This window comes from Parashewanella spongiae, from assembly GCF_004358345.1.
Taxonomy (GTDB): Bacteria; Pseudomonadota; Gammaproteobacteria; order Enterobacterales; family Shewanellaceae; genus Parashewanella; species Parashewanella spongiae.
Map to the genome: position 1 here is coordinate 3344950 of NZ_CP037952.1, position 115343 is coordinate 3460292.

Annotated in this window: 89 protein-coding genes and 3 pseudogenes (2 of these 92 only partly in view); 40 read left to right on the forward strand and 52 right to left on the reverse strand. The window is 39.2% G+C overall.

The features are described from left to right. Positions 1-664, forward strand: partial view of a hypothetical protein gene (locus E2I05_RS13125; protein WP_121852436.1) — the 3' portion only. It extends 503 nt beyond the left edge of the window; only the last 664 of its 1167 coding nucleotides appear in the window; its start codon lies off the left edge, out of view; it ends in the stop codon at positions 662-664. A 100-nt stretch (positions 665-764) separates the two neighbouring features. Further along, the gene (locus E2I05_RS13130; RefSeq protein WP_121852437.1) at positions 765-1763 is read left to right on the forward strand and encodes a hypothetical protein; all 999 of its coding nucleotides are present in this window, start codon (positions 765-767) and stop codon (positions 1761-1763) included. 360 nt (positions 1764-2123) lie between these two features. On the opposite strand, the gene E2I05_RS13135 is transcribed toward E2I05_RS13130, so the two are convergent. From E2I05_RS13135 to seqA, 5 genes are all read right to left on the reverse strand, one after another. Next, positions 2124-3005 (reverse strand): NAD(P)-dependent oxidoreductase, encoded by an 882-nt coding sequence (locus E2I05_RS13135; RefSeq protein WP_121852438.1) that lies wholly within the window; start codon positions 3003-3005, stop codon positions 2124-2126. A gap of 1 nt (position 3006) precedes the next feature. Further along, positions 3007-4563: an FGGY-family carbohydrate kinase gene (locus tag E2I05_RS13140; RefSeq protein ID WP_121852439.1), complete on the reverse strand. Its 1557-nt coding sequence runs from the start codon at positions 4561-4563 to the stop codon at positions 3007-3009. Positions 4564-5343: 780 nt separating this feature from the next. After that, positions 5344-5826 carry an acyl-CoA thioesterase gene (locus E2I05_RS13145; RefSeq protein ID WP_121852440.1) on the reverse strand — a complete coding sequence of 161 codons (483 nt, stop codon included), beginning with the start codon at positions 5824-5826 and terminating at the stop codon, positions 5344-5346. A gap of 128 nt (positions 5827-5954) precedes the next feature. Then, positions 5955-7613 (reverse strand): phosphoglucomutase (alpha-D-glucose-1,6-bisphosphate-dependent), encoded by a 1659-nt coding sequence (gene pgm, locus E2I05_RS13150; RefSeq protein WP_121852441.1) that lies wholly within the window; start codon positions 7611-7613, stop codon positions 5955-5957. 45 nt (positions 7614-7658) lie between these two features. Further along, positions 7659-8201, reverse strand: coding sequence for a replication initiation negative regulator SeqA (gene seqA / locus E2I05_RS13155; protein WP_121852442.1), 543 nt, complete (start codon positions 8199-8201; stop codon positions 7659-7661). 263 nt (positions 8202-8464) lie between these two features. Here seqA and E2I05_RS13160 point away from each other — a divergent pair, with 263 nt between their 5' ends. From E2I05_RS13160 to E2I05_RS13190, 7 genes are all read left to right on the forward strand, one after another. Further along, positions 8465-9262 (forward strand): alpha/beta fold hydrolase, encoded by a 798-nt coding sequence (locus E2I05_RS13160; RefSeq protein WP_121852443.1) that lies wholly within the window; start codon positions 8465-8467, stop codon positions 9260-9262. Positions 9263-9310: 48 nt separating this feature from the next. Further along, entirely contained in the window at positions 9311-9532 is a 222-nt protein-coding gene (locus E2I05_RS13165; protein WP_121852444.1) for a DUF2788 domain-containing protein, read from the forward strand. A 2-nt stretch (positions 9533-9534) separates the two neighbouring features. Continuing rightward, complete coding sequence (ybfE, locus tag E2I05_RS13170) at positions 9535-9807, forward strand: LexA regulated protein (RefSeq protein WP_121852445.1); 273 nt, start codon at positions 9535-9537, stop codon at positions 9805-9807. 62 nt (positions 9808-9869) lie between these two features. Continuing rightward, positions 9870-10397, forward strand: coding sequence for a flavodoxin FldA (gene fldA, locus E2I05_RS13175; protein WP_121852446.1), 528 nt, complete (start codon positions 9870-9872; stop codon positions 10395-10397). Between the two features lie 329 nt (positions 10398-10726). After that, positions 10727-11893 (forward strand): elongation factor P maturation arginine rhamnosyltransferase EarP, encoded by a 1167-nt coding sequence (earP, locus tag E2I05_RS13180; protein WP_121852447.1) that lies wholly within the window; start codon positions 10727-10729, stop codon positions 11891-11893. Positions 11894-11938: 45 nt separating this feature from the next. Further along, positions 11939-12499, forward strand: coding sequence for an elongation factor P (efp, locus tag E2I05_RS13185; protein WP_121852448.1), 561 nt, complete (start codon positions 11939-11941; stop codon positions 12497-12499). A gap of 457 nt (positions 12500-12956) precedes the next feature. After that, entirely contained in the window at positions 12957-13790 is an 834-nt protein-coding gene (locus E2I05_RS13190) for a hypothetical protein (RefSeq protein ID WP_121852449.1), read from the forward strand. Between the two features lie 24 nt (positions 13791-13814). Here the strand turns inward: E2I05_RS13190 and fabF are convergent, their stop codons facing one another. The 8 genes from fabF to yceD all read right to left on the reverse strand — a co-directional run bounded on the left by fabF (position 13815) and on the right by yceD (position 20520). Next, on the reverse strand, positions 13815-15053 hold the full coding sequence (gene fabF, locus E2I05_RS13195) for a beta-ketoacyl-ACP synthase II (protein WP_121852450.1): 1239 nt from the start codon (positions 15051-15053) through the stop codon (positions 13815-13817). A 150-nt stretch (positions 15054-15203) separates the two neighbouring features. Next, entirely contained in the window at positions 15204-15437 is a 234-nt protein-coding gene (gene acpP, locus E2I05_RS13200) for an acyl carrier protein (protein WP_121852451.1), read from the reverse strand. A 162-nt stretch (positions 15438-15599) separates the two neighbouring features. Continuing rightward, positions 15600-16346 carry a 3-oxoacyl-ACP reductase FabG gene (gene fabG, locus E2I05_RS13205; RefSeq protein WP_121852452.1) on the reverse strand — a complete coding sequence of 249 codons (747 nt, stop codon included), beginning with the start codon at positions 16344-16346 and terminating at the stop codon, positions 15600-15602. 10 nt (positions 16347-16356) lie between these two features. Further along, complete coding sequence (gene fabD / locus E2I05_RS13210; protein WP_121852453.1) at positions 16357-17283, reverse strand: ACP S-malonyltransferase; 927 nt, start codon at positions 17281-17283, stop codon at positions 16357-16359. Between the two features lie 255 nt (positions 17284-17538). Continuing rightward, complete coding sequence (locus E2I05_RS13215; RefSeq protein ID WP_121852454.1) at positions 17539-18498, reverse strand: beta-ketoacyl-ACP synthase III; 960 nt, start codon at positions 18496-18498, stop codon at positions 17539-17541. A 285-nt stretch (positions 18499-18783) separates the two neighbouring features. After that, positions 18784-19794, reverse strand: a complete 1011-nt coding sequence (gene plsX / locus E2I05_RS13220; protein ID WP_121852455.1) for a phosphate acyltransferase PlsX — start codon at positions 19792-19794, stop codon at positions 18784-18786. A gap of 14 nt (positions 19795-19808) precedes the next feature. Further along, positions 19809-19979, reverse strand: a complete 171-nt coding sequence (rpmF, locus tag E2I05_RS13225) for a 50S ribosomal protein L32 (RefSeq protein WP_121852456.1) — start codon at positions 19977-19979, stop codon at positions 19809-19811. Positions 19980-19995: 16 nt separating this feature from the next. Then, complete coding sequence (gene yceD / locus E2I05_RS13230) at positions 19996-20520, reverse strand: 23S rRNA accumulation protein YceD (protein ID WP_121852457.1); 525 nt, start codon at positions 20518-20520, stop codon at positions 19996-19998. A gap of 268 nt (positions 20521-20788) precedes the next feature. Between yceD and E2I05_RS13235 the strand changes: the two genes are divergently transcribed. Then, positions 20789-21373 (forward strand): Maf family protein, encoded by a 585-nt coding sequence (locus tag E2I05_RS13235; RefSeq protein ID WP_121852458.1) that lies wholly within the window; start codon positions 20789-20791, stop codon positions 21371-21373. Between the two features lie 444 nt (positions 21374-21817). Here E2I05_RS13235 and rluC read toward each other — a convergent pair whose 3' ends face one another. Continuing rightward, on the reverse strand, positions 21818-22777 hold the full coding sequence (gene rluC / locus E2I05_RS13240) for a 23S rRNA pseudouridine(955/2504/2580) synthase RluC (RefSeq protein WP_121852461.1): 960 nt from the start codon (positions 22775-22777) through the stop codon (positions 21818-21820). Positions 22778-23369: 592 nt separating this feature from the next. On the opposite strand from rluC, the gene rne reads away from it, so the two are divergent. Beyond that, positions 23370-26669 (forward strand): ribonuclease E, encoded by a 3300-nt coding sequence (rne, locus tag E2I05_RS13245; protein WP_121852459.1) that lies wholly within the window; start codon positions 23370-23372, stop codon positions 26667-26669. A gap of 132 nt (positions 26670-26801) precedes the next feature. Further along, positions 26802-28361 (forward strand): SulP family inorganic anion transporter, encoded by a 1560-nt coding sequence (locus E2I05_RS13250; protein WP_121852460.1) that lies wholly within the window; start codon positions 26802-26804, stop codon positions 28359-28361. 181 nt (positions 28362-28542) lie between these two features. Here E2I05_RS13250 and ltrA read toward each other — a convergent pair whose 3' ends face one another. After that, the gene (ltrA, locus tag E2I05_RS13255; RefSeq protein ID WP_133309452.1) at positions 28543-29823 is read right to left on the reverse strand and encodes a group II intron reverse transcriptase/maturase; all 1281 of its coding nucleotides are present in this window, start codon (positions 29821-29823) and stop codon (positions 28543-28545) included. Positions 29824-30632: 809 nt separating this feature from the next. After that, on the reverse strand, positions 30633-31544 hold the full coding sequence (locus E2I05_RS13260; RefSeq protein WP_121851751.1) for a bifunctional methionine sulfoxide reductase B/A protein: 912 nt from the start codon (positions 31542-31544) through the stop codon (positions 30633-30635). Positions 31545-32283: 739 nt separating this feature from the next. Between E2I05_RS13260 and E2I05_RS13265 the strand changes: the two genes are divergently transcribed. The 3 genes from E2I05_RS13265 (at position 32284) to E2I05_RS13275 (ending at position 37626) form a co-directional block, all read left to right on the forward strand. Further along, the gene (locus E2I05_RS13265; RefSeq protein ID WP_121851752.1) at positions 32284-33123 is read left to right on the forward strand and encodes a 2OG-Fe(II) oxygenase family protein; all 840 of its coding nucleotides are present in this window, start codon (positions 32284-32286) and stop codon (positions 33121-33123) included. A gap of 98 nt (positions 33124-33221) precedes the next feature. Next, a complete protein-coding gene (gene ylqF / locus E2I05_RS13270) occupies positions 33222-34157 on the forward strand; it encodes a ribosome biogenesis GTPase YlqF (protein WP_121851753.1) in 936 nt (311 codons plus the stop codon). Positions 34158-34641: 484 nt separating this feature from the next. Further along, positions 34642-37626, forward strand: coding sequence for a COG1361 family protein (locus E2I05_RS13275; protein ID WP_121851754.1), 2985 nt, complete (start codon positions 34642-34644; stop codon positions 37624-37626). Between the two features lie 97 nt (positions 37627-37723). On the opposite strand, the gene E2I05_RS13280 is transcribed toward E2I05_RS13275, so the two are convergent. The 4 genes from E2I05_RS13280 to E2I05_RS13295 all read right to left on the reverse strand — a co-directional run bounded on the left by E2I05_RS13280 (position 37724) and on the right by E2I05_RS13295 (position 40545). Further along, entirely contained in the window at positions 37724-38005 is a 282-nt protein-coding gene (locus E2I05_RS13280; RefSeq protein ID WP_121851806.1) for a YeaC family protein, read from the reverse strand. Next, positions 38002-38319, reverse strand: coding sequence for a zinc ribbon domain-containing protein (locus E2I05_RS13285; protein ID WP_121851755.1), 318 nt, complete (start codon positions 38317-38319; stop codon positions 38002-38004). The genes E2I05_RS13280 and E2I05_RS13285 overlap by 4 nt, the downstream gene beginning before the upstream one ends. A gap of 3 nt (positions 38320-38322) precedes the next feature. Further along, positions 38323-39450: a M14 family metallopeptidase gene (locus tag E2I05_RS13290; protein ID WP_121851756.1), complete on the reverse strand. Its 1128-nt coding sequence runs from the start codon at positions 39448-39450 to the stop codon at positions 38323-38325. A 294-nt stretch (positions 39451-39744) separates the two neighbouring features. Then, positions 39745-40545, reverse strand: a complete 801-nt coding sequence (locus E2I05_RS13295) for a class I SAM-dependent methyltransferase (protein ID WP_121851757.1) — start codon at positions 40543-40545, stop codon at positions 39745-39747. 706 nt (positions 40546-41251) lie between these two features. Here E2I05_RS13295 and E2I05_RS13300 point away from each other — a divergent pair. Beyond that, complete coding sequence (locus E2I05_RS13300; RefSeq protein WP_121851758.1) at positions 41252-42271, forward strand: LacI family DNA-binding transcriptional regulator; 1020 nt, start codon at positions 41252-41254, stop codon at positions 42269-42271. Positions 42272-42537: 266 nt separating this feature from the next. Here E2I05_RS13300 and E2I05_RS13305 read toward each other — a convergent pair whose 3' ends face one another. Both E2I05_RS13305 and E2I05_RS13310 read right to left on the reverse strand, forming a co-directional pair. After that, entirely contained in the window at positions 42538-44184 is a 1647-nt protein-coding gene (locus E2I05_RS13305; protein WP_121851759.1) for an alpha-amylase family glycosyl hydrolase, read from the reverse strand. Between the two features lie 5 nt (positions 44185-44189). Further along, positions 44190-45701: an MFS transporter gene (locus E2I05_RS13310; RefSeq protein ID WP_121851760.1), complete on the reverse strand. Its 1512-nt coding sequence runs from the start codon at positions 45699-45701 to the stop codon at positions 44190-44192. A gap of 1050 nt (positions 45702-46751) precedes the next feature. Between E2I05_RS13310 and E2I05_RS13315 the strand changes: the two genes are divergently transcribed. Continuing rightward, positions 46752-48758 carry a TonB-dependent receptor plug domain-containing protein gene (locus tag E2I05_RS13315; protein WP_121851762.1) on the forward strand — a complete coding sequence of 669 codons (2007 nt, stop codon included), beginning with the start codon at positions 46752-46754 and terminating at the stop codon, positions 48756-48758. A gap of 1030 nt (positions 48759-49788) precedes the next feature. On the opposite strand, the gene E2I05_RS13320 is transcribed toward E2I05_RS13315, so the two are convergent. From E2I05_RS13320 to E2I05_RS13335, 4 genes are all read right to left on the reverse strand, one after another. Beyond that, positions 49789-52209, reverse strand: a complete 2421-nt coding sequence (locus E2I05_RS13320) for a TIM-barrel domain-containing protein (RefSeq protein ID WP_121851763.1) — start codon at positions 52207-52209, stop codon at positions 49789-49791. 11 nt (positions 52210-52220) lie between these two features. Next, positions 52221-54149 carry an alpha-amylase family protein gene (locus E2I05_RS13325; RefSeq protein WP_121851764.1) on the reverse strand — a complete coding sequence of 643 codons (1929 nt, stop codon included), beginning with the start codon at positions 54147-54149 and terminating at the stop codon, positions 52221-52223. A 159-nt stretch (positions 54150-54308) separates the two neighbouring features. After that, on the reverse strand, positions 54309-58637 hold the full coding sequence (gene pulA, locus E2I05_RS13330) for a pullulanase-type alpha-1,6-glucosidase (RefSeq protein ID WP_446500444.1): 4329 nt from the start codon (positions 58635-58637) through the stop codon (positions 54309-54311). A 42-nt stretch (positions 58638-58679) separates the two neighbouring features. Beyond that, positions 58680-61613: a TonB-dependent receptor gene (locus E2I05_RS13335; protein ID WP_121851766.1), complete on the reverse strand. Its 2934-nt coding sequence runs from the start codon at positions 61611-61613 to the stop codon at positions 58680-58682. Positions 61614-62221: 608 nt separating this feature from the next. Between E2I05_RS13335 and E2I05_RS13340 the strand changes: the two genes are divergently transcribed. Further along, complete coding sequence (locus tag E2I05_RS13340; protein WP_121851767.1) at positions 62222-63838, forward strand: alpha-glucosidase family protein; 1617 nt, start codon at positions 62222-62224, stop codon at positions 63836-63838. Between the two features lie 77 nt (positions 63839-63915). Here the strand turns inward: E2I05_RS13340 and E2I05_RS13345 are convergent, their stop codons facing one another. Continuing rightward, positions 63916-64512 carry a hypothetical protein gene (locus E2I05_RS13345; protein ID WP_121851768.1) on the reverse strand — a complete coding sequence of 199 codons (597 nt, stop codon included), beginning with the start codon at positions 64510-64512 and terminating at the stop codon, positions 63916-63918. Positions 64513-64759: 247 nt separating this feature from the next. Between E2I05_RS13345 and E2I05_RS13350 the strand changes: the two genes are divergently transcribed. From E2I05_RS13350 to E2I05_RS13370, 5 genes are all read left to right on the forward strand, one after another. Next, positions 64760-65464, forward strand: a complete 705-nt coding sequence (locus tag E2I05_RS13350) for a spondin domain-containing protein (RefSeq protein ID WP_121851769.1) — start codon at positions 64760-64762, stop codon at positions 65462-65464. A gap of 16 nt (positions 65465-65480) precedes the next feature. Then, positions 65481-66209, forward strand: coding sequence for a spondin domain-containing protein (locus E2I05_RS13355; RefSeq protein ID WP_121851770.1), 729 nt, complete (start codon positions 65481-65483; stop codon positions 66207-66209). Positions 66210-66330: 121 nt separating this feature from the next. Beyond that, the gene (locus tag E2I05_RS13360; protein WP_121851771.1) at positions 66331-67077 is read left to right on the forward strand and encodes a response regulator transcription factor; all 747 of its coding nucleotides are present in this window, start codon (positions 66331-66333) and stop codon (positions 67075-67077) included. Then, complete coding sequence (locus E2I05_RS13365) at positions 67074-68513, forward strand: sensor histidine kinase (protein WP_121851772.1); 1440 nt, start codon at positions 67074-67076, stop codon at positions 68511-68513. The genes E2I05_RS13360 and E2I05_RS13365 overlap by 4 nt, the downstream gene beginning before the upstream one ends. 754 nt (positions 68514-69267) lie before the next feature. Further along, the gene (locus tag E2I05_RS13370; RefSeq protein WP_121851773.1) at positions 69268-70335 is read left to right on the forward strand and encodes a hypothetical protein; all 1068 of its coding nucleotides are present in this window, start codon (positions 69268-69270) and stop codon (positions 70333-70335) included. A 100-nt stretch (positions 70336-70435) separates the two neighbouring features. Here the strand turns inward: E2I05_RS13370 and E2I05_RS13375 are convergent, their stop codons facing one another. Continuing rightward, complete coding sequence (locus E2I05_RS13375) at positions 70436-71137, reverse strand: DUF445 domain-containing protein (RefSeq protein WP_121851774.1); 702 nt, start codon at positions 71135-71137, stop codon at positions 70436-70438. 189 nt (positions 71138-71326) lie between these two features. Between E2I05_RS13375 and E2I05_RS13380 the strand changes: the two genes are divergently transcribed. Further along, a complete protein-coding gene (locus tag E2I05_RS13380; protein WP_121851775.1) occupies positions 71327-71803 on the forward strand; it encodes a hypothetical protein in 477 nt (158 codons plus the stop codon). 172 nt (positions 71804-71975) lie between these two features. After that, a complete protein-coding gene (gene panP, locus E2I05_RS13385; protein ID WP_121851776.1) occupies positions 71976-73625 on the forward strand; it encodes a pyridoxal-dependent aspartate 1-decarboxylase PanP in 1650 nt (549 codons plus the stop codon). Positions 73626-73917: 292 nt separating this feature from the next. On the opposite strand, the gene E2I05_RS13390 is transcribed toward panP, so the two are convergent. The 6 genes from E2I05_RS13390 to E2I05_RS22080 form a co-directional block, all read right to left on the reverse strand. Continuing rightward, positions 73918-74514: a hypothetical protein gene (locus E2I05_RS13390; protein WP_121851777.1), complete on the reverse strand. Its 597-nt coding sequence runs from the start codon at positions 74512-74514 to the stop codon at positions 73918-73920. Positions 74515-74661: 147 nt separating this feature from the next. Further along, complete coding sequence (gene oleD, locus E2I05_RS13395) at positions 74662-75699, reverse strand: 2-alkyl-3-oxoalkanoate reductase (protein WP_121851778.1); 1038 nt, start codon at positions 75697-75699, stop codon at positions 74662-74664. Then, the gene (oleC, locus tag E2I05_RS13400) at positions 75699-77411 is read right to left on the reverse strand and encodes an olefin beta-lactone synthetase (protein WP_121851779.1); all 1713 of its coding nucleotides are present in this window, start codon (positions 77409-77411) and stop codon (positions 75699-75701) included. The genes oleD and oleC overlap by 1 nt, the downstream gene beginning before the upstream one ends. Positions 77412-77639: 228 nt before the next feature. Further along, the gene (locus tag E2I05_RS13405; RefSeq protein ID WP_243641010.1) at positions 77640-78575 is read right to left on the reverse strand and encodes an alpha/beta fold hydrolase; all 936 of its coding nucleotides are present in this window, start codon (positions 78573-78575) and stop codon (positions 77640-77642) included. 5 nt (positions 78576-78580) lie between these two features. Further along, on the reverse strand, positions 78581-79630 hold the full coding sequence (locus E2I05_RS13410) for a 3-oxoacyl-ACP synthase III (RefSeq protein WP_121851780.1): 1050 nt from the start codon (positions 79628-79630) through the stop codon (positions 78581-78583). Between the two features lie 225 nt (positions 79631-79855). After that, on the reverse strand, positions 79856-80002 hold the full coding sequence (locus tag E2I05_RS22080) for a hypothetical protein (RefSeq protein ID WP_165905417.1): 147 nt from the start codon (positions 80000-80002) through the stop codon (positions 79856-79858). Between the two features lie 276 nt (positions 80003-80278). Here E2I05_RS22080 and E2I05_RS13415 point away from each other — a divergent pair, with 276 nt between their 5' ends. Further along, a complete protein-coding gene (locus E2I05_RS13415; RefSeq protein WP_121851781.1) occupies positions 80279-80503 on the forward strand; it encodes a DUF1289 domain-containing protein in 225 nt (74 codons plus the stop codon). 29 nt (positions 80504-80532) lie between these two features. Here the strand turns inward: E2I05_RS13415 and E2I05_RS13420 are convergent, their stop codons facing one another. The 11 genes from E2I05_RS13420 to E2I05_RS13470 all read right to left on the reverse strand — a co-directional run bounded on the left by E2I05_RS13420 (position 80533) and on the right by E2I05_RS13470 (position 92679). Beyond that, positions 80533-81063: a hypothetical protein gene (locus tag E2I05_RS13420; RefSeq protein WP_133309690.1), complete on the reverse strand. Its 531-nt coding sequence runs from the start codon at positions 81061-81063 to the stop codon at positions 80533-80535. Positions 81064-81258: 195 nt separating this feature from the next. After that, positions 81259-81570 carry a hypothetical protein gene (locus E2I05_RS13425; protein WP_121851783.1) on the reverse strand — a complete coding sequence of 104 codons (312 nt, stop codon included), beginning with the start codon at positions 81568-81570 and terminating at the stop codon, positions 81259-81261. 977 nt (positions 81571-82547) lie between these two features. Next, on the reverse strand, positions 82548-83303 hold the full coding sequence (locus E2I05_RS13430) for an SDR family oxidoreductase (protein ID WP_121851784.1): 756 nt from the start codon (positions 83301-83303) through the stop codon (positions 82548-82550). Between the two features lie 10 nt (positions 83304-83313). After that, positions 83314-84219 (reverse strand): 3-hydroxyisobutyrate dehydrogenase, encoded by a 906-nt coding sequence (gene mmsB / locus E2I05_RS13435; protein WP_121851785.1) that lies wholly within the window; start codon positions 84217-84219, stop codon positions 83314-83316. Positions 84220-84460: 241 nt separating this feature from the next. After that, entirely contained in the window at positions 84461-85576 is a 1116-nt protein-coding gene (locus tag E2I05_RS13440; RefSeq protein ID WP_243641011.1) for an enoyl-CoA hydratase/isomerase family protein, read from the reverse strand. Further along, entirely contained in the window at positions 85576-86349 is a 774-nt protein-coding gene (locus tag E2I05_RS13445; protein WP_121851787.1) for an enoyl-CoA hydratase, read from the reverse strand. The genes E2I05_RS13440 and E2I05_RS13445 overlap by 1 nt, the downstream gene beginning before the upstream one ends. Positions 86350-86360: 11 nt before the next feature. Next, positions 86361-87518, reverse strand: a complete 1158-nt coding sequence (locus E2I05_RS13450) for an acyl-CoA dehydrogenase family protein (protein ID WP_121851788.1) — start codon at positions 87516-87518, stop codon at positions 86361-86363. Positions 87519-87635: 117 nt separating this feature from the next. Beyond that, positions 87636-89129: a CoA-acylating methylmalonate-semialdehyde dehydrogenase gene (locus E2I05_RS13455; protein ID WP_121851808.1), complete on the reverse strand. Its 1494-nt coding sequence runs from the start codon at positions 89127-89129 to the stop codon at positions 87636-87638. Between the two features lie 97 nt (positions 89130-89226). After that, positions 89227-90420, reverse strand: coding sequence for an acetyl-CoA C-acyltransferase (locus tag E2I05_RS13460; RefSeq protein ID WP_121851789.1), 1194 nt, complete (start codon positions 90418-90420; stop codon positions 89227-89229). A gap of 302 nt (positions 90421-90722) precedes the next feature. Continuing rightward, the gene (locus E2I05_RS13465; RefSeq protein ID WP_121851790.1) at positions 90723-91448 is read right to left on the reverse strand and encodes a hypothetical protein; all 726 of its coding nucleotides are present in this window, start codon (positions 91446-91448) and stop codon (positions 90723-90725) included. Positions 91449-92073: 625 nt separating this feature from the next. Beyond that, a complete protein-coding gene (locus tag E2I05_RS13470) occupies positions 92074-92679 on the reverse strand; it encodes a peroxiredoxin (protein ID WP_121851791.1) in 606 nt (201 codons plus the stop codon). A gap of 262 nt (positions 92680-92941) precedes the next feature. Here E2I05_RS13470 and E2I05_RS13475 point away from each other — a divergent pair, with 262 nt between their 5' ends. Beyond that, positions 92942-94261 carry a Na+/H+ antiporter family protein gene (locus E2I05_RS13475; RefSeq protein WP_121851792.1) on the forward strand — a complete coding sequence of 440 codons (1320 nt, stop codon included), beginning with the start codon at positions 92942-92944 and terminating at the stop codon, positions 94259-94261. 292 nt (positions 94262-94553) lie between these two features. Here the strand turns inward: E2I05_RS13475 and E2I05_RS13480 are convergent, their stop codons facing one another. The 4 genes and pseudogenes from E2I05_RS13480 to pdsO all read right to left on the reverse strand — a co-directional run bounded on the left by E2I05_RS13480 (position 94554) and on the right by pdsO (position 98239). Beyond that, entirely contained in the window at positions 94554-95024 is a 471-nt protein-coding gene (locus E2I05_RS13480; RefSeq protein ID WP_121851793.1) for a low molecular weight protein-tyrosine-phosphatase, read from the reverse strand. Positions 95025-95377: 353 nt separating this feature from the next. Then, positions 95378-96453: pseudogene (locus E2I05_RS13485) on the reverse strand (IS91 family transposase). 226 nt (positions 96454-96679) lie between these two features. Then, positions 96680-96823: a hypothetical protein gene (locus E2I05_RS22085; RefSeq protein ID WP_165905419.1), complete on the reverse strand. Its 144-nt coding sequence runs from the start codon at positions 96821-96823 to the stop codon at positions 96680-96682. A 666-nt stretch (positions 96824-97489) separates the two neighbouring features. Next, positions 97490-98239, reverse strand: a complete 750-nt coding sequence (gene pdsO / locus E2I05_RS13500; RefSeq protein ID WP_121851794.1) for a sortase-associated OmpA-like protein PdsO — start codon at positions 98237-98239, stop codon at positions 97490-97492. A gap of 1025 nt (positions 98240-99264) precedes the next feature. Between pdsO and pdsR the strand changes: the two genes are divergently transcribed. The 3 genes from pdsR (at position 99265) to E2I05_RS13515 (ending at position 104134) form a co-directional block, all read left to right on the forward strand. Next, positions 99265-99954: a proteobacterial dedicated sortase system response regulator gene (gene pdsR, locus E2I05_RS13505; RefSeq protein WP_121851795.1), complete on the forward strand. Its 690-nt coding sequence runs from the start codon at positions 99265-99267 to the stop codon at positions 99952-99954. Then, the gene (pdsS, locus tag E2I05_RS13510) at positions 99951-102146 is read left to right on the forward strand and encodes a proteobacterial dedicated sortase system histidine kinase (RefSeq protein WP_121851796.1); all 2196 of its coding nucleotides are present in this window, start codon (positions 99951-99953) and stop codon (positions 102144-102146) included. The genes pdsR and pdsS overlap by 4 nt, the downstream gene beginning before the upstream one ends. A gap of 791 nt (positions 102147-102937) precedes the next feature. Continuing rightward, on the forward strand, positions 102938-104134 hold the full coding sequence (locus tag E2I05_RS13515; protein ID WP_121851797.1) for a cystathionine beta-lyase: 1197 nt from the start codon (positions 102938-102940) through the stop codon (positions 104132-104134). A gap of 724 nt (positions 104135-104858) precedes the next feature. Here the strand turns inward: E2I05_RS13515 and E2I05_RS13520 are convergent. Beyond that, positions 104859-106376 (reverse strand): hypothetical protein, encoded by a 1518-nt coding sequence (locus E2I05_RS13520; RefSeq protein ID WP_121851798.1) that lies wholly within the window; start codon positions 106374-106376, stop codon positions 104859-104861. Between the two features lie 337 nt (positions 106377-106713). Here E2I05_RS13520 and E2I05_RS13525 point away from each other — a divergent pair, with 337 nt between their 5' ends. Then, positions 106714-106944 (forward strand): DUF2789 family protein, encoded by a 231-nt coding sequence (locus E2I05_RS13525; protein ID WP_121851799.1) that lies wholly within the window; start codon positions 106714-106716, stop codon positions 106942-106944. A gap of 137 nt (positions 106945-107081) precedes the next feature. Here E2I05_RS13525 and E2I05_RS13530 read toward each other — a convergent pair whose 3' ends face one another. Both E2I05_RS13530 and upp read right to left on the reverse strand, forming a co-directional pair. Continuing rightward, entirely contained in the window at positions 107082-107414 is a 333-nt protein-coding gene (locus E2I05_RS13530) for a hypothetical protein (protein WP_121851800.1), read from the reverse strand. A 122-nt stretch (positions 107415-107536) separates the two neighbouring features. Further along, the gene (upp, locus tag E2I05_RS13535; protein WP_121851801.1) at positions 107537-108163 is read right to left on the reverse strand and encodes a uracil phosphoribosyltransferase; all 627 of its coding nucleotides are present in this window, start codon (positions 108161-108163) and stop codon (positions 107537-107539) included. A 251-nt stretch (positions 108164-108414) separates the two neighbouring features. Between upp and purM the strand changes: the two genes are divergently transcribed. The 9 genes and pseudogenes from purM to E2I05_RS13580 form a co-directional block, all read left to right on the forward strand. Continuing rightward, on the forward strand, positions 108415-109452 hold the full coding sequence (gene purM / locus E2I05_RS13540) for a phosphoribosylformylglycinamidine cyclo-ligase (protein ID WP_121851802.1): 1038 nt from the start codon (positions 108415-108417) through the stop codon (positions 109450-109452). Beyond that, complete coding sequence (gene purN, locus E2I05_RS13545; RefSeq protein ID WP_121851803.1) at positions 109452-110111, forward strand: phosphoribosylglycinamide formyltransferase; 660 nt, start codon at positions 109452-109454, stop codon at positions 110109-110111. Before purM ends, purN begins: the two co-directional genes overlap by 1 nt. An 81-nt stretch (positions 110112-110192) precedes the next feature. Further along, positions 110193-111167, forward strand: a pseudogene (locus E2I05_RS13550) (PA domain-containing protein); the annotation flags it as partial. 78 nt (positions 111168-111245) lie between these two features. Then, positions 111246-112391 (forward strand): ISAs1 family transposase, encoded by a 1146-nt coding sequence (locus tag E2I05_RS13555; protein ID WP_133309417.1) that lies wholly within the window; start codon positions 111246-111248, stop codon positions 112389-112391. Between the two features lie 11 nt (positions 112392-112402). Then, positions 112403-113092: pseudogene (locus tag E2I05_RS13560) on the forward strand (M28 family peptidase); the annotation flags it as partial. Positions 113093-113308: 216 nt separating this feature from the next. Then, entirely contained in the window at positions 113309-113674 is a 366-nt protein-coding gene (locus E2I05_RS13565; RefSeq protein WP_121852739.1) for a hypothetical protein, read from the forward strand. Between the two features lie 134 nt (positions 113675-113808). Further along, entirely contained in the window at positions 113809-114168 is a 360-nt protein-coding gene (locus E2I05_RS13570; RefSeq protein ID WP_121852740.1) for a hypothetical protein, read from the forward strand. Between the two features lie 33 nt (positions 114169-114201). Further along, entirely contained in the window at positions 114202-114798 is a 597-nt protein-coding gene (locus E2I05_RS13575) for a DUF998 domain-containing protein (RefSeq protein WP_121852741.1), read from the forward strand. A 27-nt stretch (positions 114799-114825) separates the two neighbouring features. Continuing rightward, positions 114826-115343: the 5' portion of a DUF998 domain-containing protein gene (locus E2I05_RS13580; protein WP_121852742.1), read on the forward strand. The gene runs 91 nt beyond the window's last position; 518 of the gene's 609 nt are visible here — the first part of the coding sequence; the start codon lies at positions 114826-114828; its stop codon lies off the right edge, out of view.

Consider the following 115343-nt stretch of genomic DNA (forward strand, 5'->3'; position numbering starts at 1 on the left):
TGAATGCGAAGCTAGGTTATTTGCAGATGCAAGATCTCTTGATGAACAAAATGGCGCTGTTTGGTTTCTTTCTGCGCTCAACGAATTAAAAAATAGCAATACCGAAAAATTCACAGAATTTTTGATAGAAGCTTCAAATGCTCCGATATATGAAGAATATTGGAGAGATTATTTTTCATTATTCGAATCCGCATACTCTCATGTTGGCGTAGGTAATAGCCCTCAAACCCAAATAGCGACTTTGGGTTATATAGCCGCTTTCTCATTACCTGCTTACAAACCCTTAGTTGATTTTTGTGAAAGTATTGAATTAGAAAGGCTTGAAGTCCTTGATGCTTGTTCAAACATCGGGCAAAGGTTTACCAGTAATAGTTCCAACATACTAAGCAGTTATATCGGGTTAGCAATTCAACAGAAGGTCGCTGAACGCTATAATGATGACAAGCGGCTGGTTCAAATTGAGCACACAAAACATGAATACGATAAGATGATGGGGTTATCTGGTAAAGCCATGTCCCTTACTTTGCAAAGCCGTAAAAGAACGTCCGAATGGTTGCAGCAATACAAGTCATTAGGCGAATTTGCTTCAACTCAATATGTTATCGAAGAAGCAATAAAGTTATCTGCCGATCCTGATTTCGACCCTTGTGAATTTGATTGGTGAGTCATTCAATTACACCCTTGGGCTTTAACTTTGTAAGGAGTTATTAAGTATCTTTGCTATATGATTACCTACAACCTTATCTATATTGAATGATACGAAAATGAGCTTTAACCATGTTGATTTAACCCCTGTTGCGTCCCTTTTTATTGAATGTTTTGGCGAAAAAATTTTTCATACCCCAAAAGACACAAATAATAGACCGCTTTCTGGCTTACGGCTCTCGAGTTTTAGAGAGCTTGAATCGCTATTAGTTGCTCCAACTGTACTTAGCAGTAAAACAACTAGTGAGCAAAATCTACAACAGCTTCGACAAATGGTAGAGATCATAAATAAAGCAGGTTTTGTCAAAGCATCGTATGTTGAATATTTAACAGCATTACTGACTATTCATCAATGTTATTTAGAAAGGCAGATACCCGACTCTATGGGTGTGAATAGTAGAGTGAGTGAATCACTCGATTTTAAAATGAACTTGTTTGATCCATCAGGGGTTGAAAAAACGGTTTCCTATGTCGGCTGCGAACCTGAAATCAGAGTATTCTTGAGCTCATTTGGTAACAGTCTACAATTTATAAGAGTTTACCACTTAATTACTAGCAAGTTCGCTAGAGGACTGAAGGATTGCTTTTCAAAATTTAATAAGCCACTTATTGAGCTAGAAAGTAGACAAGGTTTACTCTTCTCTGCAATGAAAGAGTCTGGGGCAAATATGGGACAATGTTTCTGTTTAAAAACATCTGATCGAACATCATGGTCAGGGGAACAAATGACTCACCATCGAATGAAGACGGTGGTTGAACATTACCAAAATGAAGCCATCTATTTGCTCGAAGCATCAAGTATTGGACAGTTCAAGAATTTATTAATTGATACTCGTGATCATAAAACACCTTGCTGCCTTGTAAACATCGGCTTTAAATTCAAAGAATTGCTACTTAGGTATCCTCACGTCAAAAACATTGTATTAAATATTCCTGACTATTATCAATTCTGTGAGCATCAAGGTGTGTCACTACTTTGCCTAAATTATAGCGATGTTGAGTTTCAGAGATGCTTAGATACAATACCAGACAAGTACAAAGCTGAGGCTTCACAATAGGATGAAAAAAACAATGTTGGGATGTTTGATAAGATAGTTTAAACTTAACTCACGTTGAACCTAGAAACAGTCAGTTGACTGCGTTCTCAAGCGTAGAAAAAATGGCTGATAGTAAGGCGTAGCTTGCAGCAAGTAGTTATTCTACTTGCAAAAGTTACAACGCAGATAGCAGTCATTTTAGCAAGCTTGTGAGCGTAGAGCATTTCACTCATTGGGTGAAAAACATGATAATAAAATCATCTTATTGCTCAAACAGTTACTCGTATACTCAGCGTTCAACTGATGTTTTTAGGATGAACGTTTAGGTTGAAAAAAGAGCAAAAACTTCTGTTCAAAATGAGTTAATCTAAGAAATTAAATTTATTTATTGAACTGTTCTAATCTTGCCATGAGGCTTGAAGTATCCCAGCGATGACCACCGATATTTTGAACGTCAGCATAATATTGATCAACCATTGCAGTAAGCGGCAATGCGCTGCCATTTTTCCGCGCTTCATCTAAAGCAATACCTAGATCTTTTCTCATCCAGTCGACAGCAAAACCAAAATCATATTCATTATTGAGCATGGTCTTGTAACGATTCTCCATTTGCCAACTCTGCGCTGCACCTTTGCTGATAACTTCCACAACTTTTTCGCCGTCTAGCCCTGCACGTTTAGCAAAATTAAGCCCTTCCGCGAGCCCTTGAACCACCCCAGCAATACAGATTTGATTCACCATTTTAGCTAATTGACCTGATCCAACAGGGCCAAGTAATTCCGCGCACCGCGCAAATGCGTCGATGACAGGTTTAGCTTTATCAAATATGGATTGTTCCCCCCCCATCATCACTGTTAACTGCCCGTTTTCCGCGCCTGCTTGCCCACCTGAAACGGGTGCATCCATAAAATCAATTTGGGCTTTCGATAATATTAGTGATAATTCACGTGCCACTTCTGCTGAAGCCGTAGTGTGATCAATGAGAATACTCCCTATACTCATGCCTGCTATTACACCATTGCTACCATCGCCAAGGATGACTTGTCGTAAATCGTCGTCATTCCCCACGCAGGTAAACACAATATCTTGTCCTTTTGCAGTCGCTCTGGGTGTTAGTTCATATTGACCACCAAATTCAGCAACCCACTTTTCAGCTTTAGAACTAGTGCGGTTATAAACTGTAACTTCGTGACCATTTTTTTGTAAATGCCCTGCCATCGGGTAACCCATTACGCCCAAGCCAATAAATGCTACTTTAGCCATTTTATTTCTCCACTAATGCTTTTAAAATTGGTTTAACCCGTCTGTAAATAGTCGATTGTGACTTAAATATTTGTTGATACTTTAATGATTCTTCCCGCTCTGGATTAATGCGTTTATCAATATTCATCATCGATTTTCTCGCGTCATATACATCATCATAAATGCCAGATGCTGTAGCGGCACACATGGCAGCACCTAAAGCTGATGCTTCAGCAATATCAATAACTTCAACGGGTTTGTTTAATATATTTGCTGCCATTTTGAGCACTTGTTCACTTTGACTACCACCGCCACTGATTCTGACTATTTTAACAGGGTAATTATGTTTTTTTTCAAGCCGTAATAAGGCGGATTTAAGAGTAAACAAAACACCTTCTATTGCAGCACGATACAAATGGAAACGTGTGTGTTTAGGAGTAAAGCCCACAATACTACCTCTAGCTTCTGGACCTGGATAGATCACACCTTGAGACCACGTCGGGCACAGCAATAAACCATCAGAACCTGGGGCAATGTCGATAATCTTCTCGCAAATATAAGCCTCGACAGTCTTACGTTGCTCTGCGGCGGTTAACTTATCTTCCTGACCAAACTCATCAATGAGCCAGCTAAGCAGCCAAAAACCACGCTCTAACTGAATTTCATTCATGAATTGGTTTTCAGCTATTGAAGGAAATGGCGGCATATACCGATAAGACTCTTGGTAACGCTTTAAACCTATACTAATACAAGCTGCACTACCCAAACTGATATTAGCAATACCAACCTCACCAGAGCCTGTCGCAAACATCTCACAGGCTTTATCACCACCTGCAGTAGCAACGACTATTTCAGCATTAAGGCCTGTATCTTCACAAAACTTTTTATCAATTTTACCGATAATTTTTGCTGCAGGTATTAAGTTCATCATTTGTTCTTGTGAGCATGCTAAAGCCTGCCAACGCCAACTATTGCCTTTTGCCCATGTCAGGTTTTTGTAATCAAATGGTAGATAAGCAACTTGGCTCGCAACACTATCAACAGCCACACCTGTCATTTTATGGATTAAATAACCACTAAATAGTGCAACTTTATCCGCGTTTTTTATTAAATTTGGTTGCGTTTGCTCAATAAAATTTACTTTTGCTGATCGCCTTAAAAAACCAATTCGTTTGTCCATGCCAACAATTTTAAACGCTGCTCGAAAATACCAGCTCATTGGACTTAAGCGGTTCGAGTCCGCTAAGCGGGTATCGGACCACATGAATATCGGTGAAATTGGTTTAAATTTATCGTCTGTGAGAATGATGCAAGCTCTCTGAGTCGTTATTGACAGGCTACCGATCAAACTCGTATCAATTTGATTCACCGTGATAAGCTGTTTTACGACTTGAACAAGTTGAGCATAACAGTATTCAGGATGTTGCTCAGCAGAGCCTGATTGGCTTTCTTTCTGAGACTTAATAAAGGGATCAACTGAAATTTGAGCCTTATGGATTAAAGCACCTTGGGTATCAAACAAAATCGCTCGAACACTTTGAGTACCGTAATCTAGAGCTAATAGGTAAGGTTTATCCATAAATATTTAGACTTTATTATTATTAAATTTCGTAACGACTACTAACAAGTTAATAATGAGTTACAAATTAGTTGTTTTGTTGAGTCTATCACTAGTTAGCTTATATCAAATAACAAAATACTCTATAAGCACAATTCAACCTAAATAGATCGGTTGGGAGCGTTCAACCGATTTATTACCGTGAAAATTAATAGTATTAGACGCAACATAGTCTTCCCGCAATTATTGAAGGGATAAAAATAAGTCTGGCTGTCTGTTAAGCTTTTTGCTTATTTATACCATATTGTATTTAACCATCATTTGAAGCCATCGGGGACTATTTCTCCTGACCATTAACTCCTCGTAGTTAATATCTGGGTCAAAATAGGCTTAGGTTGGAAATAATCTTCAAATCTCAGCGAATACAATTTTCATGGTGTAGGTTGATAGAAAAATAGTAGTCAAAGTAAACGCATATGACATCTATGCCTATCATGAACGTTTAGGTTCAAATATATTCCTTGCTCGGTCACAGTCGAGCCATCACACAATAAAGCTTGAGAAGAATATTGATTGTTTATATGAACCTAATCCTGAAGGGCTTTGCGAGGTCGGATTCTATTCACGCTGTAAAATCCTCTTTTTTGTCAATATCAACGGAGAAAAGAAGCTAACAAGGTTTGTGCATCACATAAAATCAATTTTCCACGTCATCGGGCGGGATTAATTTTTGGCTGTTATTTTGGCTCTACCACTTGCTATTGCACTCCCAAGGACTAGAAGTGCAACGAATTAAAGTAGTTATGCTTCATGCACATAAGATTCCATTTCTTCGCCAATTTTTTTACGCATTTCCATTAAGCGAATTGCCGACTCTCGAAGCTTAATGTCTTCTTCTGTTTGAGGCTCCCATTGCGGTATTGGGGTTGATTTACCATTAGCATCTACAGCTACCATAATCACTAAACAATGAGTTTTTAAATAACGTTCAGTTTCTTTAGGGTCGCCTGCTCTTACTTCGATACCAATATGCATTGAAGTACGGCCTGTATATAAGACTTTTGCTTTTACTTCGATCATATTGCCAACGTAAATGGGCTCTACAAAACGAATACCGCCCGCGTAAGCGGTGATGCAGTATTTACCGCTCCATTGGGCTCCGCATGCGTAGGCAGCCAAGTCGATCCACTTCATTACCGCCCCACCATGAACTTTACCGCCAAAATTAACATCAGCAGGCTCTGCTAAGAAGCGTAACGTTGTTTGTCTTTCATTGCCTTCCATGTATCACCTCGAATGGGTTAGTGAAAATATTAATCTATATTGAGTGTAGGCGAAAATGAAAAACACTCATTGAGTTTAAATAATGAGTGTTTTTTCTAGAGGGCGTAAATGTTCTCTAGTTCTTATCGCTAGCCATTTAAAAGAGCTACCTCGATCATTTGGTTGGCTTCTGAAATAACTTGCTGCAAATGCGACTCTGATATAAAACTTTCAGCATACAACTTAAATAAAGCTTCTGTGCCAGATGGCCTTGCTGCAAACCACGCGTTTTCAGTAATTATCTTAATTCCGCCGATTGCAGCACCATTACCTGAAGCATGTGTCAGTACATCAATAATTTGTTCACCTGCTAATTCATCAGCGCTAAACTTCTCAGTAGATAATGTCGCAAACTTGGCCTTTTTTTCAAGATCAATTGGACTGTCTACTCGTTGATAAAAGCTCTGACCAAATTGCTGCTCCAATTCTTGGTATCTTTGTGCGGGTGTTTTGCCAGTAATCGCATAAATTTCTGCAGCAAGTAAACCTAAAATAAAGCCATCTTTATCTGTACACCAAGTTGTACCGTCATGACGTAAAAAAGCCGCGCCAGCACTTTCTTCACCACCAAATGCAATGGTGCTATTTGACAAACCTTCTACAAACCATTTAAAACCCACAGGCACTTCAAGTAAATGACTCTGGTTATGTTTGCAAATTCGGTCAATCATCGCACTGGAAACCAGCGTCTTACCTATAGACAGGCTTTTTGCCCATTTTATTCTATGATTTAATAAATAATCGATGGCAACAGCTAAATAATGGTTCGGATTCATTAAACCAAAGCTAGGACAAACAATACCATGACGATCAAAGTCAGGATCGTTGCCAATGCAAATATCGAAATTTTCTTGATGGGACAATAACCCTTTCATTGAAAATGGAGATGAACAATCCATACGGATTTTCCCATCTTTATCAAGTGTCATAAAACCAAAGGCAGGATCGACTTTGTCGTTGACTAACGCAATATCAAGGTCATATTTCTTGGCGATGGGCTCCCAATAATAAATACCAGAACCACCAAGCGGATCTACACCAATCCTCACTTTTTTATCTGCAATCGCTTTCATATCAATGACATTTTCAAGATCCTCGACATAAGGGTTGATCAAGTCACGCCATTCTACATACTGCGTTGATAACGCACTGGCATATTCAGTGATCTTGATGCCGTCTAAATTCGATTTTAGATAATCGTTTGCTCGCTGCTCAATCCAACTTGTAATATCAGAACCTGCTGGGCCGCCATGAGGTGGATTGTATTTGATGCCGCCATCTTGTGGTGGATTATGGGAAGGTGTGATGATTAGTCCATCAGCACATAACTTTGAATTTTCCGCTTCAAATTGTTTATTTGCCGACAAAATAGCATGAGAAACTACAGGAGTAGGAGTGTAGCTTTCATCTTTTTGGGCAATCACATTTACTTGATTCGCAACCAGTACTTCCATTGCGGAAATGAATGCAGGATGAGACAGTGCATGCGTATCCATTCCAAGAAATATCGGCCCAGTAATGCCATTTAAATACCTGTAATCAACAACAGCTTGAACAATAGCCCAAATATGATGTTGATTAAAACTTGCTAAAAGTGATGTACCTCTATGCCCTGATGTACCAAAGCTTACTTTTTGCTCAGAGTAAACCACATCTGGATTAATTCTATAATAATGACTAATTAATCTTGGGATGTTTACTAAATCCTTTTGCTGTGCAACCAATCCTGCACGTTTATTTATTGACACTCATTACCTCTGTGCGCTTAGTTAAACTAGTTCGAAGCTCAATTGTTAAATATTTTCAGCAAGGGATTCAGCCTGCTCACTTTCACAGCCAAGTAAGACTAATGCTTCTACAAATATCGCTCGTTTTTTTGCGGTATTGTTGTTTGTTATAACCCAATAATCGCTATCCGCTATTTGTTTAGGGTTTGCAGATTTACTGGCTTCTAATAACGCTTCTTTTGTGGTTGCAAAGTAAAGTCGTCCACGCCCCTGTATTTTTAGCACTTGTTCAAATTGGCTCGGCAAAGTCTGTTGAAGGCATGAAAGCACATGCAAAAATCGGCCAACTGCACCTTTTTGCTTCTTAATTTCAGGCTTACTAAATAAAGCCAGAAAGTTAATAGGTTCTGGTTTTGCTCGACTAACTACTTCAGCTTTTTGCTCAGAATCTAAACTAGGTTTATATACCGCTTGAGGTCTCTCAGTTGCATTGGTCTGTATCTTCAAACCAAGTAAACGTCGTAAAATGTCAGATGCACTCTCACCTATACTTTCTGTTTTACTCGCAATATAGCGATAGAGTTCCTCATCTACCTCGATATATTTCATGAATTCAAATTCCTTTCATCATTTACGATCGGGATCCACACAATGGATCAATTGCTGTTAAAGATACCGACTTTATGACTGTTCGTCATCTGTTCCTCTAGCAAATATTCACGAAATCTGTCGTTATTCTCGTTGCTATGTGAAAACTTACTGAATATCGCTGATTTATTGACCTAAGTCACAATAATTAGCCAAGTAAACTTGTCATAATTCACTCTTTTAAAGCACAATCACTACCAAGAATTATTAACTGAACGTTTTTTATGAATTATGTCGTATCCGGCCAAGGAACTGCTGTAATTTTATTGCATGGACTCTTCGGCAATCTAGATAATTTAAAAACCTTATCCAATGAGCTTGATACACATTATCAAGTGATCCGTGTTGATTTACCTAATCACGGCAAGAGTATGCACACCGATGAGCTTACTTTTGACGATATAACCCACGAATTATCAGGAATATTCAAAAAATTAAATCTAACAAAAGCACACATTGTGGGTCATTCAATGGGAGGAAAAGCTGCACTTGCTTTTGCACTTTCTCATCCTGATATGTGCTTAAGCATTACAGCTGCTGATATTGCGCCCTCCGCTTACCCAAGACGTCATGACAATGTATTTTCGGGTTTAATGTCATTGCCACTTGAGAGTATTACCGATAGAAAGTCAGCTCTAGTACATTTGATGCAATCAGGAATTGATAACCCTACGGCTCAATTTTTGCTGAAAAACCTTCAGCGCGATGAAGCAGGTTTCAGCTGGAAAATGAACCTCGACGGCTTATTTGACAGTTATGAAAACTTAATCAATTGGCCTTATCAAAATATGCAGTATTCTGGTCCATGTTTATTTATTCGCGGTGGTGATTCAAATTATGTGACCGAGGTTCACAGAAAAGACATTTTAAGCCAGTTTCCAAATACTCAAGCTAAAACAATCGCAGGTACTGGTCATTGGCTTCACGCACAAAAGCCAGCCATTTTTAATCGAATCGTCAAGGAATTTATCGACACTAGCAATACAGATCCGTTGAGCATTTCATCTGATTACCACTTATGATATATTCGCGCCTCATTTAACCCGTGAGATTGCAAGAGAGCATTAAAGATGTTGGCTCAAAACATGGAACAACTTGAAGCTGTCGGGCTTAACTTGTTTTTTGCTGCGATTTTTTTCTTTATCGGCATGGCCATTCATGATGTCCTAAAGCAAGGTAAAGTACCTAAATATGGTCGCTATATTGTGTGGCTGGTACTGTTTTTAGGCTGTACAGGGTTTATTGCTAAAGGCATGATTCAATTCTTTTGGGAATCATCAGGAATTGGTTGATAATGGCTAAAGAACAAGCAGACAGAACAACAATTGACCTTTTCGCCACTGAAAAACGTAGAGGAAGACCAAGGTCTAATCCTCTTTCACGTGATGAACAATTAAGGGTTAATAAGAGGAATCAAATCCTCCGAGACAAAGCAAACGGCTTAAAGAGAGTTGAGCTAAAGGTGTCTCAGAATTTATATGATGCGCTAACAGAACAAGCATCAGCGAATAAAATCAGTCGCAGTCAACTTATCGAGTCAATGCTCCTAGCGCATTTCGAAAGTTAATCTCGACAAAATTTATCCGTTTATTAGAACGATTATTTACGAATACATACAAAGGAAAGATGATGGCAACTGTAGGTCTATTTTTCGGCAGTGATACAGGCAATACTGAAGCGATAGCCAAGATGATCCAAAAGAAGCTTGGTAAGCAAATGGTTGAAGTTAAAGATATCGCCAAGAGCACCAAAGAACAAATTGCTGATTACGATCTTCTGCTTTTCGGTATCCCAACATGGTATTACGGCGAGGCTCAATGTGATTGGGACGATTTTTTCCCAGAACTTGAACAAATAGACTTTGAAGATAAACTTGTTGCAATCTTTGGTTGCGGTGATCAAGAAGACTATGCTGAATATTTCCTTGATGCGATGGGTATGGTTGGAGATATTGTGTCAGAGCGTGGTGGTATTATTGTCGGTCACTGGCCAACTGAAGGTTATGATTTCGAAGCCTCTAAAGGTCTTGTTGATGACAATCATTTCATTGGTTTGGGTATTGATGAAGATCGTCAACCAGAGCTTACAGAAGAACGTGTCGATGCTTGGGTTAAACAGATCCATGAAGAAATGTGTTTAGCTGAGCTAGCTGATTAATTTTTGCGCTCAACATATCAGTTGATTAAAGCGGCCTGTGTGCCGCTTTTTTATTAGGTGATTATGAACCTAAATAAATAGGTTGAATGCACAATTTATTGAAGTTAAATACAAAATTAAACAACCCGAGTTCCCCCACCTGGTGAGTACTGAACATTCATATACTTGCCAAAATCACCGCTAGTTGCGTTATAAATTTTGCAAGTAGAAACGAAGTAACGACAGTTTTGTATGTTGATAACCACTACTTGCTGCTATTCATGCCTTGCTATCAATAATTTTTTCTGCGTATATGAACGCTCCCAACCGATTTATTTAGGATGAACAACATGAAAAACGATAAAAGTGATCATTGGGATATTTTTTGCACTGTCATAGATAACTACGGTGATATCGGTGTTACTTGGCGTTTAGCAAAGCAACTTCACAAGGAATTTAATAAAAATATTCACCTTTGGGTAGATGACCTTACGAGTTTTGGTCATATTTTGCCATTACTCGATAGAAGCCTTCCTCACCAAATATGCTCAGGCATTCACATACATAAGTGGAATGATCAAACAACACAGCAATGGGTTGCAGGCGAAGTAATCATCGAAGGTTTTGCTTGTGAGTTGCCAATGATTATCATCAGCGAAATGGCTAAACAGACTCAACAATCTCCACTATGGTTAAATTTAGAATATTTAACAGCAGAAGAATGGGTCGATAACTGCCATGCCCTACCTTCTACTCATCATTTAGGTGTAAATAAGCACTTCTATTTCCCCGGTTTTAGTCCAAAAACTGGCGGTCTAATTTGTGAGAAAAATTTACTGACTGAACGAGCTTTATGGCAACAAGACAAATCTGCACAACAACAATTTCTTGATGAATTGAACATAAAGATTGATATCAACAGCAACACACAATTGATCAGTATTTTTAGTTACGAAAGCCCCGCCCTCACAGCCCTTTGTGAGCGATGGGTATCAGGTAAGAAACAAACTCACGCACTTGTACCTATGGGAAAAAGCTTGCTCAGTATTTTGCCTGTCTTTTCGACCGACATTGATACCATTACTGCTGGAATGTCGTTAGAAAAAGGAAACTTAACCCTCCACACTCTCCCTATGACAGACCAAAAAGGATATGACAAACTACTTTGGACTTGCGACATAAATATTGTTCGTGGTGAGGACTCTTTCTTACGTGCACAATGGGCAGCAAAACCATTTATTTGGCATATTTACCCACAAGATGAAAACGTTCACATTAAAAAGCTTAATGCATTTACTGATCGTTATTGTGAAGATTTAGATGAAGAGTATGCAGTAACTATCCGTAAACTGAATCTTTCATTTAATCAAGATAATGCTGATCTAACAGCTGAAAATTGGGATAAGCTCCAAAAACAGCAGCCCCATGTATTAGAGCATGCGAAGAAGTGGCCTAAAAAAGCGCTAAATGGCTCAGATTTAGCGACACGACTAGTGAATTTTGCCAAAAACCGCTAAGATCGAATCTTAATTAGAAATACCTAAAAAATAGGAACTGACAAAATGAAAACAGCTCAGGAAATTCGTACCGGTAACGTAATCATGGTAGACAACCAGCCAATGGTTGTTCTAAAGACTGATACTCACCGTTCAGGGCGCGGTGCAGCAGTGGTTAAGATGAAGCTTAAGAACTTGCTACAAGGTACCGGTACTGAAACTGCGTTTAAAGCTGAAGATAAAGTAGAAGACATCATCTTAGATCGTCTAGATTGTACTTATTCTTATTTCGCAGATCCTATGTATGTGTTCATGGACGAAGAGTTCAACCAATATGACGTAGAAGCAGAAAACTTAGGTGATGCGTCACCATATATCGTCGACGGTATGGAAGAAGTTTGCCAAGTTACTTTCTACGAAGGTAAAGCTATTTCTGTTGAATTGCCAAACACTGTCGTTCGTAAAGTAACGTACACTGAGCCAGCGGCTCGTGGCGATACATCAGGTAAAGTAATGAAACCTGCTACTATTGTTGGTGGTGCGACTATCACTGTTGCTGAATTCGTTAAAAATGGCGACTTTATTGAAATTGACCCACGTACTGGTGAATTTAAAAAACGTGTTTAACTGCTGCTAGTTATAGTGCCAACATTGTTTTGACTTTGTTGGCAATTTTAGTGTTAATTAAATTTTGTTTATCTTGCCTGAATTACTATCAATCTGCCATATAATCATCCCACACAAATTTTACATATCTACACTTAAAGATGCATAAAATCAAAGAACTTAAACTTCTCCACATTTTTAATGATGGTTACAATGGTGGATTCTAAGGAAAGTTGCGGGAGAAAGTATATCGATGAGTTCTCGTCACTCCAGCGCAGGCTGGAAACGAAGTAACGACAGTTTTGTATGTCGGTAGTCAAGTGTCTTTGCTTTTTCTATAAAAAGTCACTGGATACCAGCCTTCGCTGGTATGACAAAGATTGGTACTTTCTAAGTCCCTAGATCTCTAAGTAAGTTCTCCAGATATGTATTTTCAAGTGGTATGGAGTGATTTAATTTCTTAGAATAAAGGTATCGTATGAGTGCAAGTATACAAGCTACTAAAACTGAAGATGTTGACTTTTCGCCAAGTGAGCAAGTTATCCCAGATTTAATGAGTCAATACAACTCGTCTGACTTTTTTCAGGAGGAACTGGGTGAAGTTGAACAAAGTGCTGTGAATGTAGTCATGGCTGATGTATCTATAAATCAGGAAGCGAAAATAGATGGCGTTGCTGACGACATTGCAAGATCCAAATTAGTATGTTCACAAGCGACTACTGAAGCTTTTTTAGTTCAGTTACCTGCAGATTCAGTGGTGAAACTTGTCCATACAGCTGTACCCTCAACTCCTTGTTGTTATCAGCAACTTGTTTCTTCTGAAGAAGCACAACTATCGATACATCAAGATCGGAAAAGCTCCCCTCAAGTATCTAGAACCGTCCAGTTACGCATGCCGTTAGTGCATTCATTAGCGCGAAACACATCAGCAGACAATCCTTATTATGTCATTTACGCTAAAACTCGTACACAACAATTTAATGACCAGAAAACCACAGGCTCAATAGAGGACATGGAAACTTTAGATAGAAATTATCAGGCTAATTTATCGAACACAAATTTAAACTTTAAAGACGTAAAAGTTGACGCCGTAAGCCAAGAGCAGTCTGGAGCAAGTTATTTTTATAAACTATCGCCTAAAGAGCCATGGCGCTATTTCGGGGTTCACGCATATCAAGCTAATGTGCGTGCAAGTACTGTAGTTGATTGGAGAGTCTGGGACTGTGAACTGAACAGTCAATTGGGTCAAGAAAAAATAAAGATAATTAGAAATCTCGTTCCGGAAGAGGTGTTAAGAAAGTTAGGCCAATAGGCCTAACTTTCATGTTCAAACTACTTAACTCTTTTTAAACAATAGTGAACCGTTAGTACCACCAAAACCAAATGAGTTACACAAAGCGAATTCTAGCTTAGCATCACGCGCCGTGTGAGGCACAAAATCAAGATCGCAACCTTCATCTGGGCTTTCTAAATTAATGGTTGGCGGAACAGCTTGATCGCGTAATGCGAGCAATGTAAAGATAGCTTCAATGGCACCAGCTGCCCCAAGTAGATGCCCTGTCATTGATTTTGTCGAACTCACCATTAAGTTATAAGCTTGCTCACCAAATACAGATTTCACAGCAGCAGCTTCAGCTTTATCACCTGCTGGAGTAGACGTACCATGTGCATTAATATAACCAATGCTGTCTAATGATATTTGTGCATCATTAATGGCATTAGCCATTGCAAAAGCGGCGCCTTCACCATCAGCTGGAGGTGAAGTCATGTGGAAGGCATCTCCACTCATACCAAAACCAACTAATTCACCGTAGATCTTCGCACCACGAGCTTTAGCATGTTCATATTCTTCCATCACGATCATGCCTGCACCATCACCAATGACAAATCCATCTCTGTCTTTATCCCATGGGCGGCTTGCTGCTGTTGGGTCATCATTACGTGTGGAAAGTGCTTTTGCTGCTGCGAAACCGCCAACGCCCATTGGTGAAGTGACGTCTTCTGCACCGCCGGCGATCATCACATCTGCATCACCGTATGCAATGGTACGTGCTGCAAAACCAATGTTATGAACACCTGTCGTACAAGCTGTCGTTACTGCAAAGTTAGGACCTTTCATGCCATATTTAATTGAAACATGCCCAGAGATCATATTTATAATCGTACTAGGAACGAAAAACGGTGATATTTTACGAGGGCCACCTTTCAGCATTGCACTATGATTATGTTCAATAAGTGGTAATCCACCCATACCCGCACCGATGGCCGTACCCACTCTACTAAGGTTTTCTTGACTCATATTAAGCCCAGAATCTTCAACAGCTTGTATGCTTGCAGCCATGCCGTACTGGATAAATTTATCCATTTTACGAGCATCTTTCTTTGAAATATATTTCTCTACATCAAAGTTTTTGATAGAGCCACTAAAACGAGTACTTAACTCACTTGCATCAAAAGATGTAATTGGAGCAATACCGCTTTTTCCAGAAAGTAATGCTTCCCAAGTACTATCGACATCATTTCCCATTGGAGTAACGAGACCTAACCCAGTAACTACTACGCGACGTTTAGACACATTATTTACCTTATAAACAATATTGAAAATACTGCCAGCAAATCCATGAATATGAAGAAATATAAAAAGAGATAATAATAACTATCAGATGCGGCAGGCTTAAAACAAAAACAGGCGGCATAAATGCCGCCTGTTTTCTAAAATTCTTGATTACTGATTGTTAGAAACGTAATCGATCGCTGACTGAACAGTAGTGATCTTTTCAGCTTCTTCATCAGGGATCTCAGTATCGAACTCTTCTTCTAGAGCCATTACCAACTCAACAGTGTCCAGAGAATCTGCACCCAAATCGTCAACAAAAGATGCTGCTGGTTTAACGTCTTCTTCTTTAACGCCCAGCTGCTCGATAATGATTTTCTTTACACGTTCTTCGATGTTGCTCATTAGTTTTCTTTCCTATTCAAATTACGCACTTGCGTAAGATTGAGAGTAGTTTATTCGATTCAGCTGACATTGCAACCCCAGATTTTGTGGTCTAACCACGAAATTCTGTAATTTGTCCAATGAATCATCACTCAGTTATCGCAGTTCCCTGCCAAGGCTCTGTTATACCATAACCATTCCACCATTTACATGCAGAGTTTCCCCTGTAATGTAAGCAGCTGAATCAGAAGCTAAAAACAGAACTGCATTCGCAATTTCTTGTGCTTGTCCTAAACGCTCCATTGGAACTTGGGACATAATAGCTTTTTGTTGCTCTTCAGTCAGCTCATCCGTCATATCCGTTTGAATAAATCCGGGAGCGATCGCATTTACAGTAATTTGGCGAGAACCAACTTCTTTAGCCAATGACTTAGTAAATCCGAGTAAACCAGCTTTCGCAGCACAATAATTTGACTGCCCTGGATTGCCCATTGTACCAACAACTGACCCAATATTGATAATGCGCCCAGCACGTTTTTTCATCATACTGCGTAAAACAGGTTTCGATAAACGAAACAATGACGTGAGATTTGTATCAATAATGTCATTCCATTCGTTATCTTTCATTCTCATCAACAAGTTATCTTTTGTGATCCCTGCATTATTTACAAGAATATCAATGTCACCTGTCTTTTCTTTGATCTCAGAGAATAAAGCAGCAACTGATTCTCCATCAGTTACATTTAATACCATACCAAAACCTGCATCTCCAAGATAATCTTGAATAGCAGCAGCTCCACGTTCACTGGTGGCAGTACCAATCACTTTCGCTCCAGCTTCAACTAAAGTGTTGGCTATCGCTTTACCTATACCACGGCTTGCACCAGTAACCAGCGCAACTTTACCAGTCAAATCAAGGCGTACACCCATTTAAAACTCCTTACTCAGTCAATGTTGCCAATGAAGCAGAGTTATTAACAGCCTTCGCTGACAATGATTTATTAATTCGTTTCGCGAGTCCAGTTAATACTTTTCCTGGACCAAATTCGTATAATTCAGAAATACCCATTTCAGCCATAGTGTTTACTGTTTCACTCCACCTCACAGGGCAATATAACTGACGAACTAATGCATCTTTAATGTCTTCAGCATTTGTTACAGCAGCCACATCAACATTGTTAATTAATGTGATCGAAGGCGTGTTAAAGTTAATTGAAGTAAGGGCTTCGGCTAGTTTATCCGCTGCAGGCTTCATTAATGCACAATGTGATGGAACACTTACAGGTAAAGCAACAGCCATTTTAGCCCCAGCTTCTTTACACGCAGTAGCTGCACGCTCGACCGCATGCTTTTCACCAGCAATAACCACTTGACCTGGACTATTAAAATTAACTGGGCTAACAACGTCACCTTGTGAAGCTTCAACACAAGCTGACTCAATTGCATCATCAGCTAAACCAATAATTGCATACATAGCACCTGTACCAGCTGGTACGGCTTGTTGCATTAATTGACCACGTAGCTCAACAAGTTTAATCGCATCACAAAAGTCAATCACTCCAGCACAAACCAAGGCTGAATATTCACCTAGGCTATGACCAGCAACGACGTTTGGAAGTTCCTTGCCTGAGGCTTTATAACTACGCCACAATGCTACACTTGCCGCCAAAAGGGCTGGTTGTGTTTTATCCGTTTGATTTAAATCTTCTACTGGTCCATCTTGTACCAAACGCCATAAATCGTAGCCAAGCACTTCACTTGCTTGATTGAATGTATCAATAACTACGGGGTGATTTTCTGCAAGATCTGCCAACATTCCTACAGCTTGAGAACCCTGACCAGGAAAAACGAATGCCATTTTAGACATAATAAAAATCCCTATAAATATTTCTGAATAAAAATGAATGTGTGATTTTTATAGCTCATTGAATTTACTTGTTTCGTCATTGCTGCGAAAGCAGGAAGCCAGCGGCTTTTTTTAGAGCAAAAAGGCATTGGATTCCCGCTTACAATATGCGGAAATGACCGTTCTTTAAGGATTCAGCAGCGTAATTAGCCTACTAACATACCCTCAAACATTACATCTCTGCCAAAAAATAAATCACACATTAAGTTAGTAAAACTAAAAGCGAACTAGTGCGCTACCCCAAGCGAAACCGGCACCAAATGCTTCTAGCAATAACATTTGTCCACGTTGGATACGACCGTCACGCACAGCTTCATCCAACGCAATCGGTACTGAAGCTGCTGAAGTATTGCCATGTTTTGCGAGCGTGAGTACCACTTTATCTAAACTCATACCCAATTTCTTAGCTGTCGCATTGATAATTCGGAAATTTGCTTGATGAGGAACTAACCAGTCAATGTCAGTTTTTTTAATGTTGTTGAGGCGTAAAGTCTCTTCGACCACATGAGAAAGCTTGGTTACAGCTACTTTAAATACATCGTTTCCCTTCATCGTCATGTAACCCATGACATCTGAAGTTTGGTTTGCTCGTGCTGGGAAGGCACATTTAAGCAAATCACCCTGTCGGCCATCAGCGTAAATATGTGTTGCAATAACGCCCTGCTCTTCTGACGAACCAACAACTGCAGCACCGGCTCCATCGCCAAAGAGAATAATGGTTGATCTGTCTTCTGGCTCACAAAAACGAGAGAGTACGTCGGCACCAATAACAAGTATCTTTTTATTTGCGCCCGTTTTAATAAATTGATCAGCAATTGATAGCGCGTAAACGAAACCCGAACATGCGGCTGCCACATCAAAAGCAGGAATGGTATGCAAGCCCAGTAAAGCCTGAATTTCGCATGCTGAAGCTGGAAACGCATGATCGGCACTCGTAGTACCGCAAATGATCATATCCAATTCATCAGCTTGTATACCAGCCATTTCAAGTGCGTTAAGTGCCGCTTGATACCCCATCGTCGCCACAGACTCATCTTTATCGGCTATGCGTCTTTCAGATATACCTGTACGTTCAACAATCCATTGATCAGATGTTTCAACCATTTTCTCAAGATCTTGATTGCTACGTACCTGTACGGGTAGATAGCTACCTGTACCAAGAATTTTTGTATGCATAAAATGAAATCTTTTAGTAAAGGATCTTTCGACCACTCTTGCTTAGTATTACAGCTACACGGTATTCAATTAATCGATTCGATTTAAGTAAAAAAATCATAGAGTCATCGATTAAATATTATCTTAACTTATGTGGTTGCTGCCCATTTAAATCAACTATGAAAATGCTATTTTCTTTATTGTTCGTCAATCATATTGAGTAATAATTTTACGTTTTCACGAATTATTCATAACATTTAATTGTTTGAATTACAGAAATTCATGAGATTAGATTTAATTGCAGAATTATAAAATTGACTTCAATCGTTCTGAAATTAACTCAGGTAACCGGCGCTGCGCCTCTGTAACTGCAAGGTTAATAGCATTTGTAAACGCTACTTTATCCGCATTTCCATGGCTTTTTACCACAACGCCACGCAATCCTACCAGACTGGCACCATTATAGTGGTCGGGGTTCATCTGATTAAATACAGATTCAATATGAGGAGTAACAAGCTTTGATAAGAAACGAACAATAATCCCTTTTGTGAACCCCTTCTTCAAGCGAGCAATAAGGAACTTAGCGATGCCTTCTGAAGTTTTTAAGGTGATATTACCTACAAAGCCGTCACAAACAATCACGTCAGAGCTACCAGAATAAATTTCATGACCTTCAATGAAACCAGAATAATTTATTTGAGGAGATTCTTGCAGTAATAACCCAGCTTGCTGAACTTGATCGTTACCTTTAATTTCTTCGATTCCAACATTAAGTAGTGAAACTGTAGGACTTTTATTTTGTTCAACAACTTCACAAACTACAGAACCCATTACTGCAAATTGGAACAAAGTTTCGGAATCACAACTAACATTAGCACCAAGATCAAGGACATACACAGGTTTATTACTCGACGTAGGTAAGCGACCAATAAGCGCTGGCCTATCTATACCGGGTAGTGTTTTCAGCAAAACCTTTGAAATTGCCATTAACGCACCAGTATTCCCTGCACTTAAACAAGCATCTGCACCACCATCTCTAACCAATTCTATAACTTTTCGCATCGAACTGTTTTTTCGATTACGTAGAGCTTGTGCAGGACGGTCTGTCATAGTGACGACTTCATCAGTGTGAATGACTGTAAATCTAGATTGAATATCTTTAGTATCAGTAAGGTAGGGAGAAATTTTGGTTTGATCACCAACTAAAATTATTTTCAGGTTAGGATTAAACCTAAGCGCCTGCAAAGATGCAGGCACTGAGACTTGGGGGCCATTATCGCCGCCCATCGCATCTAACGCTAACGTCAGATTCGTCATAAGCTATTCTACAATTACTTGTTAATAACTTTTTTACCACGATAAAAGCCATCTGCTGTCACATTGTGACGCAAATGTAATTCACCACTTGTAGCATCAACTGACAACTGTGGTGTAGTCAATGAATCGTGTGAACGGCGCATTCCGCGCTTTGAACGTGATTTTTTACTCTTTTGTACAGCCATTGGCCTGTCTCCTAGATTACTTGCTCTTCAGTTTTTCTAACACCGCAAATGGATTTGGACGATCCTCTTGAACGGGTTCAATCTCGCCTACAGTCACATCTTTAGAACCCTGATGACATGATGATTCATCATGCATTGGGATTAAAGGCACAACCATTATCAATTCGTCTTCTACCAATTGATGTAAACGTATCTCGCCAATTTCATCGCATTCTATAGGATCATACGCTTCCGGGAGCTCATCGATTTCGGCTTGGCTTTTACAAAGGCCAAAGCTGAAGTCGACCGTAACCTCTGTATTAAATTGTGTCATGCAGCGTTGACATATCAGAGTGAGCTCCGTCACAGCCTTCCCTTTCAGGTAGACTATCCCCTGTAAATCCTCACCACATTCCAATGACACTGATACATTGGAACAGTCGCCGGCACATACTTCATTCATCCGTTTTAGTTGTTTGCCTGGAACCGTGCCTCGAATATCGAGGCGAGCCTGGGCAGAACGTATCGGATCAATTGAAACCGGTATTTTTACTGTTTGCATAAGGCGCGCATATTATAGTTTGAAAACGCTTGAGTCAAAGAAAATTTACTATGCGTATCACAAAGCGATACGATACTTTTCAAATATCGCGCATCGAAATTAACGGAAGCAGAATTTTACCTAAGCAATCGCAGCGAAACAAGCAAACAACGCTTAAATAAATTGCAATTAACAATTTTATTAGACTATTGCATTATTTATCAGGCTTGAAAGCTTATTATTAGTCAGACAAAATTACCTGAACCTCCATAGCCTTTAGATTTCAGCAATGAAAAAACTAGTATTAGCCTCCTGTTCACCATTCAGACAAGAGCTTTTAAAAAAGCTCCAAATTCCCTTTGATAGTGTTTCACCAAAACTTGATGAATCTCCAAACAAAAATGAAACAGCAATTGAATTAGTTGAAAGACTCGCCATACAAAAAGCGAAAGCTGGCGCCGCTCACATAAAAGACTCAGAAATTTTAATCATTGGTTCTGATCAAGTCGCAGTAATAGACGGTAAAATTATCGGCAAGCCGTTGACCGAAGAAAAAGCTGTTATGCAATTAAAGTCGGCCTCAGGAAAAAGTATCACCTTTTATACGGGTCTGTGCGTACTCGACAAGAAAACATTCAAAATAACCTCGAGTGTAGAGCCATTTACTGTGCATTTTCGGGTTCTAAATGATCACCAGATAAAGAGTTATGTGGAAAAAGAGCAGCCATTATGGTGCGCTGGTAGCTTTAAATGTGAAGGATTAGGAATTGCATTATTCGAAAAACTAGAAGGTAACGACCCTAATACATTAATTGGTCTTCCCTTAATAAGATTAGTCGACATGCTTAAACAGCATGGTTTGGATATTTTATAAATGAACCTAAAAACATCAGTTGAACGCTGAGTATATGAGTAACTGTTTGAGTCAATAAGATGACTTTATCATCATGGCTTTCACCCAATGAGTGAAGTGCTCTACGCTCACAAACTTGCTAAAATGACTGCTATCTGCGTTGTAACTTTTGCAAGTAGAATAACTACTTGCTGCAAGCTACGCCTTACTATCAGCCATTTTTTCTATGCTTGAGAACGCAGTCAACTGATGTTTCTAGGATGAATGAATCACCCGCCCCAGAGGAGAGAGGTATCGTTTATCTAGCGAAGACTAGAAACGAAGTAACGACAGTTTTGTTGTCGGTAGTCTAGCCTCTTTTTCTTGTTTAGTGAAAGTCACTGGATACCCGCATACGCAGTTATGACAAAACTCAAATGCATTAGAGCGCCTGAATTCTAATGCACTTATTTTAGAATGTATAAATTAAACTTTCTTCAAAGCATTCAATAAATTGACCAGTTCTTCATCAGGCTCTGAACGAACAGTCATTCTTTCTTCAGTATCTGGGTGAGTAAATTGAAGTTGTTCTGCATGAAGAAACAGCCTCCTTAATCCCTGAGCTCGCATCGAATCATCAAATTTTTGCTCACTGTATTTTTCATCACAAGCTATAGGATGCCCAGCATGCTGACAGTGGACTCGTATTTGATGTGTACGACCTGTTAACGGACTCGCCTTGACTAAAGTCGCACCTTGAAATTTTTGAACAATTTTAAATCGAGTTTGTGATGCTTTTCCTTCAGCGTTGACTCGAACAATTCGTTCACCAGATTTGAGCGTCATCTTTAATAAAGGCGCATTGACTTGTTTCACATTTTTTTGCCACTCACCGCGCACTAATGCTAAATAGTCTTTTTGCATTTTCTTATAACGAAGCTGATCATGTAAATTTTTTAACGCACTACGTTTTTTAGCAATGAGTAAAATTCCCGATGTTTCTTTATCGAGTCGATGCACTAACTCAAGAAACTTTTGCTGCGGCCGTAAACTTCGCATGGCTTCTATCACACCATAATCAACTCCGCTTCCACCATGGACGGCTATTCCAGAAGGCTTATTAAGTGCAATAAGGTGCTTATCTTCATAAACAATACGATTTTCAAGCTGAGAAACTCTTGATAATTTAGGAGACGGAGCGCGATCATCACTCGCCTCTGACACTCGCACAGGCGGAATGCGAACAATATCGCCAATTTGGAGCTTATATTCAGGTTTTATTCGCTTTTTATTTACTCTAACCTCACCCTTTCGCACAATTCGATAAATCATGCTTTTGGGTACACCTTTTAATTTGGTCATCAAAAAGTTATCAATGCGTTGGCTAAGGTTATCTTCGTCGATTTCGACTAACTGCACTTTAACGGCTAATTCTTGTTTACTCATCATTTAACTACTCAATTTTCATGCTGCCATGATACATCAATTAATTTGTTTTCGCCTTTACGTTGCTGAATTTTTCGATTATTGCTATATTTCACCATTGGATAGCAATATTTATTGTTTATAAACAAATTTACTTGCTTTGCCATCACTGGTTTTCAGAGAATTAAAGTCATTCAACATGGTTGTAACCCATTGAGTTACAAGCTGAGTTTAAATCAAACTTTAAGAAAAATTGATTTTCAGCCAAACCTGAGACAGACACCACAAATTAATGGTTTCTACTGAATTAACCAAACGAATATGAACATTATTTTAACTGGTTATCAGACAGTTGTGTTCGATTTGGCATTATTGGAATTTTATACAGAATTTATGAAATTAATCGATATTTACAACATAAAGCGAATTGTATACATCGAAAAGAGACATAAATAGGCGGCTACACGCAGTGAATGCGTTTAACAAAGCTAAAAACTTGAGCGCCTCAGATTGCCTAATTTCCGACCGTGAGGTTCGTGCTTATACTTTAGGCCCATAATGTAATCAGCTGCACAGTCTGGTGATCCATCATTTTAAGAAGAATGAAATCATCATGAAACGTATGTTAATTAATGCAACTCAATCTGAAGAGTTGCGCGTTGCTCTAGTTGATGGGCAACAACTCTATGATCTAGATATTGAAAGCCCAGGACACGAGCAGAAAAAAGCCAATATATACAAAGGAAAAATCACTCGAGTAGAGCCCTCCCTAGAAGCGGCTTTCGTCGATTATGGCGCTGAACGTCACGGCTTTTTACCACTTAAAGAAATTGCCCGCGAATATTTCCCTAAAGGATATTCTTTCCAAGGTCGCCCTAGCATCAAAGAGGTTGTTAAGGAAGGCCAAGAAGTTATCGTTCAGATAGATAAAGAGGAACGAGGCAACAAAGGTGCGGCGTTAACTACTTTCATTAGCCTTGCTGGCTCTTATCTTGTTCTTATGCCAAATAATCCTCGAGCTGGCGGCATTTCTCGCCGTATTGAAGGTGATGAGCGCACAGAATTAAAAGCAGCTATGTCACAGCTTGAAATGCCTGCTGGTATGGGACTTATTGTTCGTACAGCGGGTGTAGGTAAAGCTGCTGAAGAACTCAAGTGGGACTTACAAGTATTACAGCATCATTGGGCAGCTATTCAAGAATCAGCTGAATCAGGCAGTGCTCCTTTCTTAATTCATCAGGAAAGCAACGTTATTGTGCGTGCAATTCGTGATTATTTGCGCCGCGATGTTGGTGAAATCTTAATTGACCACCAAAAAGTTTATGATAATGCCAAACAACACATATCCCTAGTTCGCCCTGACTTTGCAGATAGAGTAAAACTTTATAAGTCTGAAGTACCTTTATTTACTCATTTCCAAATAGAGTCTCAAATTGAATCGGCATTTCAACGTGAAGTAAGATTGCCTTCAGGTGGTTCAATCGTCATTGATCCAACCGAAGCATTAACCTCAATCGATATTAACTCTTCACGCGCTACAAAAGGTGGCGACATTGAGGAAACCGCTTTAAATACTAACCTTGAAGCGTCAGACGAAATTGCTCGCCAACTTCGTTTACGTGACTTGGGTGGTTTGGTTGTTATCGATTACATTGACATGACACCGGCTCGTCATCAACGTGAAGTTGAAAACCGTCTTCGTGATGCCGTACATCATGATAGAGCACGTGTACAGTTAGGGAGAATATCCCGTTTTGGTTTAATGGAGATGTCTCGTCAGCGTTTACGCCCTTCACTTGAAGAGTCAGCAGCGAACCTTTGCCCTCGCTGTCATGGGCAAGGAACCGTTCGAGGAACTGAGTCATTAGCGCTGTCTATTCTTCGATTAATGGAAGAAGAATCTATCAAGGAAAATACTTCTCAAATTGAAGCAATTGTTCCTGTAGATGTTGCAGCCTTTTTATTAAATGAAAAGCGAAAAGCAATACGTATTACTGAAGAACGCCATGGGGTTGAAGTTTATATTATCCCTGATGCACATATGACAACGCCCGATTATCGAGTTGTTCGTCATCGTAATGATGAAGATGCTATTGAGTCTAGTTTTAATCGCACAGAAAAGCCTGAAACAAAGCTTTATGAACCACGTAAGCTTGAGCGAGCTGCAAGCTCAGAGCCTACTCTAAAAGGGTTTTCTTCCCCTAAAAAAGCGATATCTCCTGCTAAGTCATCCGCTAAACCCGTTGCTAAAAAATCTTCTGATTCTCAAGGGTTATTCTCTCGGATATTTTCTGCAATTGCTGGTTTATTTAAAACGGAAGAAGCCCCGAAAACAAGCTCGAAATCATCTAATAAAAAGTCATCGGAAAACACTCAACGCAGAAACTCTCGTCGGAATAACGACAATCGTAGTTCACGTAATACGAAAGATTCTTCTAAACGAGATGGTACGGACAACCAAGAACGTAAGCCTCGCAATGCAAAAGCTAACAATAAAACAGATACAAGGCCTACTCGCCAAGCGAAACCTGATGCTTCAGAGCCAAAACAGGAAGCTGCTCGTGAACGTCGCCAAAGACGGAACATGAGACGCAAGGTGCGGATCGAGCAAGAGCAACAAGTAGAAGAAGTCGTAAATGTTGAATTACAAAACAATCAACCTGTAGAAACGCCTACTTCAGCAGAAGTTGCAACAAAAGCTGAGTCTCCAGTAAAAGAGACTAAGCCTCGTCAGCCACGTAGAAAACCAAAGCCGAAAACGGTTGCAACAGACACTGTGACCACAGAAGAAACCTCGACCAAGTCCAATGATACGGCAGTGGCTGTACAACAATCACCTAAAAAGGCCGTAAAAAAAGTCAAAGCTGAAACTGTGACCATAGAAGATGCTGTTAAATTACCTGCGGAATCTGTAGAAAATGCTGATACAGAGAGTTCTCTTGAAAGTAACTCAGCTGACAGCGCTAAAGAAGAAGTTAAAGAAACAACACGACGAAGCCGCCGTAGCCCTCGTCACTTGAGAGCTGCAGGGCAACGTCGTCGTAAAGATGAAAAAGACGGACAAGTTTCAGATCCTGTATTCGAATCTCACGAAGAACAGCCTGTTAGTTTTGACTTTGAAAGCAGTAACACTGAAAGTGCGCCTGTAGAAACTTCTGAACAAGCCCATGTTGAGCCTGTTCCTGAAGTGGCCGATACTCCGGCTGCGGAGATAGAAACTAAAGTAGCTAAAGCTGACTCAACAGCTTCTGAAGCCCCTGTTGAAGTTGAAGTTGAAGTTGAAGCAAAAGCGAAAACAAAATCAAAAGCTAAGAAAACATCTGCAGCAGAGAAAAAAGTAAAAACTTCTGCCAAAGCTAAAGTAACCTCCCCTTCGGCTAAAAAATCTAAAGATGATGAGGCTGTTAAAGTTGAAGAAACTGCTCCACCAGCTCAAACTGAGCCTACATCTGCATCAAACGTTGAACTTCAAGTTGAGAGCGTCCCAGTTGAAAGTGAGCCAAAAGTCAAAGCTTCTGCTCCAAAAGCTAAAGTTAAGACCAAAATTGATGCGGAACGTACCTCAGCTGCGGCTCCTATGGCTAAGCCAACTCCAGTAAAAAGGCAAACTAAAAAGGCAACAGTGAAAACTAAAGTCGATGAAGCTGTAAATTCCACTGTTACGCCAAAAGAAAGCCTAGAAGATGCTTCTGATGTTGTTGTAGACGCAACTGTTGCTACTACAACAGTGAAGCCAAAGACTTCAAATAGTCGCTTCGGCTCTATGGTAAGTTCACAAATGTCTAAGCCTAAACTTGAGCAAAGAGTAAAAGTAGAAACACCGAAAGGACACGATTACTCTGATGAAGCGCCTGTTAAAACAGTCAAATCAAAAGCAACTAATAGCGCAGGATCAGAGATGGCTAGACCGTAACTATCTAAATAACTTTTCATTAAAAAGAAGTCATCATTTGATGGCTTCTTTTTTGAGTTATTGATGGTTATTTCTGCTAAAATCGCCGCCTGAAATTTAAGCCATTTTATTATAAATTTATATTGAGGTCAGATGTTCGATCTAATTCGTCATAAAACTGCGAGTTCAAAAGCTGATTTACTCTCTGGTATTACAGTCGCTCTCGCATTGGTACCAGAAGCTGTAGCATTTGCATTTGTTGCAGGTGTTGAACCCATGGTAGGTTTGTATGCTGCTTTCATAATGGGACTGATTACTGCTTTAATAGGCGGTAGACCAGGTATGATATCTGGAGCAACGGGCGCTATGGCCGTTGTCATGGTTGCGTTAGTCGCTGAGCATGGTGTGCAATACCTTTTTGCAGCCGTTGTTTTAGCAGGATTAATTCAAGTTTTAGCTGGTGTATTTAAGCTCGGCAAATTTATCCGAATCGTGCCGTACCCTGTAATGATAGGCTTTGTGAATGGTCTAGCAATTGTTATTTTCCTCGCTCAATTAGGCCAATTTAAAGCCCCTGATGCGAATGGTGTATTGCAATGGCTACAAGGTAACCAAATGTACCTAATGTTAGGGCTCGTCGCTCTAACGATGTTTATCATTCATTTTTTACCTAAGCTGACCAGCGCGATTCCATCTTCTTTAGCCGCGATATTAACAGTTACAGCTATAGTTGTTGGTTTTGACTTAGACACTCGCACTGTTTTAGATTTCCTAAAGTCGATGAGTGGTGATGAAACAGCAACGATTGCTGGTAATCTACCAACATTCAATATTCCAAGTGTACCGTTCAACCTTGAAACTTTGATGATTATTGCACCTTATTCGGCAATCCTTGCCGCAGTTGGTTTGATTGAATCACTTCTGACGTTAACTGTTATTGATGAAATGACAGAGTCTCGAGGAAAAGGCAACAAAGAATGCGTTGGTCAAGGTGTTGCAAACATTACCAGTGGCTTTTTTGGCGCTATGGGTGGCTGCGCGATGATCGGTCAATCTATGATCAACATTAACTCAGGTGGCCGTGGCCGATTATCTGGCATCACCGCTGCATTGGCATTACTAGCATTTATTCTGTTTGGTTCTAGTTTCATTGAAATGATCCCACTTGCAGCACTAGTTGGCGTTATGTTCATGGTCGTGCTGGGCACATTTGAATGGGCTAGCTTCAAGGTAATGCGTAAAGTACCGTTACATGACGCGTTTGTGATTATTTTGGTAACTACTGTTACCGTATTTACAGATCTAGCGTTTGCCGTTTTTGTTGGCGTAATCGTTTCTGCATTAGTTTTTGCATGGGAACATGCAAAACATATTAATGTGCAAATAGAAGAAGATGCAAATGGATGGAAAGTTTATAAACTAAACGGCCCGCTGTTTTTTGGTTCCGTTTCAAACTTCTTAGAGTTATTTGATGCTAAAAAAGACTCTGCAGATGTTATTGTCGACTTTCAAAATTCTCGAGTTGCAGATCACTCAGCATTAGAAGCTATCGATACGTTAGCTGAGCGTTATGTTTCTACAGGAAAGCGCCTACATTTAAGACACTTAAGTGGCGACTGTAAACAATTATTAAACAAAGCTGGTGATTTAGTGGAAGTAAATTTAATAGAAGATCCACACTATCATATTGCTGATGACAAGTTAGATTCTTAACTCTAGCTTGCTATCTTGACCTCTGAGAATGGGTAGTGAGCCAACCTCACTACTCGTTTAAGTAGAGTAGGCTACTGGCTTCGCTATCGCTTATCCAGCAGCCCCTCTTCGATTCCGTGCATGAGGTTTTCCCTCACACGGCTCTGTTGTTACACTTCTCTCAGCCCCTTCACTTTGCTTATCATCTTGTCGTGGGTAAATACTCAAGACCAGCTTGGCGTAATTTTTCGTAAGCACCTCGTGATAGATACTTGCTTCGACGTTGACTTAAGCGACGATGCCATCGATAGAATCGGTTTACTACAAATCCATTTATTCTGAAAAATACTCCTCTGGGATATCCTATCCCACCAAAATAGTGTTTCCATCCCCTCAGAACTTGATTAACTTTATTTATCAGTACGCCAAGTGTATTTGAGGTTCGATGCTTCACTATGTCTCTGAGTTTATTTTTCAGCTTTGTTTGGCTCTTCTTAGACGCCTGTATCTTAATGTAACTGGTGCCTTTGATGAAGCCTGTGATCCGTTGAAAGTTAAAACCGAGGAAATCAAACTCATTCATCAGCTTTCCCATATCCACACAGTGGGTTTTACTTTGATTTAGCTTCAGACCTTCATCACTTAATTGCTGTGCTATCCAGTCCAGTTGCTCTTGTGTGTAGGTTTGCTTATGAAGTACAACAAAATCATCTGCATAGGTAACGATTTTACACGGTGTTTTTTCGTGTATTTTCAAACAGAAATCGTTGAGATAGATGTTAGCCAGTAGTGGAGAGATAACTCCGCCTTGCGGAGTGCCACATCGGCTTGCTTCTATTCGCCATTTTCTGTTGACCGTCTCTACGCTGATGGGCGCTTTGATAAAGCTTTTCAGCAAACTCAGAAAGCTGCTGTCGCTTATTCGCCTTTCTACTTTTGCCATCAACTTAGCGTGCGGGATGGTATCGAAATAGGCGCTCAAGTCAGCATCAAGTACGTGCTGATAGCCTTGTTTTAGGCTCATTTCAATGACTTTTACCGCTTGCTGGGCGCTTCGACATGGACGATAACCATAACTGTGTTCATGTAAATGAGGTTCGTAGACGGGTTGCATCACTATTGTCATCGCCATTTGCACAATTCTGTCACTGATTATCGGGATCCCAAGTTTCCGCGTTTTGCCGTTGTCTTTGAGTATTTCTACTCGTTTGACTGGGCTAGGTCGATAGTTTTTCTGTTGTAATTGAGTTTGAATTTCTTTTAACAGCGCAACGACTTTCTTTTGCTGCTCTAGACAACTGAATGTGATGCCATCAATTCCTGCTCCGCCTTTATTGGCTTTGCATCGTCGATAGGCTTCTTCGAGTATATCTAGGCGACTGAGTTTATCGTACAAGCTGTAAAATCGTAGCTCCGAGTTAAGCTTTGAGCGTAAGTAAAGTTTTCGCTGTAATATTCTGATATTTACTGGAGTGTTAGCCATATGGCAATTTCACCTCAAAAGTTACGTTAAAAAACGGGTGTAACACTGAGCCCCTTCCCTGATGTGAAGTTATGTTGTCTTCACGGTTAACGGTACTATGGGCTCATCCGACTGCCTGAGCGCCCTATCTGAAATTTCGGTTTACCTTATATTCGGATAGTGGAAGTCACTACCTTCCAACACTCAGGCTCTCCCACGTTCACTTTATTTCCTTCAATACATGCCACTTCATATTACGCCGGAAGATCAAACAGATGCATTTACCAGTTGCTTCTCTGTTTGTGTCAGGGTTCGTCAACTAGGAAAGACTCCCCATCTTCATTTTTTGATTTACGACGCTTAACTGAATTCGCTTGATGCTGCGGCCTACATTGCATCTCAACCTTTATTCAAGGCCTTTGTCACAGGGCTTCATGTCATAGCGGTTACCCATTATGCATGCCCGTCAGATTTCGGGATGAACTGGTAATTATCCCGTCAGGTACGTTTCAACCTGATGGACTTATTATAAATAATAACGTTGCTGTCTCTGGTTTATGGCCATGTAATCGCTTGGCTGCGTATACGTTGAGACAAATCCCGCAACAGAATAAAGCGCTTCGTGGCGCTCCCTAGAAACATCTGTTAACTACGTTCTGAAGCGTAGAAAAAATGGCTGATAGTAAGGCGTAGCTTGCAGCAAGTACTCTACTTGCAAAAGTTACAACGCAGATAACAGTCATTTTAGCAAGCTTGTGAGCGTAGAGCACTTCACTCATTGGCTGAAAGCCATGATGATAAAATCATCGTATTTCTCATATACTCAACGTTCAACTGATGTTTTTAGATTTAATTCGATCAGAAAATACCTTTCGAATCTTATCCACTTTAGGTTTTATCACAATCTGACAATATGGCTGATGGCCATGAAGCTCATAATAATCATTATGATAATTTTCAGCGGGGTAAAAGCTTTCAAGCATGGTCAGCTCTGTCACAATAGGCGCTTGAAAAACACAAGACAGTTCTAAATGCTTTATAAACTCTGAAGCTTTTTCTGCTTGAAGCGAGTTATGAGCAAAAATAACACTTCGATATTGAGGGCCAATATCATTACCTTGCTGATTATATGTAGTCGGATCATGTGCCTCAAAAAAAACCAGCATCAATGTTTCATAATCAATCACATCTGGATCAAACTCTATTTGTACGACTTCAGCATGGCCGGTAGAACCAGAACATACCGCTTTATAGTTTGCTTCTGTTGCAAGACCACCTGAATACCCTGAAGTTACATTTAATACTCCATTCAATTCCGAAAAAACAGCTTCGATACACCAAAAGCAACCACCACCGAACGTAGCTAAAAATTTTGTTTTTTTTACCTCTTCGGTTGCTTCAAATATCATAGAAACAGAATTCACACAATGTCTGACATTTTTTTCTGTCAAATATTCACCTTCAAATACATGACCTAAATGCCCGCCACATTTACTACAAACAATCTCAGTTCGTTTTCCATCGGCATCCATATGGCGAGTCACAGCACCTTGAATTTCATCATCAAATGAAGGCCACCCACAATGAGAAATGAATTTATGCTCTGAACGATACAGCGGTGCCCTACACTTTTTACATAGGTAAATACCTTCACTATCTAAATTTGTATATTCACCACTAAAAGGAGCCTCAGTGCCTTTTTGTTCAATCACATACTTTTCAAAATCAGTTAATTTACTCATGGTAGTTCTCATTATGTTATAAATACTCGGGTATATGTACTAGGGGCTGTTTATCTTTCAGGATTAAATTCTGTACTATTTGAGCGTTTATCTGTTCAAGGCGTAAGCAGTGAAGCTTAGTCATCTAAGTAAACGGGTTACAACACAGAACAGTGAACGCTCAAAAGCATCGAAAAAAGAGAGAGCGTAAATTGGTCGCTCTTTCTAAATAAAAGGTACTGCGTTATCGCTTGCTTATTTGGAAACGAAGTAACGACAGTTTTGTATGTCGATAATAACCAAACCGCACAAACTCTGTTTTGTATAAAACGATCAATTTATCGCTGCAAAAATAATCACGAAAGATAAATAGCCCCTAATACCAATTACAGTAATTAATTTCTCATTCAGCAAGTAAAAAAGGTTTGCAGTACAAGGCGCATGTTCGAAGTACTATATTCCCTACGGCCGCCATATAAAGCTCGCGTTCAATGCACTTCGTGCTTTTGTCGGGATAAGTCAAAAACGTGCAACGTAGCAATGTAATAACGACAGTTTTGTATGTCGGTAATAACTATGTTTTCACCAATTTCGTTTGTACTTTGTTCGCATACATAGCTCTCAGTTGAGCATTTAATTACTGTAATTGGTATAAACTCGATTATTCTTTTACTTTTCAAAATATGAAACACAGCTTTTGCAGTTAACCTTATGTAAAGGTAAAATGCACGCGGGGTTAACTCACTTAAGAATATAACAAATGAAATTAGACACAATTGATTATCTTGCAAAGGACGCATCCAAGCAATTTGTAGAATCACTACACCAAACCGGTTTTAGTGTGTTAAGAAATCATCCAATAAGCCAAGAGCTTGTTGAAACAATCTATTCAGAGTGGCAAGAATTTTTCAATTCTGAAGAAAAACATGATTTCAAATTTAATGTTTCAACACAAGATGGTTTTTTTCCTGCCAGTGTTTCAGAGACAGCAAAAGGCAATTCAGTTAAAGATATAAAAGAATATTATCACTACTATCCTTGGGGTCAGATCCCTAAATCTTTAGAAGAAAATATTGTAAAATACTACCAATTAGCGAACTCTTTTGCATCTGAGTTACTTTGCTGGATTGAAGAACACTCACCTGCTGAAGTTGCCGCTCACTACTCCATCGCTTTATCCGAAATGATAAAAGACAGTGACAGCACTTTATTAAGAATATTACATTATCCTCCAATGACTGGTAATGAAGAGTCAGGAGCTATTCGGGCTGCCGCACATGAAGATATCAACTTGATTACTGTGCTTCCTGCTGCAAACGAACCAGGTTTACAAGTTAAAGATAAAGACGGTACTTGGTTAGATGTCCCAAGTGACTTTGGTAACATTATCATCAATATCGGTGATATGCTGCAAGAGACAACAAACGGATACTTCCCTTCAACGTCTCATCGCGTTATTAACCCTGAAGGAATGGATAAAACAAAAGCTCGTATTTCATTACCGCTTTTTTTACACCCAAAACCTGATGTTGTCCTTTCTGAACGTTACACTGCTCATGAATACTTACAGGAACGATTAAAAGAACTTGGCGTCATTTAATCCCGTAAAGAGCGCTTATTAGCGCTTTTTTTATGACATTTTATTATGATTAAGTAAAATATCCAACTTTAGACGTTATATAAATACAAGGCATCATCATGGCGATACAGTGGTACCCAGGGCATATGCATAAAGCCCAAAAAGAAATCGAAAAAGTTATGCCGCAAGTTGATCTTGTTATTGAGGTTTTAGATGCCCGTATCCCTTACAGCAGTGAAAACCCGATGGTCGCCTCGCTGCGCGGAGATAAGCCTTGTATCAAGTTGCTCAATAAAAGTGATCTTGCCGATCCAGAAGTAACAGCACAATGGATTGATTATTTAGAGCGAGAGCAAGGGGTTAAAGCCAGTGCCATTACTACATTACAAGCAGCCATGATCAAAAAAATCCCTGATCTTTGTCGTAAATTCGTTCCTTCCCGAGATAAAACCGAAAAAGACATTCGTACCATGATTATGGGTATACCGAATGTGGGTAAGTCGACAATTATTAATACTCTGGCTGGTCGTGTTATTGCGAAAACAGGTAATGAACCCGCGGTAACTAAAACCCAACAACGTATCAATTTAAGAAATGGTATTGTTCTTTCTGACACTCCGGGAATTTTATGGCCGAAAGTCGATAATGAAGCCAGCAGTTACAGATTAGCAGTAACAGGTGCAATTAAAGATACCGCAATGGATTACGATGACGTAGCTTTATTTGCTTGTGAATTTTTCTTAAACGCCTATCCAAAAGAAATTTGTGAGCGCTATAAAATTAAAGAAATACCAAAAGATGATATTGGATTATTAGAAGAAATAGGCCGAAAACGCGGCGCGTTACGCCCTGGAGGCCACATTAATTTTCATAAAGCCTCAGAAGTATTACTGCATGATTTCCGAAGTGGAAAAATCGGTCAACTTACACTCGAAACACCTGAAATGGCTGAAGTTGAAAAACAAAAAGTATCAGAAATGCTAGCAGCCAAAGAAGAAGAGCACTTGCGCCAACAAGAGGAAAAAAAGAAAAAGCATTCAGGTAAACGTTATTAACTCCCAGTGCCAAGGCGAGAGCATGAATGTTCATTCTTTCGCCCTGATGTCGCCACAGCCTTTTTTCAGTAGCTATAGTTTGCAATGAAAAGCTCGAACTGTAACTGGTATTAATAATGGAAATATCTACTAATGCTAAATTAAACTGGCTTTTTATTCTGATATTTGTTATTGAAGGCGCTGTTTTTTCTACCACAATTTCGATACTTACACTTACATTCAATGTAGTAGTTTTGTTTAAAACAAGTTAAAAAATTCAACTTAAATTTCAAAGGCTTATTCATTAAACGTTTCGACAAAAATCACCACTCTTTCAACTAACTATTATTAAATATCCTTTTTTATTAGTAAGATAAGAAATATCTATAATAACTGTCTATATGCCATTTCAGTTAACTCTAACAACTCACATTAAAATTCAATTACTCTGAGTATATCCCTTCCCCTCCATTTAGTGTTCGATTCTATTTCTGGGAGTATTATAATGAAAAGATCACCAAGATTCATTTCTTTAGCAATATGCGCTTTTTTGTTGCTATCTAAACAAGGTTTCGCCTTACCCGATCTGTTAACACCAACAGATATTACTTCAGGTATACAAAGAGGTAATGCGTTATTTATTTATATCGTTAACCAAGGGGACAATTGTCTTTATGGGGGTAATAGTATTATGCAATGTATATTAGTCGATAATAAACTACAAAATTGTACTACTCATTATGTTCAGGCTTTTAGCGGCCCATATAAAATCATTGCAAGAAACACCAATAGAAATGCAACCCAGCTCTTTATAAATCCAAAAAACTCTAATAACTTTTACATGGTACAGACTAATAGAGCTGGTCGAATATCAGATAACGCCCATTATACATTTTCAGGAAGCGCTATGGGCGGTTCAATTATTAACATGATGTATAACAGCTTTAACGATAAACTTTATATCACTCAAGATCAAAGTAATCACTGGGGTAACTTGGTGGTATGCGGTTTTTCAAGTGATACAAACTCGATCTCATCATGCAGTGATGCGGGTAGAATCAATACCCCAAGTTTTACTTTCGATAATACGAAAAGTCATATTTTCGGATGGGGAAATCAAGCTCGGTTAAGTAAAACCGATATAAAATACCCTCTCAAAGCAAATATCAACCCAGATGGTCACATAAGCTCTATAAATCAAGGAGATGAAGTATCTATTCCTGCGGAGATGACTCCCGCAAGTATTGCCACTTTAAATAACAAATGGTGGGGGTCTTTTATCGAAAGTCTTCGTGTTAATAAGTGGACTGATTTCCCACCTACTACCAACTATGATCTTCAACAATTCAACTCGCCTCTTGCCTCAAATATTGTTTTAAAAACGATTAGAAATAGAGTGTTTTCTGTTTTCCCTGACGATAATAAAATTGAGATATGTACCTCTATGAGTGATTTATCTTGCACAGATGCATTTCGATATCTCACAATTATAAACTCTGAAACTGGTCTACCTGTTACATCTCTTAGTGTCACCCACGATTCATCCGGTACACTTATTTTTCGTAATGTAAATAATAGCTTTATTGAACATGAAAACTTAACCATAACAGGTATTCCAGACGAGTTAAGAGCAGCTTTCAGTGGTTCCTGTATAGGAAAGACATCTTTTGACTCACCCAGATCGAGCTCTGGGCGTTGTAGTTTAAGTTATAATTTTGCAAGGTTACAAAACGAATACCAAGGCTCATTCAATTACAACTTTAGTGTTAAATCAAACTCTGGTGTTTCAACTTATGGAGTTCAATTTGATATCGACAACCATTTACCACCACAACCAAAACTTGAACTTCTCACACCTGATTTAGTTCAACAAATAAACTCACTTGACTTAACTGGCGCATCTAGCGGCACAGTATTAATTTATAATGTTTCAGAACCAATGGCAGTAGCACATAATATTAATGTACGGATACCTGAGCAAATCAGTAACTATTTTTCTTCAACATCGTCAACCTGCCTTGTACAAACGCCTTTAACTTTACCCGGAGGAGAAAGCTGCACACTTAATTATATTATTCCAACCAGCCCCGAATCAGACTCGCAAGGAACACATGTTATTCAAGTGAACTCAGATGAAACATCAATTCCAGTCACTTTAAGTGTAGATATTGCCTCTGGACCCAATTTGGTATTGCGAGCACAAGATGACATTCAAGATTTAACTAGATTAACTCTGTCACCGGGAAGCGTGGGTGATTTAAGTGTACTTAATACTGGAGGTACAGCAGTTCAAAACGTACAAATCAGATTACCTAGTTCACTTTCAGGGCTTTTCAGTGGAACCTGCATTACCCCAAGTACTCTAGTCGCTCAAACGGGCACATGTTCCTTGCATTACGAAATACCACTTACCACCTTACTAGATGGAACATACAACATGAGTATCAATAGCGAAAATTTTGAGCAGAACTTTATTCCTATTGTTATCTCTCCTCCTCAAATTGATCCAAACTCAAGAATAGGTATTACTGACGATGAAACTGTTTCCGCGCTCACTAGTAGAAAAGACTTGTTTACATACACTACTGGCAGCTTTACTGTTTCAAATCAAACTGACGAGGATATTATGGATTTCTCGACTAGAATCTCTAATCTCGGCTTACATTCCAGTGGATATATTGATGGTAGTTGTTTTACTACTTCTGTATTCGAAGCCAGAAGTACTTGCAATGTTACATACCGAATTACTGATAATATTACACCAGCGAGAGCAAATATCATTTTTGGAGAAGGCACTAACGAAATTGCCGTTCTCCCAATCGATATAACTGGAGATCCTGCCATTGAAGTAAGCGCAAACGAAAACGAAATTGACTTATCAGGCATAAGCATGGATGCGTCAAATCCAAGCATGACTTTCACTTTTATGAACCGAACGTTATCAACAATCACTCACTTTAACCTTGTTGCATCAGGTGATGCCAGCCAAACGATATCAACCAACAATTGCCCAATAAATCTCCCAGCCAGTCAAAGTTGTGAAATTAGCATTCATTTAAGTGATCAGTTTCCAGCCATTGGTAGACATAGCCTTAACATACGTGGAAGTGGCTTAATTAACAGAAATATCCCTTTCACCATTAACAAAGCAGATCCTGATATTGTAACAATTGACAATCGAGGTGGATACACCATGTATGTTCAATCTACTGAATATCATGGTGTCGGAAGTGAATCCTGCTCAGAAGGCACAGACTGCTATACCACAACGAACTCAGGAAGGTTTACTAACCCGCACTCAAAAACCATAGAATCGGTGCATAATAGACTTATTTATTTCAAAATCATTGCAGGAAAAACTCGTTCACTAAGCTCTTGTGACGGAGGTAAAATAAGATGTTCCAGAGCAACATTGAATCCTAATTGTTATTATTATGATGATGGTTCCAATAGTATAAATGCTCAAAATAGCTGTGCTGCGAATTACTAATTTTTATGTTCTTACAAGTCAGTTTTCGATGTTAAAATATATTAGCAAGAATCAGCCCTAACTCTTATTAGGGCTGATTAAAGAGTTAATGACAAGATTACAGATCTTCTTGTTTGAACTCAGCAATAGTCTCACCTCTAAACTCTCTTTTAAGTTGAGCTTTCGTGAGTTCGTTTATCTGACCGCCACTAGCAATGGTGAAATGATCTTTCTGTTGAAGCCTTCTAGCTTGATACAACATAACCACTTGTAAGGTATGTTCTTTTTGCTCATCAGACAACGCGGTGCCATCTTCCCATTTACCAATTTCTGCTGCCAATAACATTTTTTGATAAACGTCTTCAGACATCTCATCAATGACTTTATTAATGTCCATTATACTTTTCCACGTCGATTCAAAATAATTCGTATTCGGGTAATTAAATAACCGATAAAGCCAAACACAAAACATGCACCACCGATATATAATCGAGTACCTTCAGCAGCTTCACCACCCCAAAACCAAATCATCACTCCAGCAATAAACAAGGTAAGTGCAATAAAGCTGTGAGTTTGTAATTGACTTGCACGATTAATCTGGCGAATCTTCTGAGTTCCCTCTGATTCTTCACCTTGCGAAACGCCACAGAATTGACAAGATTTAGCGAGACTTGAGATTCGCTTTTTGCATGCTGAGCATTCTATTAACGCCATTATTTACCTCAAATTATCAACAACAGCTAACATCGCAACTAAAGATGCTTCACCAATATAGATGCTGCGTTCTGGTGACCAGCCAACAAAAGGATCCGGTAAGTTATCATTATCTTTAAATGGCATTTCTAAGGTATTAGCTAAACATTCAAATGTATTCGCAACCCAATTACAGGCTACCGTTAAATTTGCTTTACCTGGCTCGTCTTTGTCATAGCCATACTCAGTTTGAAAGTCAGCGGTTGAAAGTTGCAATGCTGAAACAAATTCATCTTGAAGGTTTTTCAAACGTTCACTATAGTTCGGAATTCCTTCAGCCCCAGCTAAGAAAACATAAGGCAATGCTTCGTCGCCATGCATATCATAGAATAAATCAACACCTGTCTCCTTCATTTTATTAACGACGTAATAAACTTCAGGGCTTCTTTCTAGCGTTGGGGATTGCCACTCACGGTTTAAGTTTGCACCAACGGCATTCGTTCTCAGATGACCACGTACACTGCCATCAGGATTCATGTTAGGAACGATATAAATATTGGCCTTATCAAGTAGAGATTTTGAAATAGGGCAATCTTGATCTAATAGACGATGTAGCAAACCTTCTACTGCCCATTCTGCCATTGTTTCGCCTGGGTGCTGACGGGCTGTAATCCATATATTTTTCTTAGATATGTCACCATCACCAACTTTTACCAGTGTTAAATCACGACCGTCGATTGTTAAGCCAAGCTGCTCCAAAGACACTTGTGGGTGTAGCTGAACAGAACTAATAAGATCAAGATGACGCTCGTAACTATATGGTGCAAAATAAGCTATTTGAACAGTCTCGCACTGTAATTCGATTTGAATTTTAAGCTGGCCATCAACGTACTCGGTAGGTACACGAAACCAGTGTTCACGGTCATAACTTGCAACAGCTTGATAATCTTCCCAGCCCTTTGTGTAAGAAGATTGTCCTGCATTCAAAATATTAAACGTGTATTGGCAACCTGCTTCACCGCTGAAACGGTAATTAAACCACTGAAAAAAATCTCCGCCTTCATCAGGACGAATTTCAAGTTGCAGATCATCTTTATTCTCTAAATTAATTACCTGAATATTTCCGCCATCAAAGCTATCACTGACTCTCATTATCGTTTCTGCCCATTAATATATTTTTATTCATCCACATTGTACCCGAACCATTGCTGCTTTCAAAAGTATCGTTTGGACATGCTTCAATTAAAAATTGCGATGAGAAATTCTGATTTTCTTTTAAACTACGAAAACTATAGGGCGTTAATTAATAAAATTTATTTGAAACTAGGGGCTGTTCATCTTTCGTGATTGTTTTTGCGTCAGTCAAGAACATAATTATCATTAGAAATAACACATATCCCAACCCAATAAGGCCTAGAAATAGGCACATTCCTTTTACATCGTTATTCATGATCCTTCCTTTTTCACCAAACCTTTCTTTCCTTTGCGCCCAGTAATTGAATAGACTAATGGAATTTGTTGACCTTTATGCTGTGCTACATAGCCTTTCCCATCAACATGCTGTAGCCCTTCAAAACAATTGTATGGACTATATGGGTATTCTTGTAAGCTCTCTATCGAAATACCAGCGCCTATTAATGCATTTATAATTTCACTCAATGAGTGTGGCCATGTAATTACAGTAGACTCCTCACCAGAGCAATTTTCGGTATAGGTACCTTCTGATTCGATATCAGGGGTTTCTTTCTTGAAGTACGAATACCCTGAAAGCACATCATGAAAAGCATGGAATTCAACAAGGTTAAATTGTCCACCTTGCTTCAAAGACTTAGCGATGGTTTGCGCCCATAAATCTAGATCTGGCAACCAACAAAGTACACCATAAGAAGTGAAAACAATATCAAACTTTTTTTCATTCACTTCACCAAAATGGTAGATATCATCGCAAATAAACTCAGCATTGAGATTAAGTTCTTCTGATAACTTTTGTGCTTGTGTTATGGCTTGTGAAGATAAATCTACCCCAGTAACTTTTGCGCCCCGCCTTGCCCAAGAAAGGGTGTCTTGACCAAAGTGACATTGTAAATGTAATAACTCTTTACCACTTACACAGCCTACTTGCTCTAGCTCTATAGGGTTGAGCGAGCACTTACCGTTTAAAAAGCCTTCTACGTCATAAAATTTCGAGTCAACATGAACCCTTGTGCGCTTATTCCATGCATCTTTGTTTATTTCTAAATATTCCATTACTTTTCCAGATTTCTATCGGCATTCAATGTTCTGATCAAAAAATCAATGACTAGAGTCTGTTGATCTTTCAGGATTAAATTTTGTGCTATTTGAGCATTTATCTGTTCAAGGCGTGAGCAGTGATGCTTAGCCATCTATGTGAGCTGGTCACAACACAGAGCTGTGAATGATCAAAAGCATCGAAGACAGCGTAAATTGGTCATTTCTGCTACGTTATCGCTTGCTTATTTGGAAACGAAGTAACGACAGTTTTGTATGTCGATAATAACCAAACCTCACAAACTCTGCCTTGCATAAAATAACCAATTTATCGCTGCAAAAACAATCACGAAAGATCAACAGACCCTAAGCCTTTATTACTTTGATTATCCTAAAAACATCAGTTGAACGCTGAGCATTCGAGTAACTGTTTGAGCAATATAATGATTTTATCATCATGGCTTTCACCCAATGAATGAAGTGCTCTACGCTCACAAGCTTGCTAAAATGACTGCTATCTGCGTTGTAACTTTTGCATGTAGAATAACTATTTGCTGCTAGCTACGCCTTATTATCAGCCATTTTTTCTACGCTTGGGAACGCAGTCAACTGATGTCTCTAGGATTATAAATTAACACATATATGCCAGCTGACACAAAACCATGTGCTCGGCAGCATAGATTTGCTATATTACGATTGCGTTACAACATTGGATAAAATAATTATGAAAGGGAAAGCTACGTCGATAGACATTGCTCATCTTGCTGGAGTATCTCAGTCAACGGTTTCTCGAGCATTACGAAACAGCCCTTTGGTTAATAAAGAAACAACCGAAAAAGTTAAACAGATAGCCAAAGAATTAAATTATAAAGTCGACAAACATGCGAGCAGTTTACGAACTCAGCAAAGCAATACATTAGCTCTGTTGATTTTTGCCGATCCGACTTCTGATAATTCGCTCATTAATCCATTTTTTTTGTCGATGCTAGGCTCTATCACCCAAGCCTCAGCAAAGCATGATTATGATTTATTACTATCATTCCAACAATCTTCTGATGATTGGCATGCTGATTTTGAAGATAGTCAAAAGGCCGATGGGATTATTTTACTTGGTTATGGTGATGCTGTTGATTTCGCGCCTAAATTAAAACAATTAGATGAACAAGGGACGCATTATGTTCGTTGGGGCCCTCCAGCAAACAACTTACCTTCTATTTGTTGTGATAATAAGAGCGGTGGCTACCAAGCTACTCAACATTTACTTTCAGAAAATCATAGTAGAATTGCATTTATTGGTGATGCTTCTGTGCATTGTCCTGAGTTTTTTGAACGATATCAGGGATACGCTGAAGCCTTAATAAAAGCGGGGCATCCTATTGAACCGAAGCTTCAAACTGACTCGATTTCGACTGAACAATCGGGTTATGAGGCAACAATGAAATTGCTGAAAGCAGATCAAAATTTTACTGCTATTTTTGCTGCGAGTGATTTAATTGCTATCGGTGCAATAAAAGCAATAAAAGAAAGTGGTAAACATATACCGACTGATTTCAGTATCGTAGGATTTGATGATATTCAAATTGCACGCTTTATGAACCCACCTTTAACAACAATCAGGCAAGACACCAGTACAGCTGGAGAAGCATTAGTCGAAACTTTACTCGACAATATTAAAGGTAACCTACAACAACAAATCTTATTAAATCCTGAGTTAATTGTAAGAAATTCAAGTCGAACAGTTTAGTTCGACTTGAACCTAAAATCATCAGTTGAACGCTGAGTATATGAGTAACTGTTTGAGCAATACGATGATTTTATCATCATGGCTTTCACACAATGAGTGAAGTGCTCTACGCTCACAAGCTTGCTAAAATGGCTGCTATCTGCGTTGTAACTTTTGCAAGTAGAATAACTACTTGCTGCAAGCTACGCCTTACTATCAGCCATTTTTTCTACGCTTGAGAACGCAGTCAACTGATGTTTCTAGGTTGAACCACTCTATCAAAGAATTTATTTCAAACCCCCTAATCGATGCTCCATTGCATGTTTCAGCTTTTGTAAAAGCATATGGTTAGTCAATTTATCACTAATAGTAAATACTTTTACATCATGCGCGTTAACCCGCACCTTTTTGCCTGAAGTGAACGGCAATTCATTCTTAGTAATAACATCGAACCACTTCCCATCTTGAATATCGCTAGGAATGGTAAACTCAAGTGAACTATCGCTTTTATTTAAGAAAACTAACGCAGTTTGATATAGGCCATCATGTTGAAAAACACGATAAAATGCGGCTCTATCTCCTTTCATTTCAATCGGTATTTGTATGCCACGTTGCAAGGCAATGTTATTTAGCCGTATTTTAGCAATTCTAGTCAGATTTTTAGCAATTACATGATTTTTAGCTTTCTCGATGTTTTCAACACCAAAATAATTGCGGTTTCCAAAATGTTCCGGTTTTCCGCGGTTAAAACCTATTTCACTTCCATAATACAAAACGGGTATACCACGTGCCGTAAAGAGCCAATTATGTGCGTCAATAAAGCCATTATCTGTTGCGTTAATGCGCGCCATGTCGTGATTATCATAAAAGGTCGTTAACTCATACGGGTTAGCGTAAGGGCCATCTTCTAAATACAATGCTGCGGCTAACGTTTCAAAGCCCTTTTGTTGTGCAAAAACATCATCCATAGCTTGCTTTAGTGGAAAATCTAATACACTCATCGCGCCATATTTAGGGTAAGTGTACTTGGCGATTTCTTTAGCATTGTATGAATACACTTCTCCAAACATGAATAAGTCTGGATAATGCTTGCGAATACGTTTACTAAACTCTCCCCAAACATGAGCAGGGATATGCTTTACCGTATCTAAACGTAAAGCACTTGCTCCCTGCCCTAGCCATTGGATATAAGCTTCAACAAAATAATCCATGACTTTTGGGTTTTCGATATTAATGTCTGATAGCTGGGCAAGATCTGGCTTTTGATTAAAAAATTCGTGCAAAGGCTCGATTTTAGGCTTAAGTGATTGAGGAGACAAATTCATATGATCGGCTACAAGATTGCCATTCTTATCAAAAAGCTGCCCAAATAACGGTTGCTGTTTCTCCATAGTATAAGAAGGTGAACCATGATTTAGCACGACGTCGAGTACTGTTTTTAAGCCTTTCTCAGTTAGTTTATGGTTTAACTGCTGGAAATCTAAATTTTTGGAAGGTAGATGTTTATCTAATTTATAAAAATTTACGCCCCAATAACCATGATAACCCGATTTTCCTTTATCCATAGCAAAACCAGTGGGTTTAATTTCATGGCCACCTGTAAATGCTTCTGCTGGGTTTTGAAAAATTGGTGTAGTCCAAACAGATGAGAAACCAAGATCCTTAATATAATCAGCTTGGTTCAGTAACCCTTTAAAATCCCCTCCTAAAAAGCCAACATTTCCTTTCTCACCTGTCGGCCATTCCAAAGGGCGATCAAAACCAGAGTCATTTTCGTAGTTATTTGACTTATCACCATCTACAAATCGATCAGTGATCACAAAGTAGATGTTTTCACTCGCATAAGGATGCAATGTGCCATAGAACTCAGTAGTTTCTGCGACTGTCGTGAATGACACCGCAGCAAATAAACCTAGGGTTAATTTATTCAACATAATTATTAAACTCTTTGTTCATCACTAGCCGTTTCATGAGACACATTTAATGAAAATAAACCTGCAATGACTAGACTTATTGCGCCTACCAACAAAGCATAAATAGGTTGATTATCAAAAACGAGTTTTAAAATGACACCTAAAATACTGGCTGCGAGCAATTGCGGAATAACAATAAAGAAATTAAAGATCCCCATGTAAACACCCATTTTATTCGATGGTAAAGCGCCCGCTAACATGGCATATGGGAGTGATAAAATTGATGCCCAAGCAAATCCAACACCTACCATTGCAATTAGTAAATAATCTGGATTATCAATTACCAAGAATAACGCCAAACCGCCCGCACCAAGAAATAAATTCACTAAATGGGCTTTACGTAAGCCAATGGATTTCACCATAAATGGAATAGCAAGAGCAGCAAGTGCAGAGAAACCGTTATAGGTGGCAAATAAAACCCCTACCCAATTAGCACCGTCATTAAACTCAACGGTTGAGGCATCAGAAGAGCCAAAGTGTACTGAGGTAACAGCTGCTGTGGTATAAATCCACATTGCAAATAAAGCAAACCAAGAGAAAAATTGAACCACTGCCAATTGTTTCATCACTTTTGGCATTGTCATTAAATCTTGAAAAACAGAATCGAACCCTGTCATTGGTTTGTTCTTTTTATGTCGACCACCTACGATTAACATTAAAAATCCAAATACCCAAATACTGCCAGAGAGAACATAAAGCTGTTTGTCTAGATCTAAGCTTAAAATCAAAAATGTCGAAAACAAACCAAGGGCCGACCAAATAACACCAAGTTTTACGAATCTCGCCGGATCAAATACGGCTTTTAAAGGTTGTTTATTGTCACTTTGGTTTTCATCAAAAGAAGCTAATTCTTGAGGAGAATATTCTTTCGTCGAAAAAACCGTCCAACAAATAGTGGCAAGAAGCACTACTGCACCAGCATAAAACGCATATTTTACGGTATCAGGAAGTTGCCCTTCAACGGCTTGATTATCAACACCAAATTCAGCTAACACCCAAGGTAGCATTGAAGCAACAACAGCACCTATACCGATAAAGAAACTCTGCATAGAGTAACCTCTAGCCTGTTGTTTTTTAGGCATGTTATCGGCTACAAAAGCGCGGAATGGCTCCATTGACACATTAATAGATGCATCTAATATCCAAAGTAAACCCGCTGCCATCCATAAATAACTCGCATTAGGCATTAAAACAAGGGCCAAACTGGTGACAATTGCACCGTAAAGAAAGTAAGGACGACGGCGCCCTAAATGCGTCCATGTTTTATCGCTTAAATGACCGATGATTGGCTGTACAATTAACCCAGTTACAGGGCCAGCAATCCAAAGAATAGGAATTGTATCCATTTCAGCGCCAAGAGTTTGAAAAATTCGACTCATGTTTGCGTTTTGTAAAGCAAAGCCAAATTGCAGGCCTAAAAATCCGAAGCACATGTTCCAAATTTGCCAAAAGCTTAGATGTGGCTTGTCATTCGCCATTCCAGTTTCCTTTTATAATTATTATGTCCGTTAATTTTAACGTCACTTAATATTATTCACACAAGTAGCTGAACATAGTAACGAGCTTACTAGATCTGCAACAGGCCGTTACATACGTATTCATAGAATCAAAAGTTATTAAATAGGCGGTGAAGTGAAATAGCACAGAGAATAGAAACAAACTCTACGATGAAATTTTAATCTAAGTTCAAGGTATGTATTAACTTGTAATAGATATGATTAAATCAACACTCTAGAAATATTAAGGGATCTAACGATTTAGAAATTACCAATCTTTGTCATGCCAGCGAAGACTGGTATCCAGTGACTTTTATAGAAAAAAGCAAAGGCGCTAGACTATCGACATACAAAACTGTCGCTACTTCGTTTCCAGCCTGCGCTGGGGTGACGAGAACTCATCGGTATACTTTCTTCCGCAACTTTGCTAAGCTAAACGGAGAATTTGCGACATGATTTATATTCCATAAAATACACCATGGTTATTAAGTTAAACATTCCTACTGACTATTCTCACTTAGCAAAAAGCATTAAAATAAATACTAGATTGTGAATCGAGGTAAGTATGTTTAAAGTTATTTCAAAACTGCTGATTCTAGTGTTAGTACTAGTGACCTTTTTGGCGCAAGTAATGGCTTACAATACTTCCTTTTATTGCGAAACGTCTTCACAACATGCCCACGATGATTCTGTGTCGCTGAAAGAGTCCCCTAGCTCATTCTCTAAAGTTTCAGAAGCAACTATAGATTGCTGTAGTACTGAATGTTGTGACTTAAATTGCATATGCATTGCCAATGCTTGTTCCTATTTTGTTTATTTACCCTTCGAAGTTGGTTCCAGCAAAGTCGTTATTGTCAGCGAAGCTATCTCTACACAAAAGTTTGAACCGATTAGCCTAGCATTTACTTTACCCTATCGCCCTCCTATTTATTTTACGCAACCACTGTATACATAACATAATCAACAGCTTAACTATTTAAGATTAAGTCAGCATTACCATGCTGAATGTTCACCGAGTTTCCAGAGGTAAAAATGTTTAATAAAGTTTTAAACACAGCTATAGCAATCATGTTGCTTCCAGTATTAGCTAACGCAAATGAAGATCACAACAATAGTCATAATGAGCATGATGATCACATAGAAAAACATCATGACCATAGCGAAGAAAAAATTGAAAGAATTCAAGTAAAAGCCTCTCGTTTAGGCCGCATCGTAACCGAGTCAGCTACGAGAACCGAAATAATAAACGGCGAAGAAGTGCAAGAAAAAGCACTCATGCGACCGGGGAATATCTCAATGTTAGTGGCTGAAACTGGCGGAGTTAGAGTGCAAAATACTTCGCCTTCATTGGGTAGCGCCAATATTAGGTTACAAGGGCTTTTTGGCCGTTACACACAGCTTTTAAGTGATGGTTTGCCTTTGTACGGTGGACAAACAGCTTCCATTGGGTTGTTACAAATTCCGCCAACCGACTTAGCCAGTGTCGAAATAATTAAAGGCTCCGCTTCATCATTGTATGGGGGCTCTGCGCTCGGCGGAGTAATAAACTTAATTTCCCGAACACCTTCTGATGAATTCGAAGGAGAAGTGTTAGTTAACGCAACATCTAGAAATGGACAAGATATCACTTCGTACTTTGCGACACCGTTCACAAATGATTTAAGCGCTTCATTAACCGCTGGTGTGCATCATCAAAAAACACAAGACTTAGATGACGATGGCTGGATTGATATCGCCGGATATGAAAGAGGTAGTGTTCGTCCTCGCCTTTATTGGCAAGGTGACAATGGCGCTAACCTTTACGTTACTTTTGGCGCAACCAAGGAACAAAGAGAGGCTGGTACGTTAGGTAATGCTACAGTACCTGACGGCAACAGATTTGCTATCACACAAGACACATTGAGAACAGATGTCGGCTTTATATATGATCAACCTATTGGAGAAGTCACGAGCATTAACGTGCGTGGCTCAGCGATGAACCAAGACCACGAACATTTATATGGTGCAGTGTTTGAGGATGATAAACACGAAAGTTATCTTATCGAATCAAGTTTAACTGGGTATTCTGACGAATCTGCATGGTTAGTTGGCGTCGCATTGCAATCTGAAAAGTTTAATTCTAAGGCGTTTCCTGAGTTCAATTACTCTTATCAAGTGCCAGGACTGTTTTCACAGTTGGATTATGACATCAGTGACGAAACATCCTTGTCTTTCAGTGCACGTACAGATTGGCACAGTGAATATGGTACTCAAGTAAGCCCTCGTGTTTCGTTGTTATACAGCCCTGACAATTGGACCATTAGAGGCGCATATGGAAAAGGATACTTTGCTCCAACTCCATTTATCGAAGATCTTGATGAAGTTGGGTTATCTCGCCTTGCCCCGTTTGAGAATATTGATGAAGAGAGAGCATCTACAGCCTCAATAGATATGAGCTATTTAATAGGCCCTCTTGAGACTAGCGTGACATTGTTTTCATCAAACATTGATAACGTGACAGAATTACAAACCATTAATGGAACTAATGAGTTTCCCGGGAAAAACGTTCAAATAGTCAATGCTATTGGTGAAAGTAAAATTAGTGGTGCTGAATTATTACTGCGCTATCGCTGGAAAGATATTAAATTTACTGGTAGCTACTTATACACAGACGCCACAAAAGAAAGTGACTCAGGTGTTGGCCGAGCACCTTTAGTTTTAACACCTAAACATTCTGCTGGCTTGGTAGTTATGTGGGAAGAACATGGCAGTCATTTACTTGGGTTTGAAGCTTATTATACAGGAACGCAGCACCTCGAGAATAACCCGTACCGTGAGCGAAGCGATGCTTATTGGCACTTAGGCTTATTGGGCCAGATTAGTGTCGGCAAAGTAAGCTTTTTTATCAATGCTGAAAACTTATTAAATGTACGCCAAACAAGAGAAGAATCATTGTTATTGCCTTCTCAAGATCCTAGTGGAAGATGGACAACAGACATTTGGTCTAGAAATGATGGCTTTACCGTAAATGCGGGTGTGCGTTTTAAATTTGGCAGTTAGCGTTTTAATACCAATTACAGCGAGAATCGCTAATTTAATGTAATATAAAACAGGCTGATTTATGCTCAGCCTGTTTTTTGAAGTGATTCATTTAAGCTCTAAAGCAGAACCATTAAAGTACCAATCTTTGTCATACCAGCGAAGGCTGGTATCCAGTGACTTTTATAGAAAAAAGTAAAGACACTAGGGTCTGTTGATCTTTCGTGATTGTTTTTGCAGCGATAAATTGGTTATTTTATGCAAGGCAGAGTTTGTGAGGTTTGGTTATTATCGACATACAAAACTGTCGTTACTTCGTTTCCAAATAAGAAAACGATAACGCAGCACCTTTTATTTAGAAAGAGCGACCAATTTACGCTCTCTCTTTTTTCGATGCTTTTGAGCATTCACTGTTCTGTGTTGTGACCAGCTCACTTCGATGGCTAAGCATCACTGTTCACGCCTTGAACCTAAACGTTCATGATAGGCATAGATGTCATATGCGTTTACTTTGGCTACTATTTTTCTATCACCCTACACCAGGAAAATTGTATTCGCTGAGATTTGAAGATTATTTCCAACCTAAGCTAAAGGCGAAGTGATTTTTAGCTTTTATGCTTTCACTAACAGGCTTGGGAATAGGTGTTAGCGGCTATTTTCACGGTAAAAACATCAGTTGAACGCTGAGCATATGAGTAACTGTTTGAGTCAATAAGGTGACTTTATCATCATCCTAAATAAATCGGTTGGGAGCGTTCATATACGCAGAAAAAATTATTGATAGCAAGGCATGAATAGCAGCAAGTAGTGGTTCTACTTGCTGCAAGCTACGCCTTACTATCAGCCATTTTTTCTATGCTTGAGAGCGCAGTCAACTGATATTTCTAGGTTGAACAGATAAATGCTCAAATAGCACAAAATTTAATCCTGAAAGATCAACAGACCCTAGACTACCGACATACAAAACTGTCGTTACTTCGTTTCTAGCCAGCGCTGGAGTGACGAGAACTCATCGGTATACTTTCTTCCTCAACTTTCCTAAGGTCGTGCATTACCAAATAATATCAACTTGAGATTCGTCTTCCCATGTACTTAATAGTGTTAATGTTTTTCTATCTTTTTTAAATCTAAAAACACCTTCTATTCCATTATAAAGTACCCTTTTAGGGGCTTTAGATACATTATGAATATTAATTCGGGCTACTCTTGCTTTTAACCAATTTTTAGATTTATTTAGTTCACGCTTTAAGGTGATCTTTAGCTTGTCTTTTGAAAACTTCGCTTCAAATTTACCTAGCTCATACTCTTGGGTCGTAATGCTATTTGGGTTGACACCATCATCCTCAAACATTTGCCCAGTGGAATGAGATACACTTTCATCGTGGTAATAATGTAAATTTAGAACCCTTGTTGAGTAATCTTTAGTTGACTGCACAGGCTCAACCATAGGCACAAAGCTACCTGCTTTTACTAATACCGGAAGCGTATCTTTTCGAGTTGCCAGCTTAATACTTTTACCACCTTGATAAACACTCTCGTCAAAAAAGTCTATCCAAACGCCGTTTGGTAAATCAATATCAACAGACTTAACATTAGGATCGACCACTGGTGTTACAAGAAATGCATCACCCCAAAAATAACTGCTCGCATTATCAAAAGCCTTTGATGTATCGTTTGCAAACATCATCGGACGCATTAACGGCATACCAGTCATTGAGTTTTCATATGCCAAGGTGTAGTTATAAGGCAATAATGCATATCTCAACTTGATAAATTTACGGACAATATCTTTGGTTTTTTCATCATGAAACACAGGTTCTGGAGCGATGTTATCCTGAGCGTGTGGACGATATACAGGTTGAAAAGCGCCATATTGTAGCCAACGGGTGTAAAGTTCAGCATCAAACTTTTCGCCACCAGCAAAACCACCTAAATCAGAGTGAGTATAACCAAGTCCTAACAGCCCCATTTGTAACCCCAATTCAACTTGAGGCTTTAACCCACCCCAGCTTCGGCTAACATCACCAGTCCATGGGATCATGCCGTATCGTTGTGATCCCACAAAACCAGATCGCATCATGATCATGGGTCTTTGATTTGGTTGTGCTTGATTAAGTTTTTCAAATAAGTTTTTTGCCCACTGATGACCATAAACATTATGAATTTCATCAGCCGTAGCTTGCGGTGCACCATTCATCGCATCAATAGTGTGAAGCGTATCACTTGGATGCACTTCTGGCTCGCCTAAATCACCCCACCAACCTGCAACGCCTTGGTTGAGTAATGGTTGATATTTGCTCCAAAACCAATCTTGTCCTTTATTTGAAAAGACATCGACTAATCCAGTGTTTCCAAAGTAAAAATCAAATGTTTTAACTTTACCATCTAATCCTTTTGCAAGCGCATCCGCATTGTTGGCTTCAACCCAGCGGTTTGACGTCGATAAGATAAAAGGTTCGGTGATTAAGATTGTGTTAACGCCCTTTTTCTTAAAGTCCGCAATCATTTTTTCAGGCGTTGGAAAACTGTCTTTCTCCCATGCTAGATTTCCCATAGTGCCTTTCATCTCTTTACCAAACCAAAAAAGGTCCAGTACAACAGCATCAAGCGGAATGTCTTGCTCAATAAATGCGTTTACCGTGTCCTCTGTTTGTTGCTGTGTTTTATAACCAAAACGAGAAGCAAAATTTCCCAGAGCCCAACGTGGAGGTAAAGGCTGACGACCAGTTGCAGCGGTTAAGTTTTCAATTAATTCTTGATAACTTTCACCTGCAGCAACGATATAAGCAGTACGACCACCGACAGCTTCAAATTGCATGATATCTGATTCAGTTTTGCCTAAATCCATCCAACCATTAGCTGAGTTATCAAATACCAAAGCATACTTCTTGTTCGACATAACCGCTGGCAAGCCGTAATACATCTGCTCGGCATGGGTCGTGTAGCCATAGGAAGCTTTATTATAAAGTGGCATGCGTTGCCCACGACGATCCATACCAAGAACTCGCTGACCACCCCCAATCAACTTTTCATCTTTGCTTAGTTCAAACCGAAAACCACGCATGTGGTGTTTTTCAGATGACTCTTTGCTTACAAAGCCTTCTTCTTCGGAAAGTATCTCTTTTCCACCATGAAAATAGCTGAGTTTAAAGGGGCTTTTTTGAATAACCACATTCAGATCATCAAGTTTATATTGATAGCCTTTTTGGGTTTTGACTAACTCACCAATCGAATATTCGGCATTCTCAGCAAGAGCAAATGAAGGCAATTGCTTCATACCATCTACTTGGTAATGCACGCTAACTGCACCGTCACCAATGGCGGATAACACAACTTTATGTTCATCGGTATTCAAAACCAATTGCTTACCCGATAATCGAGCCGACTGTAATTCAGCGGCTTCAGTAAAGGGAACAAAACCCACAGTGCAACTTAATACTAATGCGATTGAAGCTGATAGTTTTTTAATCATTATTATTGACCTTACGTTTTAGCTTTCAGTTCGAGAATACGAGACATAAGCGGTGCCATTGTCAACGTTACTGTCGCTTCACCCTTCACAACTGTTAATTGGTATTCAGCCTCATTAAGCCTATCAACAAATTGATAATTACCATCTGTTAACTGCCAGGTTTTAATGAGTTCACTGGGTATTTGATATTCAAACGTGGCACTGTTTTGCTCTGAAAAATTAGCTAAAACTAACAGTTTTTGTTTGTCGTCAAAACGCGCATAGCTGTATATATCTTCAGAATATCCAGCTTGTTCCTTATTAACCTTGTGAGTGTTTACCCACTCGCCTGTTAATGCGCTAGCGTTTCGAGTGAAATTCAATAATTTACTGTAATAAGCTTGCAGCTGTTTTTGTTTATTAGACAATTTAGCGCCGTCAAACTTACCATCGTTCATCCATTGCTGATGCGCTGGCACACCCCAATAATCAAATAGACTTGTACGACTTGACTTACCAAAGCCTGCATCACCTTCGCCTTTCTCACCCACGGTCTGGCCGAAATAGATCATGGTTGGCCCTTTGCCTAAAGTAGCTGAGACGACCATTGCAGGTAACGCTTTTTCTGGGTTTCCTGCAAATTCATGACTAGCAATGCGCTGCTCGTCGTGATTTTCTAAGAAATGTAATAAATGCTCATCGATTTCTGTATATTTAACCGCTACGTCATCCAACACATCTGTGTTTCGCTTATTTTGAATGACTTCTTTTAAGCGGTCATACAAATCAACTTTGTCATATAAGTAATCCATTTTCCCGAGTTTGATGAAATCATTATAAATTTCAGGTTGATATATTTCAGCCAGCAAAAATGCATCAGGATTTTGCATTTTGATGTGGCTGTTCATATAACTCCAAAACTCAACAGGCACCATTTCAGCCATATCATAGCGGAATCCATCGACACCTTTTGCCGTCCAATAGAGGGCGATATCTTTAAATTTCACCCACGAATTTGGTACATCTTTACCTTTCCAAAACTCAAAATGTTCAGAAATTCCTTTTTCAGCGTATTCGGCAGGTAAACGAGGAAAGTCAAAACTACCATCAGGACGAACACCATAGTTTACTTTTACCGTTTCGTACCAATCATAAAAATGCGGTTGTGCTTTACGTGACCCATTACCCGTCCATTTAGCAGGGCTTTCGACAAATTCACCATCTATTAATGGATGCTTTTCACCGCCTAAGACTTGATAACCCTCTAACCATTCAGGTAAGACAAAATCTTGGCCTTCAACATAATAAAAATTATTATCGCGATGGTATCCAAGTTCTGGCTTATCGTTAGCGCCAAAATCTTCAACGCCTGCAGGTTTTGAAATGGATTGATAGTTGCGGGCAATATGATTAGGCACAATATCAATTACGGCTTTTAAGCCATATTTATGTGTGCGTTGGATGAGCGCTTCAAATTCTTGCAGACGATTAGCAGGATTAACGGCCATATCTGGGTTGACGTTGTAGTAATCTTTAACCGCATATGGCGAGCCAGCGCGGCCTTTTATAACTTCAGGGTCGTCATTGCTGATACCAATATCAGTGTAATCACGCACTAAGTCATGATGCAGAACACCTGTATACCATACATAGTTTGCCCCTAAGCCTTTAATAGCTTTTAACGCATTGTCATTAATGTCATTAAATTTACCAACGCCGTTTTCCTCTAACGTCCCCCAAGGTTTGTTGGTCGTATTTTTATTGCCAAACAAACGAGTGAACATTTGGTACAGGACTATTTTGCCTTGTTCATCCGATACCTTGGATTCATTACTTTTTGTATTCTCTGGTATCGATTGTTGTGCACTGAAAGTATTTTGATCACTACATGCTGATAAGCCTAAACCTGTAGTGATACACAAAGAAATAGCGGAAAGAAGAAATTTTTTTGTCGTTTTCATTTTATTACAATTCACTTTTTTATTTACAGTCGACCAACTTTCATTTGAGCAGTTTACTCAACAACACAAATGAAAAACGGAAAATTTTAAGGGAAAGTTTGTTTTAAAATAGATAAAACTCACCCGCACATAAAACGCGGGTGAGTTGAGATTGTTACCTTAATTAACTCTGGTAACTAGGATCTTAAGATTGTTAATATCTGGGCCAATTACAGTGAATTGGTAATTTCCAGATTCCGCAATTGATAGTTGAATGTTGGCACCTTTTGAGGCCATTGCAGATACTTCGTCAAGTTCTACACTTTCTTCACCAGTAAAAGCTCCAAAGTCAACAGTACTCCAATCTTCGGTAGCAATTTTAAACTCATAATCGCCAGCATCGATAGACTTAGTAAAACTGTATGTCCCATCGTTTTGATAGACCAACTCATCATCGGTACCCCAACCATTCAAGCTTCCTCGAATGAAGACTGAGTTTCCAGCAAACATTTCTGTTTTTAACACTGTCAATACAGGTAACGATTTATCTGTTGCATTAAGAATGAAGCTATAAGCTGTTTCTTCAGGGAAGTCTAAGCTAATGTTACCGCCGTTAGCGGCCAAAAGTAACTCATCGGCCAACTCGATATCACCACCAGCACTTCCGAGATTAACCGAAGCCCAATCTGCATCACCAAGTTTAAACTCAGTCACACCCGCAGCAACTTGAACATCAATACGGTAAAGGCCTTCACCTAAGTACTCAAGTTGATCATCAGTACCCCAACCATTCATACCGCCACGCAAATAAACAGCCGTTCCAAAATACGGCTCTTCAAACGTTACCGTTAATACTGGAGATTCAGTGTTCGCAGCATTCAATGTGAAGTGGTAAACCGTATCATGAGCAGGTGTAAATTTCAGGTTCGCACCACCAACCGATAAAGATTCATTGAGTTCTCTTTCAACGATTGCTTCAACATCAGATACGCCACCTAAATTAACTACAGCCCAATCTGCATCTGCAAGTTTAAACTCATACTCTGTTCCAGCAGTTAAACTTACAGCAACTTGATAAGACCCAGCACCGATGTACGTTAACTCGTCATCTGTACTCCATCCATTCATCGAACCACGCAAGTAAACCGAGGTGCTTCCATAAGGAACAACGTCAGGAGCGCCAACTGTTGCAATTGCTGATAAACCTACGCCTTGTGTATCACCTTGAGCTTTTACAAATACGGCCGTTGTATAGGCTGGAACAGTGAATCGCCCTGCGATTTCATCATCCGTCGAAGCATCAGCAAAGCTTGCACTTCGCACTTGCGGATCGGAAGATTCAACAAGTACAGGGTGTAAGCTAAATCCAGTTGCAGTAGGAATTGTATGCGACTGTTCTTCGTTCGAAGCGTTCACAACCACAACCATCGCATCAATAGCTGGATCTAAATCAGCTAAGCCGCTACCATCATCAAGGCTCATAACAATCAAGCCTTGTGTCTGGTTTCGTCCAACATTATGGAAACCAAGACGAGAGATAATATCTGACTCAGAATTTAATCGAAGCAATTTGCTTTGGCTTCTTATCTTCAAAAATTCATGAAATATATTAGAAGCAAATTCAATATCTGACATACTAGCTTCAGCATTTGGGTTAGCCGAAATACCAGAAATTTCATCCCATTTTTGACCATTATCTTGCTGGCGAGGTAGCCCTACGTTCCAGTTATTAGTTTCTTTAGTAAAGTCAACTAAATTAAACCAGTCACCTGAGTCATAACTATTACGATCCATTGATTTCGAACGTAATAGATCCCCTCCCATTTGGAAGAAAGGAATTCCTTGGCTTAATAATGGAATCGTTGCAGCAATATTCTGGATTCGAACGCGGCTTTCAATATCTAGACCAACGTCATTTGAATATTGCAGTTGATCCCATAATGTTTCGTTATCATGCTTTGAAACATAGTTAATCGAATCAGCAGGATCTAAAGCATAAGCTGTTGGCTGACTGTTCCAAGTGAAGCTATTGCCAGCAGCACTTCGTCCATTAAAATCTTTAAGGACGTAGTTTTGAAGGTTGCCAGCTAAAGATAAACGAAGCGTATCTTGTTCGCGAAGTGTTCCATCATCGGCTACTGTTTTAAAAATTGCCCCACTGCGCACACTTTCACGGATTCGGTCATTAAAAGTACCAACTTCCGTTCCAGCCATATTAGCTTGAGTCGCTTGAGTGAATAAGCGATTATCAGCCACTTCACCAAAGTTCCACCCTTCACCATAGAAGTAGTTATCCGCATCAACGGCCTGAACAGCTTCACGAGCGGCAAGAATACTTGATTTAGGCATGTGCCCCATCACGTCAAAACGGAAACCATCGTAGCCGTATTCTTTAGCTAAAATGACTAGTGAATCACTCACAAACTTATCCATCATGACATGTTCTGTTGCTGTATTTTCACAACATGTTGAACGCTCTACATTACCTGTTTCTTCGTTATATCGATGAAAGTATCCTGGCACAAGTTTATCGAAAACTGAGTTGTCAAATACGCCTGATGAACTTGTGTGGTTATACACAACATCAAGTACAACACGTAGACCCATATCATGCAGTGATTTATTCATTGCACGAAGTTCAATAACTCTGGCTACACCTTCAGATTCAGATGCATAACTTCCTTCAGGAGCAATAAAATGATGAGGATCATAACCCCAATTAAAGCTATCCATGCTTCGCATAGCTTCTACAAGTGCTTGTGCATCTCCTGAACCTGATAAACTGCCTTCAAGTAAGTCGATTATGGTCGATGTGTGCGACTCTGTTTTACACGCATTCGCATTATTATCAATAATGTCACACAATTCACCCAGAGTATCATTTATATCAATACGCTCTGAAACATCTTCATTTATTGAAGCGATATCTGTAACAGGTAATACATGGAAATGTGTCAAGCCATTTTCAACCAATGCTTTTAAGTGGTTAACTGGCGCTGAACTTTCCTCTGTAAAAGCAAGATATTTGCCACGATTTTCTGCCGCTGTACTTTCATCTCTTGCACTAAAATCACGTACATGACCTTCATAGATAATGGCATCTTCAGGATCTGAAATTGTCGCTACAGTTTGTTCATCCCAACCTTCCGGCTTTAGATCTGCATCGTTTAAATTTACAAATTGGCTGAATCGGCCATTCATTGAAACATTAAGCGAATATGGATCAGTACTCTCAACGGTTTCTATTTGCTTAGTAGCTGGGTGATACACAGTTACTTCAAAGCGATAAAATTTTCGGTCTAAATTTGAGCCTGTAAAACTCCATACACCTGATGTTTCATTGAAGCTCATATCATGAGAATTAGTCAGGTTTTTATCTGCATCATAAACTTGTAATTTCAAGTTTTGAGCTGTTGGAGCCCATGCAGCAACTGTGACTTCATCACCATTATAAGTTGTACCTAATACAGCTTCATTAGCATCGTCTTCTCCCTTAGTATAAAGATCATCTAAAACCTTAGCTGCTTGAACATAAGTCGCGGCTAAAGGCTTATCTTCACTTGAGTATGACGCCATAACCAGTTGTGATTTAACTAACTGCTTTGCTTCTACTTTATTTACATCTAGTGAATAAGCTGCCCAATCAGCAAGGTGTGGAACTAAAGCTCTTTGTGCATCGCTTAATTCAACTTCTGAAAGCTCGTAAGAAGAACCACTAACCCCTGTTTCATCTATAGTTAATGTAGCTTGAGGTGAATGATGAAGTTTAACAACAGCGTCATTATCACTGGCTTGATTCCACAGTAAAGTTTCTGAATCAATCCAATGAGCAGACATGCCATTAATTGTGGCAGGTCTTTCACCCAAGTTTAAAATTGGGTATTCAAAAACCGAAGGCTCACCGTGAAGGGTAAAGTTCATGCGGACAAATGTTTCATCGTCTTGCATTAACGGCATTTTTAAATCAACGTCGCCCAATGCTTTGCCTGAACCTTCAGTACCAATATGAATGATAAAATTACCACACTCACCATAGCCCTCTTTTAGGTTAATGATCCAATAGGCGCCATAATTAGGATCAACACCATCATGAATATGCCCATTAGCCCAATCTGTAGTATCAAATGGCTCAGCGTATGCGTCACATGTGCCATCATTCCATGAATGCAAACGGTACCCTTCATAAGTAGCATCATTGGGTGTGTTTTCCGCAACTCCCGGATTGTTATAATACAAAACGGTTTGATTTGGACCAGGTACTACCGTTGGTGCAGGCAATGTAGGATCAGCACCTACGACACATTGCTCATTTTTTTCATCTGGTACAGTTGGTGCTGCACATTGTATTGGTGGAGGCGCTATACACGATGTTCCAGCAGCATCTGGGATCATCGGTGCAGGACAACTCAACAACTCTTTCCCTGGCTCTGCTGAATCGCCACCACATCCCCAAAGAAGGGATAGGCTAATCGCAATGCCTGATAATTTAACAGTGTTAGAGATACTCATCATGAGTCATGTCTCCTTGTTTTAGTTTTTATTAACACCTGATTAGAGTGCATAATTAAAGCCCATGTAGAACTCACGGCCAAAGTATTGAATAGTTCCTGTGTTGGCTTGCTTGCCAAAGTAACTTTTCGTCGGCTCATCTGTGAAGTTATTGACTTGGAACAGCACGCTAAAATCATCGTTAAAGGCGTATGAAGCTTGATAATCTAATACCAATTCATCATCAAAGTTCACAACTTGATTATCTAAAGCCACTTGTTCTGAAACAAACTCATCTCGGTAACGAACATTCATACGAGTTTCAAAACCTTCGTAACCATAAAAGAAAGTTGCACTGGCAACCTGCTTTGACAGTCCAGGTAAGCTTTGTTTTACAGACTCACCACCTAGATTTGTTAAACGGCTAACTTCACTTTCGGTATATGAGTAGCTCAAGTTGAAGCCAAGTCCTGACCATGCATCTGGTAACCAGTCGAAAACATGTGAATAGGCAAGCTCAATACCGCGAATATATCCGCCTTCTGCATTATTAACAGCTGTGGTGTATGTGCCATTTACCGTTTCGATCTGCTCTCCAGAAAGTGGATCAATAATGAAATCAGGAACATTGAATCCGTTTCCTTTAAAGTCGAACTCTGGAATTGGTACTGTTTGTATGAATGATTTAATATCTTTATAAAATAGCGCAGCTACGTAGCTGGTATTTTCCGAGTAAGACTCAAAAGACAAATCATACTGGTTTGCATAGAATGGTTTTAAGAATGGGTTATTATTACTCGAACCCGTAATTCTACCATCGTTATCCGCTTGGGCACTGATATCACCAGCTAATCGACTAATCGGTGAACGAGACATTACTTTTGCTGCAGCAAAGCGAATATATTGACCATCTTCATCAATATTAAAGCTTAAATTCAGCGATGGAAGGTAATCAGTGTATTCGATACCTTTCAATGTTGGAGCATATTGATTGTTAACAATACCTTGCTCATCAACTATGTATTGAGCGCCTAACTCTGGGTTATCACCAACAAACTCAAGAATGGTTGCTTTTTGATCTGTATCTACAGCACGAATGCCAATGTTACCCGATACAGGAATAGAGGCGATTTCCGCATCGATATTAACCATTGCGTAGGCTGACAATACTTTCTCGAACACGTCACCACTTTGAAGCACTGTCCATGAATAATTTGTTGTATATCCTTTAGGATCAATTACTCCCCCAGCATTTCCCCAAGTTTGTACTGGTTGTGGTATACCTGCTGGGAACCATGCATTTAAAGCTTGATTAACATCGATAGCTAAATAAGATGGGAAATAACTGAAATCGCCTTCCCAGTCAACAACATCGACCATATCTTCAGTTAAACGTAACGGCGGTTCTTTTTTAGAGAAAGCGCCATCATTACCGTATTCGAAAACGGCACGATCTTTTGAATAATGACGATCTGAGTATCTAACACCAAATTGAACTGAAGAAAAGATTTCACTATCAAGGCTGTAATCAAAATCTAATCGATATGCAGTAATACTGTCATCATTTAAAAACGGATAGATACCGTATTTGCTCACTACAACTCTATTTATATCTGAAAATGCGTCAGCCTGATTAAACCCAACATCAGGTAAATCCAATCCATTTAGTTGATAGTTAATTGATACATTTTCATCAAAAATAGGTGTTTCGGCATTAGCATCAACAGCTACGTTTGACCATAACAGACCATTACGGAAGTTACTTTTTGAACCCGAGTATGAAACATCAAAATCAACAGCAAGATCATCTGTTACTTGCCAAGCAGCATTCACACCAAAGCTATTAACTTCATCTGTATCACGGTTATTATCATTTACAATTTCGACACGTGTATAGCTATTAGATGTACGGTTAACATTACCACCAGTAACAACATTTCCATCTAAATTTGCGTTGTTCCATGCGGCATTTGGCCCGCCAAACTTAACTCGCATTCCTCTTGCGAAAGCATCTTTGTCAAAACGTGATACAAATGCATCAGCTTTAAAATTGAAGCTTTCAACAGGTGCCCATTCGATGGTAGCCATGTATGCATTACGAGTTTCAACGCCACCTACGTGTTGAAGCTCGAAACCTTCACTAATATATTCATTAGCAGGGTTACTTTCTGGGCCATTTGTGTCATCAGCAAGGTGATCGACATCAGTACTATCATTGACTGCAAAGCCAATAAACTGAGTGGCAACACTAGGTTGTTGAAGCCTTGCATAACCCACTGCTACGCCGACAGTTTCATCTAGATACTTATCTAAATATGAAACGGTGAATCTATGACCATAATCTTGAGAACCATATACTTCACCCGCGCGATCATTATGCATGCCTCGCAGATTCACTTTAAACTTTTTAGCATCATCTGCATCTAAGGGGCTAATAGTTTCTAGCTCGACGGTACCGGCGATACCGCCTTCAATTAATGAAGCTTTAGATGATTTATATACCGCAGCAGAGTTAATTAGCTCAGATGGATATTGATCGAATTGAATAGACCGTTCACCATTGGTTGAAACTTGTTCGCGTCCGTTAAGTGTTGACGCCACAAAGCCGCCCGACATACCACGGATATTGATCTCTGCAGCTTGTCCACTAGTACGAACAGCTGAAATACCCGGAAGTCGAGTTAAAGCATCAGCCATTGACACGTCAGGCAATGAACCTAAATCATCCGCTGACAACTGTTCAGAAACAGTATCGGCGAAACGTTTTGCATTTAGTGAGTCAATCAAACTACGGCGAAAACCCGTAATCTGAATTCGTTCAATTTTTTCTTCTTTTACATCACTACTAGGCTGTCTCGAATTTTTTTCAGTGTTGACGACAGTCCCACTTCCAGTTTCATTTTCATCGGCAGCTTGAGCGAGTGGTGTGCAAAAAAAGTAACTCAACCCCGCAGTAGCCAGTGCGATTGTCAATACACTTGGTTTAAAGTTAATCATTCATTTTCCTTGGCCAAATCTGGCTGTTGGTACAACCTTTGTTATAAATTTGTTTAATCAGGCGCTTGCCGCGACATACTATCTCTTGAATATTTGCAACAACAACTTGCTGCATACGTATTCAACATATAGCTATCAAGTTTCTACCGACATTGAGAATTGTAAAAACAGATAGAAATCATCCGTTAAAAAACATAACACACTGAAATTTAATGAAATAAATTAAATCATCAGTTAGAAGCTATCGATTTTTTTATTGATTGGCACTTCGTATTATCCATATTTTTCTTCGTTTATTTAGAATATTTGTTACCGTTTTTTTACTAATTAATTTCTTTTTTCAACGAAAATTACTAAATCGTTACTTTTTTTCACACGAAAAATTTAGTAGTGCTTTTCGATCCATTTTTTAAGCAAAACCACAGCAAAATAAGTGTTAAACCCGCAATAAAATACATTTATGTAATTTTATTACTGAATTCGTATGCATCATGACTGACGTCATTAGTTTGTTTATTATCAGCAGCATTCACTGTGTTTCCTTTATTTAAGTAATTACCCAAAACACAGCTACACAACGATTAAACAATAATAATTGAGCATTAAGCATGACAAATACTGAAATCAAGTGGTGGCAAGGTGCCATGATTTATCAAGTGTACCCACGTAGCTTTGCTGACAGTAACGCTGACGGTATTGGTGATTTACAAGGTATCACCAGTAAACTTGAGTACATTGCTGGACTAGGCGTTGATGCAATTTGGATTTCACCTTTCTTCAAATCACCCATGAAAGATTTTGGTTATGACATCAGCGATTATCGCGATATTGACCCTTTATTTGGTAATATGGATGATTTTGATGAGCTGCTCGAAAAAGCGCATAATCTTGGTCTGAAAATCATGATCGATCAAGTCTTGAGCCACACGTCTAATGAACATGTTTGGTTTAAAGAAAGTCGCCAGTCACGAGATAATGACAAATCTGATTGGTATGTATGGGCCGATGCCAACGAAGACGGCACACCGCCAAATAACTGGATTTCAATTTTTGGTGGCGTTGCATGGCAATGGGAACCTCGTCGTCAACAATATTACCTGCATAACTTCTTAAGTAGCCAGCCGGACTTGAATTTTCATAATCCTGATGTTCAACAAGCCGTTCTTGATAATGTTGAGTTTTGGTTGAAAAAAGGTGTTGATGGCTTACGTCTAGATGCCATAAATTTTTGTTTCCATGACAAACAGCTAAGAGACAACCCCGCAAAGCCTGTTGACAAACGACAAGGCCGAGGTTTTTCAGAAGATAACCCATACGCTTTCCAATATCACTATTTCAATAATACTCAGCCCGAGAACTTATCTTTTTTAGAAAAATTAAGAAGCATGATGGACAAGTATCCAAATACTGCTGCTTTAGGTGAAATATCTTCTGAAAATTCATTAGCAACCATGGCTGAATACACTGAAGAAGGCCGTATTCACATGGGTTACAGCTTTGAGCTTCTTACCGAAGACTATAGTGCTAAGTACATTCGAGAAACGGTACAAACTTTAGAAGCTAAAGTCACTGATGGTTGGCCATCATGGTCAGTAAGTAATCATGATGTGACACGTGTTGCAAGTCGTTGGGCTAATAGTGAGTCGAACCCTGAGCAATGTAAAATGATTACCGCCTTGGTCGCGAGCTTACGCGGCAGCATATGTTTCTATCAAGGCGAAGAGTTAGGTTTACCTGAATCTCATATTCCTTTCGATCAGCTACAAGATCCTTATGGCATAACTTTTTGGCCAACATTCAAAGGTCGAGATGGTTGCCGTACTCCAATGCCGTGGAATCACAAGGAAGCATTTGCAGGATTTGGGGAAAGCACACCGTGGTTACCTATCTCTGACGAACATAAAGCGCTTGCTGTTGATATACAAGATACTGATAACAGCTCGATACTCAATAGCTTTCGCTCTTTCATGGCTTGGCGTAAAACTCAATTACCTCTTATATGTGGGGATATTGAGTTCATCGAAACACCGGAGCCAATATTGATATTTAAGCGTCATTTAAATGGTGAGACTGTTATATGTGGATTCAACTTATCTGCAGAAACTGTGAAACTTGATGTCGAAATGCACCTTGCGCTATTAACACATCCTTTTAAAAATGCTGCATCCTTAAATGAGAAAACAATTACTTTCCCACCTTACTCTGTTTATTTCGGTTCAGTTTAAGATGTGAGCTATGAACACCAATTAGCAATGGATTTAAATCGTTAATATCTGTTGCTAATTGGAATAATCTAAGAAGTTTATCGAAGATTAATTTCATACGAACTTCCCCTCAGAGTTTTTTGTTCCACTTTTTGATTGTCTAATGTCATTGAATTTCGATAATTATCCAACAAATATTTAATTTTTTCAGGAAGATACTCTCTAATACTCTCTGAGTTACTTATATCAACTTTCTTACGTTCCCTTTTTACGTCATTTTTCTGGTCACTAGTTTGCTGGCCGCCGAAACAAACACAGCACGAACGAAAAAATGTACAGTGTTTAGCTGATCGATGTTGTTCATCTTTAGACACAGAGTAAGTATCGCCAATTTTTTCATTTAACTGAATGGGTTTTGACAAATCAGCCTGTTTGTTTCTTACGTGAAACTTGGCGCAGTGATTCACAACACCGATTCTTTTTATTTCTACTACATATTTTATTGATTCCGAAATCCTTGTTGTCGGATTTTTTACCTCTACTGAAAACTCTACGTCTTTCCAAAATTCCGAAGATTCTGTACGAATATTAATAATGTCATTTGACTTAATATATGGATATGGATCTCTGCCGCTATTTTCACTTGTCAGCCAGACAATAGGGATCAGTTGACTATCTGCGGAAGCTGTTGCCATTTACTCACCTAATGTTTCCTAGTGCAGCATAGGAAATCACTTTCATATTTGTTAAATTTTTCGATTGTCTTGCCATACGCTTGATCGAGTTTATGTCAAATAATGCATTTTAACTTTCTTATTCTAGAAATCAGACAGGTGCATGACAGTTTCGTTTTTCACTTGTGACAATCTTGTTATAAATAAAGGATAAAGCAGTGAACTCTCCCTGTCAGACTCATCATTAATTACTGACACGGAGATCAACATGAAATTGTCCAACCTATGCAAATCAATCGCTTTAACTGGTTTAATTGCATTACCAGTAACTGCAGCAGACCTAGAAGTTAAAGTTATCAACTTAACACATGGTAACCACTTCACTCCTGTTTTAGCTGCTGCGCACGATTCTGAATTACACTTATTTCAAGCTGGTACAAAGGCATCAGAAGCTTTACAAAAAATGGCTGAAGGTGGTGCTGTTGGCGATTTAGATACTTTAGCAACGGCTGCTGGTGCTGTTGTTGTCGCAAACCCATTTGAAGGTCTTCTTGCTCCAAGCACGGCTTCAGCAAAATTCGAACTGGACTCTGGTGAAATGACGCACCTTTCGCTAGTAGCAATGATCCTTCCAACCAATGATGCGTTTATTGGTCTTGATGCTTGGAAAATTCCAACGGAAGCTGGCACTTACACGATAAACCTCAACGCTTATGATGCAGGAACTGAGGCCAATAATGAATTGGTAGTCGAAGGAAGTGGCGCTCTAGGTGTATTGGGGATCCCTGTAGCTCCAGGTGGCGATGCCGGAACTGGCGGCACAGGTCTTACAGATGACTCAACCAATGAAAATGTTCATATTCACCCTGGTGTATTAGGTGATACCGATTTAAGTGGCGGAAAAAGCGATCTAGATAGTCGTAATCATCGCTGGTTAAACCCTGTTGCTCGCGTTGTTGTTACTGTTAAATAACAAAGGGAGATAACAAATGAATCGACTCAATTTTAAAAAGTCAGCCATTGTTCTCGGGATGTGTAGTCTAGCAGTACTTGGCGGTTGTTCAGACAATGACAGTTTGCCACCAGTAGAGACTACTCCGACACCTCCAGCAGTAGTTACTCAAGATTACACGGTAACGGTGACTAATTTAACTCCTAGTCAACCTCTATCTCCTATAGCAGTAGTTGCTCATAATGCTGATAACCCAATATTTTCAGCTGGAACTGAAGCATCAGTAGCATTAGAAAACCTTGCTGAAGCTGGTGATAATTCAGATCTAGAGTCAGAAGACGGCGTTTCTCAGCTCGTTAGTGGCGCAGGCATACTAGCAGCTGGTTCATCAGAATCTTTGACTGTCACATTTAACCAAGATGAAATAGAGAACTTATCTATTTTGACTATGTTGGTTAATACCAATGATGCATTTACAGGCGTCAGCAACTTTGACCCATCTTCTTTAGAAGTTGGCGACAAGATGACTTTTAGAGCCAATGTATATGACTCTGGAACTGAAGCAAATAGCGAAGCTAAAGGCACGATTCCAGGGCCGGCCGATAGTGGTGAAGGCTTTAACCCAAGTCGTGAAGGTGACGTGAATAAGGTACATATTCATCCAGGTGTAATTACACAAGACGATGGATTAGCAGATTCTGTGTTAAAAGCATCAGATCGCTTTGATAATCCTGCAATGAAAGTTGTTATTGAACGTACAAAGTAATTTTTGGAAGGCATCACTTTCTAAAAATTAGATGAGTGATGTCTTAAATTTCGACCTAACCGAAATTGTTTAAGCTAATGTCAGGTCTCTTGATTAATATGATCATCAGAGGCGCTAAAAAATGAATGGAAATCACACGTTTTCTCAGCCACAAAAAAACGCACAAATTTTATTAGTAGAAGATGAAGAAGATCTTGCTACTCTGATAAAGCTCAATTTGAATGTATTAAAGCTCGATGTCACTCATTGCTCAACCCTCACTGAGGCTCACCACCACATTAACGATAACAATTATGATTTGATCCTCATGGATCGCATGTTACCGGATGGTGATGGGCTTACTCTATGTTTACTGCTTGAAGAACAGAATGTTGACGTCCCAATTATGATGCTCACAGCAAAAGATACTGAAGCTGATGTAGTATTGGGTTTAGAGTCTGGTGCCGATGACTACTTAATTAAACCATTTAGCGTATTAGAGCTTAGAGCCCGAGTTAAAGCCCTCTTACGCCGCTCGAATAAGCACGCAAGTCAGTCTCAAAAATCGAATAAAATCAATTTCAATGAAATGATTATTAATACTGATACCAGACAAGTCTTAGCTGGAGATGATTCTATTGAATTGACAGCCACTGAGTTTGATCTATTGCATTATCTAGCGAAACACCCGCAACAAGTATTTAGCCGAATTCAGTTATTAGAAGCTGTTTGGGGCTATAGCTATTCTGGGTATGAGCATACGGTTAATAGTCATATTAACCGCTTACGATCAAAACTTGCCCATAGATTTGATGCTGATGAAGTCGTAAAAACGGTTTGGGGTGTTGGATATAAATTCTCCCCACCTGAATCACGGAAAGTACAATGAAATCATTATTCAGCCGATTATGGCTATCAGTAACATTTGCAGTTTTATTGCTTTTAGCCACATTATGGCAATGGCTTGAGTACAGCCAACAGTATACACAACAACGAGTGCAACAATCTTTGCATTCAGAACTTGCTGAGCACATGGCAGACATAAACCCTATGTTAGCAAGTGGTGTAACAGCAGATTCAGCATTAAAAGAAGCTTTTCATGATCTCATGCTGTTGGGGCCAAGTTTCGAAATTTATACTCTTGATACCGCAGGTAAAGTTATTGCCTATGATGCCAAAGAAGAAAAAATCCAAACTCAAACTGTTAATCTATTAAAAATAAATGACTTTTTAAATAAAGAAAGGCTCCCGATATTAGGTACAGATCCTAGAGGAATTAATCACGAAAAAATATTTTCTGTAGCCAAACTCATTGACCCAGAAGGAAAACATACAGGATTTTTATACGTGATCATTGGCGGAGAACAACTGGATTCTTGGCAAACAATCGTAAATGAAAACCAAGCACCAACAAAATTTGGTGTTGCTATATTTTTCAGTATTTTGTCTGCTATCACGATCTTTACCCTTTTTTTAAAGTATTTTACTAAACCTCTAGCCAGACTTGCTACCGATTTATCTAACATTGATGTATCGAATCTAACGAATGGCCTTGCATTACCGATCCGTTACAGAGGCAGCAGAGAAGTTAATCAACTTAGTCGCGACATTAATATCTTGCTTGAGAAGTTATCTGATCAACATCAAGCTCTTACCAAGATTCAAAAATCAAAACATGATTTTTTACTTCATCTATCACATGACTTAAAAACACCTCTCACTTCGTTATTAGGTTACCAAGAGACTTGGTTACACACTCCCGAATCAGAAAGAGAGTCGAAGTGGATTGAAGTCGCTTATCGTTCTGGAGAAAAGTTAAAACAACTACTCACTCAGTTATTGGAGTTGGCGGCGTTAGAGAATGGAAAAATTACGCCTAGTTTAGAAACAGTTTCATTAAATGCATTACTAAGCGATTTAGAACAGTCATTTGCTCCGCAAGCTAAGACACGGAAAGTAAAGCTAGCATTCAAGCAAACTAGTGATTCAATAATATCGACAGATGTTGGGTTAATGCGACGTATATTATCAAACCTAATTGATAACGCGATTAGGCATACACCATCTGGAGGGTTAATTGATATCACATTGGAAAAATCCGCCAGAGGTTCAATATTAAAAGTAAGAGACACTGGAGCTGGAATGCACATTCACGAGTTAAAAGCATTCAATGAAAATAAAGCTGAGTCATTTTCTAAAGAAAGTGCTCTTCCACAACTTGGCGTAGGACTATCAATCGTACAACAACTCGCAGCACTCCTAAATTACAAAATAGATATTACTAGCCAACCGGGCAAAGGGTGTTGCTTCAGTTTGTACATTTAAGTGAGCCTTTTGCCAGAGCAACCACACGAGTGAGTGATATATGCATAACTCCATGTGGTAATTTCGTCATTCCCACGAAAAGTGGGCAATGAAATAACGACAGTTTTGTATGTCGGTCATCTAGGGTCTGTTGATCTTTCGTGATTGTTTTTGCAGCGATAAATTGGTTGTTTTATGCAAGGCAGAGTTTGTGAGGTTTGGTTATTATCGACATACAAAACTGTCGTTACTTCGTTTCCAAATAAAAAAACGATAACGCAGCACCTTTGATTTAGAAAGAGCGACCAATTTACGCTCTCTTTTTTTTCGATGCTTTTGAGCATTCACTGTTCTGTGTTGTGACCAGCTCACTTAGATGGCTAAGCATCACAGCTCACGCCTTGAACAGATAAATGCTCAAATAGCACAAAATTTAATCCTGAAAGATCAACAGACCCTAGTGCCTTATATTGAAATATCCAAGGTCACTGGATTCCCGTTTTCACGGTAATGACCGATTATAAAGTCTACTGTTTTTGCTCAAAAATACATTCATGCGTGTACCCTAGCTCTTATGCCGTATGGATGGCAATAAAGCCTTTTCAAATTATGAACTAACCTTAATTTGAAAAAAACCATAACAAACGCCATTATTAAACAGATCATCGCGATACAACTAAATATTTCTTAGGTCGTTATACAATAAGCCTATAGAGCTTTGTAATGTACCTATTAGAAAATGGGTTGAATGTTTTTAATTTGAATAGAGGTTGTTATGTCCACAGGTGAGTTAAGTTTAAATTACAATAGCAAGTTAAGTAGTCTTACTTATAGCGGCGAAGTATTTAAATTCAACAATGACACCACCAACACTAACGTTGTTAAAAATGATGATAATACCTTTTCATTTTTACATAACGGAATAACCTTTACAGTTAACGCAGAGAGAGGCCAAGTTACTCTTCGTGGACCGAGAGAAAGGCTCGAACAATTTCACACTAAAGGTACCTATAAAGAGGCTTACCTTGCTGATGTCGATGATAACGGGGATGTTGTTGGGCATCAACCACTGAAAAGCAATTCCCGTTACTCAGCTAAAAATATGACAGGGAACGCCAATAAAAATCATAAAATATTTAAACCCCTAGATGATTGGTTAGCAAAAGATCCAGATACCATTCATGCTTTGACACACCTAACGGCCAAACATAAACAAATTACTCATCACGATCCTAGTACCCTAGAACAAGATTTAAAGGCTGGAGTAAAACTCAGTGCCATAATGTCGAATGTAAAAAATTATCAGGCACTTGACCACTTAGCCTATTTACGAAAAGACGACGACTTTAAACCAGAGGATTACGAGTTTGTTTTCAAAGATATTACGGCTGCAAGGTTAGCGAGTTATAAAGAACATGCTCGTCGAATTCTCAAAAAAATAGACCAATTACAAGCGATAAACCATGCAAAAGATACTGCAAGACTTTGGAAAATTGCCGAGGCTAGCATACCTGTTGAAGTTGATGAAGGTGAACTTAGCCCTATAAGTTCTACAGACTCCGATAATATTGATGACAGTTTCATAATAACTCCAACTACACAACAAGTTCAGAATGAAATGGATAGTAATACTCAACTGTCTGATGAACATACAGGATATACATCTTTTCCTGAAGGTGATTTTCATCGAACAACAGGGCAATCTGATAGAATGACTGCAGCAAGACGGTATACTAGAATATGTGACCCTAGCGATCTGGAAGACAGCTCGTCACAATTTGAAGAGCTTGACTCTTCTACCGAAGAGCCAAACACAATAAAGGTTGAAGTACATTCAAATTAAAGTGTAATTGGTATTACACCTGATTAAAACTCATTAAACTTTGCTAAAAAGTAAAATTAAACGAAAGGCATTTTATTTTGCCTTTCGATAAAATCTGCAATCACAAAGCTCCCGCAATCAAGCCTATTAGTCCACCAAATACACCACCCCACACAACTAACCAACCCAAATGTTTGCGGATCATAGTTTGGATTATTTCTTTTACTAAACTTGGTGTTAACTCATCCAATCTTTGCTGTACTATCGTAGCAACTTGCTCTCGAATTTTAGCAATCGTGTCTGGTTGCTCAATTTCATTAATCAATAGTTGATTAAACTCTTCACTTTCAGCAACTTCAACTAGCGATTCTTGCAACTTTCTAATGTATGGTTCTTTTAAAGGCACTAAAGCTTCAGTTCCACCAAACATTGATAACATACCACCAAATGAAGATTGTTCAACTGTAGTTAATAACGCATCAAATGCTGGGGACAAATCAATTTTATTTATAACTGGAGTGATATTAATCGAATTGTGATTTGCCGCTTGTTGTCCAAGAAATTTGTCTATATTTTCTTCTGTGAAAAATTGCCCCATAACTAAATCAGATATCCCACTTTTAAAGTCTTCAAAGCGAGCAGGAATAACCCCAGAACCATACAAACCCGGCACTTTTTCAAATAACATATGTATCGCAAACCAGTTTGTCACCGCACCAGATAAAGCAAAAAGACCAACAGACCAAATAACTGGTTGATGAGTTAGGTAGCCAACTATAGCTACAATAAAAGCTGAAATATTTGTCAACAAGCTCTTGTTCAAGTTTATATCTCCGAAATGATTTAATCGGGTAGATTTTACAAATATCAAAGAAAATAGTCGACTACAACTAAATTTAATTGATTAAAAAGTCCTATCTAGGTAATTTGTTTTCGTTCTATACGCTTTTTATTTTTATGACCCTGCTCATACCTAAATAAAATTAAGATAAAAAAAGGAATAGTATCTGTCATGTTGCCCCAAAAAAAACTACAAAACATAACATTTGCGTTAGCCGCTTTCATTAGCGCGGCCTACATAATTGGTTGGCTACTATCTTTAGCTTTTGGTTTACCTTGGATAGAGTACATGGGCGTCATTAACTACTGGGCAGAACAAGAATACAGTGATCCAACTTATAATATCACCACTTGTTTAATGGCCATTGCATTGTATTCCGTTGCATTTTACGCATCGTTGCTGGGTATGGGACTAGTATCAACGACAGTAACAAAAATTTTAGTATTGCCTAATACCCCTGTGGTCTTTTTCATGATTGCCATTGTTTATATTTATATTCCAGATTATGGATTGCCTTCAAATCCTTACGCGGTATATCATGCAGGTTTATCATTTGTATTAAGCATCATATTTTTGGTACTCCCCATCCAAAGCTGGGTTGAGTATGATGGTAAACTCTGGAAAATGCCCCTTTTTCACTCTAAATAACCCTATGGTTAAGCATTATAACGATGTAATGACAAAGAATGTTCACAAACATAAAACTCTTGATGCTCGCCCTTTGTTCGAGTAGAGTCATCGGCCTTTTGAAATCTTTGTAATCTCGGTTATTATTGATAAATAATTGCCATCGAGTGTTCAAGTTGGAACTGCACTTTTCATGAATGTATCAAGTCAGCGTAAAGCGATAGCTTCACCAGAAAGCCTACAGCGTATTTTTACCGTACCGGAAGATTCTCATTCAACATTAAACATTATCGAACAAAAATTATCTGAGGACTTAGCTGGTTTTTTAGGTGACAACATTGTTGCAAAAGAAACGTCTTTAGCCAGCATTGAAACTAACTTCAAAGCATTTCAAATTCCAGAATCACCTCAGTTCGTTTCTGATTACACCGACAGCATGATGGCAAACTTAGTCGCGCATTCGGTGCATACTTCAGCACCAACATTTATCGGTCACATGACCTCTGCGCTGCCCTATTTCGTATTGCCATTGACAAAATTAATGGCTGGTTTAAATCAAAACCTTGTAAAAATTGAAACATCCAAAGCATTTACACCGTTAGAGCGCCAAGTACTCGGCATGATGCATCATCTTATTTACAATTTGGATGAACGTTTTTACCAATCTAAAATGCACTGCAGTGCTCATTCTCTTGGCGCTTTTTGCTCTGGTGGAACGGTTGCCAATATGACGGCATTATGGGCAGCAAGGAACCAATTACTTGGACCTGAAGGTGATTTCAAAGGCATTACCCAAGAAGGTATTGTCGCCGCATTACGTTATTACCAATATGATGACTTAGCTATTTTAACTTCTGAGCGTGGTCACTATTCCCTCAGTAAAGCGGCTGATTTACTGGGTATTGGCCGACAAAACATTATTTCAATCCAAACTGACGAAAACAATAAAGTTAACGTAGACATAATGCACCAAAAAGCGGAGAAATTGAAAGCTCAGAACATAAAGGTAATGGCCATTGTAGGTGTTGCAGGTACAACTGAAACAGGCAATATCGACCCTCTTAAAGAACTATCACAACTAGCTCAAGAAATTGGTTGTCATTTCCATGTTGATGCGGCTTGGGGCGGCGCAAGCCTACTTTCTAAAAAATATCGTCACTTGTTAGCAGGCATTGAACTTGCTGATTCAGTTACAATCGACGCTCATAAACAAATGTATGTGCCTATGGGCGCTGGAATGGTGCTATTTAAAGATCCTTCATTCTCTCAGTCAATCACTCATCACGCTGAATACATACTTCGTAAAGGCTCTAAAGATCTGGGTAGGCAAACTCTGGAAGGTTCGAGACCGGGAATGGCCATGCTAGTACATGCATGCCTACAGATTATTGGCCTGAATGGTTATGAAATTCTTATCAATAACAGTATTGAAAAAGCTCATTTTTTTGCGGCTAGCATTAAAATCCACCCCGACTTTGAGCTAATCTCTGAGCCAGAGTTATGTATTCTGACCTATCGTTATGTTCCTCATAAGGTGCAATTAACTTTATCGGAAGCTATTAAACAGAATAACACTAAGAAAATACGAGAAATCAATACACTACTAGACTCTCTCACTAAGTTTATTCAAAAACATCAACGTGAGCATGGAAAATCTTTTGTGTCACGGACACGTATCAGTCCTGTAAAGTATCAGCGAAAACCAACTGTAGTATTTAGAACGGTATTAGCAAATCCACTTACAAGCGAAGATATCTTGTCACAAATTCTTGAAGAACAGGTTGAAATCGCTAAGCTCGATAGTGTTCATCTACCGAAGTTATTAAGCCTTATTAACGAGTAGAAATTTATTTTGGCTGGCTTTCAACCTCAGTCATTTTAAACAGTGGCTAATCCTAGAAACATCAGTTGACTGCGTTCTCAAGCGTAGAAAAAATGGCTGATAGTAAGGCGTAGCTTGCAGCAAGTAGTTATTCTACTTGCAAAAGTTACAACGCAGATAGCAGTCATTTTAGCAAGCTTGTGAGCGTAGAGCACTTCACTCATTGGGTGAAAGCCATGATGATAAAATCATCGTATTGCTCAAACAGTTACTCATATACTCAGCGTTCAACTGATGATTTTAGGTTAATTCATCAAAATTTGACCGCGGCTTTAATTTCTTCACCATCGAACTTTACCTTTATACCTATCTGTTTCAAGCTATTAGATAATTTTGTACGTAGTTGATTCAAAGCTTTTTCGTCTTTCGATGTAATATTCTCAGTCATAAAGTGCATCATCAATTTCAGTTTATTTTCGGGAGACCCAGCAATTTTTATTTTTTGTTTATTTTTCGAGTCGATATCTAATCCATTAATTTGAGCGTGAGTTGTATAAACACTCAGATCTGGACATTTCTCTTTTAGGAAGGAGATGGCTTGCTTCTTTAAACCATCCGCAATCTTTTCGCCATCTGTTAGTTCGGAGGCTCGTTCATAAAAGTTAACGACATATTCATTTTCTTTTATCGAACTATTAGGCTGTTTGGAACCAGCTTGCACTCTGGATACAAATTTATTAAAAAAGTCTGGTGTTTCAACTCCACCACACTCAAAGGTAGCTTCCTTTCCGCCAACAATAACCACAACCTTTGATGATGAAAATTCTGTTGCAGGTTTGCATATAATTGATGCGTCTTCAGTAAATTTAATGACAGTATCAAGAGTTGGTTGTGCTGTTGGTGCTGCCATTTTTAGCCATCCTATGTAATCTATTAAAACAAGAGTTAATCACAAAGATAAATGTCTGACTGACGTTAGTATTGATAAATTGCAAACTGTTAAGGAAACTGACAGATATAAAAATCATTTATTATTTCAACAAGCTCACATTTCATTTTAATTTATTCGCTTCATACCTTCATCTATCGACACTAAAGCTTTATAGCCAAAATCACCTTTTGCCGCGCTAATATCATAATAATGACTGCAAGATAGTTGCTTAGCGACAAAGCGTGTCATCAAAGGCTCTTGTTGCTTGTTCAGCAGCTTATAAGCCACTTCTAACATTCCGCCTACAGCATAAGCAACCACGGTAGGCACTCGCGAGGTCACTTTGGGAAGATGTTCAGTCGCGAGAATTTTATTCAGCATTTCAGCCATTGTGATTGGCTCATCATTACTTAAAAAGTAGGCCTTACCTTGAGACTTAGGTTCATTAAGAGTTAAATCTAATGCCGCTAATAAATGTCCGTAAGCCGCATTATCTACATAAATGGTATCTACGAGTTTATCGGTATGACCAACCAACTTTAACCTTCCGCTTTTTGCTCTTTCAAGTACTCGTGGAATGAGGTGCGGATCGTTTGGCCCCCAAATAAGGTGTGGACGAAGTGCTACTGTTTTGAGCGATTCTGAATTTGATTCTAAAATATATTGTTCAGCTACCGCTTTAGAGTGCCCATAATGATTCATGAATTTCGTCGCATAAGGCGCTGATTCATCAATACCACTTTCATCAATACCAGCAAAAGTCACACTGGGCGTGCTGGTGTAAATTAGATACTTAATTTCATGCTGCTGACATCCTGCTACGATATTTTCTGTCCCATTTACATTTGGTTCAAAATAACTGGCTTTAGAGCCCCACACCCCAGCTTTAGAGGCTACATGAAAAACCATATCACAATTTTTCATTGCAGAAATAACAGCGCTTTTATTCGCTAGATCACCTTGGATCATGGTGACACCAAGCTGCTCTAATTCAGGATACAAACTTCGAGCAAAGCCCGTCACTTTTATTCCTACAGCAAGTAAACGTCGGCAAATCACCTGCCCTAAAAAACCACCAGCCCCCGTCACAAAAGCGTGATTAATATTATCGGCAAGTTCGTTGAGAACAGCCTGCTCTTCTACTTTAAATTCAGTTATCTTCATTAACCTATTTTCTTTTGTGCCCAAACAGACAATTTCTCACGAAAAATTTTAGCATTGTGCCTTACATCCATTGGAAAATCAGGATGGATCAGAAAGTCAGTAATTCCGGAGGTTGTTTCAAACTTTTCAGCTAAAGTTATGAGCTCTGAATACAGAACACTAGCATGGCTGCATGCCAGTGATTGTTCTAATTCAATGCACACCAAAGGCGTTATAGTGTTATTTATTTTAACTGATACCAATGCTGAACGCCTAACACTCGGGTGAGTATTAAAAATACGCTCACAAGGTATCGAATAATATCGCTTTATTACCGAGTCAACTCGATGTGCTTTTCGGCCGCACATCCAAAGCTTACCGTCATCATCAAAATATCCAAGATCGCCCATTCGATGACGCATCGCCTTTGTCGTGGGATCAAATACCTTCGAGTGTAAAGTTGCATTTTCTCTGCGATAATAACTTTGGTTAACCATCTGACCACTTACCACAATTTCACCAATTTGATTGGCAGGTAGAGCTAAACCATCACTCCAAGTTTTAATGTTATCTTCAGTAATTGAGATAATAGATACCGTAACGCCCGAAACTGGCCGCCCAACGCAAATGCCTGCGCCGGAGTCCGTAAGTGAGCTAGTCATAATTAATTCATCACTAGCAAACATCGAAACAGGTAACGACTCTGTTGCGCCGTATGAATTTATAACCCTAGCCTCAGTATTAAGCATTTGACTAAACCGCTTTATAACTTCAATGGAAACTGGTGCTCCAGCTGAAATTACTCGCTTTACTGACGGTAGCTTTTGCTGCCTTGCCTCACCCGCTTGGCCTAATTTATCCATTAGCGCGGGGTTAGCAAAAACATTGCTACATTGATATTGATTTATTGCCGCAAACAAATGCGTTGGATTAGCCGTTATTGGTTTGCTTGCATCCATATCAGGCACAATAGATGCCATTCCTAACGCGGGGCCAAATAATGAAAACAGTGGGAAAGTTGCTAAATCACGCTCACCAGATTCAATCTTATAATCGTTTTTTAAAGCATCAATTTGAGCTTCGAACATTCTATGGCTGTAAACTACACCTTTAGGAGTGCCTGTACTTCCACTGGTAAACAAAATCGAGCACATGTCATCTGCACGCAGCCAGTTAATTGGAAACTCTGGCTTAGTATCTTCAAAAGGTGAGTAACACTCTAAAAGGCTGGAAAGGTTTACTGCCCCTGTAAGCAATGACTTAGCGGTTCTGAACGATGGAGCTTCAATTGGGGAGTCCACATTAACGTACAATTTAATGCTCTTTTTCCCCCAACCCAATAAACGACGAGCAGCATGTGCTTTAGTGATGCCAATAAATGCATCAGGCTGCGCCTCTGCGAAACATTGTTTAAGGTTTTTTAACCCCATACCGGGATCGACAATAATTGGGATGATGCCAGCTTTGAATAATGCAAAAGTGAGAGTGAAAAACTCAATGCTTGGTGTGACCATCAATACAGATTTCATACCTGCTTTAATTCCGTATTCGGTCAAAGCATAAGCGATTTTGTTGCTCTTGGTTTCGAGTTCAGCAAAGTTAAGCTCTTGGTACTGATACGAACCTTTAATGTATTTTTGAACCGCTACTGCTAAATCAAAAGGCTGCACAGTGGCAGCCTTTTTTAAATGGCGACATAAATTAGCATCATAAATATCAGCAGAATTATCCACAAAAAATCTCTTTTTTAATCAATAAGCGTTTAGTCTTTTGCATCTTGAGCAATAAACCTAAAAACATCAGTTGAACGCTGAGTATAGTGACTAACTGTTTAAGCAATACGATGATTTTATCATCATGGGTTTCACCCAATGAGTGAAGGGCTCTACGCTCACAAGCTTGCTAAAATGACTGCTATCTGTGTTATAACTTTTGCAAGTAGAATAACTACTTGCTGCAAGCTACGCCTTACTATCAGCCATTTTTCTACGCTTGAGAACGCAGTCAACTGATGGTTCTAGGATAAAGCTTTTAACTAAACTTATGACTTCATCACTCGCATCTTCAAGAATATAATGCCCACAATCAGCAAACTCATTAAATTGAGCTTGTGGTAAACGTTGCTTCCATTGTTCTAAAAAGTATTTATCGAACACAAAGTCTTTTAACCCCCAACACACTAATGCTGGTGTTTCAGAAAACTGAGATAAACTCGATGCAATATCAGAGACTAACTGATAATTCCTGTCTTCTGGTGATAACGGGATATCCTGCACAAAGCGCAGTGTAGAAATTCGATTCTTCCATGAGTTAAATGGAGCAACAAAAGCTTCTCTCACTTCTTTGCTCATTGGCTTACGCTTAACGCCGACATACGATGCAATGGAAGAAAACGCATTGAACCCACGAACCAATAAAGTCCCCAGTAATGTATTTCGACAAATCCACAATGGTATTGGCAACATTTTATCCTGAGGCAAATGAAAAGCAGCCGTATTTAGAATTACTAAGCGCTTTATTCTTTCTGGGTGGCGTGCCGCATAACCCATTCCTATCATTCCTCCCCAATCATGAACAACAAGGGTAATGTTTTCTTTTATATCTAAATGATCAAGTAAGGCATCTAAGTCATTAATCCGATTTTCAAGCGTATAGTCATAATCCATATCATCTGGTTTATCTGACAATCCACAGCCAATATGATCTGGCACGATACATTGATGATCTGATTGCAAAGCTTCGACCAAATTACGATAGTAATAACACCAACTCGGATTACCATGAACCATAACCACAGGTTCACCCTGCCCTTGATTCAAATAATGCTGCTTTAAGCCATTACGTTCAAAATATTGCCCTTTAAATGGCAGTAACGCTTCCATATTATTCCCTACCATTCGTGTTACCATTTCAGGCCAAGCATCATACAATTAAGACCACTTCCAATACCAAGAAAACTCACTTGATCACCTTTCTTTAAAAAGCCTTGATCGTGAGCAATAGCCGCTGTTACAGGCAAGGATACTGTTCCCATGTTGCCAAGCTTTTGGTATGTCGGAAACTCTTTTTGTGTATCGATATTTAAAGCATTCAATACTTGTTTACGATTAGATGAACCTACTTGGTGGCAAATTACCTTATCTACTTGCTCAACCAACCAATCTCGTTGAGCAAGAAAATGATCCCAAGTATGCTTAGCGAGTTCAACGCCTTCTTTTAATAACGCAACCGCGTCAGTACGCATAAACTCACGATACAAATGCTGTCCAGCTTCTTGCAAGCCCCACTGACATAACTCGTGATGCTCAGGAGCCGACAAGTGAGAAGCGCCGAGTAACTGGTGCTGGCGATCATTATGTAAAGGTAATGTTCCATCTGTAAGAATAACTGCAATTGCACCTGACCCACCTGTGAGTGTGGCAAGCGACTGAGCAAAATTTTGCATAGTTTGCTCGGTCAACATGTGGTTAATTGTTATGTCCACGATGTCTCGTGCTGATTCGCAAGAAACCACCATGCCAGCTTTAATTTGTCCAAGCTCAATTCTATTAGCAATATCAAGAATACCTGACATCACACCCAAGCAGGCATTGCTGATATCGTAAATTGCGGTGTCTTTTGAAACACCTAATTCAGCAGCAATACGGCAAGCTGTAGCAGGTTCGTGTTGATCTCGGCAAACGCCCGTATAAACCACAGCACCTAATTGCTCGATATTAATGCCTGTTTCGTTAATCGATTTTTTAGCTGCTGCGATAGCACCGTCAGATAACTTATGACCTTTAGGCCACCAGCGACGCTCATTAATCCCCGTTAACGCTGCTAACTGCCCCATCGGAATACGGAATTTTTGATATAAGGGAGCCAACCTAGACTCTAATTCGCTACTCGAAACAACTACTGGAGCAAGTTCGTAAGCCAGGCTATTAATAAAGACCCGAGAATATTTCATGAAACTCAATTGATTTATAAAAAACTAATCCGCCATTTGACCAAGAATTCAGAGGATATTCAATAAAAAACCGCCCTTATGACACAATAAGTGACCACTTCAGCTGAAAAAAATCATATGAAACTGAATAGAGTTTTACATTTTATTAATTATATTCAAAAAGTTATAAGTAATCACAATTGAATACTCTTGTTACAAAGGAAATTCAGTTTTTTTGTGCCGATATCAACATATTTCTTGATGTGATTTCTGATGGAAATCACCACAAGCATGAAGAGCAAAAGCGTGTTGCTTCGAATTAAAGGCAACATCACTGACATTAAAAGCATCGACACAAATGAAGTCTTGATGAACCTTATGTTTCACTGCCAATCATGTACCTTCATCACAAAGTGCTTTCTGCCATTCTAAGTTAGTAACTTTCCTTCGGCTTTGCTTTGAAATTAACCTTCCTAAATGGCCTTTACCTGAACACCATTCAAATTTGCCACAAGATTTTCGACTGCATTAATAAACTATTTATTTTTAAAAACTCTAACTCAAACAACATCTAACCCTTATAAAATCACAATACAAAAATTTTCATCACAAAACAGAACAAATAAGTTACACTTCAGCCAAATAATGCTTAGATTTACAGAGAAAAGAATGAATTCACCTTGTGTTGCCCGCTGCGGTTTAAACAATGATGATTACTGCATGGGTTGTTACCGCCATGTTGAAGAAATCGTAGCATGGAGCAATTTAGATGATTCACAAAAACGCGACATTGTAGCTAAGTTGGACGAGCGTAGACAGCAGTTTGTAGGACAGGATAATAATCAGATTTTATCACGAGACAAGTGGTTAGAAGCGCAATTAAAGCTCAAATAATAAAATACTACTCCTCTACATCTAATACGCTAACTTTTATGTTCCACAACTTTAGTATCACTAGCTTTATTAATTTGAAGCTGCTCTCTTAATACTTGCTCTTCTTTTTTCACTTGTTCAAATTTAATTGCCTGTAATGTTGAGTTCTGTTCTTTGTCTGCCAATGAGTTACAACTAAAACTTACTTCTTGTTCGGTAACTTTCACTTCAGTTACCTTTTTTGCACAATCAACCTCAACTCCAAATACTGGAAAAGGAGATTTACGATCGATTATTTTTACGAAACACGCAGAGCCATGTGAATCTATACTTATGTTGTCGTTAGCTGACAAAAATAACGTGTTGTCTTCCAAAGAGACAAGTAACCCATTTCTTTGTATATCGGAATTTAAAAACACGAAATTTTTGGGAGCGATTTCAATTTGGTGTGATGGCATCGCTATTTTTAATGAATCTAATACTAATATATCTTTTGAACAAAATAATATTTCATGCCCATTGTGACAAAAAGCTCTTATTTTCTGGAGTATTGATGAATTTAACCAGTACGCTGTTTTCAATCCGCTCTGGTGTTTTAAATTTATTTTAAGCTTGAAATCTGTATCTTCGTGTTTACTTAGAACGACACCATCAACATCTATGACTAACGTTATTTGTGAAATACTCTTTGATACCGGCTGGCAAGAGAGCTCAAACCATTCTTTTTCTGTAGCAACTCGTACTTGCTTTATTTCATCTGAAGATGAAGAAGTACTTTAATCTGGATCAATCGATAAACCTGAATTTGTGCTAGAAATGTGCACATACGAATCTTCAATTGACTCATCACAAATAAATTCAAAGCCCATTTCTTTATTGTCACTGATCGCTTCAACTGTTGAATCACATTTTGCAATTTTGATTGGAACTTTCAATGTATTTCTATATGCGCTTATTTGTTGATAGGTTTTCTCAATTTGATCTACTCCCAAAAAGCTTAACCATTCTGGTGCAGTTAAAATATTTTCGTCAATAAAGTTCGGTTTTGCCAGCACTCCCTGTTTTGAGTCAATTTCATTTGCTGCCAAATATTCTTTTTTTCCGCTAGGACAATTGTGTCTAGATTAGGCACTACTTTACACCCTGTAGCTCTTAATAGTGCTTCTTCTCTAAGCTTTCCATCTATAAACCTTTCAAATAACTCCAATTTCTCGTCAACTTTATAAGTATCTAACTCACTGCTTGACTCAACTCTTTTAATAGTTCTTGTCGATGTTGAACCTAAAAACATCAGTTGAACGCTGAGTATATGAGTAACTGTTTGAGCAATTGGATGATTTTATTATCATGTTTTTCACCCAATGAGTGAAATGCTCTACGCTCACAAGCTTGCTAAAATGGCTGCTATCTGCGTTGTAACTTTTGCAAGTAGAATAACTACTTGCTGCAAGCTACGTCTTAATATCAGCCATTTTTTCTACGCTTGAGAACGCAGTCAACTGATGTTTCTAGGTTGAATCGAAGGTAACTCTATACGTAATCACTTTACCCTCGCCACACACCCACTTAAACTTTTTTACTCGATTATCTAAGTCTTTACCATAGTTAAATAAATATGTTTCTACTTGTGGCTGAAGCCTCGCTGGTACTGTTGGAACTGACTCAAAGCTCAAAAATCACCGCCACTTTATGATTTCATGATTAACTTAATTTAGTTGCATATACGATAAAATCATAAGTTATTAAATGAATGTTAATTTGCCCTTTAGAATTCATCCTACCTTGAACCGATTTATTTAGGTTCATCAATTTGGCTTGTACTTTGAGTACATACATAGCTCTAAGTTGAGCATTTAACTGACATTGCGCACACGGAATAGTTATGTGGTTAATATTGAATAAGAATTCAGCCTTTATCTATGTTTTACTTAAAATTAATCGATATGAACATTTTTATAACGCAAAAACGAGTAACCATTCATTAATTTTGGTTTTTTAATAGATGTGCTCAATGTCAGATTTAATTACTGTAATTGGTATAAATGTGTTGAAATCGCAAAAAAAATTACAAACGAAGACCACCATCAATTTCAAATACTCGACCATTTACATAATCGTTTTCAATAATAAACTGAACAGTTGAAGCGATTTCATCGGCTTGACCTAAACGTCTTACTGGCACCATTGTTTCTAAACGTTCTAACGCTTCTGGTTTCATTGCTGCGGTCATTTCAGTTTCAATAACACCCGGAGCAACAGCTGCACTGCGAATACCATATCGAGCGAGTTCTTTTGCCCAGCCAGTACTCATTGCTACAACCGCGGCTTTTGATGCGGCATAGTTGGTTTGACCAATATTTCCTGATTTAGCGATACTTGAAATGTTAACAATCACACCTTGCTGTTTCGATGTGATCATAGCGGCGGCGGCTTCACGCCCACACAAAAATGAACCAGTAAGATTTACGTTAATAACTGACTGGAATTGAGCCAAAGACATTCTATCAGTTACTTCGCCATCTTTAGCTTTAAGTAACATACCATCTCGAAGAATACCGGCGCAGTTCACTAATACATTTACTTGACCTAAGTCTTCAAGAATATAGTTAAAACCAGCGACGACATCTTCTTCGTCAGTAATGTCTAACGCGTAACCTTGAACGGTTGCTTGGCCAAGATCCGCACAAGCTTTTTCTAGTTTTTCTTGGTCGACATCGATAAGCGCCAATTTTGCACCAGCTTCCGCAAATTTATGTGCCATTGCTAGGCCTAAACCACCTGCTCCACCAGTGATGACTACTACCTTATCTTTCAAATCCATCAGTTTTTCCTTATTCTTTATTCGCTTTTACGAAAATATCAAAAATACTTGAAAAGTCGCGTCGACCATTGCCTTGTCTTGCATGATTAACATACAGGCTACGTGCTAATGCGCCCATTGGCGTGCTCGAATTGCTTAACAATGCGGCCTCTTGTGATAAACCAAGATCTTTAACCATCAAATCTACCATAAAGCCACCTTGATAGTCGTTAGAAGAAGGTACGTTCTCCATTACATGTGGGCAAGGATTGTACTTATCTAAGGTCCAATTTCCGCCTGAGCTTACTTTCATAATGTCAGAAAGTACTTTAGGGTCTAAACCATGATCGCGACCTAATTGTAAAGCCTCGGATGTTCCCGCCATTAAAACAGCCAGTAGCATGTTGTTGCAAATTTTTGCAACTTGCCCAGCCCCTGCTGCGCCTGCATGAAATATATTAGCACCCATTGCATTTAACACAGCTTGTGCTTTTTTAAAGCCAGAATCAGATGCCCCGCAAATAAAGGTTAACGTTCCGGCCGCTGCACCTGCTGTTCCACCCGATACAGGTGCATCGATAAACTCAATACCTTTCTCGGCAGCTGCATGAGCGACAAGTTTTGCGCTTTCGGCGTCAATGGTTGAACTATCAATTAATAAAGTATCTTTACTAACTATATCCAATAAGCCTTTTTGCTCGGCATTCCCTAGATACAAACTTTTTACGTGCTTACCTGCTGGGAGCATAGTAACGACAAAATCAACATTTTCCGCGGCCTCGATTGCCGTTGCTGACGCTGTTGCGCCCTGCTCAACTAAAATTTGTATTGCAGCAGGAACAAGGTCAAAAACCTTTACAGCAAAGCCTGCTTTCAGAAGGTTGGCCGCCATTGGGCCACCCATGTTACCTAAACCTATAAATGCGACTGTTTTCATCATGCTATTCCTTGCTTACTTTATAAATGAATCACCTCGCAGAGGGGCGAGGTATCGTCATTCCAGCGAAGGCTGGAAACGAAGTAACGACTTTTTTTTATGTCGGTAATCTAGCGTCTTTTTCTTGTTTAGTGAAAGTCATTGGATACCAGCCTACGCTGGTATGATAAAACACAAACCTTTTGTGTTAGTTCGCCCTAAAGGGCGAGGAATTAAGCCCAAAGTGATTAACATTAGCGAATTAAAGATCGGCTAACGGATGACTTTCCCACGGGGAACTTGTAATTTTATCAATCAATTCGGATGGTATTGTTCCCACTGATCCATAATGCCATTTCGGGTTACGATCTTTATCAATCAATAATGCCCTGACGCCTTCATTAAAATCACCCACCGCGAGACAATTCACACTTACTGCTAATTCCCAGCGGAATGTATCGGCAAGAGTTAAGCTCTCATCTAATTGAGTTTGGCGATAGATAAGCTGCCAACTGATTGGACTACCTGCCAACATGGCGGATTTGGCTCTACTCAGCCATTTTTCATCTGTCTCAATCTCTCCTATTCGAGCCACGATATCTGTCAAACTGCCTGTCATTAATGTATCGATAAGACCTTGATTTAGAGCTAATACACTTTCGCCTTTGGGCATTGCTGTCTTATAAGTCAGCTCGTTAAGCATTTCATCAAGTCGTTGATGGTCCATACCAATGTCACCACTCCAGTCAAGTGTCGCCATAGCATCAAACATCAATTCTTTGTCATCATTATTTAAGAAGTGGTTAGCCATTCCTACATAACATGCATCAGCAGCACTCATTTGATAGGCCGTTAGACCTAAAAACAAGCCTGTTTTACCCGGCATACGATTTAAAAAGTAACTACCACCAACATCTGGGTACAAACCAATCGTCACTTCTGGCATGGCAATTTGAGAAGTCTCTGTCACTACTCTGTGACTAGCACCAGCCATAAGACCAACGCCGCCGCCCATCACAAAGCCATTACCCCACACGAGAAGTGGTTTGCCAAATTCATGGATTAAAAAATCTAATTGATATTCTTCTGTGAAAAAGGTTTGAGCCGCAGCAGCAATTTCCCCTTTGCTTTCGATGGACGCATCGTACAGTGCACGAACATCTCCACCAGCACAAAATGCTTTTTCACCACATCCATCTAAAACGACACAAGCAATCTCAGAATCGTTTTTCCAGTCAGTTAACTGCTTGGTAAGCAAACGAAGCATGTCGAGATTTAATGCATTAAGTGCTTTTTCAGCATTAAGCGTCGCCACACCAATTAACTTACCTGAAGCTGTTTTCAGCGTCTGGAAACAAACAGGTTGTTGACAACTCATCAGCAATTTCTCCATTTCGCTTTACGTTTTTCAAGGAAAGCTGTCACGCCTTCTTTTTGATCTTGAGTATCAAATAAACCAACGAAGAGTTCACGTTCAAGCGGCAGAGCTTGAGTACGAGGCATAGTGCGTCCAGCTTGGATGAGTTTTTTACATACAGAAACTGAACTTGGGCTTTGTTTAGCCACACGTTTCGCAAGCGCAATCGCAGCTTCAAGCGCTTGGCCTTTTTCAACCACTTCTTCAATCAAACCTATTTTTTCGGCTTTAGCTGAGTCAACTCTTTCACCGCATAAAATCATTCGTTTGGTCCAGCCTTCGCCAACGAGCGCGGTAAGATTTTGAGTTCCACCAGCACACGGTAATAAGCCAACGGTTGCTTCTGGTAACGCCATTACAGCATGTTCTTCTGCAATACGAATATCACAGGCTAAAGAAACTTCTAATCCGCCACCCATTGAGTAACCGTTAATTGCCGCAATGGAAACACCTCTAAATGCGCTTAACGTTTCAAAAGCTTCGCCAAAGTGTTTTGCCATTGAAGCTGCATTACCTTTGTCGCCATCTGCAAATAAGTTTAAGTCGGCTCCAGCTGAAAAGAATTTCTCTCCTTCACCTGTAATTACTAAAGCATAAACTTCATTATTGTTATTCAAATCAAGAACAATGCTTTTCAGCTCTTGTAAACTATCTGCTGTCCATGTATTTGCTGGCGGGTTGCTCATGGTAAGAACAGCCGTGTTACCTTCAATGGATTGTTTAATATTGCTCATAGATTTTTTCCTTATTTTATTTCAGCAGCGGCTTCATCGAGTAAACGACGGCTAATAATAAGACGCATAATTTCGTTTGTACCTTCAAGAATTTGATGTACTCGTACATCACGTACATGACGTTCAAGCGGATACTCACGTATATAACCATATCCGCCATGAATTTGCAGTGCGGCATCGCAAACCTGAAAACCAATGTCGGTAGCGAAACGCTTTGCCATCGCACAATATGCTGTAGCTTCTGGATCGCCTGAATCTAATTTAAACGCGGCTAAACGTACCATTTGACGAGCAGCGACTAACTCAGTTGCCATATCGGCTAATTTAAACTGCAAAGCTTGGAACGCGGCTAACGGTTTACCAAACTGCTTACGCTCTGACATATAAGCCGTGGCACGCTCAAGCGCCGCTTGTGCTGTACCCACTGAGCATGTGCCAATATTGATACGACCGCCATCAAGCCCTTTCATTGCAAAAGTAAATCCTTGACCTTCTTCACCTAATAAATTGGCAATAGGCACTCGAACTTCATCAAATGTAATTAAACGAGTCGGCTGGGCATTCCAGCCCATCTTATCTTCAGCTTTACCATAAATCACTCCAGTTGCATCGGCAGGAACCGCAATGGCTGATATTCCTTTAGGGCCTGCTTCGCCAGTGCGGCACATCACAACCAACATTTCGGTTTCACCCGCACCGGAAATAAACATTTTTGAGCCTGAAATAACATACTCATCACCATCACGTACCGCTTTAGTTTGCAGTGATGCAGCATCGCTGCCTGAACCCGGTTCAGTTAAGCAATATGATGCTAATTTTTGCCCGGTTGTGAGTGCTTCAGACCATTGCCCTCGGAGCGTTTCTGTTCCCCAAGTAGTGATCATCCACGTTGCCATGTTATGAATGGTCAACATAGCTGTAGTTGCAGTACAACCTTGAGCGAGCTCTTCGAATATAATTGATGAATCAAGTCGTGAAAGACCCATACCACCTTCTGACTCTGGTGAATAAAGCGAACAAAAACCTAATTCACCAGCTTGTTGAATCACATCTTTTGGGAAATGATGTTTTTCATCCCACTCGCCTGCAAATGGTGCTAGTTGCTCTTCTGAAAACTGCCGTGCTAAATCAGCAAACTGTCGTTGATCTTCGTTTAGATTAAAATCCATTTGACCACCCCTGTTTCATTTCCCTAGCTACTCTTAATAAATTAACTGAGTCTTGACTGGGGAACATCTTAAAAAGTAAAGGCCGAGAAAATCTCAGCCTAGTATTAAAAATTGGTTTTACTTCAGCTCAATGGTCATGTTTGGACCAGTGGCAATGTCAGATTCAAACCAACGTGACGTAATGGTTTTCGTTTCGGTATAGAAGCGTACGGCTTGCTTACCATAGGCATGTTGATCGCCATAGAAACTTCCTTTCCAACCTGTGAACGAGAAGAATGGTAGAGGTACTGGGATTGGTACATTAATTCCCACTTGACCAACTTCAACAAAGTGCTGGTATTTACGCGCTGCGCCACCACTTGCTGTAAAGATCGAAGTGCCATTGCCATACGGGCTGTTGTTTACAACTTCGATTGCATCGTCTAACGAGTCAGCCGTCATACAACACAGAACTGGTCCAAAGATTTCTTCGTTATAGATTGCCATGTCTGTTGTGACGTCAGAAAATACTGTTGGGCCAACCCAGTTACCCGTTTCGTAGCCCTCAACAGTGCATTCACTACCATCAGTTAAACATGTTGCCCCTTCCGCTTTACCTTGAGCAATTAAGCTTAATACTCGTTGTTTAGCCGCTGGGCTAATTACTGGTCCATAAGCCGCATCTTTATCGTTCCAAAGACCTGGTCTCACTTTAGCGATTGCCGCATTAACTTCTGGGATCCATTTTGCCGCTTCACCGACAAAAATCGCCACGGAAATAGCCATGCAACGTTGACCAGCAGCGCCAACTGAAGCACCAACAAGGTTATTAATAACTTGTTGTTTATTAGCATCCGGCATAATAACACAATGATTTTTTGCACCGGCAAACGCTTGAACACGTTTTAAGTTATCTGTGCCTGTTTTGTAGATATATTGACCGACACCAACTGAACCAACAAATGAAATGGCCTTGATGTCTTTATGCTCAAGTAAAATATCAACAGCTGTTTTATCACCATGTACTAATTGCAACACGCCTTTTGGCGCGCCTGCTTCTTCGAATAGCTCAACCAAACGCTGTGGTGTCATTGGATCTTGCTCTGATGGCTTCAATATGAAGGTGTTACCGCAAGCGATAGCCAGAGGGAACATCCATAATGGGATCATTGCAGGAAAATTAAATGGGGTTATACCGGCGCAAACACCTAGTGGCTGGGTATAACTGTAAGTATCAATCGAACGTGCAACGTTTTCAACGGTCTCGCCCATTAACATTGAAGCGATATTACAAGCATGTTCAGCGACTTCAATACCGCGCCATACATCACCTTTAGCATCATCAAAAGTCTTACCCGTTTCTTGTGCTAAGATTTCTGCAATTTCGTCGTGATGTTCTTTAAGAAGGTGCTGATAACGAAGCATCACACGAGCACGTTCTGATACAGGAATTTCTTTCCATGTAGTAAAGGCTGCTTTCGCACTATCAATAGCTTTTAAAACTTCAGCATCTGTGGCGGCATTAACGACGGCAATAGTTTCATTGTTTGCAGGGTTAGTTACAGAGATTTTCTTGCTTCCCTCACCAATGACAAACTCACCATCAATATAATGCTTAACTTGTATCGTCATTTTACAATCCTTTTTATTTTCAATTTGTGTCGAGCTATTGTTATTTTTAAGCGCTCTTAAAATAAAAATGGCTAGCTTATTGTTAGCCACTCTTTACTTATTCAATTTCGATTGCCATCGCTGTAGCTTCGCCACCACCGATACACAGAGATGCCACACCACGCTTCAAACCACGGTTTTTGAGTGCATGAATGAGAGAAACCAAAATACGAGTACCAGAACAACCAATTGGGTGACCTAAGGCACATGCGCCACCATTTACATTAACTTTTTCAGAATCTAAACCTAACTCAGAAGTGGCTAACATCGTCACCATTGCGAAGGCTTCGTTAATTTCATATAAATCTACAGAATCTTTACACCAACCTACACGGTTTAATAAGTTCATCATCGCGCCAACAGGGGCAGTAGTAAATAGTGCAGGCTCTTGCGAGTGAGTAGCATGACCACGAATAGTGGCTAAAACAGATAAGTCATGACTTTTTGCTTCAGCTCGTGTCATCAACATAACCGCTGCAGCGCCGTCAGAAATTGAACTTGAATTTGCTGCTGTGATGGTGCCGTCCTTAGCGAATGCTGGACGTAATGTTGGAATTTTTTCAGGTCGAGCATTACCTGGCTGTTCATCCGTATCCACAATTGTATCGCCACGGCGACTAGTTACTGTTACCGCTGAAATTTCATTTTTAAATGCGCCAGTTTCGATGGCCATCGTTGCTCGCTCAAGCGACTTTAGAGCAAACTCATCCATTTTTTCACGAGTAATACCGTATTCATCGGCAGTTTTTTGAGCAAAGGTCCCCATTGCTCCACCTTTATAGGCATCTTCAAGGCCATCAAGAAACATGTGATCCAACACTTTTCCATGCCCCATCCGCATACCACCACGGGCTTTATCTAATAAGTACGGCGCACCGCTCATGCTTTCCATGCCACCAGCTATTACAACTTTTGCGCTACCCGCTTTAATTAAGTCATGTGCAAGCATCACAGTTTTCATGCCAGAGCCGCACACTTTATTAAGTGTTGTCGCACCGACAGACAAAGGTAACCCAGCACTTAGAGTAGCTTGACGTGCTGGTGCTTGACCAAGCCCGGCTGGTAGTACACAACCCATCAGAACTTCATCAACTTTTTGGCCTGAAATACCAGCATCTACCATTACAGCTTTAATCGCTGAAGATCCAAGAGTTGGGGACGGCACACTAGATAATGCCCCTTGAAAGCCCCCCATTGGGGTACGCTTTGCGGCAACAATTACAATATCCTGATCTAATAATTCTGAGCTCATGTTCACTCCATACCCTTCATTTCTGACGCAATAGATAAGAATTAACATTCCTTGAAATAGCTAAAGCATTCAGACTTTAATTTGAAATTTCACCTAATGTGACGTTTACGCGAACGTAAAGCAAGAGTTAATTGGACTAATGAGACGATTTATTGCAGATATAATGGAATTGTTGATTTACAGTCAGCTGAATATCAAAGGCTCAATGATTAACCATAAACTCAGATGGCGTTGTGCATGCATCACTCTTGCGGTTGCCCTGATGTTGAATACCACAACTGAATTACAGCTACTTTAGCATTTTATGAGGGTGCATTTTTACCGAATAGAGTATTCAGTTTCCCCTGCAATTTTACCATTGATTCATAGTTTTCTGATCCAATAGATGCTGCGCTTTCAGTTAGAACAATATTATCTAAATAAGCTTTAACATTTTCCTTATAATCTTTAATCAACGCTCTAAACTCTAAGGTGTTTTGCTCATATGTTTTTTCACAAGCAAATAATCTTTCGATTAATCCGTGACTAATGGTTTCAAGAGGAGTTAAATCACTTTTACACTCTAAAGCAATAGTCTTCATTTTTATATTATTGAAGAATTTCATATCTGTTAACCCAGCATTATCGGCACCATCAACAAGCTTTTCTGAACGTACAGCAAGCGAGATTTGTTTAGATGTTAAATGATCGTGAATTTTCTCTACTTGTATTTGAGCATGTGTTTTATCAAGTTTCTGTAGCGCTGAAACAACTCTTTTATCAAAAGGTCTAACACATTTAAAGTCTGAATCAGGATCTGGCATGTTCGCGTGAAATTTGATCACACCTTCATCCGTTTTTGTTGCCGTTATACTCACTTCAAATTGTGAATCAGTCGAGCTGAACACAACTTCTATTGTTTGCTCTGATAATTCACCTTTAATTTTATTCAGTAATCCACTATCAAAATGATACTCTGACTTCGAGCCTGAGCCTATAACTTCATAAGTGCACTGCAATCTGGTATTCGCCGCAACTTCATTTGCCATAATAACCTCTAAGAATATAAGGATGAATTATGATATACCTTGCTGAGTCTATAAGAATTAATACTATATTTATATTTGTTAACCTAAAGAAATTAACAAGTACAAAATCTAAATTTAATAAAGTTAATTCTGTTAGCCCTGTGTGTCAGTGCAACCGCACGAGTGAGTGTTATACCAATTACAGTAATTAATCTCTCACTCAGCAAGAGATAAAGGTTTTCAGTGCAAGGCACATGTTCGAAGTACTATATTCCCTACGGCCGCCATACAAAACTGGCGTTCAACGCACTTAGTGCTTTTGTCGAGATGATTCAAGAACGTGCTACGCAATAATGGAAACCTTTAGCCTTGCCCTTCGGGAGCTTGTATGCGCACACTTTGGTTTATAAAGAATACTTCACAAAATTGTCTCAACGTAGCAATGTAATAACGACAGTTTTGTATGTCGGTAATAACTATAACTATGTCTTCATCAATTTCACTTGTACTTTGAACACATACATAGCTCTGAGCTGGGAACTTAATTACTGTAATTGGTATTACTTAATGCCAAAAATAAAACCGTTATCGTTTTATACGATAACGGTTTTATTTTCTCTTAACGCTTACTGCTGTGTCTTTGTAATTACAAAGTGTCAGCATTCTCGGCTAGGTAACTTGCTACACCTTCTGGGTTAGCATCCATACCTTTCTCGCCTTTTTGCCAGCCAGCAGGACAAACTTCACCATGCTCTTCATGGAATTGAAGTGCATCGATCATGCGAAGCATATCGTCAACATTACGACCAAGCGGTAGATCATTAACTACTTGATGGCGAACTGTTCCTTCTTTATCTACCAAGAATGAACCACGGAAAGCAACACCAGCTTCTGGGTGCTCAACATCATATTCTTTACAGATATCGTGTTTAACATCAGCAACCAAAGTGTACTTAACTGGACCAATGCCGCCTTCGTTTACTGGAGTATTACGCCATGCATTGTGTGTAAACTGAGAGTCAATTGAAACACCAATGACTTCAACACCACGCTTTGTAAACTCTTCCATTCTGTGATCAAAAGCGATTAGCTCTGATGGACACACGAAAGTAAAATCTAGTGGATAGAAAAAGATAACCGCTGGCTTGCCTTTAATGGCATCAAACAAGTTAAAACTATCAACAATTTCACCATTAGCAAGAACAGCTGCAGCAGTAAAGTTAGGGGCCTTGCGGCCTACTAATACGCCCATTTTTAGATCTCCGTCTACGATTAAATGTATTTGCCTAATTCCCGCATTGGTACTAAATCGCCCAACACTTCTTTAAGCAAGATCAAAACTAGCGTCATTATATGACGAATGTCACAACTGACAAGCCATTTAGGAGCATATCGACTGAACTTTTATGAGTTTGAAGCTCAAAATGATAAAAAATCAACAATATTGGGACTTTACACTTACTTAAAACAAGGGCATAAATACATGTTCACCGTTTTGCTAGGATAATAATAATATGAATGCTGTTGTAGTTGCAGTCTGCTTAATGATGTTATTAAGCTTGTTTAGGGTTAGTGTTGTCATTTCTCTGACTGTCAGTAGTTTAGTGGCTGGTTTATTGTCTGGAATGGATATTACTTCTACTATCGATGCATTCAATAGCGGCTTAGGTGGTGGAGCTAAAATAGCCCTTGCCTATGCTTTGCTCGGCGCTTTTGCCGTAGCCTTATCCCATTCTGGAATAACTGATTGGTTGTCTCAATCCATTATATCTAAGTTAGGCCAATCTCCCACAAGTTCCAATGTTCTTGTTGTCAAATGGCTCATGTTGTTTGCCATTCTTGCTATGGCTGTCAGTTCACAGAACCTACTTCCGATCCATATCGCCTTTATTCCGATTATGATCCCCCCACTTTTAGGTTTGATGACTCAATTTAAGATAGATAGACGATTAGTAGCTTGCATCCTCACTTTCGGCCTTGTCACCACTTATATGATCCTACCCGTTGGCTTTGGCGGGATATTCCTTGAAGATATTTTGCTACACAATTTAAATATAAATGGTTTAAATGCGGTAAGAGAGCAAGTTCCCACTGCCATGTTGATTCCAGCTTTAGGTATGATATTTGGTTTATTGATTGCTATTTTATTCAGTTATCGTAAACCACGTAATTATCGTAATGACGAGCAAGTTGAACTCGTTAAATTAAAACAAATCGATAAACGAAAAATTATCGTCGCAATAATAGCAACTGTAACCACTTTATTTGTGCAAATTTATACTGACTCGATGATATTTGGTGCTTTGGTTGGTTTCATTGTCTTCAGCCTATCGGGAGTTTTAAAAGATGTAACAGATCAAGACATCTTTACGCAAGGCGTTAGAATGATGGCGAATATAGGCTTTATCATGATTACCGCTGCAGGTTTTGCCGCCGTTATTAAACAAACGGGCGAAATATCCACTTTAGTAGACTCGATTAATTTACTTATTGGTGACAACAAACCTCTTAGTGCACTATTGATGCTTATCGTAGGGCTACTCATTACCATGGGCATTGGTTCATCCTTTTCAACAATTCCCATTATCGCAGCTATTTATGTGCCACTCGCTATGCAATTCGGTTTTTCCATCCCCGCCACCATTGCGCTCGTTGGCACCGCAGCGGCATTAGGAGATGCAGGTTCACCAGCTTCAGACTCAACACTAGGCCCCACTGCAGGACTTAATGCCGATGGCCAACATGATCATATGCGAGACAGCGTTATTCCAACCTTTATCCATTACAATATACCCCTTGTAATCTTTGGTTGGATTGCGGCTGTGACGTTATAATTCGTGTTTACACCTGAACTGGATAAACCTAAAAACATCAGTTGAACGCTGAGTATATGAGTAACTGTTTGAGCAATTGGCTGATTTTATTATCATGTTTTTCACCCAATGAGTGAAATGCTCTACGCTCACAAGCTTGCTAAAATGACTGCTATCTGCGTTGTAACTTTTGCAAGTAGAATAACTACTTGCTGCAAGCTACGTCTTAATATCAGCCATTTTTTCTACGCTTGAGAACGCAGTCAACTGATGTTTCTAGGATAAAGGCAACAAACATTGTTTGCCTTTATCCTTAATTCAATTCTGCTATAAAGTTATCAGCACTCTGTTCTACTAGCTCAAACACATAATCAAAACCATCGTCTCCGCCATAATATGGGTCGGGCACTTCTGTAACGTCTAATCCGCAATAAGATAAAATTAGGTGAATCTTGTGCTGATACTGATTCGGGCACACCAACATAAGCTCTTTTATGTTACTTTCGTCAGCCGCCAGTATTAAATCAAACTTTTCAAAATCAGCGGCTACGACTTTGCGCGCGGTGATTCCATCAAAAGAAACGCCTCTGCTTTCCCCCACTTTTCTCGATCTAAAGTCGGGCAAACTTCCTTGATGAAAGCCCAATGTTCCTGCACTTTCTAACCTAATGTCTTTTATCCCAGCAACGCTAAGCTTTTTTCTAAAAATAGCTTCAGCAGTCGGTGAACGACAAATATTGCCCATACAAACAAAAAGAATTGATTGAATTTTTAATTGGTTCATTGAGTTGCTCAACGTTTATCGCTCTGTAATTACTATTATGCATACTCTTCATTGGGTTTAAATAGAGTTTTCCAATAAATAAGGATAGATGGCGCGTAGCCGCCATCTTATCTGGTTGTTGAATAGGCCATTCTCTGTGTTTTCTACTTTATATATGCAAATATCTCTGTCGAAAATCGGTGATGTGAGTGAGCTTTTTTAATGACTCACTTTGTTGTAGATATGCCTACTCCTTGGCCGTTTGAGTTTTTAACAAAACTGCCAATATTCTTGTTGCGTCATGCTGTAAATTTTCTGGTTACAACGCCCTCAATTGAGTAATGCCATTATCTTTATTATTGATGTTACTTGGGTTAGTCGAATGGCACGCTAAAGCGCAATGTTTTCTTTATTCCCATAAATTGCATTGGCTGCTTACAGCAGGCGCACAGCTTAATAGCCTTGGTTCTTACTGTGTCAATTTCGGGTAATGCACAGCCGAGCAGTATCTCCAGCAGATGTTGAATTTCTTTCAGCTTTTTTCGATTAGCGCCAGCCAGTAATCCATAATCTCGCACTCGTCGAAACCCTTTCGGTATCACATGTTGAATGATGAGCCACAGAAATTCCAACGTCGCCAGAGTACGAATTTGAGTTTGTTTCGTATTACTGTCTTTGTAACGGAACGTCACTTCATCTTGAGTCACGTTGATAATGTCTTTGTCCGGCAGTACGCCGCGATACAAATACCTCGACAGATATTGTAACGCCGATTTTCCTCGACCGACTTTGGTGCAGTCCACAACCCACTTTTTTTGGCAGATTATCAGGTAGAGTTAATCCAACCGCCATCAACGCTTCAAGCAACCTAAAACGCCAAACTTTAGCCAGGTTAAAAGCATTGAATAGATACTTTGCCTTTTTCTTTTGCCATTGTCGTCGTTTGCTATCAAAGCGACCGGCAGGAACAATAATGTGCAGGTGAGGATGATAATCTCGACGTCGTCTGTGCGTGTGTAATACCGACGTAAAACCAACATTGGCTTGTGTTCGGGTAGCATTATTTCCAAAATCTTTGAGTACGCTGGCACTCACTTGAAACATGGCGTTGTAAATGTCTTTCTCATGTCGTTGCGCTAAGGCTCGAAGTTCAAATGGTAGCGTAAAGGTGACCATATAATAGTCAACAGGCAGTAGTTTTATCTGTTGACGATTAAGGCAATCTTCGGTGGTGTTATGGTTGGCATTGACTGCAACTGCGATGACCACAGGATAACGGACACTCGACCTGTTGCTGACAGTGGCTGCAATCCCATTGACTCACGCCTTGGGTTTGAGTCTTGCAACGGAGCATCGCATTCATCGCTTGGTACATGGATGAGGTTAATCGTGATTGATACTGCTGGATGAAATCAGAATGGTTATCGGACAAAATATCAACAAAACGCATTATATTGTCCTCCACTCTAGCGGTAACTCATTCGTCAATTGCTCCATGGTGTTTCGTGAGTTTTGCTGCTCCACCTCCGTTAATTGTGTATACATTAAGGTTGTGTTGAGACTGGCATGGCCGAGCAGCGCTTGTAGGCTACGTAAATCGAACCAGGTTCCAATAAATGAGTGGCGAAACAATGTCTCAGTGAATGAGGGCTGATTTTCTTGTAGATGAGGTGCCATTACGGGCTTGCCACCACACACCAGTTGCCAAGCACTATCAAACTGCCAGTTTTAGCACATACCGTGATAAAGGCATTGTAAATGGCTACATTAGGCTTGATGCCCCATTGAGCAGAGCTTAGTTGCAAAACGTCGGAAAACATTACTTGCCTTCTTACAATACTTCATACAAGAATGAGTCGACGATGGTTCTTTGTTGAAAAAATCATACAGCTTTTGTCTATCGGTGCTGCTTAATATTTGATAACACTGTTGTAAGTATTCATCATCATCAAACCTTGAAACCTCAAACTTCAGATAGGATGCTGCTTCGCTTGGGTATTGTTGGAGACTTTTGAACACGTAACTAAATATTGATTGTTGATCAGTAGTGTACCCTAGCGTCATAACATTACTCTATAAGTGAATGAATTAACAAGCTAAAAAATAACGCACTGAAAAGGTAAATACAACAATATTCAGCTTTAAGGTATTCTATAAATATATAACAGAAAATTATCCACCGCACAGGAGAGCCGTTTCGTAGCTCATAGTTGTACCTCGGACTCAAAAAAAAATACTGAAAGAAGATATAATAGCATTATACGGTGAGTTGTTAGCTGGTGAGACCTTTGGTCGTTTAGTAATTCAAATGCGTGAAACTAAGTTTGCCGAAGAGCCTTATGCTGAATTCAAAGATACAATTAGTATAGGTGATATCAACTATCAACAAGCTACATTCACAGCTTAACAGTAAAAAACTTTAGAAAATATCGTCGGTAGCTACCTTTCGCTGCTACCGACTTTCATTACCATTTCTAGACTTATTGTTAATTTTTAGCCATAACCCCTTCAACACTGCTTGGTACAAGCTTTAATGTTACTCGTCTATCAAAAAAGTTATTTTCCAAAGATGACTCTGCAGTTAATGGGGCTGTGTCACCATAGGCCTGAGTAATAAATCTGCTCTGTTCAATGCCTCTTTCAACTAAATAATTTAATACGGCTGACATACGCTTTTCAGATAGCTCTTGATTAAACTGGCTTTTCCCCGTTCGATCGGCATAGCCTGATAAGTCCAGTTTCATCGCTGTTGAGATCTTCATTATTTCTGCAACTTCATTTAACTGCTTTTCGAAAATCGGTTCAATTTTTGATGATCCAGTTCTAAATTGCACATTCATGCCTAATGCCAATTCATCTAGTTTTATTTTATCAGCTTGGCTCAATTGATTGAGTTTTTGCTGGCTAAGACTATAACGATGCGCTAAATCGTCATATTTTTCACTTTTACTGGCTAAGCGTGCAATTCTCATTTCTTGTTCGTTAATTTTTACCTGTTGGCTATCTAGCTTGGTATCATCAGCAACACTTTTACCGACAACGCCACCAGTGAAGGCTCCGATTACAGCTCCAACTGGTCCACCAACTAAAGCGCCAATGATTAAGCCAGATCCAAAACCAATAAGTTGTTCTTGCTCACCATGTGGTTCAACTTCTTGATTTGATGCTGCAGCAAAGCTTATGTTTGATGCAAGTAAACTGCCGATTACAACCGTTGTGATAAGTGACTTTTTCATATTAAGTTCCGCCTTTATTGATTCTTGATTGATGATGCTTTGTTTCGATAGACACATTAAACATGAGAAGACTGACCACATTCGGCAGTAAAAAAGACAAATTTGACATCAATAGTGGCAATAATATGGCAATTCACTCCTAACCATTATTTAACCTAAATAATACCAATTACAGTAAATCAACAACCCCGCCGCAAGCAGCGGGGTATAATTTTACAGTATCATCACTCCAGCGAAGGCTGGAGTCTAATGCCTTTGCTCTTTTCTAGAAAAGTCACTGGATACCAGCCTTCGCCGGTATGATAACAAAAGTATCTCATTGGTTACTTCGCCCCCAAGGGGCGGGGAATTAAACCCACAGAGATTAAATGCTCAACTCAGAGCTATGTATGTGCTCAAAGCGCAATCGAAATTGATGATGACATAGTTGTTACCGACATACACTGTCGTTATTACATTGCTACGTCAAGACAGTTTTGAGAAGTAATTTGAGCACACACAAGCTCCCGAAGGGCAAGGCTAAAGGGTTCCATTGCTGCGTTACAAGCACTTAAATTATCCCGACAAAAGCACGAAGTACGTTGAACGCCAGCTTTGCTATGGCAGTCGTAGGGAATATAGTACTTCGAGCTTGTGCCTTGCACTGAAATCCTTTAGCTCTTGCTGAGTGAGAGATTAATTACTGTAATTGGTATAAATCGGTTGGGAGCGTTCATATACGCAGAAAAAATTACTGATAGCAAGGCATGAATAGCAGCAAGTAGTGGTTACCGACATACAAAACTGTCGTTACTTCGTTTCTACTTGCAAAATTTATAACGCAGCTAGCGGTGATTTTGGCAAGTATATGAATGCTCAGCACTCACCTGTTGGGTGAATTAGGGTTGCTTAATTTTTTATTTAACTTCAATAAATTAAAGTTAAATTGTGCATTCAACCGATTTATTTAGGTTTAAGCTTCAATAAAACGCGGTTTTCTGTATAGTCAACAATACGTTAAGCAGTTAATTTATGAATCAATTTGTATGAAACGCATTGCCATTGTCGAAGATGAAGCCATCATTAGAGAAAACTATAAAGAATTACTGCAAAGCCACGGTTACAGCGTGCAAGGATTCCCTAATCGTGCTGATGCTATGCAAGCTTTTTCTCTTCAACTACCTGATTTAGCCATTATTGATATCGGTCTAGAAGATGAACTCGATGGTGGCTTTATACTTTGCCAAGCATTACGCGCTAAATCAGCAACCTTGCCTATTATCTTTTTAACAGCCCGAGACAGTGATTTTGATATTGTGAGTGGTTTACGATTAGGTGCTGACGACTATTTAAGTAAAGATACAAGCTTCCCTCACCTTCTTGCTCGAATCGCTGCATTATTTCGCCGAAGCGAAGCATCTCTAATTCAAAAAGAATCAGAAATTATATTACATGGAAATCTACAAATTGATGCCGATAAAATGCAAGTAAGTTGGTCGAATAAAATAGTAGAGCTGACCGTGACTGAATTTTGGATGGTGTTTGCTTTAGCGAAACGTCCCGGTCACGTCCGTAGCCGTGATGATCTTATGACTGATGCTAAAATTTATGTCGATGACAGTACAATCACTTCACACATCAAAAGGATCAGAAAGAAATTCATCAAAATTGATACCGAGTTTGATTGTATTAATACTGTTTACGGTATGGGCTATCGTTGGGATAGTGCTGAATGAACCAAGTTTTAAAATGGATCAGCCAATTCATTCCTGCAATTAGTATCAGAACAAAGTTAATACTTATTTTGCTTTTTTTTGCTGCATTACCATGGTTCGGTTTTCGGTATTTGTGGGAAATTGAACGTTATTTACAAGTTAGCCAACAGCATACGCTTTCAGGCACAAGTCAAGCTGTTGCCACCGCATTACACCAACGACCTGAGTTATTTGCACAACTTAATACTGCAAAACAAGAGTTTCGCCCAAAAGACTTTTATGTTTATCCATTAAATCATTCCGTTTTATTTCGCGGAAATACTAATGACTGGAAGCAGAATCAAAATAAATTTAAACATTTAGGTTTGTCATTTATCTCCTACAAAAGCGCAACAGTCGCAGATGATGACTATGGTTTAGATGTGTTTTTAGGGCGTTATCAACAGTCACTTTTTACCGCTATTAATGCTAAAGCACCTGTAATTAATTATCGCTCTAAAGAAAATTTGCGGCAGGATAGAAATGATCATTTTATCTTAGCGACTCAGCTTAAAAATGGTCAGTTTAAACGGTACTTAATTTCAGCTTTCAAAGATGGGAAAATACAAGGCTATTCCCTTCCCTCCAATCCAGCTCTGGTTAATCCTCTAACGCCAGAAAAACAAATCAACGGGTTATGGAGTAAAACGGCTAATGGCTTTTTAGTTGAGCTAAGCATGCCACTTACGCTTGTAGGCAATAAGTTTAGTATTAGCAGTTACTTTGTTGACCCTGATGACGTAAGCCAAAATAAAGTTATTATTGCTTCGAGCCCTCTAGATTCAAGCGCTAGCTTAGGTAGGCTTGCCATTCCATCAACAGATATTGATGAAATTATCGATGCCCTGAGTTATAACGACGCCCGTATTTGGGTTTTAAACAATTTAGGACAAGTGCTAACAAAAAGTGGTGATATCCATTCTCCTGCGAGTACATGGAACACCGTCATTGAAGACGTAAACAAAAATGAAAGATGGGTATCATCTATCACTCAGCCAATTTTAAACCTTTTCACCCAATCAACATCAATAGAGTTTGTTGACCCTCACAATGACATTACAGCGATGGCTAACCCTATTGTTGAAAAAGCTTTGAAAGGATTTTCTAGCAGTCAAACTCAATTAACACCGGACAAAAAAACAGAAATTATTTCTGCCGCTACGCCAATATGGAATGATGGAGTCATTATTGGCGTGGTTGTTACTGAACAAACCACCCTAGGCATAAGACAACTTCGAAACCATGCGATGCAACAACTTTTTAATACACTTTTCATCGTGCTGTTAATCGCCAGTATTGGTGTACTTATTTTTTCGGCCAGCATTTCACGGCGGCTGTCTCGGTTGCGAGATCACACCGAAAAAGCGATTGATCCACAAGGAAAAGTGCTCAACACTCACGTTTTATCTACCTCGAAAGATGAAATTGGCGACTTGACTCGTAGCTTTTCACAAATGCTTCAACGCCTCGGTAAGTATAATCATTACCTTGAAAACATGAGTTCTCGTTTATCTCATGAATTAAGAACGCCTATTACTGTCGTACGTTCTTCTCTTGAACACGTACAGATTTCAGCATCAGATGAGCAACAAAAATACATTGACCGAGCGCAAAATGGTTTAAAACGTCTTAATACCATCCTCTACAACATGACAGAAGCAAGCCGACTTGAAACCACGCTGAAACATGAGCATATGCATCAATTTGATCTTCAAGAAGTGGTCAAAGGCTGCTTGCAAGGACATCAAATCGCCTTTCCTAAATATAAAATTATTTTAAAAACTGTACCCTACCCATTACCTGTATTAGGCGTGGCTGATAATATTGCACAACTATTAGACAAGCTCGTTAATAACGCCGTTGAATTTTCATCTGTAACCGACCCAATTGAAATTCGACTCTCTAAGGTAAACAATACGGCGGAATTATCTGTTAGAAACGAAGGAGCCTACTTACCTGAAGGCATGGAGAGTGACGTTTTTAATTCTATGATATCGATTAGAATGACAAACAGTGACGAACAACCCCACTTGGGTCTTGGGTTATATATTTCGGCCATGATAGCCAAATTTCATCATGGCACCATTAAAGCCATTAATCGTGACGATACACCCGGCGTTGCTATCGTCGTTTCACTTCCTTTAAGTGATACTTATACCAATTACAGTAATTAAATACCCAACTCAGAGCTATGTATGTGTTCAAAGTACAAGTGAAATTGATGAAGACATAGTTATTACCGACATACAAAACTGTCGTTATTACATTGCTACGTTAAGACAATTTTGCGTAGTAATTTGGACACATACAAGCACCCGAAGGGTAAGGCTAAAGGATTCCATTACTGCGTTGCAAGTTTTTGAATTATCCCGACAAGAGCACGAAGTGCGTTGAACGCCAGCTTTGTGTGGCGGCCGTTAGGGTATATAGTACCTCAAACTTGCGCCTTGTACTGAAACCCTTTAGCTATTGCTGAGTGGGAAGTTAATTGCTGTAATTGGTATTAATACAAAAATCAAGAGTAGTTTGCTATAGAATTTATACTGTGGGCAACAAAAGAAAACCCGTTAATTGGTCTTCTAGGGCTGTTTATCTTTCGTGATTATTTTTGCAGCGATAAATTGGTCGTTTTATACAAGACAGAGCTTGTGCGGTTTGGTATTCCAAATTAGCAAGCGATAACGCAGTAGAAATGACCAATTTACGCTGTCTTAAATGCTTTGAACGTTCACTGTTCTGTGTTGTAACCCGTTTACTTAGATGACTAAGCTTCACTGCTTTCGCCTTGAACAGATAAACGCTCAAATAGCACAAAATTTAATCCTGAAAGATAAACAGCCCCTAATAGGGCTATCCTTTTTTGCTGTTCTTTTTATACTTAAAGTTGTCATTATGCGCATTTACACCAGTAGTACAGACAAAAAATAAGCCTACTTTTTCATGACTGTGTCTTAGGATCTTAAAAATGAGCCATAAAACAAAAAAGCTAAATACTCAAATCGCTAGTTCTGGCCGCGATAAAAAATGGACGAGCGGTATTGTAAATACGCCAGTGTATCGAGCATCAACCGTTGTATTCGACACGATGAAAGATATGCGTCATGCGATAAAAAATCGTGCGAATAAAGTGATGTTTTATGGTCGGCGTGGCACCCCCACACATTTCTCTTTTCAAGAAGCCGTTTCCGAACTTGAAGGTGGGGCAGGTACCGCACTTTACCCTTCTGGCGCAGCCGCAATCAGTGGTTCACTTTTATCTTTTCTAAAATCTGGCGATCATTTGCTTATGGTCGATAGTGTTTACGAACCCACCCGTGATCTTTGTGACAAATTGCTCGCAGGGTACGGTATCGAGACTAGCTACTATGATCCTATGATTGGCCATGGCATCCGAGAACTAATAAAACCAAACACCAAAGTGCTATTTTTAGAATCGCCGGGCTCGCTGACTATGGAAGTGCAAGATGTACCAACCTTGTGTGAGATTGCTCATCAACATGGTTTAATCACGATATTAGATAACACTTGGGCCTCTCCGATTAATTGCAGACCGTTTGATTTAGGAATCGATATTTCAATCCAAGCCGCAACGAAATATATCTGTGGTCACTCAGATGTCATGTTAGGCACTGCCACAGCAAACGAACAACATTGGCCACAGTTACGTGAGAATAGTTATCTCATGGGACAATGTGCTTCTGCTGACGACGTGTACCTTGCCGCACGAGGATTAAGAACTCTTGGCGTTCGTATGAAACAACACGAAAAAAATGCTTTAGAAATTGCTCAATGGCTATCGGAGCGGCCAGAGATCGATCATATCCGTCACCCTGCTTTTGAGTCTTGCCCCGGCCATGAGTTTTTTAAACGCGACTTTAGTGCAGCGAATGGACTATTTTCTTTTGCACTAAAACGTGGCGATATTGAAAGTGTCACCGCTTTTGTTGAAGGCATGCAACACTTTAAAATGGGGTTTTCATGGGGAGGTTATGAAAGCCTTATCTTAGGAATTTTTGATGTTAATAGAATTAGAAGCATCAATAAGTGGGATGAAACCAAACCACTCATTCGGCTGCATATTGGATTAGAAGACACAGAAGACTTAATTACGGACTTACAAGCAGCCTTCGACCGTTATAATTTTATAATAAACAAAAGCTGATCGCTGCTATGACATAGGTATAGGATAAAATAATCTTTAAGTGGATATTATACCAATTACAGTAATTAAATGCTCAACTCAGAGCTATGTATGTGCTCAAAGTGCAATCGAAATTGATGAAGGCATAATGAAGGCGTAGTTGTTACCAACATACAAAGCTGTCGTTATTACATTGCTACGTCAAGACAATTTTGAGAAGTATTCTTTAAAAACCAAAGTGAGCACATACAAGCTCCCGAAGAGCAAGGCTAAAGGGTTCCATTACTGTGTTACAAGCAATTGAATTATCCCGACAAAAGCATGAAGTGCGTTGAACGCCAGCTTCGTATGGCGGCTGTAGGGAATATAGTACTTCGAGCTTGTGCCTTGCACTGAAACCCTTTAGCTCTTGCTGAGTGAGTGAGAGATTAATTACTGTAATTGGTATTAGGGGCTGTTTATCTTTCAGGATTGAATTTTGTGCTATTTGAGCTTTTATCTGTTCAAGGCGTAAGCAATGAAGCTTAGTCATCTAAGTAAACGGGTTACAACACAGAATAGTGAACACTCAAAAGCATCTTAGACAGCGTAAATTAGTCATTTCTACTGCGTTATCGCTTGCTTATTTGGAATACCAAACCGCACAAGCTCTGTCTTGTATAAAACGACCAATTAACGTTGCAAAAATAATCACGAAAGATAAACAGCCCCTGGTATCTTATCCACTTCTTTCATCTGGAAGAAATTAAGGAGAAAGCTTTTTATCGACGATAAAGCAGAGTTTTTTATCCTCTAATTTTGAATACCAAGCATCAAAAGTATCCACCCCATTAAAAACAATTCCCCAGACAGGTTTCCCATCAACATAAAACTCCTCTGGATGAGGTCCTGCAGGCCAAATCGATTTTGATACAGTAACACTGTAACCTTTCGATATATATTTTCGAGCTCTTTCTACATCAATTATCCGTTCAATCTCAATACCATAAAGAAAATGCAGCCCTTCTATACCCATTTTATGAAAACCTGAATATAGTGAATCTATAATATAAGCTTCTAGCGAAACCATCTCTTTATGCAACTGAGTAAGCTCAACTGATGGTTCGTTCATTTTCGAAGCTCTACCAAACACATTCAACATTTCTGTTTGTTTTAGAGTATCTTTGCTATCAATGACTGCTTGAATAGAAGCGCTGAACTTACGTTCTAAAAATAGAATATTAAGGTTCCCCGGAGCAATCCCCGTAGTCACATGTCCAATATCTCTGTAGTACACCACTTCCTTTTTGCCCAGATTTTGAATGGTGATTAACGGGAGCATCCTCCTATCCGTATCAAGTACGCCATTCCAAAAATTGTAATCGATCAGCCATTCTAATAACCGCTGATTCAACACTCCTACTTTGGTTAATGCTAATATCTGAAATAAATGAGTTCGCTGTCCGTGTAGTGGGTGTGACGAGCAACTGTCATCCATAAATAACTCACGTTTAGCTTTAGGATCAGCTAAGATCGGGTTAACAAATCCAACAAATATTTGTGGATTAGCATTTAGAAAACCCACCTTTTTAAGCATTTTTACCAATAACCTATCCAGTAACTTGCCTTTTTCTATTTTAATATGCGCCGTCCACTCATTAAAATTAGGTAGGTGACATTTATCCTGTTTAGCAATTGCTATTTGTATATCAGGAGCACATTCTGATGGTAACTGAGTAATTTGAGTAATAGGTCTCTGACATATCCGGTTAAGGTTGAATGTTTCATTGCTGCATTCACTGTGTTTTAACCGTAGAGCCTGCCTAACAATTGGATTGAGTTGCTCATAAAGTTCACGCGCAACTTCGGCAAATGTTGGTAAGAAAGTTTCTAACTTGAAACATGCATTAATCAGAGTTTGTTGCTCTGATGTTAGGTTAGAAAAATTTATTTTTACTTTTTCTAAATACAGTTGCTTCAATTGGTCTCTTAACTCATATAAGGGGAAGTCTCTCGCTTCTCTGCGGTTAATAAGCCATTGTTCTAATGGTACTTGCCGCATATCTACCACTTTTACCGATCGGGTTATATCCCTTGTGGCTGGACACCAGAATCGTTGGAAACTTTTAGCGGCGATTACTTCTCCTTTTGAGTTTTTACAAGTAGACGGTAACCCTTTAACTGTATAAGTTTCAGTTTCTCCAGCAAAGTAATTATCAGCGTGTGCGCCAATGTAGTATGTGCTATGCGTTGTTTTTTCTAGCCCTAGTCCAAGTGAAAACAAACGTACCTCAAATAAGTTTACTTATGGAAAAATGTCATTACCTGCTGCCTGTTGATGATGCCATTTAAGTCCCATTCACAAATGCCATTCGGCAATACAAACATAGCCTAGTGTATTGCTGTTTAACATCACAATTTAATTAAGTATTTTTAATGAGTTATCTTTTTTAATATGTAAGAGGATAAACTTGAAAACATTTAAGCTGTGTATTCATCTATAAATGCTCTATCTAAGATACTTTTATTATAAATATAGCCCGAACTACACCCATATACTGTGACTCAAATAAAGCAAATAGCTCTTTTCCACGAATTGCATTTTTTTTTTGGAGATAACCATGGAAGCTCATATTCACTCATTAAACTCGTTATTCGATCAACTTGGACTCAAAAGTTCAGATGAAGCGATTGCAGATTTCATCAAGCTTAATGGTAACTTATCGGCTGGAACTCCTATTTACCAAGCAAAATGTTGGAACGAAGCACAATCTGATTGCTTAAAAGAAATGATTGAGCACGATGCAGATTGGTCAGAAATAGTCGATCAGCTTGACAATATGCTTCGATAAAAATGAATATTAGAGAGCGCTCTCAAATTATGTTAATTGAAATTGGAGATATGACTTTAATAAAATCTAAAGGAATGGAGAATAACAACATAAACTACGTCACTACTACAAAATTCTATAAGTGGTAGGCCGAACCGTTAAATTTGTAACTCTTTTTGAGGATTCATTATGCCTACAAATATCCTATACATCACTGAGCATCTATCATATTTATTAGGAACATTGCATTTAAAGACAGCTGGATAGCTACCCATTTTTTTAGCTCTGCTTTTATCTGTGGCATTAGATCGCACAAAAAACCTTACTGTCGCGAAATTAGCTCCAAAAAAGCCAGAATACTTAGTTGCAGCTTTCACATCAATACTTTTATATTCGAAATTTTTTCCTAATGAAATTTGCTCTGCGCATTCTTTTAGCGTCTTAATAGCGGCTTTAGGGACAAAAGTAATGGCTTCACTAAAATCAATCAAACTTAACCTACCTATTTTATTAAGTGAGGTTAAATCTTAGCGTCTTTATGAATGGTGTACAGTTAATTTTTATTAACTACGCACCAATCATTACAGTAAGCAATCGCTAACAATTCAAAGGGTTATTTCGTTCCGAAAATCTTATCACCTGCATCACCAAGACCAGGCAATATGTAACCTTTTTCGTTTAAGCACTCATCGATAGAAGCGGTATAAAGATCAACATCGGGATGTGCTTTTTCAAGTGCAGCAATACCTTCAGGCGCCGCGACTAAAACAAGCGCTTTAATTGAAGTACAGCCCCGTTTTTTGAGTAAATCAATAGTTGTAATCATTGATCCACCTGTTGCGAGCATTGGATCAACAACTAATGCAATACGTTCTTCAAGATCACTGGCCAATTTCTCAAAATATGGAACTGGCTCTAGTGTTTCTTCGTCTCGGTAAACACCGACCACAGATATACGTGCGCTAGGGATGTGTTCAAGAACGCCGTCCATCATTCCTAATCCTGCACGTAGAATTGGTACTACGGTTACTTTTTTACCTTTGATTTGATCCACTTCAACCGGACCATTCCAGCCTTCAATTGTCACACGTTCAGTTTCAAAATCAGCAGTAGCTTCATAAGTTAACAAACTACCAACTTCAGCCGCCAATTCGCGAAAACGCTTGGTACTGATATCACCTTCACGCATTAGCCCAATTTTGTGGCGTACAAGTGGGTGTTTAACTTCAACGACTTTCATGGCGTATTCCTCTATATTGTCGGAAAAAGGCAAATTGGCTGAATTCTATTGTATTTGTTTTTTCAATAAAACATATAGTTTCACAAATGCAGCAAATCGTGAAGTAGATCGCTAAAACACTGAAACAACTGCTTAATAAAAGTGCAGCACTCTGTTAAATAAGCGTTACCGTTTACTTTCGGACGTGCGCGCAAACTGTTAGAATAGCGCCCGAAAAATTCCAATAACGAAGTACCCTAAGAGGAACCTCTGTGAGCACTCCTACCACACTGAGCTATAAAGACGCTGGCGTAGACATTGATGCAGGTAATGCATTAGTTGATAACATTAAATCTGCGGTAAAACGCACTCGCCGTCCTGAAGTTATGGGAAATTTAGGTGGTTTTGGTGCACTTTGCGAACTACCGACTAAATACAAACAACCAGTATTAGTTTCTGGTACTGATGGTGTTGGCACTAAATTGCGCCTCGCTATCGATTATCACAAGCATGACACTGTAGGTGTAGACCTAGTGGCTATGTGTGTAAATGACCTAATCGTGCAAGGTGCTGAACCACTATTCTTCCTTGATTATTACGCAACTGGCAAATTAGATGTGGAAATTGCCACCTCTGTTGTCAATGGTATCGCTGAGGGCTGCTCTCAATCAGGCTGTGCATTAATTGGGGGTGAAACCGCTGAAATGCCCGGTATGTATGAAGGTGAAGATTACGACCTCGCTGGATTCTGTGTTGGTGTTGTAGAAAAAGCTAATATCATTGACGGAACTAAAGTTGCAGCTGGAAACGCTTTAATCGCACTACCTTCGAGTGGTCCACACTCAAACGGTTATTCACTGATCCGTAAAGTTCTCGAAGTAAGCAAAGCTGATCCACAACAGGATTTAGCAGGCAAGCCACTCATTGATCACTTACTTGAACCAACAACTATTTATGTTAAGTCTTTATTGAAACTTGCAGATCAGACTGATGTACATGCAATGGCGCATATAACCGGTGGTGGTTTCTGGGAAAATATTCCAAGAGTACTCCCTGAAAATGCCAAAGCTGTCATTGATGGTAAGTCTTGGCAGTGGCCAGTGGTTTTTGACTGGATCAAAAACAATGGCAACATCACAGAACATGAAATGTACCGCACCTTTAACTGTGGAGTTGGTATGATAGTCGTTATCCCTCAAGCTGAAGTTGACGCAGCATTGACGCTGTTAAACGCTGAAGGCGAAAACGCATGGCTGATTGGTACAATTGCCGACCGCCAAGAAAATGAAGAGCAAGTAGAGATCCGTTAATGATTGACGTTAGTGCAAAAGAACCTTGTCGTATAGTTGTATTGGTTTCAGGTAATGGTAGCAATCTGCAAGCCATCATCGATAACTGTGATGATCACCTTTTAGGTGAAGTAGTCGGCGTTATAAGCAATAAACCTGATGCTTATGGCTTAATACGTGCTCACCATCATGAAATTGACACCAGTACCGTTATTGCTCAGGAAAGTGAAACTCGTGAAGATTACGATGCTCGCCTACAAATTGTCATTGATAAATACCAACCTGACTTAATTGTACTTGCGGGGTTTATGCGCATACTAACGCCACAATTAGTTAATGATTATTTGGGTAAGATGATCAACATCCACCCTTCTTTACTGCCGAAATATCCTGGTTTACATACTCATCAACGCGCTATTGATGCTGGTGACTTTGTACATGGAACCAGTGTCCACTTTGTTATCCCTGAGTTAGATGCAGGCCCGACCATCCTTCAAGCAAAAGTACCTGTTTATGAAGAAGATGTTGCTCATGATTTAGCGCTACGCGTGCATGAGCAAGAGCATGCTATCTACCCAATGGTAGTCAAGTGGTTTAGTCAGCAAAGATTGCAAATGAAAAACGGTCAATGCTATCTTGATGGGCAATTGCTCGGAGTTGAGGGCTATGCCCCAGACTGATTGTCATTAAAAGGCAATAACTAAGAGGCTTCGGCCTCTTTTTTTCGTTTTATGAACACAAAAATAACAAAGGAACCTTTAATGCGAATTCCTCTACTTCTTTGTGCTACTTCGATACTCTTTGCTTGTAGTAGCCAACCTGAAACTGATTCACCTAACTCAATAACGATAACTGCCTCGCAATTTAATGAAGACCGTTTCCGTCGGGACATCGAAGCCCTGTCTTCAGATGAATTCGAGGGGCGAGCGCCAACCACGTTAGGTGAAAAGAAAACTCTGACCTACCTCACCAAAGCGTTTAAAGAGATGGGACTTATTGGAGCAAATAACGGCAAATATTTACAAGCCGTTCCCATGGTGAGTTACACCACGCTTGGTGAACCAGACATATCATTAGGCGACTTAACTTTGACATCACCAAATGATGTTGTGATTGGTAGTCGGCATAATCTCAAGCATATTGATATTAAAAAGGCACCGCTCGTATTTGTAGGATATGGCATAAATGCGGCTGAATATGATTGGAACGACTATCAAGGTCTAGATATGAAAGGCAAAATTGCTGTCATTCTGGTTAACGATCCAGGTTTTGCTCGGCCAGACTCAGGTAAATTTAACGGCCGTGCAATGACATATTATGGGCGTTGGAATTACAAGTATGAAGAAGCCAGCCGTCAAGGTGCTATCGGTGCCATAATCATCCATGATACAGAGCCAGCCTCCTATCCTTGGTCTGTTGTAGCAAACAGCTGGACAGGCGCTCAACAAGATCTTGCAACCCAATCTTCAGACACTAAAAATAGCAAAGTACAGGTTGAAGGTTGGATAACGCTCGATAAAGCTGAAGCATTATTCAAAAGCTCGGATCAAAATTTAGCTCAACTAATGGATAAAGCCGCAGATGGCCCAATAAACCTTGAGCTAAATCAAACAGCAGATATTAACTTTAAAAATAAAGTTGAATACGCCAACAGCTACAATGTCGTAGCCACCTTACCCGGCAATGTCCAGAAAGATGAGCATATTTTGTTTGTTGCACACTGGGATCACCAGGGCGGGATCGCGCTTTAGGTCTTGAAAAAAATAATTAAAGAAATTTTGAACTTTCCTCTATAACGATGATCAGATCGACAAATGAATACTGATTTGAGCCTGATTATGGACGTAATGAAAGAGATTGAGCAAATTGAAGACCATCGTGTAGAAGCCAATAAAGAGTATGATTTAGCGGATATTATTTTTCTTACTATTGCCGCAGTGCTTTGCGGTGCGACAGGGTGGAAAGCCATCAACATTTTTGGGGAAGCTCAATTAGATTGGTTAAGACAATACCGTCCATTTAGTAACGGTATCCCGACAAGACATTCAATTGGAAGAATAATTAGAGGTGTTAAAGCCGAAAGTATGATGTCTTGCTTTATTAACTTTTCCAACACATTACGGGAACGAGATGGTAAAGAGCATATCAGCTTTGATGGTAAAGTGGCTTGTGGTTCTAAGCACGGGGATAACGTAGCAGCGCTTCAACTAATGACGGCAATGGTTGTGGATAATGGACTGATAATACGTCAAAAAGAAACGTCGACTAAAACGAACGAAATCCCTGTAATGCAATCTATGCTAAAACACATGGACATTGAAAATGCAGTTATTACCGCTGACGCCATGCACTGCCAGAAAGAAACTACAGCCTTAATACGTGAGGGAAAAGGTGATTACGTTCTTCAAGTGAAAAAGAATCAAGGTAAATTACTTGCTGAAATTGAAGCTTATTTTCATAAGTGCTATAGAGATACACCAGAGCTTTTAAAAAAGAATCACTTTACAGAATTAGACGGTGAGCACGGACGAATTAATGAAAGACATTATCGCCTTTTGCCAATTACAAATTGGTTTGACGAAACAGCTAAATTTGTAGGCAGTCATGCCGTTGTTGAAGTCACTCGAATGCGAGAGCTGAAGAATAAATCAAGTCAAGAAACGTCTTACTACATAACTTCGTTAGCCAGTGATGTGAAAGATATAGCTAAATATATACGGAAGCATTGGGCAATTGAAAATAGTCAGCATTGGGTTCTCGATGTCACTTTTAAAGAGGATGCCTGTAAAATTTATGCTGATGATGGTGCAAAAAATTTGGCTACAATCAGAAGAAAGATTTTGAACTTAGTTAAAAGTCACTCTTCAAAAGACAGTGTTGCTGGCAAGATGCAGAGAGCCTGCTGGGATGCAAAATTTAGGGCTGAGATTTTGTTTGGTGAATATTTCATCAAAGCATAATCCCGCCCTGCTGGGATCACATTGGAATAGATAAAAGTAAAACTGGCGATCAAATTTATAATGGCGCATTAGACAACGCTTCAGGTACTGCCGGAATTTTAGAAATTGCTCGTCAATTTGCAAAACTCAAACACAGTGGTAAAAGTTTAAATCGCTCGCTGACATTCATTGCCGCAACAGGTGAAGAACAAGGATTACTAGGTAGTCGATATTATGCAGATAATCCACTGTACCCTATAGACAAAACTGTCGCGGTATTTAATTTAGACAGCACGAACATTTATGGCCGCACAAAAGACTACACCATAATAGGTAAAGGTAAATCACAACTAGAAAATTATCTCGATAGCGCGGCTGCTACACAAAACCGAGTAACAAAATCTGAAAAATATCCTGAGTCTGGTGGATTTTTCCGCTCCGATCATTTTAGCTTTGCTAAATATGGCGTGCCTGCTGTTTTTGCCGGTGGCGGTAATGAACCTATCGATGAAGCCACGGAGACTTATAAAACAAGTATGCAGAACATCCGTAGAGGCTGTTATCACAACGTATGTGATGAATACAGAGAAGACTGGAATCTCGATGGTGCTCTAGAAGACTTAGCCGTTTATGGTCAAGCCGCTGCAGATTTAGGTAATAGTAAGAAATGGCCTGGATATTTTGAAGGAACTGAATTTCATTCATTAAGACCAGCTAATTAATCATTTATTATTTGAGAACGGTTTAATATACCGTTCTCAATAACTCCCATATCTTTATTGTACAATAAACCACACGCATAACCTTCTATCAAATCAATTTAATACCTAAAATCAGTTAATTGTAAAGTTCAATACAGCTGCTGCTCATGTTACATTTAATTAACATATCTCTTTGTTATGTTAATTAAATAAAAGCAACAAATAAGGTAACTATTGATGAAAAATCTATTTATTTTACTTCTCGCAGTAACCGCACTAACGGGCTGTATTTCAGCAAAATCTTATGTTGATCCTTCATTTTCCAAAGCAACTTATGAAGATATAAAGCCTGTAGAGAAAAAATACAATGCACATGTGATTGTCGAGTTTCAACGAAATGGCGAAACATTCTCACAAGTTAACCAAGAAGTTCGTAACCATCTTGAAAGAACATTACGTGCTACAGGGGTAATTATCCCCGCTTCAGCAGATACTAACTTCACATTAAATGTAGTTGTCAACAATGTCGCTGACATGAAAGCCGCTATGGCGAAAGGCTTTGGTACAGGCCTAACGTTAGGGGCCGTTGGTTCTGTAGTGTAACTTTTAAAAAAATATAAACTCTTAACGAATACTAAAGATGCTGTTGATTTACTTTAACTATCAAGTTGCAGCATCTTTTTATCTTAAATTCAAAACTGCTCAGTCACTACTTACTACTAATTAAAGGCTTAGGTATGAAAGAATCTGATGTCGATAAAATTATCCAAAATATGGAAGATGCAAAAATTGCTGATATACAAGCTAAATTAGTTTCACTAAAACCCAGTAAACACAGCTGGTTATTCAACTACCTTTATTTTATTATCGCCCTCTTTCTTCTCCATTATTTTACTGAATTTAATGTTTATGAAGGACAAAACTTAATATTAATTTTTCTTATGGTCGTAATTTCAAAAATAGATAAACCTCGTATAGACTCGGCACACGAACGAATAGATACTCTCATCGCTTTACTAGAAAAACTAGAGTACACCAAGAAAAACAACCAAACCTCATCTCAAGCGAATGATTATGAACACAATAAAAGTGATTAAATAAAATAAAATAAAATAAAAGGATTTTACATCATGAAAATATCTTTTAACCAAGGGCTTATTATCGCCGTCATTTTCTCTTATTTATTGATGCTTTTAGGTGGCGCTGCCCTAAAACCTGATTACTCACATGTTAGCCAGTATATCAGCGAGCTAAACGCAATAAACACACCTTATGCAGATGTGATCAGCTGGTTTGGTTTTGGTCTGTTTGGGTTAATATCAGCTATAACAATCGTTGCATTAGCAAAACATGTTCCCGTGAGTGGTATGAGTAAATTCGGCTACTGGTTACTCCTAGCTGAACCCATAGCTTATTTGGGTTCTGCCTTTGCGCCATGTGACTTGGGGTGCCCAACAGAAGGTAGCATTAGCCAACTTCTTCATAACCTGTTGGCAATTACTACTCTATTGGCAACGACACTTGCCTTATTTTTACTCACCTTTACTCCAAGCTTAAAACTCTATTGGCGACTTTTTTGGCTTGGTCTTTCAATAACATTTTTTTTGCTCTTCACGTTAATGATTGATAGTGATTTTGATGAATGGAAAGGCTTAATTCAACGAGTTCAAGAAGCGTTAATATTCAGCTCTCTATGCATTGCTGCATGGCGAGTTACTCATAAATAACAATAAAAATTAGCAAGGGAAGCATCAATGAAAAACAGAAGTTTACTGATCATCTTGCCAATCCTGAGCCTATTGTGGCTGGCAAGTACGATTATCATTGGCGGTATTTATTACCCGAATTACAGCCATACATCACAGTTTATCAGCGAACTAGGCGCTACAGGATCTCCTTACGGTAACTATATTAATTACTTAGGCTTTATTCCGACAGAATTGTTAATGTTTGGTTTCATTGCCGTTTGTTACAAAACCCTGCCTGCTTCTTACCTCAATAAATTGGGTCTATTATTTATTTTTTTTTACAGCGCCTCATTGACCATAGCCTCATTATATCCTTGTGACTTTGAGTGTAAGCCAGAAACTCCAACAACATCACATCTTATCCATATATTTTCAGCACTACCGGGTTATTTAGGAGGTATTACTTCAATTTTAGTTTTGTCTTTTTCTTCAAACAATTGGAATCAAGAACCGTCATTTAAGATAGCAAGTTTTACTATTGCAATTCTCGCTTCGAGTGCGTTTTTAAATATAAGTTCTGACTC

Coding starts and splice junctions, on each gene's coding strand:
- E2I05_RS13465 (WP_121851790.1), bottom strand. CDS start 91,448: ATGGCAAATGAAGTTGCGGCGAATACCAGATTGCAGTGCACTTATGAA.
- rne (WP_121852459.1), top strand. CDS start 23,370: ATGAAACGTATGTTAATTAATGCAACTCAATCTGAAGAGTTGCGCGTT.
- E2I05_RS13475 (WP_121851792.1), top strand. CDS start 92,942: ATGAATGCTGTTGTAGTTGCAGTCTGCTTAATGATGTTATTAAGCTTG.
- rluC (WP_121852461.1), bottom strand. CDS start 22,777: ATGAGTAAACAAGAATTAGCCGTTAAAGTGCAGTTAGTCGAAATCGAC.
- acpP (WP_121852451.1), bottom strand. CDS start 15,437: ATGAGCAACATCGAAGAACGTGTAAAGAAAATCATTATCGAGCAGCTG.
- E2I05_RS13455 (WP_121851808.1), bottom strand. CDS start 89,129: ATGACGATACAAGTTAAGCATTATATTGATGGTGAGTTTGTCATTGGT.
- E2I05_RS13480 (WP_121851793.1), bottom strand. CDS start 95,024: ATGAACCAATTAAAAATTCAATCAATTCTTTTTGTTTGTATGGGCAAT.
- E2I05_RS13340 (WP_121851767.1), top strand. CDS start 62,222: ATGACAAATACTGAAATCAAGTGGTGGCAAGGTGCCATGATTTATCAA.
- E2I05_RS13370 (WP_121851773.1), top strand. CDS start 69,268: ATGTCCACAGGTGAGTTAAGTTTAAATTACAATAGCAAGTTAAGTAGT.
- E2I05_RS13235 (WP_121852458.1), top strand. CDS start 20,789: ATGAAAAAACTAGTATTAGCCTCCTGTTCACCATTCAGACAAGAGCTT.
- E2I05_RS13130 (WP_121852437.1), top strand. CDS start 765: ATGAGCTTTAACCATGTTGATTTAACCCCTGTTGCGTCCCTTTTTATT.
- purN (WP_121851803.1), top strand. CDS start 109,452: ATGATTGACGTTAGTGCAAAAGAACCTTGTCGTATAGTTGTATTGGTT.
- plsX (WP_121852455.1), bottom strand. CDS start 19,794: ATGACGAATCTGACGTTAGCGTTAGATGCGATGGGCGGCGATAATGGC.
- pulA (WP_446500444.1), bottom strand. CDS start 58,637: ATGAGTATCTCTAACACTGTTAAATTATCAGGCATTGCGATTAGCCTA.
- E2I05_RS13380 (WP_121851775.1), top strand. CDS start 71,327: ATGTTGCCCCAAAAAAAACTACAAAACATAACATTTGCGTTAGCCGCT.
- E2I05_RS13285 (WP_121851755.1), bottom strand. CDS start 38,319: ATGGCGTTAATAGAATGCTCAGCATGCAAAAAGCGAATCTCAAGTCTC.
- E2I05_RS13260 (WP_121851751.1), bottom strand. CDS start 31,544: ATGAGTAAATTAACTGATTTTGAAAAGTATGTGATTGAACAAAAAGGC.
- E2I05_RS13450 (WP_121851788.1), bottom strand. CDS start 87,518: ATGGATTTTAATCTAAACGAAGATCAACGACAGTTTGCTGATTTAGCA.
- E2I05_RS13300 (WP_121851758.1), top strand. CDS start 41,252: ATGAAAGGGAAAGCTACGTCGATAGACATTGCTCATCTTGCTGGAGTA.
- E2I05_RS13335 (WP_121851766.1), bottom strand. CDS start 61,613: ATGATTAACTTTAAACCAAGTGTATTGACAATCGCACTGGCTACTGCG.
- efp (WP_121852448.1), top strand. CDS start 11,939: ATGAAAACAGCTCAGGAAATTCGTACCGGTAACGTAATCATGGTAGAC.
- upp (WP_121851801.1), bottom strand. CDS start 108,163: ATGAAAGTCGTTGAAGTTAAACACCCACTTGTACGCCACAAAATTGGG.
- E2I05_RS13190 (WP_121852449.1), top strand. CDS start 12,957: ATGAGTGCAAGTATACAAGCTACTAAAACTGAAGATGTTGACTTTTCG.
- E2I05_RS13565 (WP_121852739.1), top strand. CDS start 113,309: ATGAAAAATCTATTTATTTTACTTCTCGCAGTAACCGCACTAACGGGC.
- E2I05_RS13290 (WP_121851756.1), bottom strand. CDS start 39,450: ATGAGAGTCAGTGATAGCTTTGATGGCGGAAATATTCAGGTAATTAAT.
- E2I05_RS13325 (WP_121851764.1), bottom strand. CDS start 54,149: ATGAAAACGACAAAAAAATTTCTTCTTTCCGCTATTTCTTTGTGTATC.
- E2I05_RS13365 (WP_121851772.1), top strand. CDS start 67,074: ATGAAATCATTATTCAGCCGATTATGGCTATCAGTAACATTTGCAGTT.
- seqA (WP_121852442.1), bottom strand. CDS start 8,201: ATGAAATATATCGAGGTAGATGAGGAACTCTATCGCTATATTGCGAGT.
- E2I05_RS13525 (WP_121851799.1), top strand. CDS start 106,714: ATGGAAGCTCATATTCACTCATTAAACTCGTTATTCGATCAACTTGGA.
- pdsR (WP_121851795.1), top strand. CDS start 99,265: ATGAAACGCATTGCCATTGTCGAAGATGAAGCCATCATTAGAGAAAAC.
- E2I05_RS13215 (WP_121852454.1), bottom strand. CDS start 18,498: ATGCATACAAAAATTCTTGGTACAGGTAGCTATCTACCCGTACAGGTA.
- E2I05_RS13460 (WP_121851789.1), bottom strand. CDS start 90,420: ATGAGCTCAGAATTATTAGATCAGGATATTGTAATTGTTGCCGCAAAG.
- oleD (WP_121851778.1), bottom strand. CDS start 75,699: ATGAAGATAACTGAATTTAAAGTAGAAGAGCAGGCTGTTCTCAACGAA.
- E2I05_RS13140 (WP_121852439.1), bottom strand. CDS start 4,563: ATGGATAAACCTTACCTATTAGCTCTAGATTACGGTACTCAAAGTGTT.
- E2I05_RS13515 (WP_121851797.1), top strand. CDS start 102,938: ATGAGCCATAAAACAAAAAAGCTAAATACTCAAATCGCTAGTTCTGGC.
- earP (WP_121852447.1), top strand. CDS start 10,727: ATGAAAAACGATAAAAGTGATCATTGGGATATTTTTTGCACTGTCATA.
- E2I05_RS13440 (WP_243641011.1), bottom strand. CDS start 85,576: ATGAGTTGTCAACAACCTGTTTGTTTCCAGACGCTGAAAACAGCTTCA.
- fabG (WP_121852452.1), bottom strand. CDS start 16,346: ATGGGTGTACGCCTTGATTTGACTGGTAAAGTTGCGCTGGTTACTGGT.
- mmsB (WP_121851785.1), bottom strand. CDS start 84,219: ATGAAAACAGTCGCATTTATAGGTTTAGGTAACATGGGTGGCCCAATG.
- pdsS (WP_121851796.1), top strand. CDS start 99,951: ATGAACCAAGTTTTAAAATGGATCAGCCAATTCATTCCTGCAATTAGT.
- E2I05_RS13275 (WP_121851754.1), top strand. CDS start 34,642: ATGAAAAGATCACCAAGATTCATTTCTTTAGCAATATGCGCTTTTTTG.
- E2I05_RS13445 (WP_121851787.1), bottom strand. CDS start 86,349: ATGAGCAATATTAAACAATCCATTGAAGGTAACACGGCTGTTCTTACC.
- ylqF (WP_121851753.1), top strand. CDS start 33,222: ATGGCGATACAGTGGTACCCAGGGCATATGCATAAAGCCCAAAAAGAA.
- E2I05_RS13135 (WP_121852438.1), bottom strand. CDS start 3,005: ATGGCTAAAGTAGCATTTATTGGCTTGGGCGTAATGGGTTACCCGATG.
- E2I05_RS13350 (WP_121851769.1), top strand. CDS start 64,760: ATGAAATTGTCCAACCTATGCAAATCAATCGCTTTAACTGGTTTAATT.
- E2I05_RS13570 (WP_121852740.1), top strand. CDS start 113,809: ATGAAAGAATCTGATGTCGATAAAATTATCCAAAATATGGAAGATGCA.
- E2I05_RS13265 (WP_121851752.1), top strand. CDS start 32,284: ATGAAATTAGACACAATTGATTATCTTGCAAAGGACGCATCCAAGCAA.
- E2I05_RS13250 (WP_121852460.1), top strand. CDS start 26,802: ATGTTCGATCTAATTCGTCATAAAACTGCGAGTTCAAAAGCTGATTTA.
- fldA (WP_121852446.1), top strand. CDS start 9,870: ATGGCAACTGTAGGTCTATTTTTCGGCAGTGATACAGGCAATACTGAA.
- ybfE (WP_121852445.1), top strand. CDS start 9,535: ATGGCTAAAGAACAAGCAGACAGAACAACAATTGACCTTTTCGCCACT.
- E2I05_RS13305 (WP_121851759.1), bottom strand. CDS start 44,184: ATGTTGAATAAATTAACCCTAGGTTTATTTGCTGCGGTGTCATTCACG.
- E2I05_RS13360 (WP_121851771.1), top strand. CDS start 66,331: ATGAATGGAAATCACACGTTTTCTCAGCCACAAAAAAACGCACAAATT.
- E2I05_RS13315 (WP_121851762.1), top strand. CDS start 46,752: ATGTTTAATAAAGTTTTAAACACAGCTATAGCAATCATGTTGCTTCCA.
- E2I05_RS13295 (WP_121851757.1), bottom strand. CDS start 40,545: ATGGAATATTTAGAAATAAACAAAGATGCATGGAATAAGCGCACAAGG.
- E2I05_RS13160 (WP_121852443.1), top strand. CDS start 8,465: ATGAATTATGTCGTATCCGGCCAAGGAACTGCTGTAATTTTATTGCAT.
- E2I05_RS22085 (WP_165905419.1), bottom strand. CDS start 96,823: ATGTTTTCCGACGTTTTGCAACTAAGCTCTGCTCAATGGGGCATCAAG.
- E2I05_RS13320 (WP_121851763.1), bottom strand. CDS start 52,209: ATGATTAAAAAACTATCAGCTTCAATCGCATTAGTATTAAGTTGCACT.
- E2I05_RS13355 (WP_121851770.1), top strand. CDS start 65,481: ATGAATCGACTCAATTTTAAAAAGTCAGCCATTGTTCTCGGGATGTGT.
- yceD (WP_121852457.1), bottom strand. CDS start 20,520: ATGCAAACAGTAAAAATACCGGTTTCAATTGATCCGATACGTTCTGCC.
- E2I05_RS13310 (WP_121851760.1), bottom strand. CDS start 45,701: ATGGCGAATGACAAGCCACATCTAAGCTTTTGGCAAATTTGGAACATG.
- pdsO (WP_121851794.1), bottom strand. CDS start 98,239: ATGAAAAAGTCACTTATCACAACGGTTGTAATCGGCAGTTTACTTGCA.
- E2I05_RS13145 (WP_121852440.1), bottom strand. CDS start 5,826: ATGGAAGGCAATGAAAGACAAACAACGTTACGCTTCTTAGCAGAGCCT.
- E2I05_RS13165 (WP_121852444.1), top strand. CDS start 9,311: ATGTTGGCTCAAAACATGGAACAACTTGAAGCTGTCGGGCTTAACTTG.
- E2I05_RS13410 (WP_121851780.1), bottom strand. CDS start 79,630: ATGAAATATTCTCGGGTCTTTATTAATAGCCTGGCTTACGAACTTGCT.
- E2I05_RS13390 (WP_121851777.1), bottom strand. CDS start 74,514: ATGGCAGCACCAACAGCACAACCAACTCTTGATACTGTCATTAAATTT.
- E2I05_RS13345 (WP_121851768.1), bottom strand. CDS start 64,512: ATGGCAACAGCTTCCGCAGATAGTCAACTGATCCCTATTGTCTGGCTG.
- ltrA (WP_133309452.1), bottom strand. CDS start 29,823: ATGGCTAACACTCCAGTAAATATCAGAATATTACAGCGAAAACTTTAC.
- fabD (WP_121852453.1), bottom strand. CDS start 17,283: ATGTCTAAAATGGCATTCGTTTTTCCTGGTCAGGGTTCTCAAGCTGTA.
- E2I05_RS13405 (WP_243641010.1), bottom strand. CDS start 78,575: ATGGTAGGGAATAATATGGAAGCGTTACTGCCATTTAAAGGGCAATAT.
- E2I05_RS13555 (WP_133309417.1), top strand. CDS start 111,246: ATGAATACTGATTTGAGCCTGATTATGGACGTAATGAAAGAGATTGAG.
- panP (WP_121851776.1), top strand. CDS start 71,976: ATGAATGTATCAAGTCAGCGTAAAGCGATAGCTTCACCAGAAAGCCTA.
- E2I05_RS13415 (WP_121851781.1), top strand. CDS start 80,279: ATGAATTCACCTTGTGTTGCCCGCTGCGGTTTAAACAATGATGATTAC.
- E2I05_RS13430 (WP_121851784.1), bottom strand. CDS start 83,303: ATGGATTTGAAAGATAAGGTAGTAGTCATCACTGGTGGAGCAGGTGGT.
- E2I05_RS13575 (WP_121852741.1), top strand. CDS start 114,202: ATGAAAATATCTTTTAACCAAGGGCTTATTATCGCCGTCATTTTCTCT.
- E2I05_RS13470 (WP_121851791.1), bottom strand. CDS start 92,679: ATGGGCGTATTAGTAGGCCGCAAGGCCCCTAACTTTACTGCTGCAGCT.
- rpmF (WP_121852456.1), bottom strand. CDS start 19,979: ATGGCTGTACAAAAGAGTAAAAAATCACGTTCAAAGCGCGGAATGCGC.